The 87,535-nt window shown below is 56.5% G+C and carries 85 protein-coding genes, 1 pseudogene and 1 other annotated feature; of the genes and pseudogenes, 31 read left to right on the plus strand and 55 right to left on the minus strand.

Features of this window, described 5'->3' with window-relative positions; genetic code table 11:
* Positions 1 to 146: carbohydrate porin (locus AS136_RS27970; protein WP_004197261.1), on the plus strand; the 146-nt coding region annotated here is incomplete at its 5' end.
* A 164-nt stretch (positions 147 to 310) separates the two neighbouring features.
* Here the strand turns inward: AS136_RS27970 and nepI are convergent.
* Complete coding sequence (nepI, locus tag AS136_RS23370; protein WP_023323408.1) at positions 311 to 1,504, minus strand: purine ribonucleoside efflux pump NepI; 1,194 nt, start codon at positions 1,502 to 1,504, stop codon at positions 311 to 313.
* A 211-nt stretch (positions 1,505 to 1,715) separates the two neighbouring features.
* Between nepI and AS136_RS23375 the strand changes: the two genes are divergently transcribed.
* Positions 1,716 to 2,075 carry a type II toxin-antitoxin system RelE/ParE family toxin gene (locus AS136_RS23375; RefSeq protein ID WP_023323409.1) on the plus strand — a complete coding sequence of 120 codons (360 nt, stop codon included), beginning with the start codon at positions 1,716 to 1,718 and terminating at the stop codon, positions 2,073 to 2,075.
* Complete coding sequence (locus AS136_RS23380) at positions 2,059 to 2,382, plus strand: helix-turn-helix domain-containing protein (protein ID WP_004173862.1); 324 nt, start codon at positions 2,059 to 2,061, stop codon at positions 2,380 to 2,382. Before AS136_RS23375 ends, AS136_RS23380 begins: the two co-directional genes overlap by 17 nt.
* A 90-nt stretch (positions 2,383 to 2,472) precedes the next feature.
* Here AS136_RS23380 and AS136_RS23385 read toward each other — a convergent pair whose 3' ends face one another.
* From AS136_RS23385 to ivbL, 8 genes are all read right to left on the minus strand, one after another.
* Positions 2,473 to 2,925 (minus strand): DUF1198 domain-containing protein, encoded by a 453-nt coding sequence (locus tag AS136_RS23385; RefSeq protein WP_023323410.1) that lies wholly within the window; start codon positions 2,923 to 2,925, stop codon positions 2,473 to 2,475.
* Positions 2,926 to 3,061: 136 nt separating this feature from the next.
* Positions 3,062 to 4,453, minus strand: a complete 1,392-nt coding sequence (gene uhpT / locus AS136_RS23390; protein ID WP_004202242.1) for a hexose-6-phosphate:phosphate antiporter — start codon at positions 4,451 to 4,453, stop codon at positions 3,062 to 3,064.
* Positions 4,454 to 4,598: 145 nt separating this feature from the next.
* On the minus strand, positions 4,599 to 5,927 hold the full coding sequence (uhpC, locus tag AS136_RS23395) for an MFS transporter (RefSeq protein ID WP_012967017.1): 1,329 nt from the start codon (positions 5,925 to 5,927) through the stop codon (positions 4,599 to 4,601).
* 11 nt (positions 5,928 to 5,938) lie between these two features.
* Entirely contained in the window at positions 5,939 to 7,420 is a 1,482-nt protein-coding gene (gene uhpB / locus AS136_RS23400; RefSeq protein WP_162823418.1) for a signal transduction histidine-protein kinase/phosphatase UhpB, read from the minus strand.
* Between the two features lie 17 nt (positions 7,421 to 7,437).
* Positions 7,438 to 8,031, minus strand: coding sequence for a transcriptional regulator UhpA (gene uhpA / locus AS136_RS23405; protein WP_002923282.1), 594 nt, complete (start codon positions 8,029 to 8,031; stop codon positions 7,438 to 7,440).
* A gap of 152 nt (positions 8,032 to 8,183) precedes the next feature.
* Positions 8,184 to 8,471, minus strand: coding sequence for an acetolactate synthase small subunit (ilvN, locus tag AS136_RS23410; protein WP_002923283.1), 288 nt, complete (start codon positions 8,469 to 8,471; stop codon positions 8,184 to 8,186).
* Between the two features lie 3 nt (positions 8,472 to 8,474).
* A complete protein-coding gene (gene ilvB / locus AS136_RS23415) occupies positions 8,475 to 10,163 on the minus strand; it encodes an acetolactate synthase large subunit (protein ID WP_023323411.1) in 1,689 nt (562 codons plus the stop codon).
* Positions 10,164 to 10,267: 104 nt separating this feature from the next.
* Complete coding sequence (gene ivbL / locus AS136_RS27465; RefSeq protein ID WP_002923286.1) at positions 10,268 to 10,363, minus strand: ilvB operon leader peptide IvbL; 96 nt, start codon at positions 10,361 to 10,363, stop codon at positions 10,268 to 10,270.
* A gap of 12 nt (positions 10,364 to 10,375) precedes the next feature.
* Between ivbL and AS136_RS28880 the strand changes: the two genes are divergently transcribed.
* The 5 genes from AS136_RS28880 to emrD all read left to right on the plus strand — a co-directional run bounded on the left by AS136_RS28880 (position 10,376) and on the right by emrD (position 13,916).
* Positions 10,376 to 10,543 (plus strand): hypothetical protein, encoded by a 168-nt coding sequence (locus AS136_RS28880; protein ID WP_162550490.1) that lies wholly within the window; start codon positions 10,376 to 10,378, stop codon positions 10,541 to 10,543.
* Between the two features lie 453 nt (positions 10,544 to 10,996).
* Positions 10,997 to 11,116 (plus strand): type I toxin-antitoxin system toxin TisB, encoded by a 120-nt coding sequence (gene tisB / locus AS136_RS23420; protein ID WP_004145059.1) that lies wholly within the window; start codon positions 10,997 to 10,999, stop codon positions 11,114 to 11,116.
* A 90-nt stretch (positions 11,117 to 11,206) separates the two neighbouring features.
* Entirely contained in the window at positions 11,207 to 11,653 is a 447-nt protein-coding gene (locus AS136_RS23425; RefSeq protein WP_012540266.1) for a GNAT family N-acetyltransferase, read from the plus strand.
* A gap of 69 nt (positions 11,654 to 11,722) precedes the next feature.
* Entirely contained in the window at positions 11,723 to 12,556 is an 834-nt protein-coding gene (locus tag AS136_RS23430) for a DMT family transporter (protein ID WP_008806761.1), read from the plus strand.
* Positions 12,557 to 12,731: 175 nt separating this feature from the next.
* Positions 12,732 to 13,916, plus strand: a complete 1,185-nt coding sequence (gene emrD / locus AS136_RS23435) for a multidrug efflux MFS transporter EmrD (protein ID WP_012540264.1) — start codon at positions 12,732 to 12,734, stop codon at positions 13,914 to 13,916.
* Positions 13,917 to 14,035: 119 nt separating this feature from the next.
* Here emrD and dsdC read toward each other — a convergent pair whose 3' ends face one another.
* Positions 14,036 to 14,959, minus strand: a complete 924-nt coding sequence (gene dsdC, locus AS136_RS23440) for a DNA-binding transcriptional regulator DsdC (protein WP_023323412.1) — start codon at positions 14,957 to 14,959, stop codon at positions 14,036 to 14,038.
* Positions 14,959 to 15,091 (minus strand): annotated as a pseudogene (locus AS136_RS28885) (hypothetical protein). Before AS136_RS28885 ends, dsdC begins: the two are co-directional and overlap by 1 nt.
* A gap of 91 nt (positions 15,092 to 15,182) precedes the next feature.
* On the opposite strand from AS136_RS28885, the gene dsdX reads away from it, so the two are divergent.
* Together dsdX and dsdA are read left to right on the plus strand one after the other, a co-directional pair.
* A complete protein-coding gene (dsdX, locus tag AS136_RS23445) occupies positions 15,183 to 16,520 on the plus strand; it encodes a D-serine transporter DsdX (RefSeq protein WP_022064564.1) in 1,338 nt (445 codons plus the stop codon).
* A gap of 16 nt (positions 16,521 to 16,536) precedes the next feature.
* Positions 16,537 to 17,865: a D-serine ammonia-lyase gene (gene dsdA / locus AS136_RS23450; RefSeq protein ID WP_012967013.1), complete on the plus strand. Its 1,329-nt coding sequence runs from the start codon at positions 16,537 to 16,539 to the stop codon at positions 17,863 to 17,865.
* 3 nt (positions 17,866 to 17,868) lie between these two features.
* Here dsdA and AS136_RS23455 read toward each other — a convergent pair whose 3' ends face one another.
* The 5 genes from AS136_RS23455 to AS136_RS23475 form a co-directional block, all read right to left on the minus strand.
* Positions 17,869 to 18,291 carry a radical SAM protein gene (locus AS136_RS23455; RefSeq protein ID WP_029602573.1) on the minus strand — a complete coding sequence of 141 codons (423 nt, stop codon included), beginning with the start codon at positions 18,289 to 18,291 and terminating at the stop codon, positions 17,869 to 17,871.
* A 74-nt stretch (positions 18,292 to 18,365) separates the two neighbouring features.
* Entirely contained in the window at positions 18,366 to 18,728 is a 363-nt protein-coding gene (locus AS136_RS23460; protein ID WP_012967012.1) for a DUF202 domain-containing protein, read from the minus strand.
* The gene (locus AS136_RS23465) at positions 18,718 to 19,065 is read right to left on the minus strand and encodes a YidH family protein (RefSeq protein WP_002923305.1); all 348 of its coding nucleotides are present in this window, start codon (positions 19,063 to 19,065) and stop codon (positions 18,718 to 18,720) included. The genes AS136_RS23460 and AS136_RS23465 overlap by 11 nt, the downstream gene beginning before the upstream one ends.
* A 100-nt stretch (positions 19,066 to 19,165) precedes the next feature.
* Entirely contained in the window at positions 19,166 to 20,488 is a 1,323-nt protein-coding gene (locus AS136_RS23470) for a 6-phospho-alpha-glucosidase (protein WP_008806754.1), read from the minus strand.
* The gene (locus AS136_RS23475; protein WP_008806753.1) at positions 20,485 to 22,107 is read right to left on the minus strand and encodes an alpha-glucoside-specific PTS transporter subunit IIBC; all 1,623 of its coding nucleotides are present in this window, start codon (positions 22,105 to 22,107) and stop codon (positions 20,485 to 20,487) included. Before AS136_RS23475 ends, AS136_RS23470 begins: the two co-directional genes overlap by 4 nt.
* 298 nt (positions 22,108 to 22,405) lie before the next feature.
* Between AS136_RS23475 and AS136_RS23480 the strand changes: the two genes are divergently transcribed.
* On the plus strand, positions 22,406 to 23,152 hold the full coding sequence (locus tag AS136_RS23480; protein WP_008806752.1) for a GntR family transcriptional regulator: 747 nt from the start codon (positions 22,406 to 22,408) through the stop codon (positions 23,150 to 23,152).
* Here AS136_RS23480 and AS136_RS23485 read toward each other — a convergent pair.
* The 3 genes from AS136_RS23485 to ibpA form a co-directional block, all read right to left on the minus strand.
* Positions 23,120 to 24,781, minus strand: a complete 1,662-nt coding sequence (locus AS136_RS23485) for a putative transporter (RefSeq protein WP_012540259.1) — start codon at positions 24,779 to 24,781, stop codon at positions 23,120 to 23,122. The two genes, AS136_RS23480 and AS136_RS23485, sit on opposite strands and share 33 nt — an antisense overlap.
* Before the next feature lie 145 nt (positions 24,782 to 24,926).
* Entirely contained in the window at positions 24,927 to 25,355 is a 429-nt protein-coding gene (gene ibpB, locus AS136_RS23490) for a small heat shock chaperone IbpB (RefSeq protein ID WP_008806750.1), read from the minus strand.
* Positions 25,356 to 25,471: 116 nt separating this feature from the next.
* Complete coding sequence (ibpA, locus tag AS136_RS23495) at positions 25,472 to 25,885, minus strand: small heat shock chaperone IbpA (RefSeq protein WP_004151523.1); 414 nt, start codon at positions 25,883 to 25,885, stop codon at positions 25,472 to 25,474.
* Positions 25,879 to 25,954: a sequence feature (ROSE (Repression Of Heat Shock gene Expression) occurs in the 5'-region of heat shock genes and acts as an RNA thermometer to modulate expression.), on the minus strand. It overlaps the preceding gene by 7 nt.
* Positions 25,955 to 26,199: 245 nt before the next feature.
* Between ibpA and AS136_RS23500 the strand changes: the two genes are divergently transcribed.
* Positions 26,200 to 26,532, plus strand: a complete 333-nt coding sequence (locus AS136_RS23500) for a YceK/YidQ family lipoprotein (protein ID WP_004151524.1) — start codon at positions 26,200 to 26,202, stop codon at positions 26,530 to 26,532.
* 1 nt (position 26,533) lies between these two features.
* Here AS136_RS23500 and AS136_RS23505 read toward each other — a convergent pair whose 3' ends face one another.
* The 8 genes from AS136_RS23505 to dnaA form a co-directional block, all read right to left on the minus strand.
* Positions 26,534 to 27,760, minus strand: a complete 1,227-nt coding sequence (locus AS136_RS23505; RefSeq protein ID WP_032739014.1) for a DUF3748 domain-containing protein — start codon at positions 27,758 to 27,760, stop codon at positions 26,534 to 26,536.
* Positions 27,761 to 27,837: 77 nt separating this feature from the next.
* A complete protein-coding gene (locus tag AS136_RS23510; protein WP_063267047.1) occupies positions 27,838 to 28,971 on the minus strand; it encodes a BamA/TamA family outer membrane protein in 1,134 nt (377 codons plus the stop codon).
* On the minus strand, positions 28,968 to 30,050 hold the full coding sequence (locus tag AS136_RS23515) for a hypothetical protein (protein WP_074158376.1): 1,083 nt from the start codon (positions 30,048 to 30,050) through the stop codon (positions 28,968 to 28,970). The genes AS136_RS23510 and AS136_RS23515 overlap by 4 nt, the downstream gene beginning before the upstream one ends.
* A gap of 149 nt (positions 30,051 to 30,199) precedes the next feature.
* On the minus strand, positions 30,200 to 31,012 hold the full coding sequence (yidA, locus tag AS136_RS23520; protein ID WP_008806746.1) for a sugar-phosphatase: 813 nt from the start codon (positions 31,010 to 31,012) through the stop codon (positions 30,200 to 30,202).
* A 200-nt stretch (positions 31,013 to 31,212) separates the two neighbouring features.
* Positions 31,213 to 33,627 (minus strand): DNA topoisomerase (ATP-hydrolyzing) subunit B, encoded by a 2,415-nt coding sequence (gyrB, locus tag AS136_RS23525; RefSeq protein ID WP_012540255.1) that lies wholly within the window; start codon positions 33,625 to 33,627, stop codon positions 31,213 to 31,215.
* Between the two features lie 28 nt (positions 33,628 to 33,655).
* Positions 33,656 to 34,729 carry a DNA replication/repair protein RecF gene (gene recF / locus AS136_RS23530; protein ID WP_008806744.1) on the minus strand — a complete coding sequence of 358 codons (1,074 nt, stop codon included), beginning with the start codon at positions 34,727 to 34,729 and terminating at the stop codon, positions 33,656 to 33,658.
* Between the two features lie 146 nt (positions 34,730 to 34,875).
* The gene (gene dnaN, locus AS136_RS23535; protein WP_023323417.1) at positions 34,876 to 35,976 is read right to left on the minus strand and encodes a DNA polymerase III subunit beta; all 1,101 of its coding nucleotides are present in this window, start codon (positions 35,974 to 35,976) and stop codon (positions 34,876 to 34,878) included.
* A gap of 4 nt (positions 35,977 to 35,980) precedes the next feature.
* Positions 35,981 to 37,384, minus strand: coding sequence for a chromosomal replication initiator protein DnaA (gene dnaA / locus AS136_RS23540; RefSeq protein ID WP_012540254.1), 1,404 nt, complete (start codon positions 37,382 to 37,384; stop codon positions 35,981 to 35,983).
* A 621-nt stretch (positions 37,385 to 38,005) separates the two neighbouring features.
* Between dnaA and rpmH the strand changes: the two genes are divergently transcribed.
* From rpmH to AS136_RS23580, 10 genes are all read left to right on the plus strand, one after another.
* Positions 38,006 to 38,146 carry a 50S ribosomal protein L34 gene (gene rpmH, locus AS136_RS27470; protein ID WP_000831330.1) on the plus strand — a complete coding sequence of 47 codons (141 nt, stop codon included), beginning with the start codon at positions 38,006 to 38,008 and terminating at the stop codon, positions 38,144 to 38,146.
* Positions 38,147 to 38,161: 15 nt separating this feature from the next.
* A complete protein-coding gene (gene rnpA, locus AS136_RS27475; protein ID WP_004151535.1) occupies positions 38,162 to 38,521 on the plus strand; it encodes a ribonuclease P protein component in 360 nt (119 codons plus the stop codon).
* Positions 38,485 to 38,742, plus strand: coding sequence for a membrane protein insertion efficiency factor YidD (gene yidD, locus AS136_RS27480; RefSeq protein ID WP_004151536.1), 258 nt, complete (start codon positions 38,485 to 38,487; stop codon positions 38,740 to 38,742). The genes rnpA and yidD overlap by 37 nt, the downstream gene beginning before the upstream one ends.
* Positions 38,743 to 38,744: 2 nt before the next feature.
* The gene (yidC, locus tag AS136_RS23550) at positions 38,745 to 40,391 is read left to right on the plus strand and encodes a membrane protein insertase YidC (RefSeq protein ID WP_008806741.1); all 1,647 of its coding nucleotides are present in this window, start codon (positions 38,745 to 38,747) and stop codon (positions 40,389 to 40,391) included.
* 122 nt (positions 40,392 to 40,513) lie between these two features.
* Positions 40,514 to 41,878, plus strand: coding sequence for a tRNA uridine-5-carboxymethylaminomethyl(34) synthesis GTPase MnmE (mnmE, locus tag AS136_RS23555; RefSeq protein ID WP_008806740.1), 1,365 nt, complete (start codon positions 40,514 to 40,516; stop codon positions 41,876 to 41,878).
* A 119-nt stretch (positions 41,879 to 41,997) separates the two neighbouring features.
* On the plus strand, positions 41,998 to 42,417 hold the full coding sequence (locus AS136_RS23560) for a GNAT family N-acetyltransferase (RefSeq protein ID WP_012969248.1): 420 nt from the start codon (positions 41,998 to 42,000) through the stop codon (positions 42,415 to 42,417).
* A gap of 99 nt (positions 42,418 to 42,516) precedes the next feature.
* On the plus strand, positions 42,517 to 43,695 hold the full coding sequence (locus tag AS136_RS23565; RefSeq protein WP_012543311.1) for an MFS transporter: 1,179 nt from the start codon (positions 42,517 to 42,519) through the stop codon (positions 43,693 to 43,695).
* Positions 43,670 to 44,629: an HTH-type transcriptional regulator YidZ gene (yidZ, locus tag AS136_RS23570; protein WP_004151541.1), complete on the plus strand. Its 960-nt coding sequence runs from the start codon at positions 43,670 to 43,672 to the stop codon at positions 44,627 to 44,629. Before AS136_RS23565 ends, yidZ begins: the two co-directional genes overlap by 26 nt.
* Before the next feature lie 309 nt (positions 44,630 to 44,938).
* On the plus strand, positions 44,939 to 45,508 hold the full coding sequence (locus AS136_RS28345; RefSeq protein WP_162493349.1) for a 4'-phosphopantetheinyl transferase family protein: 570 nt from the start codon (positions 44,939 to 44,941) through the stop codon (positions 45,506 to 45,508).
* A gap of 36 nt (positions 45,509 to 45,544) precedes the next feature.
* Positions 45,545 to 46,111 carry an NADPH-dependent FMN reductase gene (locus AS136_RS23580; RefSeq protein WP_008806736.1) on the plus strand — a complete coding sequence of 189 codons (567 nt, stop codon included), beginning with the start codon at positions 45,545 to 45,547 and terminating at the stop codon, positions 46,109 to 46,111.
* A gap of 45 nt (positions 46,112 to 46,156) precedes the next feature.
* Here AS136_RS23580 and AS136_RS23585 read toward each other — a convergent pair whose 3' ends face one another.
* A complete protein-coding gene (locus AS136_RS23585) occupies positions 46,157 to 47,494 on the minus strand; it encodes an NCS2 family permease (RefSeq protein ID WP_008806735.1) in 1,338 nt (445 codons plus the stop codon).
* A gap of 170 nt (positions 47,495 to 47,664) precedes the next feature.
* On the opposite strand from AS136_RS23585, the gene yieH reads away from it, so the two are divergent.
* A complete protein-coding gene (yieH, locus tag AS136_RS23590; RefSeq protein WP_008806734.1) occupies positions 47,665 to 48,330 on the plus strand; it encodes a 6-phosphogluconate phosphatase in 666 nt (221 codons plus the stop codon).
* A gap of 79 nt (positions 48,331 to 48,409) precedes the next feature.
* Here the strand turns inward: yieH and AS136_RS23595 are convergent, their stop codons facing one another.
* The 23 genes from AS136_RS23595 to asnC form a co-directional block, all read right to left on the minus strand.
* Positions 48,410 to 49,129 (minus strand): glucosamine-6-phosphate deaminase, encoded by a 720-nt coding sequence (locus tag AS136_RS23595; RefSeq protein ID WP_063267048.1) that lies wholly within the window; start codon positions 49,127 to 49,129, stop codon positions 48,410 to 48,412.
* Positions 49,130 to 49,179: 50 nt separating this feature from the next.
* Positions 49,180 to 50,346: an alpha/beta hydrolase-fold protein gene (locus AS136_RS23600; protein WP_012969244.1), complete on the minus strand. Its 1,167-nt coding sequence runs from the start codon at positions 50,344 to 50,346 to the stop codon at positions 49,180 to 49,182.
* A 38-nt stretch (positions 50,347 to 50,384) separates the two neighbouring features.
* Positions 50,385 to 52,019: a carbohydrate porin gene (locus AS136_RS23605; protein WP_008806731.1), complete on the minus strand. Its 1,635-nt coding sequence runs from the start codon at positions 52,017 to 52,019 to the stop codon at positions 50,385 to 50,387.
* A gap of 482 nt (positions 52,020 to 52,501) precedes the next feature.
* Positions 52,502 to 53,227 (minus strand): phosphate signaling complex protein PhoU, encoded by a 726-nt coding sequence (gene phoU / locus AS136_RS23610; RefSeq protein ID WP_004145007.1) that lies wholly within the window; start codon positions 53,225 to 53,227, stop codon positions 52,502 to 52,504.
* A gap of 50 nt (positions 53,228 to 53,277) precedes the next feature.
* Complete coding sequence (gene pstB / locus AS136_RS23615; RefSeq protein ID WP_004145006.1) at positions 53,278 to 54,051, minus strand: phosphate ABC transporter ATP-binding protein PstB; 774 nt, start codon at positions 54,049 to 54,051, stop codon at positions 53,278 to 53,280.
* Positions 54,052 to 54,098: 47 nt separating this feature from the next.
* Complete coding sequence (pstA, locus tag AS136_RS23620) at positions 54,099 to 54,989, minus strand: phosphate ABC transporter permease PstA (protein WP_008806730.1); 891 nt, start codon at positions 54,987 to 54,989, stop codon at positions 54,099 to 54,101.
* Entirely contained in the window at positions 54,989 to 55,948 is a 960-nt protein-coding gene (gene pstC / locus AS136_RS23625; protein WP_004145004.1) for a phosphate ABC transporter permease PstC, read from the minus strand. Before pstC ends, pstA begins: the two co-directional genes overlap by 1 nt.
* 128 nt (positions 55,949 to 56,076) lie before the next feature.
* On the minus strand, positions 56,077 to 57,117 hold the full coding sequence (gene pstS, locus AS136_RS23630) for a phosphate ABC transporter substrate-binding protein PstS (RefSeq protein ID WP_012543307.1): 1,041 nt from the start codon (positions 57,115 to 57,117) through the stop codon (positions 56,077 to 56,079).
* A gap of 337 nt (positions 57,118 to 57,454) precedes the next feature.
* The gene (glmS, locus tag AS136_RS23635; protein WP_008806727.1) at positions 57,455 to 59,284 is read right to left on the minus strand and encodes a glutamine--fructose-6-phosphate transaminase (isomerizing); all 1,830 of its coding nucleotides are present in this window, start codon (positions 59,282 to 59,284) and stop codon (positions 57,455 to 57,457) included.
* A 183-nt stretch (positions 59,285 to 59,467) separates the two neighbouring features.
* On the minus strand, positions 59,468 to 60,838 hold the full coding sequence (glmU, locus tag AS136_RS23640; RefSeq protein WP_016162025.1) for a bifunctional UDP-N-acetylglucosamine diphosphorylase/glucosamine-1-phosphate N-acetyltransferase GlmU: 1,371 nt from the start codon (positions 60,836 to 60,838) through the stop codon (positions 59,468 to 59,470).
* Between the two features lie 693 nt (positions 60,839 to 61,531).
* The gene (locus AS136_RS23645; RefSeq protein ID WP_008806724.1) at positions 61,532 to 61,951 is read right to left on the minus strand and encodes a F0F1 ATP synthase subunit epsilon; all 420 of its coding nucleotides are present in this window, start codon (positions 61,949 to 61,951) and stop codon (positions 61,532 to 61,534) included.
* A 20-nt stretch (positions 61,952 to 61,971) separates the two neighbouring features.
* Positions 61,972 to 63,354, minus strand: coding sequence for a F0F1 ATP synthase subunit beta (gene atpD / locus AS136_RS23650; protein ID WP_008806723.1), 1,383 nt, complete (start codon positions 63,352 to 63,354; stop codon positions 61,972 to 61,974).
* A gap of 26 nt (positions 63,355 to 63,380) precedes the next feature.
* Positions 63,381 to 64,244 carry a F0F1 ATP synthase subunit gamma gene (gene atpG, locus AS136_RS23655; RefSeq protein ID WP_008806722.1) on the minus strand — a complete coding sequence of 288 codons (864 nt, stop codon included), beginning with the start codon at positions 64,242 to 64,244 and terminating at the stop codon, positions 63,381 to 63,383.
* A gap of 50 nt (positions 64,245 to 64,294) precedes the next feature.
* Positions 64,295 to 65,836 (minus strand): F0F1 ATP synthase subunit alpha, encoded by a 1,542-nt coding sequence (atpA, locus tag AS136_RS23660; protein ID WP_012543303.1) that lies wholly within the window; start codon positions 65,834 to 65,836, stop codon positions 64,295 to 64,297.
* Between the two features lie 12 nt (positions 65,837 to 65,848).
* Positions 65,849 to 66,382 carry a F0F1 ATP synthase subunit delta gene (gene atpH, locus AS136_RS23665; RefSeq protein WP_004202307.1) on the minus strand — a complete coding sequence of 178 codons (534 nt, stop codon included), beginning with the start codon at positions 66,380 to 66,382 and terminating at the stop codon, positions 65,849 to 65,851.
* 14 nt (positions 66,383 to 66,396) lie between these two features.
* The gene (gene atpF, locus AS136_RS23670) at positions 66,397 to 66,867 is read right to left on the minus strand and encodes a F0F1 ATP synthase subunit B (protein ID WP_004107293.1); all 471 of its coding nucleotides are present in this window, start codon (positions 66,865 to 66,867) and stop codon (positions 66,397 to 66,399) included.
* A 50-nt stretch (positions 66,868 to 66,917) separates the two neighbouring features.
* Complete coding sequence (atpE, locus tag AS136_RS23675; RefSeq protein WP_000429386.1) at positions 66,918 to 67,157, minus strand: F0F1 ATP synthase subunit C; 240 nt, start codon at positions 67,155 to 67,157, stop codon at positions 66,918 to 66,920.
* Between the two features lie 48 nt (positions 67,158 to 67,205).
* On the minus strand, positions 67,206 to 68,021 hold the full coding sequence (atpB, locus tag AS136_RS23680) for a F0F1 ATP synthase subunit A (protein WP_016162026.1): 816 nt from the start codon (positions 68,019 to 68,021) through the stop codon (positions 67,206 to 67,208).
* 7 nt (positions 68,022 to 68,028) lie between these two features.
* The gene (gene atpI, locus AS136_RS23685; protein ID WP_008806719.1) at positions 68,029 to 68,409 is read right to left on the minus strand and encodes a F0F1 ATP synthase subunit I; all 381 of its coding nucleotides are present in this window, start codon (positions 68,407 to 68,409) and stop codon (positions 68,029 to 68,031) included.
* 616 nt (positions 68,410 to 69,025) lie between these two features.
* A complete protein-coding gene (rsmG, locus tag AS136_RS23690; protein WP_008806718.1) occupies positions 69,026 to 69,649 on the minus strand; it encodes a 16S rRNA (guanine(527)-N(7))-methyltransferase RsmG in 624 nt (207 codons plus the stop codon).
* A gap of 116 nt (positions 69,650 to 69,765) precedes the next feature.
* Positions 69,766 to 71,655, minus strand: a complete 1,890-nt coding sequence (gene mnmG / locus AS136_RS23695) for a tRNA uridine-5-carboxymethylaminomethyl(34) synthesis enzyme MnmG (RefSeq protein WP_012543302.1) — start codon at positions 71,653 to 71,655, stop codon at positions 69,766 to 69,768.
* A gap of 381 nt (positions 71,656 to 72,036) precedes the next feature.
* Positions 72,037 to 72,477, minus strand: a complete 441-nt coding sequence (gene mioC / locus AS136_RS23700; RefSeq protein ID WP_008806716.1) for an FMN-binding protein MioC — start codon at positions 72,475 to 72,477, stop codon at positions 72,037 to 72,039.
* A 98-nt stretch (positions 72,478 to 72,575) separates the two neighbouring features.
* Positions 72,576 to 73,034, minus strand: coding sequence for a transcriptional regulator AsnC (asnC, locus tag AS136_RS23705; RefSeq protein WP_002882510.1), 459 nt, complete (start codon positions 73,032 to 73,034; stop codon positions 72,576 to 72,578).
* Positions 73,035 to 73,185: 151 nt separating this feature from the next.
* Here asnC and asnA point away from each other — a divergent pair, with 151 nt between their 5' ends.
* Positions 73,186 to 74,178, plus strand: coding sequence for an aspartate--ammonia ligase (asnA, locus tag AS136_RS23710; protein WP_008806715.1), 993 nt, complete (start codon positions 73,186 to 73,188; stop codon positions 74,176 to 74,178).
* A gap of 4 nt (positions 74,179 to 74,182) precedes the next feature.
* On the opposite strand, the gene viaA is transcribed toward asnA, so the two are convergent.
* Positions 74,183 to 75,631, minus strand: a complete 1,449-nt coding sequence (viaA, locus tag AS136_RS23715) for an ATPase RavA stimulator ViaA (RefSeq protein ID WP_008806714.1) — start codon at positions 75,629 to 75,631, stop codon at positions 74,183 to 74,185.
* The gene (gene ravA, locus AS136_RS23720; RefSeq protein WP_008806713.1) at positions 75,628 to 77,127 is read right to left on the minus strand and encodes an ATPase RavA; all 1,500 of its coding nucleotides are present in this window, start codon (positions 77,125 to 77,127) and stop codon (positions 75,628 to 75,630) included. The genes viaA and ravA overlap by 4 nt, the downstream gene beginning before the upstream one ends.
* A 217-nt stretch (positions 77,128 to 77,344) precedes the next feature.
* Here ravA and kup point away from each other — a divergent pair, with 217 nt between their 5' ends.
* The 7 genes from kup to rbsR all read left to right on the plus strand — a co-directional run bounded on the left by kup (position 77,345) and on the right by rbsR (position 85,251).
* Entirely contained in the window at positions 77,345 to 79,213 is a 1,869-nt protein-coding gene (kup, locus tag AS136_RS23725; RefSeq protein WP_008806712.1) for a low affinity potassium transporter Kup, read from the plus strand.
* A 184-nt stretch (positions 79,214 to 79,397) separates the two neighbouring features.
* On the plus strand, positions 79,398 to 79,817 hold the full coding sequence (gene rbsD, locus AS136_RS23730; RefSeq protein WP_002882527.1) for a D-ribose pyranase: 420 nt from the start codon (positions 79,398 to 79,400) through the stop codon (positions 79,815 to 79,817).
* Positions 79,818 to 79,827: 10 nt separating this feature from the next.
* Positions 79,828 to 81,333: a ribose ABC transporter ATP-binding protein RbsA gene (gene rbsA, locus AS136_RS23735; RefSeq protein WP_022064880.1), complete on the plus strand. Its 1,506-nt coding sequence runs from the start codon at positions 79,828 to 79,830 to the stop codon at positions 81,331 to 81,333.
* 5 nt (positions 81,334 to 81,338) lie between these two features.
* Complete coding sequence (gene rbsC / locus AS136_RS23740) at positions 81,339 to 82,304, plus strand: ribose ABC transporter permease (RefSeq protein ID WP_008806709.1); 966 nt, start codon at positions 81,339 to 81,341, stop codon at positions 82,302 to 82,304.
* Between the two features lie 27 nt (positions 82,305 to 82,331).
* Positions 82,332 to 83,222 carry a ribose ABC transporter substrate-binding protein RbsB gene (gene rbsB, locus AS136_RS23745; protein WP_012969238.1) on the plus strand — a complete coding sequence of 297 codons (891 nt, stop codon included), beginning with the start codon at positions 82,332 to 82,334 and terminating at the stop codon, positions 83,220 to 83,222.
* A 100-nt stretch (positions 83,223 to 83,322) separates the two neighbouring features.
* Entirely contained in the window at positions 83,323 to 84,255 is a 933-nt protein-coding gene (rbsK, locus tag AS136_RS23750; RefSeq protein ID WP_008806707.1) for a ribokinase, read from the plus strand.
* A gap of 3 nt (positions 84,256 to 84,258) precedes the next feature.
* Positions 84,259 to 85,251 (plus strand): ribose operon transcriptional repressor RbsR, encoded by a 993-nt coding sequence (gene rbsR, locus AS136_RS23755; protein WP_012543295.1) that lies wholly within the window; start codon positions 84,259 to 84,261, stop codon positions 85,249 to 85,251.
* Here rbsR and mdtD read toward each other — a convergent pair.
* Together mdtD and AS136_RS23765 are read right to left on the minus strand one after the other, a co-directional pair.
* A complete protein-coding gene (gene mdtD, locus AS136_RS23760) occupies positions 85,248 to 86,645 on the minus strand; it encodes a multidrug transporter subunit MdtD (protein ID WP_023298394.1) in 1,398 nt (465 codons plus the stop codon). The genes rbsR and mdtD overlap by 4 nt on opposite strands.
* Before the next feature lie 12 nt (positions 86,646 to 86,657).
* Positions 86,658 to 87,359 (minus strand): FadR/GntR family transcriptional regulator, encoded by a 702-nt coding sequence (locus AS136_RS23765; protein ID WP_008806704.1) that lies wholly within the window; start codon positions 87,357 to 87,359, stop codon positions 86,658 to 86,660.
* Between the last annotated feature and the right edge of the window lie 176 nt (positions 87,360 to 87,535).

Consider the following 87,535-nt stretch of genomic DNA (forward strand, 5'->3'; position numbering starts at 1 on the left):
GCATGGGGCCGGAGTTCCGTCCGATGCTGCGCTTCTATGTGACCGGCGGTCAGGTGGACAACGAGCATACCGCGAAGGTTAACGGCACCCAGGACCAGCAGCTGGATTCACTGAACGTCGGTGGAATGTTTGAGGCGTGGTTCTGATGCGATAGCGTTGTCGAAGGCGCGTTCCCGGCTGGCGCTACGCTTAGCCGGGCTACGACTGAGGAGGCCTGCGGGATACCACCCGTAGGCCCGGCAAGCGCAGCGCCGCCGGGCGGTCAGGCGCCGTACCCGCGGTAGTGCCGGCTGGCAAAAGGCGAGCGGCCTTAAGCGGGTGGATTCACCTTCACTTTGGTCGCCACCAGCAACCCGGTAAACAGCATTAATATTCCTGACAACACCAGCGGCGACAGCAGCCCTAAGTGGTCGAGCGCAATACCGCCGACCGCGGCGCCGCAGGTGTTGGCCAGCTGGATCACCGCCACCTGAATCGACCCGGCTTTTTCCGCCTGATCGGAGAGCGAACGGGTGATCCACGTTGACCACCCAACCGGGATCAGCGCAAACGCGAAGCCCCAGATAATCGCCACCGTCGAGGCGACGATTTTGCTTTCTCCCCACAGCACCAGCGCCACCGCGCAGGCGGTCAGTACCAGTGGCGCGATCGCCAGCGCCGCTTTTACCGAACGCTTGAGAAGCACCGAGGAGAGCGAGGTGCCGATAAAGCTGGCGATACCAAAGCTCAGCAGCACCAGCGTCAGGCCGTCGACATCAAACCCGGCGAGGGTCATGTACACCGGACGTATATAGGTAAAGAAGGCGAACTGCCCGGCAAAGGCCATGAAAATGGCGCACATCCCGGCCATCACCCCCGGACGCTTCAACAGACCAAACATATTTTGCTGCTGAGAAGCCGATTCACCGGGCAGCGACGGCAGCGCTTTCAGCACCCAGAGCGTACACAGCACGCCCATCACCGCCGCGCCGTTAAAGACGTTGCGCCAGCCGATAAGCCCGCCAAGGAAACTGCCCAATGGGGCGGCGATCACCAGCGCGATTGATACCGCGCCGAAGATAATCGATAGCGCTTTCGGCACCACGCGCATCGGCACCAGCCGCATGGTCAGCGAGGCCGACATCGCCCAGAAACCGCCGAGCGCCAGGCCCAGACAGGCTCGTCCCAGCAGCAGCAGGGTGAAGCTATCGGCAAACGATACCAGCAGGCAGGAAAGGGTCAGCAGCAGCGAAAACAGGATCACCACGTAGCGGCGATCGGTTTTGCCAATGATGGAGGTGATAAACAGGCTGGAGAACATCGCTACGAATGCCGTCGTCGTCACCGACTGCCCGGCCATCCCTTCGGAGATGCCTAAATCCAGCGCCATCGGCGTCAGCAGACTGACCGGTAGAAATTCGACGGTAATCAGGCAGGCAACGCAGAAAGCAACCGCGAAAACCGCCGACCAGTTTGGTCGCACCAGCTCGCGTGCATGGGGTTTGGCTTCATTTGAATGACTCATGAGTGACCTGCGAAGAAAGTGGCTGAAAGCCGCGCAGTGTAACATTTTGTTTGTGACGAATTTAACGTTTTCGCAACTCTTCTCGCTTTTCATAAGAGGATGCGTAGCTGTTCGCATGTTTAAAAAAACGATGCTTGCTATCGCTTTTACAAATCTCAGGAGAATTTAATATAGCACCATGTGCTATACTTTTAACGACAGGATGTCAGCAATGCGTATCTTTAAAACCAAATGGTTTGCCAGAGAGGCTAGCTCTCATGGCATTTCCGACGACGAGCTCTATCAGGCAATTCAATCTGTGCTTCAGGGCAAGGTGGTTGATTTAGGAGGAGGGGTTTATAAAAAGCGACTCAACAAGAATCGCGATCGCGCAATCATCCTTACCAAAAGCGCAGGGCATTGGTTTTATGTCTTTCTGTACGCCAAACAGGATATGGCCAATATCAGCCATCGCGAATTAATGGGGTTTCGTGAGCTTGCAAAACACTATGCCAATCTCTCTGAAGAGAAAACGACGGCCTTAGTTAAAAGTAAAGAATTGGTGGAGATTTGCGATGACAGCAAAAAATAAATACAAAAGCCCGGCTTTCGAAGCGATCCATAGCGCTGCGTCGGGGCTATTCAGCGTTGGCGCAATCCCACAGGAAACAATGCGCCATTTTGATGAATCATGTCTCGGTAGCGTAGCCGCACTTCAACCCATTGAAATTAAAGCGCTACGTGAACAACTCAATGTTAGCCAACCCGTGTTCGCTCGTTATCTGAATACCAGTGTGTCTACCGTGCAAAAATGGGAGACTGGCGCTAAACGACCGAGCGGAATGTCATTAAAATTGCTTAGCGTCGTACAAAAACACGGCCTGAAAATCCTACTGTAGTTATTCTGCCGGATGGCGCTTACGCTTATCCGGCCTACAAGGAACGTAAGGGAGATATGGTTTTGAACCACAGGCCGGATAACAATGAGATCAGTGCAGCCAGTGCACGCCGTCTTCCGGGAGAAACAGATCGTTATAGCGCTGCTGTAGGTTATGCAAATCGCTTGCATCCGGATCCAGCTCGCGCAGAAACCCTTGCGCAAGACGAATTTGCGCGTCGGTAATCGGCGCCGCTAATCGCGCTTTTTGCATCAGGCGATACCAGTAATGCAGGTTTTTTTCGCTGGCATCGACAATCGCGACCTGCCAGATGAGCAGCACCTGCGCGGCGTTCTGCAGATGCGCTTCATTCGGCCGCTCCAGGTAGCGCAAAAACTCATTACCGGCGGTTTTTCCCAGCTGATCGATCATTGATTCCAGCGGAACAGGCGTAATGCCCAGGCGTTCGCTCAGGCGGCGGATCGCGCGGCGTGAATCAGAGGTAAGCACCCGAAATCCCACAACAAATACCACTACCAGGGTGGCCAGTCCTATCCAGATCATGCATCCTCTCATCCAATCGCGGCCTGACTATCATAATGGGAATTTGCCTGCTGTCGACTGTCGGACCTGGCATATTACGCAAGAAATAAAAAAGCCCGGCGCACTGGCCGGGCAAGGTTACCAAATACCTGGTGAATCAGGCAGTCTGCAAAATACGGTTCTTTTTCTCGCGGCGAATTTTACGCTCTTCAAAGATAGCCACGATGGCCATCAGGCAGATACAGCCGATGGCGGCGGCGTCCAGCGCCGCAAAGGTGCCGGCCCAGCCGGTCAGGCCGAAGACCGGCGTGCCGTCGGCGATCATCCCAAGACCCAGCTTGGCGAAGCTATCGCCGATCAGATAGGCGAAAGTGCCCTTGATTCCATCGGCGGCGCCGATCGCTTTTTTCGGCACAAAGCCGACAGCGGCGACGCCGATCAGCAGCTGCGGACCAAACACCAGGAAGCCCAGCGCAAACAACGAGGCCAGATAGACGTACTGGTTGCTGGCGTGTTGGTAAACCCCGAGGGTGGCGATAATCAGCGCCAGCGCGATGCAAGCCACCAGCGCGCGGCGGCCGTTGGCCAGATCCGACAACCAGCCCCACAGCAGCGTGCCGACCAGCGCGCCGACCTCAAACAGGGTAAAGCCCTGAATCGCCACCTCTTTAGACAGCTTCAGCTCCTGGAAGGCGTACACGGTGGACCACTGATCGATACCGATACGCACCACGTAGAGGAAGATGTTGGAGAAGCACAGCAGCCAGATCACTTTGTTTTTCAGCACGTACTCAACAAAGATCTGCCACTTGGTCATCGCATTTTCTTCGGTCTCTTTGTCCTCTTCGCTGATCGCTTCGCCAAACAGCTCTTCCGCCGTGCCGAGGCCATAGGATTCCGGCGAGTCGCTACCGTAGCGCAGGCCAATAAAGCCGACGATCAGCGCAATAATCGACGGGAAGATAAACATGCCGATCACATGGCCGTCGAACAGATAGTTGGCGCCAAACAACGCCACGCCCGCCGCGCCCGCGCCGCCGAGGTTGTGGGAGATATTCCAGAAGCCGAGGAAGGTGCCGCGTTTGCGTCTGGGCGTCCACTTGGTGATGGTGGAATAGCTGCACGAGCCGCCGGTGCTCTGGAAGAAGCCGCTCAGCGCATAGAAGGCGATCATCAGGAACAGGCTGGTTGAACCCGCCCCCATGCTGGCGCTAAAGCCCAGCATACAGATGGCGGAGAGGATCAGCATAAACGGCAGGAACTGCTTGGTATTTTTACCGTCGGCATAATAAGAGACCAGCGTCTTGCCCACGCCGTAGGTGATGGAAAAGCCCAGGCCAATCATCCCCAGCTGCGTCATGCTCAACCCATAGGTGGAGATCATGTCGTTCTGCGCGATGTTAAAGTTCTTGCGGATCAGGTACATGGTCAGGTAGCCGATGAAGACCACCAGATAGGACTGCATGAAAGGTTTGAACCACATTTTGCGCCGCACATCGAGCGGCAGATCCAGGGTCGGCTTGCGCACCTGATTCAGAAAGGCCAGCATGGGTATCTCCTGAGCTGATTTTTTATGCCTGCGTCATAACCAGGCATTGTAAGAACCCGCGCGCCGTCTGGCCTGAGACGACGTCCAGGTGAAACCAAGAAAATTTCTTAGTTTTGCCCCGTTCGCGGCCAAAGGGTGAACTACATCACGCTTCGCTGGCGGTACGCGGCGCCTGCGCGTTTAAAAACGGCAGCAGCAGCAGCGCGGAAATGCCGGCGGCAATCGCAATCACCACGAAGAATCCGGTCCAGTGCCAGATATCCATCACCTGCGCCAGCGGCCAGCCGGAAAGCGAGGCGCCAAGATAAGCGAACAGGCCGACAAACCCGGTTGCCGCCCCGGCGGCTTCTTTATGCGAACATTCCGCCGCCGCCATGCCGATCAGCATCTGCGGGCCGAAGACGAAGAACCCGGTGGTGAAGAAGCAGGCCGCCTGCATCACATAGCTGGCGAACGGCATCAGCCACAGGCCGCCAACCGACAGCAAAATTCCGGCGGCGAAGATCAGGTTCATTGGCCCACGGTTGCCGTTAAACAGCTTATCCGAGCCCCAGCCCGCCACCAGCGCGCCGATAAAACCGCCCAGCTCAAACATGGTCACCGCCGAGTTAGCGGTCACCAGATCGACGCCGAGCGTCTCCGACATATACAGATTACCCCAGTCGTTAATCGCCGCCCGCACCACGTACACCAGCACATAGCACAGCGACAGCAGCCAGATATAGGGATTGGCCAGCACGTAGCGGGTCAGGATCGCTTTGCGCGTCAGCCCGGCACCTTCCTGCTGCTGGGCGATTTCCAGCGCATCGTGACGCCAGTCGCCCACGGCGGGTAACCCCACCGCCTGCGGGCGATCGCGCAGCCGCCAGCACAGATACAGTCCGGCGAGGATCGCCAGACAGCCGGCAATCGTCATCCCCGCACGCCAGCCGTAATGCAGCGCCGCCGCCCCCACCACCATCGGGATCAGCGCGCCGCCGACGTTATGCGCGGTATTCCATAGCGCCCACCAGCCGCCGCGTTCGGTCCGCGAATACCAGGCCGTCAGCAGCCGGGCGCAGACCGGCGAGCCCCAGCCCTGGAAGAAGGCATTCAGCGCCCACAGCAGCGCGAAAGCCCACAGCGAGGTGGAAAAACCGAACAGAATATTCACCACCCCGGTAGCGATAAGCCCCAGCCCCATAAAATAGCGGGCGTCGGAGCGGTCGCTGACGATACCGGAGAAAAATTTCGACAGCCCGTAAGTGATGTAAAACAGCGTGGCCAGCAGGCCGATATCGCTGCGGGTCAGGACGTTGCTGGCGAGAATTTCAGGCACCGCGGCATTAAAGCTTTTGCGGGTGAAATAAAACAGCGCGTAGCCAAGCCAGATAGTGAGCAGAATATGTCGACGCCAGTAACGATAACGCTCGTCCAGCTCGCGTTTATCGCTAACTGGCGCGGCGTCCGGCGGCGCTTTTAAAAAGGCAAACATCGGCGCTCCTCTCAGGCGTAACGCAGCGGTAGATTGACGCACACGCGGGTACCGTGTGTGCAGGAGATAGTTAACGTACCGCCCAGCGCGGTCACACGTTCGCGCATGCCGGTCAGGCCGAACCCCTGCAGATTCGACCCCGGCGGCAGGCCGCAACCGTCATCTTCCAGCACCAGCATTAGTCGCTCATCCTGCTGCCAGCCCTGCAGGGTAACAGCGCTGGCGCTGGCGTGCTTGACGATATTATTCAGCCCCTCCTGGCAAACGCGAAACAGCGTCACACGCTGGTTCTCGCTCAGTCCCGCCTCGTTAATCCGCCAGTCGAGATGGCTGACAATGCCGCGGTCCTCCAGCTCCATCTCGCGCATCAACGAACGTACCGCCTGTTCAAGCGGCAGATCGTCAAGCTGGCGCGGACGCAGACGACCAAGCAGGCGGCGCACCGAGTCGTACACCCCCAGCGACAGCTGTTCTATCAGCTGGCCGCTCTGCCGTACGCTGGCGTTGTTTGGCGCCAGACGCTGCACGATCCCCGCCTGGGTGCGAATTGCCGTGATCGTCTGGCCGATATCATCATGGAGCTCGCGCGCCACGTCACGCCGCACGCTCTCTTCCGTTTCCAGCAGACGTTCCGCCAGCCGCCGATTTCGCGCCAGCTCGTTCTGTAGCGACAGGTTAAGCTCGCGCAATCGCTGGATCCCCGCGCCCAGCAGCAGCCCGGTGAGGCTCTGCGCCAGCAGCGAAAGCAATAGATCGACCGGGTGATCGTGCCAGGTCTGGCTGGCAATCAGCGCAATCGCGTTCATCAGGGTGGCGATCAGCGCCCCCTGCCAGCCGTAGTGCCAGGCGAGAGCGATAATCGGCAGCGCGAGGCAAAACGGGGTAAAGCGGGAGAGCTCGGCGGGCAGCCCAAGCTGCAGCCACAGGCTAATGGTGAATAACAGCAGGTACCAGATCAGATGCCGGCCGCGCCAGTTAATCGGCTGCGAGACCAGCGCGGGCCCCAGTGGCCGCCAGACGGTACTGGTAAGATAGTGCCAGATAACCAGGCAGGTCGGCGCCAGCGTCAGGCCGCCGGTTAGCGTTAACAGCAGGGCGGTCAATCCTTCGCTCCCTTGCGCCAGCCACGACAGCGATTGCAGCAGCGAGGCGGCGATCAGCGCCCCGCCCTGGCGCAGCAGCGTCAGCCAGTCGCGCTGATGGCGATAGCGAGAGATCAACGCCACCGGCAGCAGGGTCAGCAGACTTCCGGTCATCAAAATTATCGGGTGCGCCAGCGCCACTTCCTGCGCCAGCCAGAAGATAAGCAGCCACTCGGCTCCCAGCAGCACCGGCCAGTAGCCACGCGGGCATTGCAGCATCAGCCCTAAACGCAGGCCAAAGGGAAACAGCAGCACCGCTAAATCCGCACGCTCCACCAGATGCAGACTGATGCTCCACAGGCAGAACCAGGCTGCGGAGAAGATAAAGGCGCAGCCGATCACCGACAGCAATCGTGAGACGACAGCCTTCATTGCCAGCTATCGAACATGCGGCGCGCCAGCTCAACGTCGTTGCTGACGCCCAGTTTTTCCAGCAGGTTGGCGCGGTGAACGTGAACGGTTTTCGGCGACAGGCCGAGCTCGGCGGCAATCTCTTTCACCGCCATGCCCTGCGCTAGCTTTTCCGCCACCTGGCGTTCGCGTTTGGTGAGCGGATCCTGGCGCCCGGCGGCCAGCTTCATGGCGATATCCGGCGTGAGATAGCAACCACCCGCCGCCACCGTGCGGACCGCGGCAATCAGTTCATCCGGGCTGCAGCGTTTCGACAGGAAGCCGCGCGCGCCGGCGTTCAGCGCCTGCTCGATCAGCGCCGGGCTGTCGTGTACCGACAGCATGATGGTCGCCATCCCCTTCGGCAGCTGGCTGAGCAGCTCCAGCCCGGAAATATCTGGCATGGAGATATCGCAGATACAGACCTGTACGCCGCGCCCCGGTAGCCCTGTCAGCGCCTCGCGGCCGCTACCAAATTCAGCGACAACCTGAAAATCAGCTTCCAGCCCCAGTAGCTGAGCAAAACCGGAGCGGACAATCAAATGATCGTCAATAAGGGCGATGGTAGTCATGGTGTTTCCTGGTGCCTGAAAGCGCCGGATGGCGGCGTAAACGCCTTATCCGGCCTACGGATCCACTCCCTGTAGGCCGGATAAGCGCAGCGCCATCCGGCAAAGGCGCTTACCTTAACCATAAGCACCTTACCGTTCAAGCCTTGCGCGATTTACTCGAAGAACACCGCAATTTTGTTAAACATGGTGGGATCGGACTGGTTACGCGCCACTTTGGTGACATCTTCCAGCTTTTCAATCTGGCTAATCATCTGCCCCAATCGCTGGTCATCATTTACCAGCAGCCAGATGCGGCTGTGTTCGCTGCCCTGAATTGGCAGACAGAGAATGCCTTCGACGTTAAACGCCCGACGGGCAAATAGCCCGCAAACGTGGGTCATGACGCCGGGATGGTTACGGACGGTGAGTTCCAGAATGACGTTATCACATTGTTTTTGCATGGCTTATTCCCCCACCATTTCAGTATTGGCCGCACCCGGCGGTACCATCGGATACACTTTCTGCTGCGCGTCGATACGCACGTGGATCAACGCCGGCCCCGGACGGTCGATAATCGCCTGCAGCGCCGCCTGCGGATCGGCTTCGTTATTTAAATCACAGGTTTGCAGGCCAAAACCGGCGGCAATCTGCATAAAGTTAATCATCCCCGGATAGGTGGCGGCGAACACGCCCTGCTGATAGAACAGGCTCTGCTGCTGGTGCACCAGCCCCAGCGCTTCGTTGTTCAGCAGGATAATTTTGACATCCAGCTGATTTTCGGCGGCGGTGGCCATCTCCTGAATATTCATCATCAGGCTGCCGTCGCCGGAGAAGCAGATAACCTTGCGCTGCGGATTCGCCAGCGCCGCGCCGATGGCCGCCGGCAGGCCGAAGCCCATGGTGCCGAGGCCGCCGGAAGTCAGCCACTGGCGCGGACGGTTGAGCGGGTAGGCCTGCGCTGTCCACATCTGATGCTGACCCACATCGGTGGTGATGATCGCCTCATCGTCAACGCAGGCGGCCACGGCGTTAATCAGGCCGTAATGGGAGAGCGGGTCGCTTTCCTGCGGGATGGCGCAGGGGAATTCACGCTGCAAATCGGCCACCAGCTGGCGCCACTCGTCGCGCGGCTGCGCCTCAATCTGCGGGGTGAGCTGGGCTAAGACTTCCGCCACATCGCCCTGAATCGCGACGTGCGGTTGCTTGATTTTACCCAGCTCAGAGCGGTCGATATCGACGTGGATAATCTTCGCGTTCGGGCAGAACTGCTCGGTCTTGCCAATCGCCCGGTCATCAAAACGCGCGCCTAAAACAATCAGTAAATCCGCTTCCTGCAGAATAAAGTTGGTGCTGCGCGCGCCGTGCATGCCCAGCATCCCCAGCGACAACGGATGCGCCTTCGGCAGCATCCCCAGCGCCATCAAGGTCATGGTGGTCGGCAGGTTGGCTTTTTCCGCCAGCTGACGAATCGGCTGCGGCGCGTTAATCACCCCGCCGCCCAGATACAGTACCGGACGCTTCGCCGCGTTGATCATCGCCGCCGCCTCACGCACACTTTCAGGGGCGAATGCCGGTGCCGGGGCGCGCTCGCCCGGTTCTGGCAAGGTCTCCAGTTCAATAGTGGCCGCCTGTACGTCCTTAGGAATGTCTATCCACACCGGCCCGGGACGCCCGGACTGGGCAATACGGAAGGCGTCGCTGATCACCTGCGGCAGCTCGGCGATGTCGCGCACCAGGTAGTTATGCTTGGTGATGGGGATAGAGATGCCGTAGGTGTCCACTTCCTGGAAAGCGTCGGTGCCGATCATGGAGGCCGGCACCTGGCCGGTGATGCACACCAGCGGAATTGAATCGAGGCGGGCATCGGCGATGGCGGTAATCAGGTTGGTGGCGCCAGGGCCGCTACAGGCCATACAGACTGCGGGTTTACCTTCGGTTCGCGCCATCCCCTGAGCGATAAACCCCGCGCCCTGCTCGTGGCGCGCCAGGATGTGGCGGATCTGCGTGCTTTGGCTTAAGGCATCGTAGATAGGCAGGATAGAACCGCCCGGGATGCCGCTGACCATAGTGATGCCCTGGCGTTCCAGTAAATGAACAACCAGCTGCGCGCCGGTAAAGCGCATTGTGTTTGATGTGGTGCCCGAACTTGCCATGCTCCAGTCCTTTTATTCTGGGCCGACTTTACCGGGGGGCTCGCCAACAAAAAACCCCGCTCGGTTTGCGCCGGCGGGGTTTGGAATTCGTGTTGTTCCGGACCCTACGGCGCGTTGCCGACGACGACCACCACAGACACGACGACCACCGCGGCTGGCGCGGTTTTTAGTAGGGTCGAAGCGATCAGGGTTGCGTTCATTAGGGACCTGTTGTGTCGAAAAATAAGCTGAATTTATACAAACACAGGTTTTGCGATTTCACAATGGATTTATTTTCATCCACGATAATTTGCGTGAAAGATCACAATTCGGCGCAAAAGGGCAGAAAACAAAAAACCCCGCCGGAGCGAGGTTTTTATCAGCATGGTTACAGGTGGTAGCCGCAAGCACACTGTATTACGTCAACGCCAAAAGTATACGCGATCGCTGCAGTTCGCGCAATTTAAGGTCGGTTTTTCTCTGTCATAGAGTATGGATGAGAGGGGCGTATTTGTCCAAAAAAATACTGTTCATCCATACAGTATTTATCTATACTGGGTGTGTTCACTTTGTGCCATTCGGGGGCCGCAAGTTTGACCGGCGCAACGAAGTCCTGGCTGAAACGGGTGGTGCCGTCAGTGCCTTAACCCCGAGAGAGCACACTGTGTTACGTCAACAACGTGCAGTCACTGGCCCGCGCGGCAACGCGTGGCTCAGCGCTGCGCACCCCTGTCGTTGCAGGCGGCGGGCCGGGAAGCCGTTCATGGAAAGGATGAACTATCGGCCAGGGCAGACGCCGCCGGCGACAGGCAGGGATAAGCTGGCAACGGGCAGCGGAAAGGTACGTCAGCTTATTGTGCTCCTTAACCACAGGAGACGCGCGTATGGGCGGAATGGATATTATTATTTTAATCCTGAAACTCATGGTTGCTGTGTTGCAACTACTTGATGCAGTCCTGAAACAGTTCCGCTGATTCAGGTTCAAGTCGCACCTGAGGGGGGCGGGAAACCGCCCCCCTGCAGGCGCCCGCCGGGCGTCCCGGGATGACTTGATGGAGGAAACTATGCCACCCCTGTTAATTGCCGCCACAACGCCGGACGATCCGGGGTTCGTTGCGCTGCGCACTGAAAGCCTTGAACAGCATTTCAACATGCTGCGCCGCCTGGCGGAAAACTGGCAGAGCGGCAAAAACCGCTTTAACGCGCCGGGCGAAACGCTGCTGGGCGCCTTCGTCAACCACCAGCTGGTAGGGGTATGCGGCATCAATAGCGATCCCTTCAGTCCGCAGCCGCGGGTTGGGCGCATTCGCCATCTCTACATTAGCGAACGTTACCGTCGCCGGGGCATCGGCCAGCAGCTGCTGGTCTCGGTCATTACCCACTCCAGCGCCTGGTTCGATTTTCTTAACACCCATGCCCCGGCGCAGGCCTGGCCCTTTTATGAAAGGCTTGGTTTTCGCCCGGTGTACGATGAACCGCGGGTGACACATCGCCTGTTTTGTTCGCTTTAACCCCCCCGCTGGCAGGCAGCGCGCGCGCGTGTTACATTCCTGTGACCTTCACTGTTGAACCTGTCTGCGATGACCCTCACCGTATTCTGCATTTTGCTGTTCGCCGCCCTGCTGCACGCCAGCTGGAACGCTATCGTCAAAGCCAGCGGCGATAAAATGTACGCGGCGATCGGCGTCAGCGGTTCGGCCGCGCTGATCGCCCTGGTGATGCTGCCCTTTGCCCCGCAGCCCGCGCTTGCCAGCGCCCCCTATCTGCTGGCGTCGTGCGCATTACAGGTGGTGTATACGGTGCTGGTGGCGAAGACCTATCAGGTGTCGGATATGAGCCAGACCTATCCGCTGATGCGCGGCACCGCGCCGCTGCTGGTCGCGGCTATCAGCGTGATATTTCTCGGCGATCGCTTATCGCCGCTGGCCTGGCTGGGCATCGGCGTTATCTGCCTGGCGATTCTGGCGATGGCCTTTCACGGCCGCGTCAGCTCCCGCAAAGGCATCGTGCTGGCGCTCATCAACGCCTGCTTTATCGCGGGATATACACTGGTGGACGGCACCGGCGTCCGGCTGGCGGGCTCGGCGCTAGGCTACACCCTGTGGACCTTTTTTATGAACGGTTTCTGCCTGCTGTGCTGGGCCATGGTGGCGCGACGGCGAGAGGCCAGTCGTTATTTACGTCAGCACTGGAAAAAGGGCATCCTCGGCGGTGTCGGCACCATGGGCTCCTACGGCCTGGCGCTATGGGCGATGACCCAGGCCCCGCTGGCGGTGGTCGCCGCGCTACGTGAAACCTCCATTCTGTTCGGCGCGCTGATCGCCTTTATCGTTCTGAAAGAACAACTGATGCCGCTGCGCATCGTGGCCGCCTGCGGGATTGCCGCCGGGGCGATCCTCCTGCGCCTGGCGTAGCCTGAAATGGCAACATTAGTTGCCGTTCCTGTTTACATAATCTGCCTGGAATTCCCTCAACAATCGGCGCTTTGCAGTTGTCCTGTCATTTTAATATGGTAGATTCCTCCATCGTTTACGGGATGTGCCAGTCACATATTCTTTATTTCTCTTTACTCGCAAAGTATTCATCGACATGAAACGGCATAAGAACTTCAATTTGTTGTTGATGCTGGTACTGCTGGTGGCCGTCGGCCAGATGGCGCAGACCATTTATATTCCGGCTATTGCCGACATGGCGGTCGCGCTGAACGTCCGCGAAGGGGCGGTACAAAGCGTGATGGCGGCCTATCTGCTGACCTACGGTATTTCACAGCTGTTCTACGGCCCGCTCTCCGACCGCGTGGGCCGCCGTCCGGTGATCCTCGTCGGGATGTCGATTTTTATGCTGGCGACGCTGGTAGCTATTACCACCCATAGCCTGCCGGTGCTGATCGCCGCCAGCGCCATGCAAGGGATGGGTACGGGGGTCGGCGGCGTGATGGCGCGCACCCTGCCCCGCGACCTGTACGAAGGCGCGCAGCTGCGTCATGCCAATAGCCTGTTAAATATGGGTATTCTGGTCAGCCCGCTGATTGCGCCGCTGCTCGGCGGCATCCTCGACACCCTGTGGAGCTGGCGCGCCTGCTACGCCTTCTTGCTGGTGCTGTGCGCGGGCGTGACCTTCAGCATGGCGAAGTGGATGCCGGAAACGCGCCCGGAAGGGGCGCCACGCACCAAACTCCTGACCAGCTACAAAACGCTGTTCGGTACCGGGGCGTTTAACTGCTATCTGCTGATGCTGATCGGCGGCCTGGCCGGGATTGCGGTGTTCGAAGCCTGTTCCGGGGTGCTGATGGGCGCGGTGCTCGGCCTGAGCAGCATGGCGGTGAGTATTCTGTTTATTCTGCCGATCCCGGCGGCGTTCTTCGGCGCGTGGTTTGCCGGCCGGCCGAACAAGCGTTTCCCGACGCTGATGTGGCAGTCGGTGATCTGCTGCCTGCTGGCAGGTTTGATGATGTGGATCCCTGGACTGCTGGGCATCATGACCGTCTGGACCCTGCTGGTGCCGGCGGCGCTGTTCTTCTTCGGCGCCGGGATGTTATTCCCGCTGGCCACCAGCGGCGCGATGGAGCCGTTCCCGTTTCTCGCCGGTACCGCCGGGGCCCTGGTGGGCGGCTTGCAGAATATCGGCTCCGGCGTGCTGGCCTGGCTGTCGGCGATGATGCCGCAAACCGGTCAGGGCAGCCTCGGCCTGCTGATGATGCTGATGGGCCTGTTGATTCTGCTGTGCTGGCTGCCGCTGGCCTCGCGCTTCACCCACCATCAGCAGCCGGTATAAGCGCGGCGGTCGTTCCCCGGATGGCGGCTGACGCCTTATCCGGGCTACCGGACTGTAGGCCCGCGCAAGCGCAGCGCCGCCGGGCGATTATCAGGCACCGAGCCGTTGCTCACCTCTTTTCAGGTCAGGCTATGCAGCCACTCGATAAAGGCGTCGATTTTCGGCCACTGACGGCCCGGCAGGGTCGTCACGTAATAATGCTGATGGCATTTCAGCGTCATGTCGCCAAAAGGCGCAATCAGCTCGCCGCTCTCCAGCCGCTTCTGCACCAGCCGTTTACGCCCCATCGCTACCCCCACATGATTCATCGCCGCAATCACCGCTAAATCAGAACGATCGAAGCCAATGCCCGACGATTGCGGCAATTCAATTCCAAATTGCTGTGCCCAACTGAACCATTCATCGGTGCCGGAATCATTGCTCCATGCCTGGCGATCGTGAAGCAGCGTACAGTGGCGCAGATTGGCAGGATTTGACGTTAACTGCAGCTGGCGGGCGTAATTCGGCGTACATACCGGCACGATCGCCTCATCCATCAGAAAATGATGGCTCAGCTGCGACGACGGCGCATCATCAAAATAGATTGCCAGATCGATACCCGCCCGCTGCAGGTTGACGTTATCGTTGCCGGTCAGCACAGTCAGCGAGATGGCCGGGTAGCGGTGAGTGAAATCCCCCAGCGCCGGCACCAGCCAGCATTGGGCTATCGACGGGCGCGAATAGACCGTCAGGCTGCCAGAGAGCTCCTGGTTTTTGATGTCCAGAATCTCCTGATTGAGGCCATCCAGCGACGACTTCAGCGCCCAGTAAACGCGCTTCCCTTCTCGCGTCAGCTCCACTTTGCGGTGCGAGCGGACAAAGAGCTGGATCCCCAGCTCCTCTTCCAGCTGATTAATCCGGTGACTGACGGCGCTTGGGGTGAGCGCAAGCTCGTCTGCGGCCAGGGCGAACGACTCGTGCCGCGCCGCCACCTCAAACGTCGACAACCTGGAGAGTTGCCAGCCGTTGAGCAACCGGGTACCTAAGGTTTTGAGTAAATCCATTATGCGCTCCTGGCAAAAAAGGGATCTGGATGATAAAAAAATAACGCCAAAACTTCCGCTCAAGGATGAATTAATTTGACCCATAGCATATTCATAGGTCGCTTTTAGAGCTAAATCACCTTTTTGATTCAATTTGGCTCACCTGAAAGGCCATTTATATCGTTTGTCAGCCCATGCCGAGTTTCTGTTCAATAACCACACGTTACTTACGGCGAGGTGGGGTATGGAATCGCAAATCTGGGTTGTGAGCACGCTGCTGATTAGCATCGTGTTAATCGTCTTAACGATCGTCAAACTGAAGTTTCATCCGTTTCTGGCGCTGCTGCTGGCGAGCTTTTTCGTCGGGGCGATGATGGGGATGGGCCCGCTGGAGATGGTCAACGCCATTGAGAGCGGCATCGGCGGCACGCTGGGCTTCCTGGCGGCGGTGATCGGTCTCGGTACCATCCTCGGCAAGATGATGGAAGTCTCCGGCGCGGCGGAGCGCATCGGCCTGACGCTGCAGCGCTGCCGCTGGCTGTCGGCGGACGTGATTATGGTGCTGGTCGGCCTGATCTGCGGTATTACCCTGTTTGTCGAAGTCGGCGTGGTGCTGCTGATCCCGCTGGCGTTCTCCATCGCTAAAAAAACCAATACCTCGCTGCTGAAGCTGGCTATTCCGCTGTGTACGGCCCTGATGGCGGTGCATTGCGTGGTGCCGCCGCATCCGGCTGCGCTGTTCGTGGCGAATAAACTGGGCGCCGATATCGGGACGGTTATCGTCTATGGCCTGCTGGTCGGTCTGATCGCCTCGCTGGTCGGCGGCCCGCTGTTCCTCAGGCTGCTCGGCAACCGCCTGCCGTTTAAACCTGTGCCAGCCGAGTTTTCCAACCTCGACGTACGCGAAGAATCGACGCTGCCCTCGCTCGGCGCTACGCTATTTACCGTGTTGTTACCGATTGGGCTGATGCTGGTGAAAACCGTCGCTGAACTGAATATGGCGCAAGGCGGCACGCTGTATACAGTGCTGGAATTTATCGGCAACCCCATCACCGCGATGTTTATTGCCGTCTTTGTCGCTTATTACATTCTCGGTATTCGTCGGCAGATGGGGATGGGCGTCCTGCTGACTCATACTGAAAACGGCTTTGGGTCGATCGCCAACATTCTGCTGATTATCGGCGCCGGCGGCGCGTTCAACGCGATTTTGAAATCCAGCGGCCTGGCCGATAGCCTGGCGGTGATCCTCTCGAATCTGCATATGCATCCGATTTTGCTGGCCTGGCTGGTGGCGCTTATCCTGCACGCCGCCGTCGGCTCCGCTACCGTGGCGATGATGGGCGCTACCGCCATCGTTGCGCCGATGCTGCCGCTTTATCCTGGCGTAAGCCCGGAGATCATCGCCATTGCCATCGGTTCCGGCGCCATTGGCTGCACGATCGTCACCGATTCCCTGTTCTGGCTGGTAAAACAGTACTGCGGCGCCAGCCTCAGCGAAACGTTCAAGTACTACACGACAGCGACATTTATCGCTTCTTTACTTGCACTCGCCGCCACCTTCCTGCTTTCTTTCATCATCTAAGCGAACGAGACGTAATATGAAACACGCTGACCTGACCACCTTAACCGCAACCTTCCCGCTTGTGCAGGATCTGATCGCCCTGAAAGAAACCACCTGGTTTAACCCGGCCACCACCACCCTGGCGCAAGGGTTACCTTACGTCGGTCTGACCGCCGACGATGTGCAAGACGCCCATGCCCGCCTTCAGCGCTTCGCGCCCTATCTGGCGGAAGCTTTCCCGGAAACGGCCGCCAGCGGCGGGATTATCGAATCGGAAGTGGTTGCCATTCCGGCAATGAAACGCAGCCTTGAGCAAAAGTTCGGCCAGCCGATTAGCGGCGATCTGCTGCTGAAAAAAGACAGCCACCTGCCGATTTCGGGTTCCATTAAGGCGCGTGGCGGGATTTATGAAGTGCTGACCCATGCGGAAAAGCTGGCGCTGGAGGCCGGACTGCTCACCACCGCAGATGATTATCGCAAATTGCTGACACCGGAATTTAAACAGTTCTTCAGCCAGTACAGCATCGCTGTCGGCTCCACCGGCAACCTCGGGATGTCGATCGGCATCATGAGCGCGCGCATCGGCTTTAAGGTTACGGTACATATGTCGGCGGATGCCCGGGCGTGGAAAAAAGCCAAACTGCGCAGCCACGGCGTGACGGTCATTGAGTACGAAGAGGACTACGGCGTCGCCGTCGAACAGGGGCGCAAGGCAGCGGAATCCGACCCGAACTGCTTTTTCATTGATGATGAAAACTCGCGCACGCTGTTCCTCGGCTATGCCGTAGCCGGCGAGCGCCTGAAGGCGCAGTTTGCCAAAGCAGGGCGCGTGGTCGATGCCGATCACCCGCTGTTCGTCTACCTGCCGTGCGGCGTTGGCGGCGGCCCCGGCGGCGTGGCATTCGGCCTGAAGCTGGCCTTCGGCGACCACGTTCACTGCCTGTTCGCCGAACCGACCCACTCGCCCTGCATGCTGCTCGGCGTCTATACCGGGCTCCACGACCAGATAGCGGTGCAGGATTTAGGCATTGATAACCTGACCGCCGCCGACGGTCTGGCGGTCGGCCGGGCGTCCGGGTTCGTTGGCCGGGCAATGGAGCGCCTGCTCGACGGGTTCTATACCCTTGATGATCAGACGATGTACGACATGCTGGGCTGGCTGGCGACAGCGGAAAACATTCGCCTTGAACCGTCCGCGCTGGCCGGAATGGCCGGGCCGCAGCGGGTCTGCGCCAGCCAGGCGTACCATCAGCTACAAGGTCTGAGTGAGCAACAGCTGCAGCAGGCCACCCACCTGGTGTGGGCCACCGGCGGCGGCATGGTGCCGGAAGAGGAGATGGCGCAGTATCTTGCGAAGGGGCGCTAATCTTCAGCGCAGCAGCGGCATCAGCGCCTCTGGCGGCCGCTGCTGTCGGCGCAGGTCCCGCATCACTCGCATATAGGGCCCGCTAAGATCGTAGAACTGCCGGTAACCCGCGCACAGCGGGTCTTCCTGTTCGCCGCAGCGGCACAGGCGCAGCCACGGGCAGCCGTAGCAGGTGCTGTTGGCCGCTGGCGCGCCTGGCTGGGTCAGCGTCTCGCCGCACCAGGCGCTCAGCGTCTCACTAAACAGCAAAATATTGATGCGCCCAATATCTTCCCGCACCCAGCGGTGAAAGACAGTGCAGAGAAACTCCCCCCAGAGCGCGGCGTCGCCGGCCGCCAGCTGCGGAATAAAATGGATAGCGGTGAGCCCCTGTTGACGCAGTTGTGCATAGAACGCCTGCGGCTGATGGCAATGATGCGCCTCCACCACGACAGCCTGAAAGGGTGTGTCATGTTGCTGGCCGGGGGCATGAGTGAGAGGCAAATTCGCCGGACATCCTGTCATGACATATCCCTAATGAATAAAACGATCGGTTGAAGGTGAGTAACAGCAAACAGGAATGCCAGAGAAAGTACTGCGAGTGCGATCAAAAATTTGTCACGAACCGCCCGCGGCTGAAAAAAATCGCTGTCATCGACGTCCATCAGATGACGACGGCGGGTATAGCCCCAGAGGATCACCGCCACTATCGCCAACACGCCGATCGACAGCCAGAACGGCAGGCCGGCGCGGTGCCAGCTGTGTTTAATCGCCAGCGCCATCAGCGCGCCATAGCCCAACAGAGTGCGAAACCAGGCCAGCGAGGTGCGCTCTGGCTGTAGTCCCGGATCGCCTTCCCGCCGCGCCCGGCGTTTATCCGCCATACACCACCAGCAGCATCACCGCGGCCACCACCGCCAACAGCAGGATGCTAATCACCAGCAGCGTGCGGGTATAGGGAAGGTCCTGTTTCAGACGCATCGCTTTCTCGTTATTCAGCCAGCGCAGATAGCCATAGATGGCCATGCCGCCGGCAAAGAGACACAGCAGCAGGGCAAGAATTTCACGGATCAGCGGCGTGGCAAAGTCCGGCGCTAACTGGTCAAGGCCGACGCCGGCGGCGAGAAAACCGAGCGCCGTGCGGATCCACGCCAGAAAGGTGCGTTCGTTAGCCAGCGAAAAGCGGTAATCCGGCGCTTCGCCGAGGCGGGAGATTTTCATTACAGTTCCTTGTTCATCGCGCTGCAGGCTTCAGCATAGCGTAAATCAGGAACCGGGGAGAAGAACCGGCGCCCCGCGGGCGCCGGTCAAACAGCGGGGATTAATGCAGCTCAGGCCAGTAATCTTTGTTGGCTGCAATCAGGTCGTCGAGGATCGCTTTCGCCACCGAGGCGCTCGGTACGGTTTTCGACAGGGTAATCGCCTGCCACAGCTTGTGGTAAGAGCGCTGTTCCCAGGCATCGACCACCAGTTTTTCCACTGCTACCTGCTGGCTCATCATCCCTTTCTGGAAGTGCGGGATGTCGCCAACCGTCAGCGGTTCCGGTCCGTTGTGACCCACCAGACAAGGGATCTCCACCATCGCGTCAGCGTCAAAGTTATGGATCGCGCCGTTGTTTGGCACAATCAGCAGCATCCTTTCCTGCGTGTTAAAGGCGATGGCCGTCGCCAGATCGACGATATACGACGCATGCTCGTCAATCTCCAGATCGCCAGCGGTGGATTTCCCGGCGGCAATAATCGCCCGGCAGGCGCTGAAGACGTTCTTCTCCCGATGATCCATTACCTCATTGGCGCGGGTACGCTCAGGGTTGGAGTGAGCCACCACGTAGTCCGGGAACAGATAATATTTCAGGTAGGTGTTCGGCATGGTCTGCGGATCCAGCGCCTGCACGTCTTTCGCTTTAGCAAAGGTATCGTTCCAGCTGGCCTCGGTGTGCGGATCGTTAGAGGGTGGCACATAGCCATATTTCGCCACATATTCACGCAGTTTCGGCATCAAATCGTTGCCGTCGAGGTCCTCAATCGATGTCCACCAGCCGAAGTGATTGAGGCCGTAGTAGCGCACGCGCATCTGTTTGCGATCTTTGAGGCCGACAATCTGTGCCATCCGCCCTTCAATGCCGATCGGCATATCGCAGATATTGAGGATTTTGGCGTTCGGCCGCAGACGTCGGGTGGCTTCCGCCACAATCGCCGCCGGGTTGGAGTAGTTAAGCATCCAGGCGTTCGGCGAATATTTTTCCATATAATCCACCAGCTCCAGCACGCCGCCGATAGAGCGCATACCGTAGGCGATCCCCCCCGGACCGCAGGTCTCCTGGCCCAGCACGCCGTGGCGCAGCGGGATTTTCTCATCCTGTTCACGCATCGGATATTTACCGACGCGGATATGCGCCATGACGAAATCAACATCGGTAAACGCCGCCTGCGGATCGGTGGTATAGCTGAACTCAATCTCCGGCGCCTGCTCTTTGAGGATCACTTTGCACGCCTCGGCGATGGTCTCCTGACGCGCGCCGTCGTTGTCGTAAAATTTCAGCGACCGCAGCGGAAAACGATCCTGGTTTGCCAGCAGCATCAGAACAATGCCCGGGGTGAAGGTGCTGCCGCCGCCTGCGATAACAACTGAGAATTTTTTCATGATACTGCCTCCGTCATGGTGGTATGTTCGGTCGAAAGAGAATCTTTCATCAGGTTTTCCAGCTGGTCGCGCACCTGGGGAACGTGCAGGCCGACGATGACCTGAATCCCGTTGCCGCGGCGTACTACCCCGTGGGCGCCCAGCGCTTTAAAGACGTCGTCACTTTGCGTTTTCGCCATATCGACCAGCGCGATGCGCAGTCGGGTGGCGCAGTTGTTGATGCTTTCAATGTTGTCGGCGCCGCCGAGGGCCTGCAGGAAGCCAGCGGCCTGACCCAGCCGGGTCTCTGGCGCGGCGGCGGCCGTGGTTTTACCTCGTGCCGCCTGGTAATCGGCCTTGCTGTAGAGCTTGATTTCGCTCTCTTCCCGGCCAGGCGTCTTCAGGTTCAGACGCAGGATCAGGGTGCGGAAGACCACGAAGTAGAGGGCGGTGAAACAGAGGCCGATGCCTATCTGAATGAACATCATCGAGGCGTGGTGATGGAACATCGGGATCCAGTTTTGCGGCAAGAATTGATCGAGCAGGCCGCCGCCGAAATTGCCCACCACGCCGCAGATGTACATCACCGTCGCCATGGTCGCCGCCAGCACCGCGTGAACGGCGAACAGCAGCGGCGAGATGAACAGGAAGGTGAACTCCAGCGGTTCGGTGATCCCAACCAGCATCGCGGTCAGGGTGGCAGGGATCAGCAGGCCGGCGACCTTGACGCGGTTTTCCGGCGCGGCAGTGAAGTAGAGCGCCAGCGCAATCCCCACCGAACCAAACACTTTCGAGTTACCGTGCAGAGCAAAGCCGCCCTCCGGGAACAACGTCTTCAGCGGTTCCGTACTCTGACTGAACGCCTGCAGATGCTCCGCCCAGTAGACCTGCAGACCGCCCTCCACCACCGCCGGGCCAAAGATGAACGGGCCATAGACGAAGTGGTGCAGACCGGTGGGGATCAGAATGCGCTCAAGGAAGATGTAGACCCACACCCCAAGCGCCCCGGCTGAGCGCAGGAAGGCCTGCAGCGATTCAATGCCCAGCTGAACCTTTGGCCAGCCGAGCAGGGTCAACCAGGCGCAGGGGATCATCGCGAGGAAGGCGACAATGACCACAAACGATGATCCCTGAAAGATGCCGAGGAACACCGGCAGGGGTTTATCGAAATAGCGATTGTGCAGGGCCGTCACCAGACCGGAGATGACGATGGCGCCGATAATGCTGGTGTCGAGGGTTTTGATCCCGGCAATCATCGTCAGGCCGCTGCCTGCCGTGGGTTCAACGGAAAAGTCGACGCCGAAGAAGTGGCCCCAGGTCATCCCCATGGCGTTAATAAAGTAGTTCCAGGTGAGAAAACTCACCAGCACCGCCAGACAGGCCCGGCCCTGGGCCTGTTTCGCCAGGCCGATCGGCAGACCGACGGCGAAAATCAGCGGCATATTACGAAAGACGGTCCAGCCGCCCTCTTCAATGATGTGAACGATCTGGGCAAACAGGCTGTCGGGTGCGGTCAGCGCTTCGCCGACGAACATCGGGTTGCGCAGCATGATGGCGATACCGACCACGATCCCGGCAAAAGGAAACAACAAAACCGGAGTAAACATGGCGCCGCCAAAGCGTTGTATTTGACTGAGCATTTGAAAATCCTCATGTAACAACTCGTAGGGTGAGTGGCCTTCTTTTTCTTGATTACCGGCCTGACTCGAGAATAGAAATTTGCCCGTCCGACAACATGTCGCGCCGTTGCGATTCGTGATCCCATTCATGGTTTTAATTTGGCCAAAGTTGTCTACTTCAATAACCAAAGTTAGACATCGATAAGTCAAACAGTGGAATTAACGAAATGAATGAGTATTAATTACTTGTAATAAATCTATTTTTTTAACGAAAAGAGAAGACAGCGACATTCCACTTTCCTGCACAAGAGGACTACTGGTGATATACAAATCCATTGCTGACCGCCTGCGGCTGCGGCTGAATTCCGCCGACTTCGCCATCGGTAGCCCGCTACCGGGAGAGAAAAAACTGGCCGAGGAGTTCGGGGTGGCGCGCATGACTATCCGCAAAGCCATCGACCTGCTGGTGGACTGGGGATTGGTTGTGCGTCGCCACGGCTCGGGGACGTTCGTGGCGCGTAAGGACGTCCATCATGAAACCAGCAATCTCACTGGCCTGGCGGAAGTGCTGCGCAAGCAGGGTAAAGAGGTGGTGAGTCAGGTGCTGGCCTTCGAGGTGATGCCTGCTCCGCCGGCCATCGCCAGCCTGCTGCGGATTAAAATTGATGAACGGATCTACTTCTCACGGCGGGTGCGCTACGTCGATGGCAAGCCGCTGATGCTGGAGGATAGCTATATGCCAGTGAAGCTGTTCCGCAACCTGTCGCTGAGCCATCTGGAGGGTTCGAAATTTGATTATATTGAGAAGGAGTGCGGGATCATCATCAGCGGGAATTATGAAACGCTGACGCCAGTGCTGGCGGACAAGCAGCTGGCGCGCTCAATGAATGTCCCTGAGCAGACGCCGCTGCTGCGTATTACCTCCCTTTCCTACAGCGACAGCGGCGAGTTTCTTAACTATTCCGTCATGTTCCGCAACGCCAGCGAGTATCAGGTGGATTACCACCTGCGCCGCGTCCAGGCGCAAAGCCCGCTAGCTCAGCCCCCAGAACAGCACGGCGAGTAGCTGCGGGGTGATAATCCGCAGGAACATCACCAGCGGATAGACGGTGGCGTAAGAGAGCGCCGCCGCGCCGCTGGTGGCGTGCAGATTGTTGGCGAAGGCCAGCGCCGGTGGGTCAGTCATGGAGCCGGCCAGCATGCCGCACAGCGTCAGATAGTTCATTTTCGCCAGCATGCGCGCGAGAATGCCTACCGTTAGCAGCGGAATGGCGGTGATGAAAATGCCGTAGGCGATCCAGCTCAGGCCCTCGCCCTGGGTCAGAGTGGCGACAAAGTCGCCCCCCGATTTTAGCCCGACCACCGCCAGAAACAGCACGATCCCCAGCTCGCGCAGCGCCAGGTTGGCGCTCGGCGGCATAAACCAGTACAGCTTGCCGATGCTGCCGATACGCCCGAGGATCAGCGCCATAATCAGCGGCCCACCGGCCAGCCCCAGCTTCAGTGCGGCAGGAAAGCCGGGAATAAACAACGGGATAGACCCCAGCAGTACCCCGAGTCCGATGCCGATAAACACCGGCAGCATCTGGACCTGCTGCAGCTTCTGCTGAGCGTTACCCAGTTCGGCGGCCACGGCGTCAATCGCCTCCTGACGACCGACCAGGTTGAGGATGTCACCAAACTGCAGGCTGGCGCTGCTGCTGGCCACCAGCTCGACGCCAGCGCGATTCAGCCGGGAGATCACCACGTCATAGCGCTGTTTGACGTGCAGATCGCGTATTTTCTTCCCCAGCACTTTTTCGTTAGTGACCACCACCCGCTCGACTTTCAGATCGGTGCCGCGCGTCGACAGCGAGGTGGCCACCTCCTGGCCAATCACCAGCTGCGCATTGTGCAGATCCTCCGGTCGCCCCACCAGGTGCAACAGGTCGCCCGCCTGAATAAGGGTGCCCGGAGCAGGTACCATCAACAGCTCACCGCGCTTCAGCCGCGAACAGACGATGTTGTCGCTATTGAGCATCGGCACATCCTGAATCGCCATCTGGTTGAGGTTGGGGTTCTCCACCCGCACGTTAATGGTGTGCAAATGAGCGTGGCCGTTGCCGCTGCTCTCCTCAAACCGCTGGGCCTCTTTCTCCACATTGATGCGGAAGAACAGGCGCACCAGCCACATGGTCAGCAGAATGCCGCAGATGCCGAACGGATACGCCATCGCGTAACTCATCCCCATCTGATCGACCACCTCGAACGGTACGCCGAGATCGCGGAGAATTTGCTGCCCGGCCCCCAGCGCTGGCGTGTTGGTCACCGCACCGGAGAAGATACCGAGCACCACCGGGAGAGGAATATCGAACAGTTTATGCAGCACCGCGGTCACCAGGCCGCCGAGGATAACAATAAGGATAGCGAACAGATTGAGCCGCAGGCCTGAGACCCGCAGCGAGGCGAAAAAGCCCGGCCCCACCTGAATACCGATGGTGTAGACGAACAGGATCAAGCCGAATTCCTGAATAAAATGCAGCATCGGGCTGCTGAGGGCGACACCCGCCTGATCGACAAAGTGGCCGACAATAATCCCGCCAAACAGGACACCGCCAATGCCAAAGCCGACGCCGCGGATTTTGACATTGCCGATCCACAACCCCACTACCGCCACCAGCGCCAGCACGCTGACCGTCAATGCTATCTCACTCATGGTATCGTCCCTGTGAATAACACCATTAACTACAGGGATTATGACCGCTGCCAGACGGGTTGTATGCCGCCTGGCGCACAATACCAGCAAACAGACCGGCACAAAAAAGCCCCGAAAAACGGGGCCTTATCAGTAGGTTACTTTATTAGCTATTTAGCGCCGGTCGTTCGCTGATGGCGATACGCTGCGGGGCAATCTGCTCAGGCTCATTGCGGGTCAGATCGATATGCAGCAGGCCATTGGTGAAGGTCGCGCCAGAGACCTCCATGTTGTCGGCGAGGGTGAAGCTCAGGCTGAAGGCCTGGCTCACCAGCCCCTGGTGCAGCCATGTGGTCTCTTTTTCCGGCTGCTGCGGCGTGCCTTTCACCACCAGACGGGTGCCTTCCAGTTGAATATCCAAATCTTCCTGACGGAAACCGGCCAGCGCAAGGGTAATGCGATAGTGGTTATCGTCGCTTTTTTCGATGTTATAGGGCGGGAAGCTCTGGCTTTCACCGGCGGTTTGCAGGGCGTTGGCCAGTTTGTCAAAACCGATCCATTGACGCAGCAGGGGGGATAAATCGTAGTTACGCATAGTGTTTTCTCCTTCTAAGAAGCGAGTGAATACCTGCGAATTCTGTAAATTCGCATCTGCTCCCTGACGGCGAGCAGGTTGTGACATCAGGCCGCCACGCGGCCTGAAACGGACAATTAGTTGATTTCGATGCGGCGCGGCTTGTTCGCTTCCGGGATCACGCGTTCCAGATCGATATACAGCAGGCCGTTCACCAGGTTGGCGCCGCGGACGTGAATATTTTCCGCCAGCTGGAATTTGCGCTCGAAGTTACGCTCGGCGATCCCCTGATACAGGTAGGTCCGCTCTTTCTGCTCGGCGGCGTGGGCGCCTTTGACGATCAGCAGATTGTCCTGGGCCGTGATCTCCAGCTCGCTTTCAGCAAAGCCAGCCACCGCGATAGCGATGCGATAGTGGTTTTCGTCTACCAGCTCGACGTTATACGGAGGATAGCCGCCGTTGCTCTGGCTTTGATTGTTTTCCAGCAGGTTGAACAGGCGGTCGAAACCAATGGCTGAACGATATAGCGGGGAGAGATCGAAGTTACGCATAGTAAATAGCTCCTGAAAATCAGCGAGAATCAAATGACCTTCCATCGTGGACAGGCCGCGGTAATCCGGAATACCCCTCAGGCGTATTCTCAGTGGGTTACACCTATAAAATGGGTTTCTCCCCGTGCTTTTCAAGGGATTGAGGGCGAATTTTTTTGCAGTTTGCCGATGATTGCTTAGACTGGGGGGAGGAGCACAAAAAGCAAAGTGCGATGCCCGCCACAGTGCGGCGCAATAACGCTATGCATTCACGGGTTGGCCCGATATAACCGCTGAAAGGTTATCTCAACGCCCGAAACGACGATGGAAGAACAATGAAAAGCAGACGACTGTTAAAGCTGGTCCTGTTCAGCGGGATAATAAGCCTGAGCGGTTGCTCCAGCGTAATGTCACATACCGGTGGCAAAGAGGGAACCTATCCGGGCACGCGATCCAGTGCGCAAACGCTGGGAGACAGCGATACCAACTGGGGTGTGAAATCACTGGTGGCGCTGGACATGCCGTTCACCGCCGTCATGGATACCCTGCTGCTGCCGTGGGATATGTTCCGCACCGACAGCTCAATCAAATCACGGGTCGAAAAAAGCGAGAAGGCCACGCTGGCGACCAACTCGGTGATACCGCCAGCGCCGATGCCTGCCCAGTAAGTTATCGTCCGGTCTGTGTGACCCACAGCTGGCGATAACCGTCCACCTCCTCCATCCAGGCAATCTGTTTACCGTCTGGCGAAAAGACGATCGCATCAGCCGAGGGCGCATGCACATGCACCTTGGTTAAAAAGGTGATATCGCCTGTGCTGGCATGGCAGCAGGCAATCCGATCCTCCAGCACAAAGCCCAGCCACTCTCCTGATGGATGCCAGTTAAACGCCGACTGGATACCCGACGCATGATACGTCAACTGACGCGGCTCGCCCCCCTGCGGTGAAATAAGCCACAGCTGCACCACGCCGGCGTCATCGCGCATCAGAAAGGCTATCGCCGTCGCCTGGGGATTGGCGCGCACCCAGTGGCGCGGGACGTTCACCAGTCCCGGGTAGCGGCGATGGTGGGTGAAGGTCAAACGACGCTGACTGACGCCCGCCGGCGGCGCCGGCATTGTGGTTGCGGTACCGGCCAGCGGCGCCCCGCCAGGCTGCTTCCAGCCGGCTTCATCCTGCGGCAGATCGACAATAAACAGCTCAGGCACTTTATCGCCATTTTCCGCCAGGGTATCGCCAATAAACGCCAGCGCATGGTTCCCGACCCAGCCCTCTTCATAGGCGCGATTAATCTCATCGCTGCCCGGCACGGGAGTCGGTGTCGTGCGGCTTACCAGCACGCACCAGTGGCTGCCGCTATATTCGCGCGGATGCTTTCCCTGCGGCGTCACCGGCCCATATGGCGCCGCCACGCCGACGTTGCGCAAGTCCAGCGCCGGGTCACGCTCGTGCAGTACGTGGTCGTTATAGGTAAAGCTGACGAACTGACCGTTGGGGCTATAGACATGGACGTGGCTGCCGCCGCGCAGCGCGCCGGGCGTGTAAGGGGCGGTAATGTCCATGGCGTCCAGATTCTCGACGGCCCCCTGAAAGGCCACCACCCCGCGGCGATGATGAAAATCATACTGCCACTGCGCATCCGGCTGCTCGGGGCCATGAATAAACACATAGCGCTCCTGGGTTGGATGCACGGTCACCACGCCAACGCGCGCGCCTTGCGTGGCATGATAGACGGTCTCCACAGTACCGCTGTTTACGTTCACTCGCTCAATGGTTTCGCCGGTGAACGACGCGCCGGACGGGCGGACGTCGAACACCAGCCACTGGCTGTCGGGGGTCCAGGTGCGGGTGTTAGTGAGCTGGTGGTTGCGAGGGGCAAAGGTAACTTGTTTCATGGCGTGCTGACCGGGCCGATATAAGAGTGGCGTTAGCATACCGCAATCCGCGCGGGGTTGAATGCCCGACAATGTGCTTAAAACGCTTCTCCAACCTGGAAATAGAACCCGCTGCTGCCTTTGCCGATGCCGTAATCAAGACGGATATTGACCCGCGGCTTGAACTCGAAACGATAGCCAACGCCGCCGGTAGGCAGCCAGCGGCCATTGTTCAGCGATGACAGCGACGGCCCCATGGTTCCCGCCCCGACCCAGGCCACAATCCCGTGCCGCCAGGTGAGCTGCCGACGGTATTCCAGTTGGCTGCTAACGACGTTTTTATCCCGGTAGCGCCCCTGATAGTAGCCGCGCATCCGCTCATCGCTGCCCAGCAGAGGCATCATGCTCCACGGTACATCCCCTTGGGTGAAGGCGCCATCGGCCTCCCAGGCGAGCACGCTTTTCTCGCTCAGGGCATGATAATGGCTATAGTGCAGCTGAAATTCATCAAAACGGGTATCGCTGCCTAACCCGGGGGCGTAATGGGTGTAGCGGAAGTTGGCATACTGGCCCCGGCGCGGGTTGGGGACAAAGTCGCGATCGTCCCAGTTGATATCGATGCTGGCGCCAGAGCTGAATACCGACGGTCCCTGTGGGGTACTTTCTATTTTCGGTAAATCGTCGTGGTCCATCTCATCGGTATTCTGCGCCGCCAGCGACCACCCCGCGCCCAGATAAACATTGTCGATCAGTTGCCGGTAGATTGTCGGGCGCAAGGTCAGCACCTGGGCGGTATATTTTTCCTTCTCGTTGTCTTTATCTCCGGCGTGAAAACCCTGCCCCCAGTAGTAAGTCGGGGTATTGGCCATCGACCCTTCAACAAATACGCGCCACAGATCGTTGTCGAAAAAGGCGTAGTTTTTCACGCTGAGGCCAAACGCGCCGGTGGAGCTGGCGTAGCCGCTGAGCGTCAGGGTGGAATTCTGGCTGGTGGTATCCTGCGGATCGGGGCGATACATGCCGACGACCGCGGTGCCGATGCCCAGCCCCAGCTCCGGCGTATAGAACGGACCGGGCATCACGCCCCAGTCGATGCCTTTGCTGGCGTCGAACTTATCGCTGGCGCCGAGATGCTGCAGCCAGCCGTCGATTTTCTCGCGGCTGAGCGTCTCGGCCTGGCTGCCTGTCGGGTAGGCCATCAGCAGCAGAAAAAGGATAAACAGTCGGCTCAAAAGCGATACTCACCGGCGATAAAAAAACTGTTACGTTCGGCAAAGCCAAACTCGGTAGTAATATTGAAATGCTGCGTCAGCTCGTACTGCGCGCCCACCAGTACGTTCCACGGCGACTGCAAATGCTGTTTCACATCGAAGCGACCGTTATTGTCCTGATTGGCCAGATTGACCATATTTTGCAGCATCGGCGACGGCATTGAGAGATCGTTGAGACTGCCCTTAAACTCCTGCTGTACGTCCTGATACATGCTGCCGACCCACAGGTTCAGCTTTCCGGCGGGGAGATGCAGCGTATCGACCGATGGCGTATTGAAACGATAGCCTACGCGTGGCGAAAAGGTAAACGCGTCGATACTGCCGTCGAGGATATCAAAGCGCGTTTGCGTGTAGTTGGCGTCCAGCACGGTAAACCAGTTGCCGACGCCGCCCACCAGGGTGGTGCCCATCCCGTAGGTGGTGCCTTTAAAATCGAGACGAAAGTCGAGATCCTGCATCCCCGGCAGGGGCACTACTTTACCGTTTGGCCCCTTCAGACCAACGGCAATCTGCGAAATCGAATGCCCTTCGGTGTGTCCGACGAGGCCATAAACGTTCATAAATGGCAGCAGCCAGGCATCCAGCTTAAGCGTCTCGGTTTTGCTGCTTTCCCGCGTATTACCGACGCCAATCTGGAAGGCGTTATCCAGCGAGACCGGCCCATTAGCGAAAATGTTATTCACGGCGTGTTTGCAGACAGGATCCTTACCGCAATCGATGTTACGGCCATCCAGCGACAGCCCGGTGAAGTTAATGCTGTCGACATTAATATTCTGCCGCATATCCATATAGTTCATGCTGACGCCGAACGGCAGCGGCAGGACGTAGCCGCGTTTTCTGGCCTCATCGCCTAAAAAAGGCAATATCGCGGTTGGTTCCGCTACTGCGGTCTCAGTTTTTACCGGCGCAGGCAGATCCGCCGGTTCTGCGCCGTGATAGGCGTATACCGGCTCAAGCGGCGCCGTTGATTCCGCGGCCACGCAAATCTGTACAGAGGCGAATGGCAGCGCAACCAACATCAAACGGTGGTATATATTCATGAAAATTATGATGTTAGTGAAGCATGGCGAAAAAGAGGGCGGGTAGCTTATAGAATCCCCTGTACGGAATAAGGGATTTAAATGCGGATTAACATCTGTTCATGAAAAAAGAGAAGATCGGCCCGGACAACGCCGGGCCTGAAGAACGCTTACGCTAAAACGTATTTTTCAATGGCGAAGGCGACGCCATCTTCGAGGTTAGATTTGGTGATGAAGTTCGCCGCTTCTTTGACCGCGGGAATGGCGTTATCCATCGCCACGCCGACGCCGGCAAACTCAATCATCGCGATATCATTTTCCTGATCGCCAATCGCCATAATCTCTTCCGGTTTGATACCCAGCGCATCGGCCAGGGACTTCACGCCAGTGCCTTTATTGACGCGTTTATCCAGAATTTCGAGGAAGTACGGCGCACTTTTCAGCACGGTGTACTTCTCTTTCACTTCCGCCGGGATACGGGCGATGGCCTTATCCAGGATCGCCGGCTCATCGATCATCATCACCTTCAGCAGCTGGATCTCAGGGTCCATTTTTTCCGCTTCACAGAACACCAGCGGGATGGTCGCCACGTAGGATTCGTGGACGGTGTAGTAGCTGATATCGCGGTTCGCGGTGTAGAGCGTGTTGCGATCGAGCGCGTGGAAGTGAGAGCCAACCTCGCGGGAGAGCTGCTCGAGGAAACGATAGTCGTCATAACTTAGCGCGGTTTGCGCAACGGTACTGCCGTCACCGGCCTTCTGCACCAGCGCGCCATTGTAGGTAATGCAGTAATCACCCGGCTGCTCCATATGCAGCTCTTTCAGATAGCTGTGGACGCCAGCGTAAGGGCGACCGGTGGTCAGCACCACGTTGACACCCCGCTCGCGCGCCGCGGCAATGGCGGCTTTCACCGCAGGAGAGATGGTGTGGTCCGGCAGCAGCAGCGTGCCGTCCATATCGATTGCAATCAGTTTAATAGCCATAGGATCCCCGGGTAAGATGAGTCTTCCCTCATGCTAACGCGATTCCGCTCAAAAAACAGTAAAAGTGTCGGGCAGAAAGGGGGATGGAAGCGGGAGCGAAGAATCCCCTTTTAGCAGCAAAAAAAAGCCCGGTCACGCGATGCGACCGGGCTTATACATCCTGTTGCCCCGGTAAAACGCGTTACCGGGAAATACGCGACTTAAATATCGATATTCGCCGCTTTCAGGGCGTTCTCTTCGATAAAGGCGCGACGCGGCTCAACGGCATCGCCCATCAGGGTGGTGAACAGCTGGTCGGCAGCGATCGCATCCTTAACGGTTACGCGTAGCATGCGGCGGCTGTCCGGATCCATGGTGGTTTCCCACAGCTGATCCGGGTTCATCTCGCCCAGACCTTTATAGCGCTGGATGGAGAGACCGCGACGGGACTCCTTCACCAGCCAGTCGAGAGCCTGCTCGAAGCTGGCTACCGGCTGACGGCGTTCGCCGCGCTCGATGTAGGCATCTTCTTCCATCAGGCCGCGCAGTTTCTCGCCCAGGGTGCAGATACGGCGATATTCCGGCCCCATGATGAACTCGTTATCCAGCGGATAGTCGGTATCCACCCCGTGGGTACGGACGCGGATAATCGGCTCAAACTGCTGCAATTCACTGTTCTCACGGACATCAAATTTCCACTGGCTGCCGTGCTGCTCTTTCTCATTCAGCTCGGAAACCAGGGTGTTCACCCAGCGGGTTACCTTCTGCTCGTCAGCCAGATCGGCCTCGGTCAGGGTCGGCTGATAGATAAGCTCTTTCAGCATCGCTTTCGGGAAGCGGCGCTCCATGCGGCCAATCATTTTCTGGGTGGCGTTGAACTCGGCAACCAGTTTTTCCAGCGGTTCGCCCGCCAGCGCCGGCGCATTGGCGTTGGTGTGCAGGGTCGCACCGTCAAGAGCGATAGCGATCTGATACTGATCCATCGCTTCGTCGTCTTTAATGTACTGTTCCTGCTTGCCTTTCTTCACTTTGTACAGCGGCGGCTGGGCAATGTAGACATGGCCGCGTTCGACGATTTCCGGCATCTGACGGTAGAAGAAGGTCAACAGCAGGGTACGAATGTGCGAGCCGTCGACGTCCGCATCGGTCATGATGATGATGCTGTGATAGCGCAGTTTATCCGGGTTGTACTCATCGCGGCCGATGCCGCAGCCAAGGGCGGTGATCAGCGTCGCCACTTCCTGGGAAGAGAGCATTTTATCGAAGCGGGCTTTCTCAACGTTGAGGATTTTACCCTTCAGCGGCAGGATCGCCTGGTTCTTACGGTTACGACCCTGTTTAGCAGAGCCGCCCGCGGAGTCCCCTTCCACGAGGTACAGTTCAGACAGCGCCGGGTCGCGTTCCTGGCAATCCGCCAGTTTGCCCGGCAGGCCTGCCAGATCCAGCGCGCCTTTACGGCGGGTCATTTCACGGGCGCGACGTGCGGCCTCACGGGCGCGCGCGGCGTCAATAATTTTGCCGACCACGATTTTGGCATCGGATGGGTTTTCCAGCAGGTATTCGCTCAGCAGTTCGTTCATCTGCTGTTCTACCGCCGACTTCACCTCAGAGGAGACCAGCTTGTCTTTGGTCTGTGAGGAGAATTTCGGATCCGGCACTTTCACCGATACCACGGCGATCAGACCTTCACGCGCGTCGTCGCCGGTGGCGCTGACTTTCGCTTTTTTGCTGTAGCCTTCTTTATCCATGTAGGCGTTGAGGGTACGGGTCATCGCCGCGCGGAAGCCCGCCAGGTGAGTACCGCCGTCACGCTGCGGAATGTTGTTGGTAAAGCAGTAGATGTTTTCCTGGAAACCGTCGTTCCACTGCAGCGCCACTTCCACGCCGATACCGTCTTTTTCGGTGGAGAAATAGAAGATATTCGGATGGATCGGCGTTTTGTTCTTGTTGAGATACTCAACGAACGCCTTGATGCCGCCTTCGTAGTGGAAATGATCTTCTTTGCCGTCGCGCTTATCGCGCAGGCGGATAGAGACCCCTGAGTTCAGGAACGACAGCTCGCGCAGACGTTTCGCCAGGATGTCATATTCGAATTCAGTAACGTTGGTGAAGGTTTCATGGCTCGGCCAGAAACGCACCATGGTGCCGGTTTTATCGGTCTCGCCGGTCACCGCCAGCGGCGCCTGCGGTACACCGTGCACATAAATCTGTTTGTGGACTTTGTTATCGCGCTGGATAACCAGCTCCAGCTTCTGCGACAGGGCATTAACCACCGAGACGCCTACGCCGTGCAGACCGCCGGACACTTTATAGGAGTTATCATCAAATTTACCGCCGGCGTGCAGGACGGTCATGATAACTTCCGCTGCGGAGACGCCCTCTTCCGGGTGAATGCCGGTTGGGATGCCGCGACCGTCATCCTGTACGGAGACGGAGTTATCGCTGTGGATAGTGACAACGATATCTTTGCAGTAACCCGCGAGCGCTTCGTCGATAGCGTTATCCACAACCTCGAATACCATGTGGTGCAGACCGGTGCCGTCATCCGTGTCGCCGATATACATACCCGGGCGCTTACGCACCGCATCCAGCCCTTTCAGGACTTTGATACTGGAGGAGTCATAAGAATTCGACATCAACGTTTCTCGCTCATTTAATCTTGGGTTAATCCGTTATTTTACCTTTTTCCACGCGGAACATCTTCGAATTTTTGTCCGACATGTCCATAACGTGTTCAGCGCTGATCGCGCTGACGAAAACCTGCGACTGCGTCGCTTTCAGGCGGCTGGATAACAGACCGCGGCGGGCATCATCAAGTTCCGAGGCAAAATCATCTATCAGGTACAGGCAGCGCCGCCCGCTGACGCGGGTGAGGAACTCACCTTGCGCCAGACGCAGGGCGCACATCAGCAGTTTAAGCTGCCCGCGCGACAAGGTATCTTCCACCGGCGCCCCGTCGGCGCGAATACGGAAATCCGCTTTATGCGGGCCGTGGGCGGTGTAGGTTAACATTCTGTCGCGCTCGAAATTCCGCTCCAGCACCTCCGCGTAGTCGGTCTCTTTTTCCCAACCGCGCTGGAAAGAGAAGGTGAGCGTGAATTCCGGTAAAAATTGCTGACAAGTATCCGCCATGTCTTCGACGATAGCGGCGCTGTATTCGGCACGCCAGCGGCTGATTTGTTCCGCCAGCGGAATGAGTTCCAGATCCCACGGTCGCAGCTGAGCATAGCGGCTGACCTGACGCAGCGCGGCGTTGCGCTGCTTGACCAGGCGCTTCAGGTTGCTCCAGGCGGTGAAGAATCCGGCTTCGTTATGAAAACATCCCCAATCGAGGAATGCTCTTCTGTATTTGGGGCCGCCGTTGAGTAAAGTAAACCCCTCCGGCGTAATCAGCTGCATCGGCATCAGGTGCGCCAGCTCCGCCACTTTGTGGCCGTCGGTGCCGTCGATGCGCACCTTGCTGTCACCCTGTTTGTCTTTGGTCAGGCCGATGGCGGTTTCCCGCTCTTCGCCCTGCAGGCGGCCGTGCAGGACAAAAGCCTCCTGCTCGTGGCGGATCACCCGGCCAATTTGCAAACTACGAAACGCCCGGCCATGACCGAGCGTATAGATAGCTTCCAGCACGCTGGTTTTGCCGCTACCGTTCGCGCCAACCAGGAAGTTAAAGCCGGGAGATAAAGCGAGATCCGCGCTTTCAATATTGCGGAAGTCTTTGATGAGCAAGCGCGTCAGTGACATATCAGCGTTCTTTGGGCCAGGGCGTTATCGGCGCAGCCAGTTTCAACGCGGACTGCGCGCAGACCCTGGAGCGTACACAAAGTACGTGACAGGGGCGAGCACAGCCCAGGTTGAAAATGGCAAGTAAGATAGCCCGATATTTTCCACTACAATCTCATAGGCATGACGACATAGGCTGCGGATTGCGAAGCCGCATCCTCAATCTGCACGCTCGACACCGAATCCGTCAGCAGAATGCGCACATTCTCGCATTTCAGCGCATTGAGCACATCCAGCACGTAGCTAACGTTGAAGCCAATCTCCATCTCCGTTCCGGCGTAGGTCACGTCAAGGATCTCTTCCGCCTCTTCCTGCTCCGGGTTGTTAGCGGTGATTTTCAGCTGATTTTCGCTGACGTACAGCCGCACGCCGCGGAATTTCTCGTTCGAGAGGATTGCCGCGCGGGCGAAGGCCTGCTTGAGAATGTCACAGCCAGCATCGAGATGTTTATCCGGATTTTTCGGCAATACGCGGCGATAATCCGGGAAACGGCCATCAACCAGCTTCGACGTAAAGATAAAATCGCCCACATGAGCGCGGATATTGTTGCTGCCAATCTGCACGCGCAGCGGGGTATCGCCGCCGTCGAGCATCCGCATCAACTCAATCACCCCTTTACGCGGCACGATCACCGAATGGTTCGGCAGCGACGCTTCCAGCGGCATCGAACAGACCGCCAGGCGGTGACCATCGGTGGCCACCGTGCGCAGTTCGCTGCCTTCGGTTTCAAACAGCATGCCGTTTAAGTAGTAACGAACATCCTGGTGCGCCATCGAGAACTGAGTGGCTTCGATCAGACGCTTCATGGTCGCCTGCGGCAGGGTAAATTCCACTTCGCTCTGCCAGTCATCCAGATTCGGGAAATCGGCAGCAGGCAGCGTCGACAGCGAGAAGCGGCTGCGGCCGGAACGCACCAGCATCCGATCGCCTTCCAGCTGAACCGCGATCTCCGCGCCTTCCGGCAGGCCGCGGCAGATATCAAAGAATTTACGCGCCGGAACGGTCGTTGCGCCCGCTTCGTGCGACTGAACCAGCGCCACGCGCGCCACCATCTCCATTTCAAGATCGGTACCGGTCAGCGACAGTGCGCCGTCCGCGACCTGAAGCAGCAGGTTACCGAGAATGGGCAGCGTCGGGCGACCACCTAACGGACCGCTCACCTGTTGCAGCGGTTTTAATAAATGTTCACGTTCTACGGTAAATTTCATAGCGTCACGAGGATAATGTTCTGATTAAATTGGAAAAATCTTCTTTAATGTCGTGGCTTTCTTCACGCAACTGCTCAATCTTACGGCAGGCGTGCAGCACGGTGGTATGGTCGCGGCCGCCAAACGCATCGCCGATTTCCGGCAGGCTGTGGTTGGTCAGCTCTTTGGCCAGCGCCATCGCCATCTGGCGAGGACGCGCCACCGAACGGGAGCGGCGCTTGGACAGCAGATCCGCTACCTTAATCTTGTAGTACTCCGCCACCGTCTTTTGAATATTGTCGATGGTGACCAGTTTTTCCTGCAGCGCCAACAGATCGCGCAGCGCTTCGCGCACGAAATCGATGGTGATCGCCCGGCCGGTGAAGTTGGCGTTGGCGATAACGCGGTTCAGCGCCCCCTCCAGCTCACGCACGTTTGAGCGCAGTCGCTTGGCAATGAAGAACGCCACTTCGCCCGGCAGGCGAATGTCGTTTTCATCGGCTTTTTTCATCAGGATCGCGACGCGGGTTTCCAGCTCCGGCGGCTCGATCGCCACCGTCAGACCCCAGCCGAAGCGGGATTTCAGACGATCTTCTACGCCGTTGATCTCTTTTGGATAACGATCCGACGTCAGGATGATCTGCTGATTACCTTCCAGCAGGGCATTGAAGGTGTGGAAAAACTCTTCCTGGGATCGCTCTTTATTAGCAAAGAACTGAATGTCATCGATCAGCAGGGCGTCAACGGATCGGTAGTAGCGTTTAAACTCTTCGATGGCGTTGTTTTGCAGCGCTTTGACCATGTCCTGGACGAAACGCTCGGAGTGCATATAGACCACTTTGGCGTTCGGCTTACGCGCCACAATGCCGTTACCCACCGCGTGCAACAGGTGGGTTTTCCCCAGACCGGTGCCGCCATAAAGGAACAGCGGGTTGTAGGCCCCGCCCGGGTTATCCGCCACCTGACGCGCCGCCGCGCGGGCCAGCTGGTTAGATTTACCTTCGACGAAGTTATCAAACGTGTGTTTCACGTTAACGTTAGAGCGGTAGGTCGGCTCCGCTGGCGCCGGGACATTATCCCAGCCTGGGCGCACGATCGTCGGCGCCACACGCGCGGTCTGCACCTGCGCCGCCGGAATGGCCGCCGCAGCCGGGCTTACCGCTCCTTTCTGCAGCGAGCTGGCTGGCTTAGCACCCACCTCAAAACGCAGCTGCGGGGCATCAGCACCGCAAAAGTCATTGAGGAGTCCATTGATATTATTGAGGTATTTGTCCCTTACCCAGTCGAGCACAAAACGGTTTGGCGCATACAGTGCCAGCGTGTTATCGCTCAGTTCCGCCTGCAATGGGCGGATCCACATGCTGAATTCTGTGGCTGGTAACTCATCCTGCAATCGGGCAAGACACTGCTGCCAAAGCGAAAGTGACACGGCGGACTCCACTCGAACATAAAATCGATATCAAAGAAAAACAGAAACAATCATGATTGTTGGCACACGTCGACAAGACCCTGCATTAGCCGAAAAGCCCCTGCACAAAAGGGGTGACGTGCGAACCGCTATCTGCGGTTATTACCCGTTGCGGATCCGTGGATCGCGATCGGGACCGGGGATCATAGCCTAAACTGAGAAAGAGATCTTGTGTTTCTCAACAGATTCTTCCCGATTTATCCACAGGAAGGATCGAAACCGGGTAAGTGTAATCGATCCTGGGGAGAGTGAAGCACGATTTCCGCCGCATATTGGAAAAATTAATGAGCTATGCTGGTTTTGGGCGGAAACGATCTAACAAAGATCCTTCAGGATCCTTGCGCTTTACTGGCCAGGCCGTATAATCCCCCACCCGGCGCGTAATGCCCGTTTTCGTCACGCGTCTCAGCTTATTTTTTGTGCGACGAGGTGCGAGAAATAAGGAAAGAGAATTGACTCCGGAGTGTACAATTATTACAATCCGGCCTCTTTAATCACCCACGCTGAGGCGTAAGTCGTTCGAAGTTCGTTCGGGTCTACGCAAAAGTCAGTGAATTTATTCAAGTTTAGGTAGAAATCGCCATGAAACGCACTTTTCAACCGTCTGTACTGAAGCGCAACCGTTCTCACGGCTTCCGTGCTCGTATGGCTACTAAAAATGGTCGTCAGGTTCTGGCACGTCGTCGTGCTAAAGGCCGCGCTCGTCTGACCGTTTCCAAGTAATAAAGCTAACCCTGCGTGGTTAAGCTCGCATTTCCCAGGGAGTTACGCTTGTTAACTCCCAGTCATTTCACTTTCGTCTTCCAGCAGCCACAACGGGCTGGCACGCCGCAAATCACCATCCTCGGCCGCCTGAATTCGCTGGGGCATCCCCGCATCGGTCTCACCGTCGCCAAGAAAAACGTGAAACGCGCACATGAACGCAATCGGATTAAACGTCTGACGCGTGAAAGTTTTCGTTTGCGTCAACATGAACTCCCGCCAATGGATTTCGTGGTGGTGGCGAAAAGAGGGGTTGCCGACCTCGATAACCGTGCTCTCTCGGAAGCGTTGGAAAAATTATGGCGCCGCCATTGTCGCCTGGCTCGCGGGTCCTGATCGGCCTGATTAGAGTTTATCAGCGCCTGATTAGTCCGCTACTCGGGCCGCATTGTCGTTTCACCCCAACCTGTTCTCAATACGGAATTGAGGCCTTACGCAGGTTTGGTGTGATAAAAGGCAGTTGGTTGACAATGAAACGCGTATTAAAATGCCACCCTTTACACCCTGGTGGTGACGATCCCGTCCCGCCTGGACCATTTGATACCAGAGAACACTAACGATGGATTCGCAACGCAATCTTCTTATCATCGCTTTGTTGTTCGTGTCTTTCATGATCTGGCAAGCCTGGGAGCAGGACAAAAATCCGCAGCCCCAGCAGCAGACCACGCAGACTACGACCACAGCAGCGGGTAGCGCCGCCGACCAGGGCGTACCGGCCAGTGGCCAGGGGAAACTGATTACGGTTAAAACCGACGTGCTTGAACTGACTATCAACACCAACGGTGGCGATATTGAGCAGGCGCTGCTTCTGGCGTATCCAAAAACGCTGAAGTCGACCGAACCGTTCCAGTTACTGGAAACCACGCCGCAGTTTGTCTACCAGGCGCAGAGCGGCTTAACCGGCCGTGACGGTCCGGATAACCCGGCGAATGGCCCGCGTCCGCTGTACAGCGTCGATAAAGAGGCGTTTGTGCTGGCAGATGGCCAGGATGAAATCGTCATTCCGCTGACCTACACCGACAAAGCCGGCAACGTCTTCACCAAAACCTTCACCCTGAAACGTGGCGGCTATGCGGTGAACGTGGGTTATAGCGTGCAGAACGCCAGCGAGAAGCCTCTGGAAGTCTCGACCTTCGGTCAGTTGAAGCAGACCGCGGCGCTGCCGACCAGTCGCGATACGCAGACCGGCGGCCTGTCCACGATGCATACTTTCCGTGGCGCAGCGTTCTCGACTTCAGATACGAAATACGAAAAATATAAATTCGATACCATTCTGGACAACGAAAACCTGAACGTCAGCACCAAGAACGGTTGGGTTGCCATGCTGCAGCAGTACTTCACCACCGCGTGGGTGCCGCAGAATAATGGAACGAATAACTTCTACACCGCTAACCTCGGCAACGGCATTGTGGCTATTGGCTACAAATCGCAGCCGGTACTGGTGCAGCCAGGTCAAACCGACAAACTGCAGAGCGTGCTGTGGGTCGGCCCGGCTATTCAGGACAAAATGGCTGCCGTTGCGCCGCACCTGGATCTGACCGTCGACTACGGCTGGCTGTGGTTCATCTCCCAACCGCTGTTTAAGCTGCTGAAATTCATCCACAGCTTCCTCGGCAACTGGGGCTTCTCGATCATCGTTATCACCTTTATCGTTCGTGGCATCATGTACCCGCTGACCAAAGCGCAGTACACCTCCATGGCGAAGATGCGTATGCTGCAGCCGAAGATTCAGGCCATGCGTGAGCGTCTGGGCGACGATAAACAACGTCAAAGCCAGGAAATGATGGCGCTGTATAAAGCGGAAAAAGTGAACCCACTGGGTGGCTGCTTCCCGCTGATTATTCAGATGCCGATCTTCCTTGCGCTGTACTACATGCTGAGCGCCTCGGTTGAACTGCGTCATGCGCCGTTTATCCTGTGGATCCACGACCTGTCTGCACAAGACCCATACTACATCCTGCCGATCATCATGGGCGCGACCATGTTCTTCATCCAGAAGATGTCGCCAACCACCGTGACCGACCCGATGCAGCAGAAGATCATGACCTTTATGCCGGTCATCTTCACGGTGTTCTTCCTGTGGTTCCCGTCTGGCCTGGTGGTGTACTACATCGTCAGCAACCTGGTCACCATTATTCAGCAGCAGCTGATTTACCGTGGTCTGGAGAAACGTGGCCTGCATAGCCGCGAGAAGAAGAAATCCTGATACTCTTCATTCTTCAAGCCAACGCATCTGCGACTTGGATAATTTAGAGTAGTTACGGTAACGTTAATGCCAGAGAAGGCGGTCAATGGACCGCCTTTTTTACATCTACATAGAGAGTCACCATGAGCCATAACGACACTATCGTCGCCCAGGCAACCCCTCCGGGACGCGGTGGGGTGGGCATCCTGCGTATCTCCGGCCTTAAGGCGCGCGATGTCGCGCAGGCGGTACTCGGCAAGCTGCCGAAGCCGCGCTATGCCGACTACCTGCCGTTCAACGACGTTGACGGTACGCCGCTGGATCAGGGAATTGCGCTGTGGTTCCCCGGGCCGAACTCCTTTACCGGGGAGGATGTGCTTGAGCTGCAGGGCCACGGCGGCCCGGTCATTCTCGATCTGCTGCTCAAACGTATTCTGACGTTGCCCGGCGTACGCATCGCCAGGCCGGGCGAGTTTTCCGAGCGCGCGTTCCTCAACGACAAGCTCGACCTGGCGCAGGCAGAAGCCATCGCCGACCTCATCGACGCCAGTTCAGAACAGGCGGCGCGCTCGGCGCTGAATTCGCTGCAGGGGGCGTTCTCCGCGCGGGTGAATCATCTTGTGGAAGCGCTCACTCACCTGCGCATCTATGTGGAAGCGGCTATTGACTTCCCGGATGAAGAAATCGATTTCCTCTCAGACGGCAAAATTGAAGCCCAGCTGAACGGCGTGATGGCCGACCTCGACGCCGTCCGCGCGGAAGCTCGCCAGGGCAGTCTGCTGCGCGAAGGGATGAAAGTGGTGATCGCCGGGCGACCAAATGCCGGTAAATCGAGCCTGCTCAACGCCCTGGCGGGCCGCGAAGCGGCGATCGTCACCGACATTGCGGGCACCACCCGCGACGTGCTGCGCGAGCATATCCATATCGACGGCATGCCGCTGCATATCATCGATACCGCGGGCCTGCGCGACGCCAGTGACGAAGTGGAGCGTATCGGCATCGAGCGCGCCTGGCAGGAGATTGAGCAGGCGGATCGGGTGCTGTTTATGGTCGACGGCACCACCACCAGCGCCGTTGATCCGGCGGAGATCTGGCCAGACTTTATCGAGCGCCTGCCCGCTAAACTGCCGATTACCGTGGTGCGTAATAAAGCCGACGTCACTGGCGAAGCGCTGGGTCTCAGCGAAGTCAATGGCCACTCACTGATCCGCCTGTCGGCGCGAACCGGCGAAGGCGTGGAGGTGCTGCGGAACCACCTTAAGCAGAGCATGGGCTTCGATACCAGCATGGAAGGCGGCTTCCTCGCCCGCCGCCGTCACCTGCAGGCGCTGGAAGAGGCGGCGAACCATCTGCAGCAGGGCAAAGCCCAGCTGCTGGGCGCCTGGGCCGGGGAGCTACTGGCGGAAGAGCTGCGCCTCGCGCAGCAGGCGCTGAGCGAGATCACCGGGGAGTTCACCTCCGACGACCTGCTGGGCCGCATCTTCTCCAGCTTCTGTATCGGCAAATAACGTTTAGTCCGTAAACGTTCACTCACCCGCATTAACGCCGCGTTAATGCGGGTTTTTTCTTGCCCTTTGCGGCGCAACGTTCTCTACTTTTATCTCCCCTTTTACCACGAGACTAAAGCATGACCGTTGAATATACCGTGATCGAGAAGGTGCCCTCCGCCGAAGCGTTTTGCCACCTGCGGGTGGCGGCAGGCATGTCGCCGCGCCCCCTGGAAGGCGCCAGAGCCGGGCTGCCGCATAGCTGTTACGGCGTACATATCCTCTGGCAGGAGACGCCGATCGCGATGGGACGTATCGTCGGCGACGGCGCGATTAATTTCGATATTGTCGACGTCGCCGTCGATCCGGCTCATCAGGGAAAAGGCCTAGGCCGGCTGGTGATGGAGAAGCTGATCGCCTGGCTGGACGCTAACGCCTTTGACGGGGCCTACGTTACGCTGGTGGCGGATGTGCCGGAGCTGTATGCGAAGTTCGGCTTTGAAAGCGTTCGGCCGGAAAGCGAAGGGATGGCCCGCGTCTGGCGAACCCGGAGTCGTTAACTCGCGTTTCCTGCCAGGAAAAGAGTGTTGTCCAAATGGCAACTCGTCTTGTGGCGCGTTCCTCACTATGCTGAACGCCATTCACATCGCGAGGATCCCATGACACGCTTTCTTCTCTGCAGTTTCGCCCTGGTTCTGCTCTATCCCTCCGGCATCGATATGTATCTGGTCGGCCTGCCGCGTATTGCTCAGGACCTGGGGGCCAGCGAGGCACAATTACATATCGCCTTTTCAGTCTATCTGGCCGGTATGGCCTCCGCGATGCTGTTTGCTGGTCGCATCGCCGACCGGTCAGGACGTAAGCCTGTCGCCATTGTGGGCGCGGTGATCTTTGTTGTCGCCTCCCTGCTCTGCGCCCAGGCGCACGCCAGCAGCCACTTCCTCGTCGGACGCTTTATCCAGGGGATCGGCGCCGGCAGCTGCTACGTGGTGGCTTTCGCTATCCTGCGCGATACGCTGGACGATCGCCGCCGCGCCAAGGTGCTGTCGTTGCTCAACGGCATTACCTGCATTATCCCCGTCCTGGCGCCGGTGCTTGGCCACCTGATTATGCTGAAATATCCGTGGCAGAGCCTGTTCTACACCATGACCGGCATGGGCGTCATGGTCGGTTTGCTGTCGGTCTTTATCCTGCGCGAGACGCGCCCGACGGCACACCCGCAGACTGCGACACCGCAGCATGGCGGCAGTGAGTCGCTGCTGAACCGCTTTTTTCTCAGCCGCATTCTCATTACCACCCTCAGCGTGACGGCGATCCTGACCTACGTGAACGTCTCTCCGGTTCTGATGATGGAAGAGATGGGGTTCGACCGGGGAACTTACTCAATGGCGATGGCCCTGATGGCGATGATCAGCATGGCGGTCTCCTTCTCGACGCCGTTCGCCCTGTCGCTGTTTACCCCCCGCACCTTAATGCTGACCTCGCAGGTACTGTTCCTGGCGGCAGGCCTGGCACTGAGCCTCGCCACCCGCCAGACCCTCACCCTGATCGGGTTGGGCATGATTTGCGCCGGCTTCTCCGTCGGATTCGGCGTCGCAATGAGCCAGGCGCTGGGGCCGTTCACGCTGCGCGCGGGCGTCGCCAGTTCGGTCCTCGGCATCGCGCAGGTGTGCGGTTCATCGCTGTGGATTTGGCTCGCCGCCATCATCGGACTCAGCGCAATGAATATGCTGATCGGGATACTCATTGCCTGTAGCATAGTGAGCCTTGTTTTGTTACTGGTCGTCACCCCGCCGCGGGTTGCGCAATACGATGAAGAAGCCGCTGTCGAGTCTTGATCTTAATTTACTCCTCTGCCTGCAGCTCCTGACCCAGGAGCTCAGCGTTACCCGTACGGCGAAGCGGATGAACGTTTCGCCGTCAGCGGTGAGCAAGTCGCTGGCCAAACTGCGCGCCTGGTTTGACGACCCGCTGTTTGTGAAAACCCCGCTGGGTCTGGCGCCTACGCCGCTGGTCAGCAGCATGGAGCAGGATCTGGCGGACTGGATGCAGATGGGCAACCAGATCCTCGATAAACCACACCACACCATGCCCAGCGGCCTCAAATTCGAGCTGGCGGCGGAAACGCCGCTGCTGATGATCCTGTTTAATACCCTCTCCCAGCGCATCTATCAGCGCTATCCGCAGGCATTGATTCGTTTGCGCAACTGGGACTACGACTCGCTGGACGCCATCATTCGCGGCGAGGTGGATATCGGCTTCTGCGGGCGTGAAAGCCATCCACAGTCGCGGGAGCTGCTGAGCCTGCTGCCGTGGTATATCGATTTTGAGGTACTGTTCACCGACCTGCCGCAGGTCTGGCTGCGCGCCGATCATCCAGCGCTCAGGGAAGAGTGGGATCTGGCGGCATTCTTACGCTATCCGCATATCACTATCTGCTGGGAACAACGCGATACCTGGGCGCTGGACGATGTGCTGCAGGAGCTGGGGTATAAGCGTAACGTGGCGCTGACCGTGCCAGGGTTTGAACAATCGCTTTTTATGGCCGCTCAACCGCAACACACCATGCTGGCTACCGCGCCGCGCTACTGCCAGCACTATAATCAGCAGCACCAGCTGCCGCTAGTCTCCCGGCCGCTACCGCTGGAGGCGCAGCATCTGGAAAAGCTGCGCGTTCCCTTCACCCTGCTATGGCATAAGCGCAACAGCTACAACCCGAAGCTCGTCTGGCTTAGAGATACGCTGAAAGCACTCTATTCCGGTACGCTGTAAGCCTTGTTTCGTGTCTATCGCCCCTTATTTGCGCAAGAATTTGTAAAATTCAAACAAATTCCCTTTTCAAGGGGGGATTTCGGCATTAAAACCTGTTAATACCAGGCGATAATAGCGCCCGCAATTTTATCCAGACCATTACTCACGGAGCGACGTATGGCAACGCATTTTGCAAGAGGGATACTTAGTACCGGGGAGCCGCTATCGACACGTTTGTCAGCGGCCTGTCATCAATCCGCACGCCTACTCCCTGAATACCGTCAGGCTCGCTTTCGCGCTTCGCGTTCGCTACTCGCCGAACTGCTGTTTATGCTTTACGGTATCAGCGAGCTGCCTGAAATTATCAATGAAGCCAATGGCCGACCGGTTTTTAGCGATCGTCATCTTCCTCGCTTCTCTATCTCTTATACTGGCAATATTGTTGGCGTCGCGCTGACCACCGAGGGGGATTGTGGCCTCGACATGGAACTGCAGCGCACGGTGCGTGGTCACGACGCCGACCGGCACAATTTCAGTAACAATGAAAATCTGTGGATTAACATTCAGCATGACCCGGATGAAGCGCGTAGCCAGCTGGTGGCCCTGCGGCGAAGCGTGTTGAAACTGACCGGCGAAGCATCAACGCAGCTGCTGCCGGGTTCTGGCCGCCTGCGCACCGCCGGTAGCCAGCCGATCGAAGCCGTCTGTGATGCCGAATCGCTGCTGGTGTGGTCGATTGCCGCCAGCCCAAATATCGGCTCGCTGAAGGTCTGGGAATATGATGCTAAGGGGGGCGAATGGCGCAGCCTGCCGGATGCTCAGCAGCGCGCACGCGAACCGTCGGCCCGTCTGATGCGTTTTACCAGCTTACCGATGGAAAAAACCTTATCCCTCAATTGACCGGTTTTGCCGGCATCATGATACAAAGGAGCAATCATGTCAGATACCTTAAAAGTGGTTACGTTACTCGGCAGCCTGCGCAAAGGGTCGTTTAATGGAATGGTCGCGCGCACCCTGCCCGGCATCGCGCCAGCGGGCATGGATATCTCCGCGCTGCCGTCGATCGGTGATATCCCGCTGTACGATGCTGATATGCAGGAGGAAGAGGGGTTCCCACAGCGCGTGCAGGATATTGCGCAACAGATCCGCGAAGCGGATGGCGTGGTGATCGTCACTCCCGAGTATAACTATTCCGTGCCTGGCGGCCTGAAAAACGCCATCGACTGGCTGTCACGCCTGCCCGAGCAGCCGCTGTCCGGCAAACCGGTACTGATTCAGACCAGCTCAATGGGCGCCATCGGCGGTGCGCGCTGCCAGTATCATTTGCGCCAGATTCTGGTCTTCCTTGATGCGATGGTAATGAATAAACCGGAATTTATGGGCGGCGTCATCCAGAACAAAGTGGATCCGCAGTCGGGTGAAGTAGTCGATCAGAGCACCCTCGACCATCTGCGTGGCCAGCTGACCGCCTTTGGCGACTATATTCGGCGGGTTAAAGCATAAAAAAAGCCCGGCAGCGATGCCGGGCTTTTTCATCATGCGTGCGGATTAATGTGCATCGATAAAGACAATTTTCAGCACGAACAGCAGCGAGACGATAATCACGCACGGGCTGAGCTCGCGCAGACGGCCGGTACCGATCTTCATCACGCAGTAAGAGATAAAGCCTAAGGCGATACCTTCGGTGATTGAGAAGCTAAACGGCATCATCACCGCGGTGATAAACGCCGGTACCGCTTCCGTCAGGTCATCCCACTTCACGCGCGCCAGGCTTGAGGTCATCAGTACGCCAACGTAAATCAGCGCGCCGGCGGCGGCATAGGCCGGAACCATCCCTGCCAACGGTGACAGGAAGATAACCAGCAGGAACAGGATCCCAACGACAACGGCGGTCAGGCCGGTGCGTCCGCCCACGGAAACGCCGGAGGAGGATTCGATATAGGCGGTCACCGAAGAGGTACCAATAAAGGAACCGGCAACGGACGAGACGCTGTCGACAAACAGCGCTTGCTTCATGCGCGGGAATTTACCCTGTGCATCAGCCAGACCCGCTTTATCGGTGACGCCAATCAGCGTCCCGGAGGAGTCAAACAGGTTGACCAGCATAAACGAGAAGATCACGCCGGCCAGGCCCAGGTTCAGGGAGCCAGCCAGATCGACATGACCAATCACCGACGTCACGCTCGGCGGCGCGGAGACGATGCCGGTGTAGTGCACATCGCCCAGCATCCAGCCCAGTAGGGTGGTGACCACAATAGACACCAGGACCGCGGCATGAATGTTACGTGATGCCAGAATCGCGATGATAAAGAAGCCCAGTATGCCCAGCAGCACACTGTGGGAGGTCAGATGACCAATGCTGACCAGCGTTTCCGGATTAGCGACGATAACCCCGGCATTTTTCAGACCCATCATGCCGATAAACAGGCCGATACCGCTGGTGATACCGACGCGCAGGCTCACCGGAATATTGGCGATCATCCAGTAGCGTACACGGAAAATCGTCAGCAGCAGCAGGCCGACGGCGCCCCAGAAAATCGCGCCCATGCCTACCTGCCACGGCAGGCCCATCGCCTGCACCACCACAAAGGCGAAGAAGGCGTTCAGACCCATCGCCGGCGCAAGAGCCACCGGCAGGTTCGCGAACAGGCCCATCAGGATACTGCCGAACGCAGCAATCAGACAGGTAGTCACAAACACGGCGCTGGTATCCATGCCCGCTACGCCAAGAATTTGTGGGTTAACAAAAACGATATACACCATCGTCAGGAACGTGGTGAAACCGGCGATCGCTTCCGTACGCACTGTGGTGCCGTGCTCGCGCAGCTTAAATACGCGCTCCAGCAGACCCTGGCCAGAAGACTGGCTGGTTTGTTGTTGACTCATTATCGGTTTCCGAACGTAAAGGAGGGAAAATTCGAGGCTATCCTATACCAAAACAGGGCACCCGGCGCAGTTGTATGGTAATTTTTTTCATTTATTTTGCTTATACGGCAACGATTGCGTCGCGGCATTGGGCATGACGAAAACGTTAAACTTGTTAATACGGAAAGACTATGACTCAACCAGAAGCAGTATTTTTTGACTGTGACGGCACACTGGTCGACAGTGAGGTGATTTGCTCCCGCGCCTACGTTCACATGTTCCAGGAATTCGGCATTACGCTGGACCTTGCCGAGATTTTTAAGCGCTTCAAAGGGGTGAAGCTGTACGAAATTATCGACACCATCAACGCTGAGCATGGCGTTAACCTGCAAAAAGCGACGCTGGAGCCAATTTACCGTGCGGAGGTCGCTCGCCTGTTTGATAGCGAACTGGAGGTGATTGCCGGAGCCCAGGCGCTGCTGGATGCGGTAAGCGTCCCGATGTGCGTGGTTTCCAATGGCCCGGTCAGTAAAATGCAGCACTCTCTTGGCCGCACCGGCCTGCTGCACCATTTCGCTGACCGCTTGTACAGCGGCTATGATATTCAGCGCTGGAAGCCTGACCCGGCGCTGATGTTTCATGCGGCAGAGGCCATGCAGGTAAAAGCCGAAAACTGTATCCTGGTGGATGACTCCAGCGCCGGTGCTCAGTCGGGGATTGCCGCCGGCATGGAGGTGTTTTATTTCTGCGCCGATCCGCATAACCAGCCGATCGATCATCCCAAAGTGACGACCTTTACCGATCTGGCAGAGCTGCCGGCATTGTGGCAAGCGCGCGGCTGGGATATCACGCGTTAAGGGCCTGGTGAGCGGCACGTTGGCATCGATGTAGCCCCGCTAAGCGTCTGTGCAAGCGGGGAATAGAATCAGCGACTGGTTATGGCTGCAATTCAGTGACTGCCGCTTTATCGGCAATAATCACCAGTGAAGGGTGTAATTTGAGCACCGACGCCGGCACCTGCTCGCTGACCGGGCCTTCAACCACCTGCTTAAGGGCTTGCGCCTTCGCCGCGCCGCTCACGATCAACAGCAGATTTTTTGCCGCCATCACGCTTCTCGGCCCCATGGTGACATAGCTATCGGGCACGACGGAAAAATCCCCGCCCATCTCGCCGTTAGCGACAATACCAATCATTTCCCCATGAATCGGCACTTCGACCTTCTGATCATGAAAGCGGGTGGTATTCGGCAGGTTGCCGCAAAAATGGCCGTCAGCCCCCAGCCCCAGCACCATCAGATCAAGGCCGCCAGCCTCTTCCAGCTGGCGATCGTGCTGAGCGGCGTTGTCCAGCGTCAGCTTGTGAATGTTCTCTTCTTTGATCTGCGCCGGGGTAAAAAACAGCTGGCGCAGATTAGATATCGTGACGCCTTCTCGCGACTGGCCGCGAAAGGGGATCTCATCGAAGTTGTAATAGTGCACCCGATCATAGAATGCTTTGCCTTTCACGGCGGCGGTTAGATGCTCATACATCCGCTTTGGCGTACTGCCGGCCGTCACGGCGAGATTCACCCGCCGCGGTGCCGTGATATAGCCCAGAACATGATGGCTGGCGACCAGGCTCATCTCTTCATAATCTTCGGTCACAATCATTTTCATCTTGTCGTCCTTCACAAGCACAAAACGGGGGCTGAAGGCCCCCCTAACGGTTATTTAAACAGTTTCTGCACAAACTCGGCGTAGGCCGGGCGCCAGACGTCCATTTCATGGTTCAGGCCAGGATACGAGTGATAGTCGAAGTTGATCTTCTGTTTTTCCAGCTCGCGTTTCAGACCCGCGATATCGTTGCCGGTGACGGAATCTTTTTCCCCGACGACCACGGTAAAGTTGCGCAGCTGCTTATTGATCGCGTCAGGCTGCTTCAGCTGCGCTTCCACGCCGGCATTCGGCACTGTCGTGGTCGTGACGCCGCTAAAGGTGGCGAGCCAGCCAAAGCTATCCAGATGGTTCATTCCGGAAACCAGCGCCTGATAACCGCCCTGTGACAGGCCAGCCAGCGCCCGGCCGTCGGCATCTTTACGCACGTTAAACCGGGTATCGATCAGCGGAATGATATCCTGCATCAACTCGTTATCCGCCGCCTGCGCATTGAGCGGATAGAAGTTTTTGCGCCGCTCCTGCGGCGGAAAGTTTTCCGCTATCGCTTCCGGGGTATCGGTTTCGGTATCCGGGACCACCACCAGCATCGGCTTGATTTTGCCCTCCGCCAGCAGGTTATCCATGATCTGCGGGATACGCCCCTGATCGATGGCCGACAGACCGCTGTCGCCAAAGCCATGATAGAAATAGAGCACCGGCAGCGGATCGCCGGTTCCGCTATAGCCCGGCGGCGTCCAGACATAGAGACGACGTTCGGCGTTCAGTGCCTTCGAGTGATAGGTGAGGGTGCGCAGATCGCCATGCGCGACCGCCCGATCGTCGAGAATACTACCAGGTACCAGAATCAAACTGGTATTCACCTGGCGCTGCGGCTTCTGATAGCGGCTGCCGGTATCCACCGAGCGGAAGCCATCCACATCGAAATAGTATTCATAGAGATTGGGTTTCATCGGCTCACTTTTCCATGTCCACACCCCCTGAGCCTCTTTGGTCATGTCGTGTGAGACAAAGGAGTCCGGCGTGGCGCCGGTCACTACCGACACCCGCCGGGCATCAGGAGCAAACAGGCGATAAGTGATACTCTTATCCGCGTTAACCTGGGTAATAAAGTGGCTCACCGGCAGGGTGGGATCCGGCATCGCGGGTAATGGCGCCGCCTGGAGGGTAAATGCCGCGCCCGCCAGCGCCAGTGCGAAATACATTGCATGTCGTTTCATCGTTAGTCCTCTTCCGTTGTGTCCGTTCTGTTATCGTCTTACCACCAGATTTCCGCCTGCGCCCCCACGGCAAACTGATCGTTTTTACCGTCTTCAAAAATGCTGGTGGTATTATTCGCTGCCTTATCCAGGTCGATATCCTTCGCTTTAATATAGGTGGCATAGAAGCGAATTTCCGGGCGCGAGGTCAGCATACTGGTATTGACTTTGAAGGTATGGAACAGCGTGGTCTTGTAGCCGGACTCGTTATATTTCTTGCCGGTAACATCTTTGTTTTGCTGTTTGAAGTATCCCAGCTCAACGCCGGTCTGGTTATATTTATCCCAGATATAAGCCGGTCGCAGGACCGTGCGAATGGATTCAAAATCGGAGTGGGCCCCGGTTTCGTAGCTATAGACATCGTTACCAAAGGAGTAGACGATGGCATTCGCCATAATAACGTCATCGCGTAAATAGGTTTCCCCCTGCGAGGTTAAGCGCACGGCGGTGCCATTGGTATGATCGCCATAATAGCGGCCGTTAAAGGTGGTATAGGGGCTGGATCCGGCATAGCGCGAGAAGCTGCTGGCAATAGAATTATTCGCCAGTAAGAAAGAGAATTCATTAAAGCCGCCGTTTGCCCATTTCTGTGTTAACGAAGTGCCTGCCATCCAGGTATCTTTCCACGGATAATAACCTTCATTGCCCTCTTTATATTTCTCTGAGGAACTTTGATTCGCGGCGACATAGCGTCCGCTGACCATCAGGCTGGCTTTATCCCACAGCGGAATCTCTTTGTAGCGAACGTCCAGAGTATTGGTGTTAATTTGCTGCTTATTGCTCAAAGAACGATCGTAATCATCGACATCTTCGCGGACCAATGCGATATCGAATTTCCCGGCGCCCACCTGCCAGTTTTCCAGCCCCACGCCGGCCGCCGCATCGGTTCTCTGCGTTTTCCAGTCCAGCATCTGGATTTCGATTTTTGGCGCCCCGTGTTTGCCGACCCAGAAATCGGCTTCCGGGGCAAACGGCAGGAACCCTTTGGTGTTAACGTACATATCCGAGAACTGGATGTAGTTTTCGCCGCCGGCATTGTCACCAAACCAGCCTGAGGAGTACTGCTGGCCGACGTTCCCGTCGAGCATCACGATGGCATCAACGCGTTTATCACCTTCCTGAAACACCCGCTGCTTCAGCTGCAGATCGAACCAGCCGGAATATTCATTGCCCAGGCGGCCAAGCGAACCGATCGCCCACGATTTTGGCGAGCCGTGCGAGGCGGTGCCCCAGCCGGAACGGAAGTAGCCGTTATAGCTGAAGCCAATTTCATCTTTCACGAACGTGCTAAAATCTTTCAGCGTCATCGCGCTGTAGGCTGGCGCGCCATCCGTGGCAGGTTGTTGATTTTTAACCAGCACCGCATCCGGTTTAACCGCCGTTTTCGGACCGGCGGCCGCCACCCCTGTCTTACGCTTCTGACCTTCCGCAGGAGGAGACCATGAGGCCCAAATCTGGTCTCTTTTTCTCTCCTGGTCCTGATATTTTTTGAGCTCTTTTTGCGTGTCTTTGAGCGCTTTCTCCAGCAGCTCAAGTCGTTGCTCCACCGTCAACGGGCTTGCTATCAGAGTGGTGGAATAACAAAGAGGCGCCAGCAAGACTATCGCCGAAGCGATCCTGTTTTTTCTCATCATAATATTCCTTTATATAAGCATTGGCGTAAATAAAACACGACAGCAACAACCATCCCGCGCAGGTTCTAATAGCCCTATCCATACCGTTTGAGGTCGCGGCGGCTGTTATTTTTGCAGTTAGACAAAAGCAAAAAAAAACCTGAAGAAGACCATCTGCCTTAACAGATAATCCTCTTCAGGTTTTGCCCGCACATCGCGGTAGCAACCCTCATTCAGCCATTATTGGCCCGCATAAAACAAAAAAACCTGATACCGCCGCCGTAGGGGCAATATCAGGTTTTGCCTGCTGTCGCAGTCACAATCCGTTTAAACCACCCTGAGCGTTTAAGCTCAGGAGTGGGCGTTGATTGTTACGCGATAAAATGAATAACTCAAACGGGCAGATTGTTAATTGTGACGATAATCTCAGCAATCTCGCTGCCACGAGATAAATCATATCTAATTCTGATAAAGCCATTTACCAGAATTAGACAGAATGATTATTACTCTTTCGGATCTTTGCCGGCGAGCAGTTTATCCAGCTCATCGCCGCCAACGTGACGGAAATCCTGACCTTTGACGAAGTAGAAAATATATTCGCAGATATTCTGGCAGCGGTCGCCAATACGCTCGATGGAGCGCGCGCAGAACAGCGCGGTCAGGACGCTGGGGATAGTGCGCGAGTCTTCCATCATGTAGGTCATCAGCTGGCGTACGATGCCTTCATACTCCTGGTCGACTTTTTTATCTTCGCGATAGATACGTACCGCTTCGTCGAGATCCATACGCGCAAACGCATCCAGTACGTCATGCAGCATCTGCACCGTGTGACGGCCCAGCGATTCGAGGCTCACCAGCAGCGGCTGGTGCTGCTGGGAAAACTTCTCCAGCGCGGTGCGGCAGATTTTATCCGCCACGTCGCCGATGCGTTCCAGCTCAGCGATAGTCTTGATGATCGCCATCACCAGGCGCAGGTCGCTGGCGGTCGGCTGGCGCTTGGCGATGATGCGCACGCAGGCCTCGTCGATCGCCACTTCCATCATGTTGACCTGCTTGTCGCCGTCGATGACGCGTTTCGCCAGATCGCTGTCCTGGTTATGCATGGCGGTGATCGCATCAGAAAGCTGTTGCTCCACCAGCCCACCCATGGTCATCACCTGGGTGCGGATATACTCCAGTTCAGCGTTGAACTGGCCGGAAATATGTTTGTTAAGATTTAGGTTGTCCATGGTGTCTCCTGATTGCCCAACTGGTGAGAGCCTGAAAGCACAAGGGCAAATCAACCGTAGCGGCCAGTAATATAATCTTCAGTTTGTTTCTTTGCGGGCTTGGTGAACAGGTCGTCCGTGTTGCTGAACTCAATCAGCTCGCCAAGATACATAAATGCCGTATGGTCGGAGCAACGCGCAGCCTGCTGCATGTTGTGAGTCACGATAACGACGGTGTAGTCCTGTTTCAGCTCGGTGATCAGCTCTTCGATACGCCCGGTGGAGATCGGGTCCAGCGCGGAGCACGGCTCATCAAGCAGCAGCACTTCCGGGCGGATCGCGATACCGCGCGCGATGCACAGACGCTGCTGCTGACCCCCGGAGAGAGAATACCCGCTCTGGTGCAGTTTATCTTTGGTTTCGTTCCATAATGCGGCTTTGGTCAGCGCCCACTGCACGCGCTCGTCCATATCGGCACGGGACAGCTTTTCAAACAGGCGCACGCCGAAGGCGATATTGTCATAAATGGACATCGGGAACGGCGTTGGTTTCTGGAACACCATGCCAACCTTAGCGCGCAGCAGGGCGATATCCTGGGTGTTGGTCAGAATGTTGTCGCCATCCAGCAGGATCTCGCCTTCCGCGCGCTGCTCCGGATACAGTTCGAACATTTTGTTGAACGTGCGCAGCAGGGTGGATTTACCACAGCCTGACGGACCGATAAACGCCGTCACCTGGTTTTTGGTGATATCCAGGTTGATGTTCTTCAGGGCATGGAATTTGCCGTAGTAGAAGTTCAGGTTACGAACTGAAATCTTACCCGGAGCTGTATTCACCATACTCATCTCTATCTCTTCCTCATTCAGCGCAGCATTCGCTGCGCCGCAAAAAATTAACCGTGTTTCTTCTTGGCGAAGATAACGCGCGCCAGGATGTTCAGCAGCAAGACGCACAGGGTGATAATCAATACCCCGGCCCATGCCAGTTGCTGCCACTCCGCAAACGGACTCATGGCAAATTTGAAAATGGTCACCGGCAGGTTAGCAATCGGCTGCATCATGTCGGTGCTCCAGAACTGGTTGGACAGCGCAGTGAACAGCAGCGGCGCCGTTTCCCCGGCGATACGGGCGATAGCCAGCAGGATCCCGGTCATAATCCCTGAGACGGACGCTTTCAGGGTGATCGCCGAGATCATCTTCCACTTCGGCGTCCCCAGCGCATAGGCCGCTTCACGCAGGCTATCCGGCACCAGCTTCAGCATGTTTTCGGTGGTACGAATAACGATAGGCACCTGCAGCAGCGCCAGCGCGATAACGCCCGCCCAGCCCGAGAAGTGCTGCATCTGCGCCACCACGATGGTGTAGACAAACAGGCCGACCACGATAGACGGCGCGGAAAGCAGAATATCGTTGATAAAACGGATGATTTCCGCCAGCACCGATTTGCGGCCATACTCCGCCAGATAAATTCCGGCAAGGATACCCAGCGGCGTACCAAAGACGGTTGCCCACAGGATCAGCAGGCCGCTGCCGGCGAGGGCGTTAGCCAGGCCACCGCCCGCCGTATTCGGCGGCGGCGTCATTTCGGTGAAGAGCGCCAGACTCATGCCATCGAAACCGCGGGTTATCGTCGCCATCAGGATCCAGATAAGCCAGAACAAACCAAACGCCATGGTCGCCATCGACAGCGCCAGAGCGATACGGTTCTTCATACGACGTTTGGCCTGCATCTTGCGACGGGACTCCGCCAGCTCGGTAGAGGTTTGCAATTCAATGGTCGCCATTAGCGTGCCCCCTCATTCTTCGCGAGGCGCATAATCATGAACTTAGACGCGGCCAGAACGATAAAGGTGATAACGAACAGGATCAGGCCCAGCTCCATCAGCGCCGCCACGTGCAGGCCGGTTTCCGCTTCGGCGAACTCATTAGCCAGCGCGGAGGTAATACTATTCCCTGGCATATACAACGAGATGCTGTCGAGCTGGTAGGTGTTGCCGATAATAAAAGTTACCGCCATGGTTTCACCCAGCGCGCGGCCCAGACCGAGCATCACCCCGCCGATCACCCCATTCTTGGTGAACGGTAAGACAATGCGCCAGATCACCTCCCAGGTGGTGCAGCCGATGCCATAGGCCGACTCTTTCATCATCACCGGCGTCTGTTCGAAAACATCACGCATGACCGCGGCGATATAAGGGATGATCATGATGGCCAGAATGACGCCAGCGGCGAGAATACCGATACCAAACGCCGGGCCGGCAAACAGCGCGCCGACGAACGGGATGGTCGACAGGACGTTACCGACCGGCTCCTGGAAGTAAGTCGCAAACAGCGGGGCGAAAATAAACAGGCCCCACATGCCGTACACGATACTCGGGATTGCCGCCAGCAGCTCAATCGCAATGCCCAGCGGACGCTTGAGCCAGGCGGGGGACAGTTCGGTCAGAAACAGCGCGATGCCAAAGCTCACTGGGACGGCGATCAGCAGCGCGATAAAGGAGGTCACCAGGGTTCCGTAAATCGGTACCAGCGCGCCGAAGATTTCGTTGGGCGCATCCCACTCTTTGGTCCACAAAAAAGCAAAGCCAAACTTTTGAATGCTCGGCCAGGAAGAGATGATCAGGGAAACGATGATGCCGCCCAGCATCAATAGCACAATCAGCGCAGCCAGTTTTACCAGCGCACTGAAAATCATGTCACCCTTTTTCCCCGGAGGGGTAAATGCAGGCTTGGTTGCAGCCATAGATTACTCTTTACGTATTAAAACTTGTTCGAATAAATGCCCGGTGGCGTTCGCTCCCGGGCCTACAGTCTGAACCGTAGGGCGGGCAGCGCCTGAACGCCCCCGCCATCTTCGTCAAAAATCTACTGTTAGTACAGCGCTTTACCGCTGCTGTCTTTGACGTTGGTTTTCCATGCCGCGCGAACCTGCTCTACCACGCTTTCCGGCAGCGTCGCGTAATCCAGCGCATTCGCTTCTTTCCCGCCGTTTTTATACGCCCAGTCGAAGAACTTCAGCACTTCAGCGGTCTGTTCCGGCTTGTTGGTCGCCTTATGCACCAGGATGAAGGTGGTTGAGGTGATCGGCCATGCATTTTCGCCTTTCTGGTTGGTCAGGTCCTGAGCGAAAGACTTGCTCCAGTCAACGCCTTTTGCGGCGTTAGCGAAGTTGTCTTCAGTCGGGCTAACCGGCTTGCCGTCGGCAGAGACCAGCTTGGTATACGCGAGGTTGTTTTGCTTGGCGTAAGCGTATTCAACGTAACCAATCGAGCCCGGCAGACGCTGAACAAAGGCGGCGATACCGTCGTTGCCTTTACCGCCCAGGCCGGTTGGCCAGTTAACGGTAGAGCCGGCGCCGATTTTCGATTTCCACTCTTCATTCACTTTGGACAGGTAGCTGGTGAAGACGAAGGAGGTACCGGAACCATCGGCGCGGCGGACCACGGCGATGTTCTGCGACGGCAGCTTCAGGCCCGGGTTGAGTTTAGCGATCGCTGCGTCATCCCATTTTTTAATTTTACCCAGGTAGATATCACCGAGGGTTTTGCCATCCAGCACCAGTTCGCCGGATTTCACGCCAGGCAGGTTAACCGCCAGTACCACGCCGCCAATCACGGTCGGGAACTGGAACAGACCTTCCTGGGTCAGTTTGTCATCAGCCAGCGGAGCATCAGAAGCACCGAAATCAACGGTGTTGGCAATAATCTGCTTAACGCCACCAGAGGAACCAATACCCTGGTAGTTCACTTTATTGCCGGTTTCTTTCTGATAGGTGTCAGCCCATTTGGCATACACCGGCGCAGGGAAAGTTGCGCCTGCGCCAGTCAGGCTTGCTGCTGCGAAGGCAGAGAAAGCGCTCATCGATAAGGTCGCGGCGACAACTGTTGCGACGGTGGTACGCATAACGTTCATAATGTCTCCTGCTGGGATTCGTAAATCATTGTTTCGAGGCTATGGTGAGCAAAATAGGTCAAAGAGGTGACAGTAAAATGTACGAATTATGACAGTTTTATGACAGGCAGAAAGAAGGGATTTTACAGCAAATAATAAATATATAACTCAGATAGTTATCTGTAATCATGACCGTGCAATGACAGAATAATTTTCTTTTTATGACAGCGAAATCGGACCGCAAAACGTTCGTTTGTCACCTACCGCCAGCCAAAATATTTCGCGCAAGTTCGGTAATAAACAGCAGGTGAAAATAAAAAGGGCCGCCGCCGGCAGCCCTTTGCAAGTAATGATGGTTTTACTCAACCGTTACCGATTTCGCCAGGTTACGCGGCTGGTCAACGTCAGTGCCTTTGATCAGCGCGACGTGATAAGCCAACAGCTGCAGCGGTACCGTATAGAAGATAGGGGCGATCGTCTCTTCGACATGCGGCATCTCGATGATGTGCATGTTGTCGCTACCGTTGAAGCCGGCTTCACCGTCGGCGAAGACATACAGCTCACCGCCGCGGGCACGAACCTCTTCGATGTTGGATTTCAGTTTTTCCAGCAGCTCGTTGTTCGGCGCCACCACAATCACCGGCATTTCCGCATCAATCAGCGCCAGCGGGCCGTGCTTAAGCTCGCCCGCCGCATAGGCTTCCGCGTGAATGTAGGAGATCTCTTTCAGCTTCAGCGCCCCTTCCATGGCGATCGGGTACTGATCGCCGCGGCCAAGGAACAGCGCATGGTGCTTATCAGAGAAACGCTCCGCCAGCTGCTCAATACGCTTGTCCTGGGAGAGCATCTGCTCGATACGGTTCGGCAGGGCCTGAAGGCCGTGCACGATATCATGCTCGATAGACGCATCCTGACCTTTCAGTCGCGCCAGCTTCGCCACCAGCATCAACAGCACGGTTAGCTGAGTGGTAAAGGCTTTGGTCGAGGCCACGCCGATTTCCGTTCCGGCTTTGGTCATCAGCGCCAGATCGGACTCACGCACCAGTGACGAGCCCGGTACGTTGCAGATAGCCAGCGAGCCGAGATAGCCCAGCTCTTTCGACAGACGCAGCGCCGCCAGGGTATCGGCGGTTTCACCCGACTGAGAGAGGGTGATCATCAGGCTATTGCGACGCACCGCGGACTTGCGATAGCGGAATTCCGAGGCGATTTCTACATCGCACGGGACACCAGCTAATGCTTCGAACCAGTAACGGGAGACCATCCCGGAGTTATAGGAAGTCCCGCAGGCAACAATCTGAATATGTTCAACCTGAGCCAGCATTTCATTGGCGTTCGGCCCCAGCTCGCTGAGATCCACTTCGCCATGGCTGATGCGCCCGGTCAGGGTGTTCTTAATCGCGTTCGGCTGCTCGAAAATCTCTTTCTGCATATAGTGGCGGTAAATACCTTTATCGCCAGCGTCATACTGCAGATTGGATTCGATCTCCTGGCGTTTCACTTCCGCGCCAGATTTATCGAAAATCACCACCGAGCGGCGAGTGACTTCGGCAATATCGCCCTCTTCGAGGAAGATAAAGCGGCGGGTCACTGGCAGCAATGCCAGCTGGTCGGAAGCGATAAAGTTTTCGCCCATTCCCAGGCCAATCACCAGTGGGCTACCGGAGCGGGCCGCCAGCAGGGTTCCCGGGTCACGGGTATCCATGATCACCGTACCGTAGGCGCCGCGCAGCTGCGGAATAGCGCGCAGCACGGCTTCACGCAAGGTACCACCTTGTTCCAGCTCCCAGTGCACCAGATGGGCGATAACTTCGGTATCGGTCTCGGTGACGAAGACATAACCACGAGACTGCAGCAGGGCACGCAGCGGCTCATGGTTCTCAATGATCCCGTTATGGACCACCACAATGTGTTCAGAAACATGCGGATGCGCATTGCTCTCGGACGGTTCGCCGTGCGTCGCCCAGCGAGTATGGGCGATCCCGGTACCACCATGTAACGGCTGCTCTTCTACCGCCTGAGCCAGCATCTGAACTTTACCCAGGCGACGCACGCGGGTCATATGACCTTCGCTGTCGACCACCGCCAGACCGGCAGAGTCATACCCACGGTATTCCAGACGACGTAAACCTTCGAGAAGGATTTCAGCAATATCACGCTGCGCGACTGCGCCAACAATTCCACACATAGTTAAATTTCCTGATAATGGCGATATGCCATGCGTTGTCGCTGACCTGTATTTGCCCGTTTTCCGGGCGCCCCGAGCCTTGTAGAGAGTGGGGTTATTGTTATGGTACTGCCTGCGGACGGGGGTCTATATTGACCCTCTCATCCTGGTTCGCCGGGCATATTTCCCCGGCGACAATCCAAATTATTTCTTCTTCACCGGACGCTGCCAGCCCTGTTTGTGGACCTGCGGTACGCGGCTCAACACCAGTTCGTTATCGGCGATATTGCGCGTGACGGTGGTCCCGGCGGCGATAGTGACGCCGTTGCCTACCGTGACGGGCGCCACCAGCTGGGTATCCGAGCCGACAAAGACATCATCGCCAATAATCGTTTTATGCTTGTTCGCACCATCGTAGTTGCAGGTGATGGTGCCCGCGCCGATATTGACGTTATCACCGATCTCCGCATCGCCCAGATAGGTCAGATGACCCGCCTTGGAGCCTTTCCCGAGACGCGCTTTTTTCATTTCCACGAAGTTGCCAACGTGGGCGCCTTCCAGCAGTTCGGCGCCTGGACGCAGACGGGCAAATGGGCCGATGGTGCAGGCAGCCTGCAGCTGGGCATCTTCCACCACGCTATAGGGGCTAATTTCGCAGTCATCGCCGATGGTGCTGTTTTTGATCACGCAGCCGGCGCCGATTTTCACACGATCGCCCAGCACCACATTGCCTTCCAGAATAACGTTAGTATCGATCTCCACATCGCGCCCGTGCTGCAGCGTACCGCGCAGATCGAAACGCGCCGGATCGCGCAGCATCACGCCCGCCAGCAGTAATTTTTCTGCCTGCTCAGCCTGGTAGACGCGCTCCAGGCGCGCAAGCTGCAGGCGATTGTTGACGCCTTCGACTTCGCTCAGGCGCTGCGGATGCACCGCGACGATCTCGCGCCCTTCCTGATACGCCATGGCGATGATATCGGTGATGTAGTATTCGCCCTGAGCGTTGTTATTGGTGAGCTTCGCCAGCCAGCGCTTGAGGTCTGCTCCGCCGGCGATCAGGATCCCGGTGTTGATTTCCTGGATCTGGCGCTGGGCCTCGCTGGCATCTTTGTGCTCAACGATGCCCGTCACCTGGTCATTTTCACGGGTAATGCGGCCGTAGCCCGTTGGGTCATCCAGCTTCACCGTCAGCAGACCAATGCCACCCAGTGGTTTCGCGGCGCGCAGGCGCTGTAGCGTCTCAACCGAGATCAGCGGCACGTCGCCATAGAGCATCAGAATGTCTTCATCATCATTGAAGAAGGGTGCCGCCTGCTGCATAGCGTGTCCGGTTCCGAGCTGCTCAGCCTGCAGCACCCAGTTCAGGTTGTCTTCATGGAGGGTCTGACGCAGCAGATCGCCACCGTGACCGTACACCAGATGCACCGCACATGCGCCTAAATCGTTAGCGGCATCAATGACATGCTGCACCATTGGCTTCCCGGCCAGGGTATGCAGCACCTTAGGAAGATCGGAATACATGCGGGTCCCTTTGCCTGCGGCAAGGATAACCACGCTCATCGCACTATTTGACATACTCATCCTGACGGTAGTTAGAACGGAAAGTAAAAGCCTTTCACGTTGAAATTTCTACATATTTTTCATCATAAAACGAGACGTGGAGAAAACGCCCAAGCCCGCGGTTATACACCATTTTATGACGCTATTTTTAACCACTGCAAATCAGTTTAACGCTGAAAAAGGGGGGTGGGGAGGGTAATCATTGACTATCTCACTGCTTTTGCTGTTTTTTCGCCACCTGAATAAAGCGGCAGAGCGCGGCCCTATTGGCGGAGATTAACAGGAGATGAGCCGACTGAGTGTAAATCAGCCGCAGGCAGGGGAGAGCTGAAGTGATTGGTGGCATCAATAAAATACAAAAGGCCACCGTCAGGTGACCTTCATTTACCGGTTGCACATCGCCAGTGTTGTCGTTTTGATGGGCGATACGTCGTGCAAGCCGGGGAATAGCGCGTGGCTTAGAAGCTCAGTACGCTGAATTTGGCGATGATTTTATGGAACAGTTTCATGATGATTTCCTGACGCAGGTGCAGTTTGATAACGCTCTTTATGTGACATACATCACAAAAATAGAGTCTACGCCTCATCATTTAACTAATCAATAACAATTAAGGGTGGATCCTGTTTTCACTTTATCCGCTCGCCAACCGCTGGCCATAAAAAAAGCCAGCCTGGAAACCAGACTGGCTTTTTACGTTCAAGCCGGTGTTACATCGCTTTTTTGGTCAACTCGATAACGCGCAGTTTAGCGATCGCTTTGGCCAGTTCCGCAGACGCCTGAGCGTAATCCACATCGCCATGGGAGCTCTTAATGTGCTCTTCGGCTTTGCGTTTCGCTTCCAGCGCTCGCGCTTCGTCGAGGTCCTGACCGCGAATTGCGGTATCCGCCAGAACGGTCACGCTGCCAGGCTGCACTTCAAGAATGCCGCCAGACAGATAGATAAACTCTTCATGACCGTGCTGTTTAACGATGCGAATCATACCAGGCTTAATGGCGGTGAGCAGCGGCGCGTGTCCCGGGTAAATACCCAGTTCACCTTCGCTACCCGTTACCTGGATTTTTTCGACCAGACCAGAGAACATTTGTAACTCTGCGCTGACGACGTCCAGGTGGTAAGTCATTGCCATATCACCCTCCGATTAAGGCGTTAAAGTTTTTTGGCTTTTTCCACGGCTTCGTCGATGGAACCGACCATGTAGAACGCCTGCTCTGGCAGGTGATCGTATTCGCCTTCCATGATGCCTTTAAAGCCACGGATAGTGTCTTTCAGCGCCACGTATTTGCCCGGAGAACCGGTAAAGACTTCTGCTACGAAGAACGGCTGGGACAGGAAGCGCTGGATCTTACGTGCGCGAGCTACCACCAGTTTGTCTTCTTCAGACAGTTCGTCCATACCGAGGATGGCGATGATATCTTTCAGTTCCTGATAACGCTGCAGGATGGACTGAACGCCACGCGCGGTGTCGTAGTGTTCCTGACCAACAACCAGCGGATCCAGCTGACGGCTGGTGGAGTCCAGCGGGTCAACGGCCGGGTAAATACCCAGGGAAGCGATCTGACGGCTCAGTACTACGGTTGCATCTAAGTGAGCAAAGGTAGTGGCTGGGGATGGGTCAGTTAAGTCATCCGCCGGTACGTATACCGCCTGTACGGAGGTGATAGAACCGGTTTTGGTGGAGGTGATACGTTCCTGCAGAACGCCCATCTCTTCCGCCAGAGTCGGCTGATAACCTACCGCTGAAGGCATACGACCCAGCAGTGCGGATACTTCAGTACCGGCCAGGGTGTAACGATAGATGTTATCGACGAACAGCAGAACGTCACGACCTTCGTCACGGAATTTCTCAGCCATGGTCAGGCCGGTCAGCGCAACGCGCAGACGGTTTCCCGGCGGCTCGTTCATCTGGCCGTACACCAGGGATACTTTATCGATAACGTTGGAGTCGGTCATTTCGTGGTAGAAGTCGTTACCCTCACGAGTACGCTCACCGACGCCCGCAAACACAGAGTAACCGGAGTGCTCGATCGCGATGTTACGGATCAGCTCCATCATGTTTACGGTTTTACCTACACCCGCACCACCGAACAGACCAACTTTACCGCCCTTCGCGAACGGACACATCAGGTCGATAACTTTGATACCGGTTTCCAGCAGTTCCTGAGAGCTGGACAGCTCTTCATAGGAAGGTGCTGCGCGGTGGATAGCCCAACGCTCTTCTTCACCGATGTCGCCTTTCATGTCGACCGGCTGACCCAGTACGTTCATGATACGACCCAGTGTTGCTTTACCTACCGGGACTTCGATTGGGTGCTCGAGGTCTTTTACTTCCAGACCGCGGCGAAGACCATCGGAAGACCCCATGGCGATGGTACGAACGATACCGCCGCCGAGCTGCTGCTGAACTTCCAGCACCAGAACTTCTTTACCATTCTGCACCTCAAGAGCTTCGTACACGCGCGGTACGGCATCCTGAGGGAATTCGACGTCAACTACGGCGCCGATTACCTGGACAATTTTTCCAGTAGCCATCTTGAATCCTCTACGAATTAACCTGGTTATACCGCGGATGCACCACCGACGATCTCGGTGAGTTCCTGAGTAATGCTGGCCTGTCGAGCTTTGTTGTATACCAACTGCAGCTCTTTAATCAGGCTGCCGCCATTGTCGGTCGCGGCTTTCATCGCCACCATACGTGCGGCCTGCTCGCTGGCCAGGTTTTCTACCACGCCCTGATAGACCTGAGATTCGACATAACGACGCAGGAGGGTATCCAGCAGCGCTTTCGGATCGGGTTCGTACAGGTAATCCCAGGATTTACGTTTCAGATCAGCGTCTTCTGATGCCGGTAACGGCAGCAGCTGAGTGATCGTCGGAACCTGAGACATGGTGTTAATAAATTTGTTGCTGACAACGTACAGCTTGTCCAGACGGCCTTCATCATAGGCCTGCAACATCACTTTTACCGGGCCGATCAGTTCGGACAGGGAGGGGTTATCCCCCATACCGGTCACCTGTGCAACCACGTTACCGCCAACGGCGTTAAAGAAAGAGACGCCCTTAGAGCCGATCATTGCGAGGTCGCACTGAACGCCTTTATCGGACCATGCTTTCATTTCCGCCAGCAGTTTCTTGAACAGGTTAATGTTCAAGCCGCCGCACAGACCACGGTCGGTCGACACCACCAGGTAGCCCACGCGCTTAACGTCGCGTTCTTCCAGGTAAGGGTGCTTATATTCCAGATTACCGTTCGCAAGGTGACCAATCACTTTGCGCATAGTATCTGCGTAAGGACGGCTGGCCGCCATACGCTCCTGCGATTTACGCATCTTGGAAGCGGCGACCATCTCCATCGCTTTAGTGATCTTTTGCGTGTTCTGGACGCTTGCGATCTTACTACGTATCTCTTTTGCGCCGGCCATGAGCTTCTCCTCAATGCCTTGCGGCCTGTCCTAAGACAGACCGCCAGACGTTACCAGGACTGGGTTGCTTTGAAGGAATCGAGGATGCCTTTCAGCTTGCCTTCGATTTCGTCGTTATAGCCACCGGACTGGTTAATCTCTTGCATCAGCGGAGCGTGATCACGGTCGACGTAAGCCAGCAGAGCGGCTTCGAAGCTACCGATTTTCGCCAGTTCTACATCAGCCAGGTAACCACGTTCTGCTGCGAACAGAACCAGAGACTGCTGCGCGACGGACATCGGCGCATACTGTTTCTGTTTCAGCAGCTCGGTCACTTTCTGACCGTGGTCCAGCTGTTTGCGGGTTGCATCGTCAAGGTCGGATGCAAACTGGGAGAACGCTGCCAGTTCACGATACTGCGCCAGTGCGGTACGGATACCACCGGACAGTTTCTTCATGATCTTGGTCTGCGCTGCACCACCAACACGGGATACGGAGATACCCGGGTTAACCGCAGGACGAATACCGGCGTTGAACAGGTTGGTTTCCAGGAAGATCTGACCATCGGTAATGGAGATTACGTTGGTCGGAACGAATGCGGAAACGTCACCCGCCTGCGTTTCGATAATCGGCAGTGCGGTCAGAGAACCGGTTTTCCCTTTCACTTCACCTTTGGTGAAAGCTTCAACGTATTCGGCGTTAACACGCGCAGCACGCTCCAGCAGACGAGAGTGGAGGTAGAATACGTCGCCCGGGAAGGCTTCACGTCCTGGCGGACGACGGAGCAGCAGGGAGATCTGACGATAAGCAACAGCCTGTTTAGACAGGTCATCGTAAATGATCAGCGCATCTTCACCGCGGTCGCGGAAGTATTCGCCCATTGCGCAACCGGCGTATGGCGCCAGGTATTGCAGTGCAGCAGATTCGGATGCAGTCGCTACCACCACAATGGTGTTAGCCAGCGCGCCGTGCTCTTCCAGTTTACGCACCACGTTAGAGATGGTGGACGCTTTCTGGCCGATAGCAACATAGACGCACTTGATACCGGAATCACGCTGGTTGATGATGGCATCGATAGCCAGCGCAGTTTTACCGGTCTGACGGTCGCCGATGATCAGTTCACGCTGACCACGACCGATTGGGATCATGGCGTCAACGGATTTATAACCGGTCTGTACCGGCTGATCGACGGACTGACGTTCGATGACGCCCGGTGCGATCGCTTCTACGGCGGAGAAACCGTCGTTTTCCAGCGGACCTTTACCATCAATTGGCGCGCCCAGGGTGTTAACCACACGGCCCAGCAGGCCACGGCCAACCGGAACTTCCAGGATACGGCCAGTACATTTAACCTTCATGCCTTCGGCGAGGTCAGCATACGGACCCATCACCACGGCACCAACGGAGTCACGCTCCAGGTTCAATGCGATAGCGTAACGGTTACCCGGCAGGGAGATCATCTCACCCTGCATACATTCGGCAAGGCCGTGGATGCGGATAACACCGTCACTTACAGAAACAATAGTACCTTCGTTATGAGCTTCGCTCACAACATTGAACTGAGCAATGCGCTGCTTGATCAGTTCGCTGATTTCGGTGGAATTCAGTTGCATGCTCCAGTCCCCTTAAGACTGCAAGACGTCTGCAAGGCGATCAAGACGGCCGCGTACGCTGCCATCAATGACCATATCACCCGCACGGATGATAATACCTGCCATAACAGACTTATCGATTTTGCAATTCAGCTTAACTTTGCGTGACAGACGTTTTTCCATCGCGCTGACGATCCTGGCAAGCTGTTCATCACTCAGTTGGTTGGCAGATATTACTTCTACCTCTGCGATGGCCTCACTGGCCGCGCGCAGGTGAATGAATTGCTCAAGAACGTCCGGGAGCACCTTCAGACGATTGTTTTCCGCCATCACCTTAATCAGGTTCTGGCCGTTTTCGTCGAGTTGCTCGCCGCAGATAGCGATAAACGCTTCTGAGAGCGTTTCCGGCGCCAAAGCACCGGAGAGAAGCTCTGCCATTTGGTCGTTTTTGGTCACTTCGGCGGCAAACGCCAGCATATCCTGCCAGCGTTCAACACTGTTGTGTTCGACGGCAAAGTCAAAAGCTGCTTTGGCGTAGGGGCGAGCTACCGTTACAAATTCAGACATCAGCCCCTCCCTCCTTACAGTTCAGCGACAAGTTTATCCACGATGTCGCTGTTAGCAGCTTCATCCACGGAACGTTCGATGATCTTCTCGGCGCCAGCAACAGCCAGGATAGCGACCTGCTTACGCAGCTCCTCACGTGCACGTTTACGCTCAGCATCAATTTCAGCCTGCGCTTGTGCAACGATTTTGGTGCGTTCCTGTTCTGCTTCAGCTTTAGCTTCGTCCAGAATCTGAGAGCGACGCTTGTTCGCCTGCTCAATGATTACCTGGGCTTCCGCTTTCGCTTTTTTCAGCTGGTCGGTCGCGTTGGCCTGTGCAAGGTCCAAATCTTTCTTAGCGCGTTCTGCAGAAGCTAAACCGTCAGAAATCTCTTTCTGGCGTTTTTCGATGGCAGCCATTAAAGGCGGCCATACGTACTTCATGCAGAACCATACGAAGATAACAAACGCGATGGCCTGGCCGAGGATTGTTGCGTTCATGTTCACAGCACAATACCTCTTTAATTAACTCTGTGGCTTAGGTTTCTAACAACTTACTACGCGACGGCGAACATCACGTACAGACCCAGACCTACAGCGATCATCGGGATAGCATCCACCAGACCCATAACGATAAAGAACTGAGTACGCAGCAGAGGAATCAGATCCGGTTGACGCGCTGCGCCTTCCAGGAATTTACCTCCGAGGATGCCGATACCGATCGCAGCACCGATTGCCGCCAGACCCATCATCACAGCGGCAGCCATGTACAGCAGATCCATATTCAGGTTTTCCATGACAGTCTCCAGTTTGTTTCAGTTAAAACGTAGTAGTGTTGGTAAAAATCAATGCTCTTCGGACGCCATCGACAGATAGACAATCGTCAGAACCATGAAGATGAAGGCTTGCAGCGTAATAATCAGGATGTGGAAAATGGCCCAAGGCACATTCAGGATCCACTGTGACCACCACGGCAACAGACCAGCAATCAGAATGAAAATCAGCTCACCGGCATACATGTTGCCGAACAGTCGCAGACCAAGAGAAACCGGTTTGGACAGCAGGCTTACCCCTTCAAGGATTAAGTTGACAGGAATGAACGCCCAGTGATTGAACGGCTGCATGGTCAGTTCTTTAACGAACCCACCTACGCCTTTCATTTTGATGCTGTAGAAAATGATCAGGATGAACACGCCAAGCGCCATCGACAGGGTGATGTTCACGTCGGCAGACGGAACCACGCGCAGTGCAGGCAGGCCGAGTATGTGCTCACCGATCCAAGGTAAGAAATCGATAGGCAAGAGGTCCATCAGGTTCATCAGGAAGACCCAGACGAACACGGTCAGCGCCAGCGGCGCGATAACCTTGCTCTTGCCATGGTACATGTCTTTGACGCTGCCATGGACGAAGCCGATGATCATTTCGATGAAGGTTTGGAATTTCCCTGGTACGCCGCTGGTCGCTTTCTTAGCAACGCTACGGAACATGGCAAGGAACAGCAGACCGAGAACCACCGAGAAAAACATGGAGTCAATGTTGAGCGTCCAGAAGGTGGCTGTGTGGTTGTGCGGATCCACCAGCGAGAATGTACGTAGGTCCAGCTGAAGGTTGTTCAGATGGTGTCCTATGTAATCCTGCGGCGTCATATTTTCTGAAGCCATGATGCCTTTACCCTTTGTTGTTAATTACAGCTGGCGCCAGAACTTGTACCACCAGCACCAAAACCCACGTCACGATCAGCGGCATAAATACCACTTTTAAAACAGCCAGCGCCATCGCCAGAAGGGCGAAGGTCAGCAACACCTTGAAGGCTTCACCGAAGGCGAAGGTCCAGGCCACACGGCCTTTTGCTGGTGTATGCGCCTGATGACGCCAGGCAAAAATCATAAACATCAGGTTCGGCAAAACCACCGCCAAACCGCCGCATACAGCGGAAATGCCCCAGAAGGGGTCTTTGAGGCTGAACAGCAGTCCACTTGCTATTACTGCCAGTAACTGAATAAACAGAAGCTTGCGAGCAACGTTTCGACTCAAGAGCGACACTGACATCACGTTTTTACTCCTGCTCCCTTTGAGGTATGTCGCGTGTCGTATAAAACGTCCTTTAAGACGAAGAGTCAAGCATCAAAAAGCGGACAAATTATACGGTGACGCCCCGTGATTTCAAACAATAAGTAGCAAAATAGTGAATAAATGTTTAATTATTTTCCAACGGACAACTTTCCGTGCATTTCAGCGTTCTGTGAGCAGTCATACAAAACTGCAAATAACGTGGAAACACGGCAATTAAAGCGTGCATTAGATCACATAATAAACATTTCAAGCGCCCTTTAATGAATCAAGGACATAAAACACTATTTTTCATGCTTTTGATATTCAAGATAAAAAGTGAGGACATTATCTAAAACAACCTCACATACAATAAAAACCTTTTATTGACATTTATAATAAAAATTTAACATCACTATGCTGTTTATCTGTGTCGATTTTTAGCACACTGATATTTTCAAAGTTGACTATTTTGTCAGTGAATCACTTATGCTAAGTTAACTGCAGGAAAAGCCATAGTAAAAACATGGTTAAATGCAGTCCGATAATATCGCGGAGTGACCTTTATTTTTGTAACATCCGCGGGCGACATTTTTTCCACATTTTTTGATAAAAATTAACGCGATTTTGGTTGAATCACCACCAGGTGTCGCTCCCCTTCCAGCTGAGGAACATGCAGCTCAATCACCTCGGCAATACCATACCCTTCCGGCAGGTTTTCCATTTCGTCTTTTTGCGCTAACCCTTTGAGTGCATAGAAGTGACCGTTCGCTGCCGGCAGATGATGGCACCAGCTCACCATATCATTGAGCGATGCGAAGGCGCGGCTTATCACACCGTCAAACGGCGGTTCGGCCGGGAAGGCTTCCACGCGGCTCTGCACCGGGGTGACATTATCCAGCTTCAGCTCATGCTGCACCTGACGCAGGAAGCGCACGCGCTTGCCGAGACTGTCGAGCAGGGTGAAATGCGACTCCGGACGCACGATGGCCAGTGGAATGCCAGGGAGCCCCGGTCCGGTCCCGACATCGATAAAGCGCGAGCCCTGCAGATAAGGCGCCACGATGATGCTGTCGAGGATATGACGCACCAGCATCTCATTCGGATCGCGAACGGAGGTCAGGTTATAGGCTTTGTTCCACTTATCGAGCAGCCCGACGTAGGCCACCAGCTGGTTTTTCTGGTGATCGGTGAGCGAAATACCCGCTTCATCCAGCAGACGAGAAAGTTTGTTGAGCACAGTCTGTACCTTCAAAAAATAATGAGCCCGGAGGCGCTAACGCTTACCGGGCTATGAATGATAAAGGCGAACGCTGATTATGCAACAGTGAAATCAGCGCAGGCAGGCGGCCGCAATCAGGCGCTGCGGCGCAGCATCCCCTGCTTTTTCAGCCAAACCAACAAAATAGAGATCGCCGCCGGCGTGATCCCGGAAATACGTGATGCCTGCCCTATCGACGACGGCTTATGGTCGTTCAGTTTGGCGATCACTTCGTTAGACAACCCGGTGACCTGGCGGTAATCGAGCGTCGCCGGCAGCACGGTATTCTCATTGCGCTGCTGTTTCTCAATCTCATCCTGCTGGCGAGCGATGTAGCCTTCATACTTCACCTGGATCTCTACCTGCTCGGCCGCTTGTTGATCTTCCAGTCCCGGTGCGAACGGCGACAGCTGAATCAGTTGCTCGTAGGTCATTTCCGGACGACGCAGTAGATCTTCACCACTCGCTTCACGCGACAGCGGCGCCGTCAGGTGAGCATTCACTTCGGCGGCGCTCTCTGCCTGCGGGTTCACCCAGGTCGATTTCAGACGCTGACGTTCACGTTCAATGCTTTCCAGCTTTTCGTTGTACCGCGCCCAGCGTTCATCGTCCACCAGACCCAGCTCACGCCCCTGTTCGGTCAGGCGCAGGTCGGCGTTATCTTCGCGCAGCATCAGACGATATTCGGCACGGGAGGTAAACATGCGGTACGGTTCTTTGGTACCCAGAGTGCACAGGTCATCCACCAGCACGCCGAGGTAAGCCTGATCGCGACGCGGCGCCCAGCCCTCTTTTTCCGCAGAGAAGCGGGCAGCGTTAAGTCCAGCCAGCAGACCCTGAGCAGCGGCTTCTTCATAACCGGTGGTACCGTTGATCTGGCCGGCGAAGAACAGACCCTGAATAAATTTGCTCTCGAGCGTTGGCTTCAGATCGCGTGGGTCGAAGAAATCGTACTCAATGGCGTAGCCGGGACGGACGATCCGCGCGTTCTCCATCCCCTGCATTGAGCGGACGATTTGCATTTGCACATCAAACGGCAGGCTGGTGGAGATACCGTTGGGATAAATTTCGTTTGAGGTCAGGCCTTCCGGTTCAAGGAAAATCTGATGTTGGTTGCGATCGGCAAAGCGCATGACTTTGTCTTCGATCGACGGACAATAGCGTGGCCCGATCCCTTCGATCACCCCAGCGTACATTGGGCTGCGATCGAGGTTATTACGGATCACGTCATGGGTTTTCTCGTTGGTGTGGGTGATATAGCACGGCACCTGGCGCGGATGCTGATCCGCGGATCCCATGAACGAGAAGACCGGCATTGGGTTATCGCCGTGCTGTTGCGCCAGCACGCTGAAATCGATGGTGCGGGCGTCAATACGCGGTGGGGTTCCGGTTTTCAGGCGGCTTACGCGCAGCGGCAGCTCACGCAGACGACGAGACAGTGGAATTGACGGCGGATCGCCGGCACGCCCGCCGCTGTAGTTATCCAGACCAATATGGATTTTGCCATCGAGGAAGGTTCCGACGGTCAGCACCACCGCTTTGGCACGGAATTTGAGGCCCATCTGAGTGACGGCGCCCACGACGCGATCGTTTTCCACAATCAGATCTTCCACTGCCTGCTGGAAGATCATCAGGTTCGGCTGGTTCTCCAGCGCGGTGCGTACCGCCTGACGATACAGCACGCGGTCTGCCTGGGCGCGAGTGGCACGTACCGCGGGCCCTTTGCTGGCGTTTAGTATCCTAAACTGAATACCCGCCTGATCGATCGCGGTTGCCATCAATCCGCCGAGTGCGTCCACTTCTTTTACCAGGTGTCCTTTCCCAATGCCGCCAATCGCCGGGTTGCAGCTCATCTGCCCCAGCGTGTCGATATTGTGTGTCAAAAGCAGGGTTTGTTGGCCCATTCGCGCTGCGGCCATCGCGGCCTCAGTGCCTGCATGACCCCCGCCAATGATAATGACGTCAAAAGGATCCTGATAAAACATGGTGATCTGCCTCGCATAACGCGGTTTGAAAATGGATTGAAGCCCGGGCCGTGGATTCTACTCGGCTTTGGTCTTTTGAGAAAGACTCCGGGATCCTGAGTATTAAAAAGAAGATCTTTATATAGAGATCTGTTCTATTGTGATCTCTTATTAGGATCGACTCTCTTTGTGGATAAGTCGGATCCACGATGTAAGATCAAAAGCTTAAGAAGGATCACTATCTGTGAATGATCGGTGATCCTGGTCCGTATAAGCTGGGATCAAAATGAAGGGTTATACACAGCACAAAAACCATACGACGGTTATTCTTTGGATAACTACCGGTTGATCCAAGCTTTTAAGCATGGTTATCCACAGAAGATCCGACGATCTTTACAATTCTCAGAGCAAATTTTTCCAGGATCCCAGCCAGATTTCCGCTGGATCCTCCGGAATTTCATGTTCCAGCACGTTAATTTTCAGCGTTTCGCCGATCTGTTTTGCGCCGCTGGCCTTCAATGCTGCTTCTAATTTATCGATCGCCCCGCAGAAGGTGTCGTATTCGCGGCTGCCGATCCCGATGGCGCCAAAGCGCACGGCGGAAAGATCGGCCTTCTGCTCCAGCAATGCGTCATAGAAGGGAACCAGGTTGTCGGGAATGTCGCCGGCGCCATGCGTTGAAGAGATAACTAACCAGATCCCTTCCGCCTGCAGATCGTCAACCAGCGGACCGTGCTGGATTTCAGTGCTGTAGCCGGCTTCTTCCAGCTTTTCCGCCAGATGCTCTGCTACATATTCCGCACTGCCCAGGGTGCTGCCGCTGATAAGTGTAATGTCTGCCATGATCGCCGATCGCCCGCTCAACTGTTCAGAGTGGCGTATTGTACGCTGTGAGCGAGCTGGGATCTACCTGTGGAAAAATGTGGGATTAAAAAAAGCGATCAGGGCTTGATGGTACGCATGATCGGGTTCTGCAGCACGATCAGCGTCTCGGTGGACTGAATTTCATCGATTGTTTGGATCTTGTTGATAAGTACCTGCTGCAGGGCATCGATGGATTTACACATCACCTTAATAAAGATGCTGTAGTGGCCGGTGGTGTAATAAGCCTCGGTGACCTCCTCCAGGCTTTCCAGGCGAGCAAGGGCGGAAGGGTAGTCCTTGGCGCTCTTGAGAATAATGCCGATAAAGCAGCCGACATCATAGCCCAGCTGCTTGGGGCTGACGTCAATGCGCGCGCCGGTAATGATACCCGCCTGTTTCATCTTTTCGACGCGCACATGAATGGTGCCCGGGCTGACGCTGAACTGTTTAGCCAGTTCGGCATAGGCGGTACGGGCGTTGGCCATCAGCGCATCGAGAATGCCGCGGTCCAGATTGTCGATCTGATAATTTTCCATATCTTTTTCTTATGAAGTTTGAGGGTTCTTGCTATTTTAGCGCCATATTTTGATGAATTAAAAGTCGATGCGGCTTTTTATTGATTGATTATTGTATTGCGGCCCTGTTTTGTTGCTTAATCAATGGCAACAGGACGCAGGAGTTATAAAAATGAAAACCGCATATATCGCAAAACAACGCCAGATCAGTTTCGTTAAATCCCACTTTTCCCGTCAGCTGGAAGAGAAGCTTGGCCTGATTGAAGTCCAGGCGCCAATCTTAAGCCGCGTGGGCGATGGGACGCAGGATAACTTGTCCGGCTGCGAGAAAGCGGTTCAGGTAAAAGTGAAAACACTGCCCGACGCCCAGTTCGAAGTGGTTCATTCGCTGGCGAAGTGGAAGCGTCAAACCCTGGGACAACACGACTTCAGCGCGGGCGAAGGGCTGTACACGCACATGAAGGCCCTTCGCCCCGATGAAGACCGTCTGACGCCTATCCATTCCGTTTATGTTGACCAGTGGGACTGGGAGCGCGTGATGGGCGATGAAGAGCGTCACGTCGGCACTCTGAAGGCAACCGTCGAGGCGATCTACGCCGGGATCAAAGCTACCGAGCTGGCGGTCAGCCAGGAATTTGGCCTGAAGCCTTTTCTGCCGGAACAGATCCATTTTGTTCACAGCCAGGAGCTGCTGAGCCGCTATCCCGATCTCGATGCCAAAGGCCGTGAGCGAGCCATTGCCAAAGAGTTGGGGGCCGTCTTCTTAATTGGTATCGGCGGCAAACTGTCTGACGGTAAGCGCCACGACGTGCGTGCGCCGGATTATGATGACTGGAGCACAGAGATTTCTGAAGGCTTTGCCGGTCTGAACGGCGATATCCTGGTGTGGAACCCGGTGCTGGAAGATGCTTTCGAGATCTCCTCAATGGGGATCCGCGTTGACGCCGAAGCGCTGAAGCGCCAGCTGGCCGTGACTGGCGATGAAGATCGCCTACAGCTTGAATGGCACCAGGCGCTGCTGCGCGGCGAGATGCCGCAGACTATCGGCGGCGGCATTGGCCAGTCTCGTCTGACGATGCTGCTGCTGCAGCTTGACCATATCGGCCAGGTGCAGTGCGGCGTATGGCCGGCGCAGGTTCGCGAAAGCGTTTCCGCGCTGCTGTAATGAATTAGCGCCGCCAGCGTCGCAGCAGGCGGCTACGCAGCCCGGTATCAAAGCGCCAGATATGATCGAAGATGCGCATGATGCCGGGTTTGCCGTGTACCGACATCGCCACCGCGTGAAAACGGTGCTGGTGCTTACGCTGTAACTCCCCCACCTGAGCAATCACCTCATCCGGCAACCGCTGGGCGATAAAGTCAGAGATCACGACGGCATCCGCATCCACCCACTGCGGGTTTTGCAGACGTTCAATGATGGCGCGAAAACAGCTGGCCAGATCGGTACCGCCGCGAAAGCGCTGGCTTAAAAAGCGGATCGCCTGCTCCAGCCCGCGCTCGCTGGTCAGTTCGTAATGCACCACTTCGCTGGAGAACAGCATAATAAAGCAGCGACGGTTATCAGCCAGCGCGACGCGCATGAGGGCCAGACAAAAGGCCTTAGCGCACTGCTCGTTAAAACCGCCCATCGACCCTGACGTATCGACGCAGACAATGAACGGCCCGCGCGGTTGCTCATCAAAATCTTGCCGCGTTACCGGGCGTTCGGTGATTTTCTCACGCCAGGCGTCGCCATGCAGCCGGTAGGTGAGCAGCTGCTTCTCCACCAGCTTGCGATAAAATTCAAACTCCAGCTCCGTGATGCCGAGCGTCGCCAGCTCCGGCGGCAGCAGCCGCAGAATGTCGTCACTCTGCTGGAGGCCGTCGACTTGCTCCGGTACTGTCGCCGGCTCGCGCACCAGGCTGCGAAAGGTTTCCATCGGGGCGTCTTTCTTCGGCACGGATTTCGCTTCCCGTGAACGTCCAAGCTGTTCCGCCAGCTGCAGCAGTTCCGGCTGCTGGTTGAGAAAATCGCCATAGCGCACGATCAGCTGATAGTCGCCGCGTTTGAGTTCGCCAGCGCTCATATCCCACAGACGCCCGGCGGCAGTGTCATTTTCCGCCAGTACCGGATCGAGCTGACCGCTGAGCGTCATTCGTTCCTGGACCTCACTGAGTAACTGATCGCGTTCTTCATCCAGCAACTGCTGGTTAAGGCTGGTGGCTTGCACCACCAGGCTCAGGCGCCAGCGCTGTAAAAACAGCGTATGCAACGCCGGGGTAAAGGTGGCATTGTCATCCACCAGCTTCTGCGCCTGAGCGGCAAAAGGAGACTGTAGCTGGTGCAGTTTGCCGAGGATCTGCGGGAGCTGGACGATAAACTGCGAGGTAGAGAGTAGCTGAGCCTGCTGATAGGTTTGCACTTCGGCGTCCAGATCCGGCGGGACGTTAACTTCTTTCAAACGGGCGCGAACGGCTTCACGCCAGCGTGGAATATCCGCCGCGATGATGTTTTTCAGGCGGGGGAATTTCTCAAAGAACACCGCCAGCTGAGGAGAGGCCAGCAGCGCCAGCAGCATCTCCTCGATCATTCCCTCTTCGCTGACTGCCAGCATGACATTCAGCATATCGAGCGTCATGGCTGCTTCGCCTGTTTAATCTGCACGCCGACGTCCTGCAGGCTGGCTTCGATTCTTCCCAGCCACTCGACCGGGATAAACAGACACTTTTGCTGCTCGCTGAAGCGGTTGTGTTGCTGGTGCCACTCATCATCGAGCGCCTCCAGCTGTTGGCGAATTTCTGCCGGCATGTTCTCCTGCGATGCGCTACCGGGCAGCGCGAGGCGTGAGCCCTGTAGGCTGACGTCGCGGACGACCAGGTGCTGGCTGGTGTCGACATCCATATTGAGCAGTTGGGCAAAGCCGATCCCGTTGAGCTTACCGCGGATCTCACCGCCCTTTTCCAGCCAGTTGGCTAACGCCTCGCGTTCAAAAGTAATGTGGATCACTTCCATATCGTGAAGTTTGAGCGGCTGCTGCAGCAGCAGCGTCAGGGTGGTCCCCTGGATCTCCGCCGGCAATTCATAATGCGGTTTGCGGCTAAACATCCCGCCAAGGCGGGTGACCTTCAACGCCGTTTTGTCGCTTTGCTGCTGTTGGATCTGAATGCGTCTCTGGACAATGGCCCCCAGCCGCGTCAGCATCGCCTGCTGTTGCCAGGCGTGACAGGTCATGAGCGTTTCCAGCTGCTGCGACATCAGGTTCATGCTCTCGACGTTGTGCCACAGACAATCTTTCAGCAGGATCAGATCTATCGGCGCGATGCTGTCGCGCCCGCTGAAGAAGGCGCTGGCCTGCAGCAGGCGAATGGCCTTTTTCCAACGGCGATCCGAGACGTACGGCGCATTTGGCAGGGCATCCAGCTGCTGGCGGAGCTGGAATATCAGCTCAAACACCGCGTCTGGCAGTTTGATATTGCCGATCTGCTGCTGCCATTGGGTAAACTCCTCGTCGCTAACCTGCAGCGCGCTGGGCACTGGATTGATGTTTTCATCCTGCTGGCTGACCAGCATTGAACGGAAATTACCTTTATCCTGCACTTTATCAAGCCACAGACGGATCAGCATTCGGTCATACAGCGCTTCCAGACTGCTGTCGGCTTCGGGGAGTTCGTTCGACGCGGCCACCAGCAGGCGCATCGGGATTTTCTCTTCGTGCGCGCCATTGCGGAAGTGACGTTCGTTAATCGCCGTCAGCAGGGTGTTGAGGATCGCCGGACCCGCTTTCCATATTTCATCGAGAAAGACGATTTCGGCTTCCGGCAGGTAGCCGGCGGTTAAACGTTCGTAACGGCCTTCATCCTTCAGTGCCTGAATGGACAGTGGCCCAAAAACTTCTTCCGGGGTGGAGAAGCGGGTCATCAGGTATTCAAAAGCGCGCGCCTGCTGGAAGGCGAATTTGAGGCGGCGGGCAATCAGGCTTTTGGCGATCCCCGGTGGGCCGAGCAAAAAAACGCTCTCGCCGCTGAGCGCCGCCAGCAGGCAGAGGCGTATCGCGTGGCTGCGTTCAAAGAGTCCTTTTTCGAGTGCCGCGCTGAGCCGGGAAATTCTTTCAGCCAGTAAATGTGTTTGAGCCATAATTGAGTTGCGTGCTTTGTCATGTATCGTTATTGGGTCGAGTATAGATGTTAGAGCAGGGGCGGTAATAGCCTGAAGAATCGATTTATTTTTTTTGAGCCAGGTTAATATGGTGTCTGTTAGGGGTACGATTTCGCAAATAATCGTGCATACTGTGCGCTTTTTGTGGGCCAAGGGACTAGGCACACATTTGTTTTATAAACGAAAAGACTAGTCTATGAGCACTGATAATAAACAATCGTTGCCGGCATTAACGTTGGCGGCCATCGGCGTGGTGTACGGCGATATCGGTACCAGTCCACTGTATACCTTGCGCGAATGCCTGTCAGGTCAGTTTGGCTTTGGCGTTGAACGCGACGCCGTGTTTGGCTTTTTGTCGCTGATTTTCTGGCTGTTGATCTTTACCGTATCGATTAAATACATCACGTTCGTGATGCGGGCGGATAACGCCGGGGAAGGCGGGATCTTAACGCTGATGTCGCTGGCCGGACGTAATACCTCGGCCCGAATGACCTCCGTACTGGTGATCCTCGGCCTTATCGGCGGTAGCTTCTTCTATGGCGAAGTGGTGATTACGCCGGCGATTTCCGTTATGTCGGCGATAGAGGGGTTAGAAATTATCGCCCCGCAGCTTGATACCTGGATTGTCCCTATCTCCATTATCGTGCTGACCCTGTTGTTTGTGATCCAGAAGCACGGGACCGGCATGGTCGGTAAGCTGTTTGCGCCGATTATGCTGATCTGGTTCCTGTTGCTGGCGGTGCTCGGCGCGCGAAGCATTTACGCTAACCCGGAAGTTCTTCAGGCGCTAAACCCCTACTGGGCGGTGCATTTCTTCCTGCAGTACAAAACGGTTTCCTTTATTGCGCTCGGCGCGGTGGTGCTGTCGATTACCGGGGTGGAAGCGCTGTACGCCGATATGGGTCACTTCGGCAAACTGCCGATCCGCGTGGCCTGGTTCTCCGTCGTGCTGCCCTCGCTGGTGCTGAACTATTTTGGCCAGGGCGCGCTACTGCTGAAGCACCCGGAAGCGATTAAAAACCCGTTCTTCCTGCTGGCGCCGGAGTGGGCGCTGATCCCGATGCTGATTATCGCCACGCTGGCGACGGTTATCGCCTCGCAGGCAGTGATCTCCGGGGTCTTCTCCCTGACCCGTCAGGCAGTGCGTCTGGGCTATCTGTCGCCGATGCGCATTATCCACACCTCGGAAATGGAGTCCGGACAGATTTACATCCCGTTCATTAACTGGCTGCTGTACGTTTCTGTGGTCATCGTCATTGTCAGCTTCGAGCACTCTTCTAATCTGGCGGCGGCGTACGGTATCGCGGTCACGGGTACCATGGTGCTGACCTCCATTCTGTCGGCAACGGTGGCGCGCAAAAACTGGCACTGGAATAAGCTGTTTGTCGGCCTGATGCTGGTGGCCTTCCTGTGTATCGATATTCCGCTGTTTTCGGCGAACCTCGATAAGATTGTCTCCGGCGGTTGGCTGCCGTTGTCCCTGGGGCTGGTGATGTTCACGGTGATGACCACCTGGAAGAGCGAACGTTTCCGCCTGCTGCGCCGAATGCACGAGCATGGCAATTCGCTGGAAGCGATGATCTCTTCGCTGGAGAAGTCACCGCCGGTGCGTGTGCCGGGTACCGCGGTGTATATGTCCCGCGCCCTGAACGTGATCCCGTTTGCCCTGCTGCATAACCTGAAGCACAACAAGGTGCTGCATGAGCGAGTAATCCTTCTGACTCTGCGCACCGAAGACGCGCCTTACGTGCATAACGTTCGCCGGGTGCAGATTGAGCAGCTGTCGCCGTCGTTCTGGCGGGTGGTGGCCAGCTACGGTTGGCGGGAAACGCCGAACGTTGAAGAGGTGTTCCATCGCTGTGGCCTGGAAGGACTCAGTTGCCGAATGATGGAGACCTCGTTCTTCATGTCGCATGAGTCGCTGATTATCGGCAAACGACCGTGGTATCTGCGCCTGCGCGGCAAGCTTTATCTGCTGCTGCAGCGTAACGCCCTGCGGGCGCCGGATCAGTTTGAAATCCCGCCAAACCGGGTTATCGAGCTCGGTACCCAGGTCGAAATCTGATGTCAAAAAAGCCCTTCCATTGCGAAGGGCTTTTTGTTTCTCACTCCGGCTGTCATCTCCTGTCGCTGTCTTGCGAAACGTTTCGATGGCGATCACATTTCTCTCTTCTGGTGATGGTTTTCTGCTCACACATTGATAATAATTATTTTAGCGAAACGTTTCGCTAGTGGAGCAAAAGAGAAAAATGAAAAAAGGCACCGTACTTAACGCTGATATTTCCGCGGTCATTTCCCGCCTGGGCCACACCGATACGCTGGTGGTCTGCGATGCCGGATTACCGGTTCCCCGCAGCAGCACGCGCATTGATATGGCGCTGACTCAGGGCGTACCTTCCTTTATGCAGGTGCTGGAAGTGGTGACGACGGAAATGCAGGTTGAAGCGGCTGTTATCGCGGAAGAGATTAAAACCCATAATCCGCAGCTCCACGCGACGTTGCTCACTCACCTCGAGCAGCTGCAGCAGCACCAGGGAAATACCATTGAAATTCGTTACACCAGCCATGAGCAGTTCAAAAAACAAACCGCAGACAGTCAGGCGGTAATTCGCAGCGGGGAGTGTTCCCCGTTTGCGAATATCATTCTCTGTGCCGGCGTCACGTTCTGAGGTCGCCGCCATGGAAGCCTTATTGCAACTAAAAGGGATCGATAAAGCGTTCCCTGGCGTCAAGGCGCTCTCCGGCGCGGCGCTGAATGTCTATGCCGGTCGGGTGATGGCGCTGGTAGGGGAAAATGGCGCCGGCAAGTCCACCATGATGAAGGTGCTGACCGGGATCTACACCCGTGATGCCGGCTCTTTGCTGTGGTTAGGCAAAGAGACGACCTTTAACGGCCCCAAATCCTCCCAGGAAGCCGGGATCGGTATCATCCACCAGGAACTGAACCTGATCCCGCAATTGACGATTGCCGAGAACATCTTCCTTGGTCGCGAATTTGTTAACCGTTTTGGCAAAATCGACTGGAAGCAGATGTATACCGAAGCCGACAAGCTGCTGGCAAAGCTGAATCTCCGCTTTAACAGCCAGAAGCTGGTGGGCGATCTGTCGATTGGCGATCAGCAAATGGTGGAGATCGCCAAAGTGCTGAGCTTCGAATCGAAAGTCATCATTATGGATGAACCGACCGATGCGCTGACCGATACCGAAACCGAATCGCTGTTCCGCGTCATCCGCGAACTGAAGTCGCAGGGGCGCGGCATCGTCTATATCTCCCACCGTATGAAAGAGATCTTCGAGATTTGCGACGACGTGACCGTCTTTCGTGACGGGCAGTTTATCGCCGAGCGCGAAGTGGCTTCGCTGGATGAGGACCGACTGATCGAGATGATGGTCGGCCGTAAGCTGGAAGATCAATATCCACATCTCGATAAGGCGCCGGGCGCGGTGCGCCTGAAGGTCGATAATCTCTGCGGCCCGGGCGTGGAAAACGTGACCTTTACCTTGCGCCAGGGGGAAATCCTGGGTGTCGCCGGGCTGATGGGCGCCGGACGGACCGAACTGATGAAAGTGCTGTACGGCGCGCTGCCGCGCAGCAGCGGCTCCGTGACGCTGGATGGCCATGAAGTGGTGACCCGCTCGCCGCAGGACGGTCTGGCGAACGGCATTGTCTATATCTCCGAAGATCGTAAGCGCGATGGCCTGGTTCTCGGGATGTCGGTAAAAGAAAATATGTCCCTGACGGCGCTACGCTACTTCAGCCGGGCGGGCGGCAGCCTTAAGCATAAAGATGAACAGCAGGCGGTCAGTGATTTCATTCGGCTGTTTAACGTCAAAACGCCGTCCATGGAGCAGGCAATCGGCCTGCTTTCCGGCGGCAACCAGCAAAAGGTCGCCATTGCCCGCGGGCTGATGACCCGGCCAAAGGTGCTGATCCTTGATGAACCGACCCGCGGCGTCGACGTCGGGGCGAAGAAAGAGATCTACCAGCTCATCAATCAGTTCAAAGCCGATGGCCTGAGCATCATTCTGGTCTCCTCTGAGATGCCGGAGGTGTTGGGCATGAGCGATCGCATCATTGTGATGCATGAAGGGCATCTCGGCGGTGAATTCACACGCGAGCAGGCCACCCAGGAAGTATTGATGGCTGCCGCTGTGGGCAAGCTTAACCGTGTGAATCAGGAGTAAGAAAGATGACAACCCAGGCTGTTACTGGTCGCCGTTATTTCACGAAAGCGTGGCTGATGGAGCAAAAATCGCTGATTGCCCTGCTGGTGCTGATCGCGGTGGTATCGACCATGAGCCCCAACTTTTTTACCGTCAATAACCTGTTCAATATCCTGCAACAGACCTCCGTTAACGCCATCATGGCGGTAGGGATGACGCTGGTTATACTGACCTCGGGGATCGACCTGTCCGTCGGCTCCCTGTTGGCGCTCACCGGTGCGGTGGCGGCGTCGATTGTCGGCATTGAGGTTAATGCGCTGGTGGCGGTCGCTGCTGCCCTCGCATTGGGTGCCGCGATCGGCGCAGTCACCGGGGTGATTGTGGCGAAAGGCCGCGTGCAGGCCTTCATCGCTACCCTGGTGATGATGCTGCTGCTGCGCGGCGTGACCATGGTGTACACCAACGGCAGTCCGATCAACACCGGCTTTAGCGATAACGCCGATCTGTTTGGCTGGTTTGGCATCGGGCGTCCGCTGGGGATCCCGACGCCGGTATGGATCATGGCGATTGTCTTCCTGGCGGCCTGGTACATGCTGCACCATACTCGCCTGGGCCGTTATATTTACGCGCTGGGCGGTAATGAAGCGGCGACGCGTCTGTCCGGGATTAGCGTCAATAAAGTCAAAATTATCGTCTACGCCTTGTGCGGGATGCTGGCGTCGCTGGCCGGGATCATCGAAGTGGCGCGTCTCTCCTCCGCGCAGCCGACGGCGGGGACGGGCTATGAGCTGGACGCTATTGCGGCGGTGGTGCTCGGTGGCACCAGCCTCGCGGGCGGCAAAGGACGCATTGTCGGCACGCTGATTGGCGCGCTGATCCTTGGCTTCCTGAATAATGGTCTTAATCTTTTAGGCGTTTCTTCCTATTACCAGATGATCGTTAAAGCGGTGGTGATTTTGCTGGCGGTACTGGTAGATAACAAAAAGCAGTAACTGAGAACTCTACAGGACATCTTAACTATGAATATGAAAAAACTGGCGACCCTGGTCTCTGCTGTTGCGCTAAGTGCGACCGTCAGCGCGAACGCGATGGCCAAAGACACCATCGCTCTGGTTATCTCTACCCTGAATAACCCGTTCTTCGTGTCGCTGAAAGACGGCGCGCAAAAAGAAGCTGACAAGCTGGGCTACAACCTGGTGGTGCTGGACTCCCAGAACAACCCGGCGAAAGAGCTGGCGAACGTCCAGGATTTGACGGTGCGCGGCGCCAAGCTGCTGCTGATCAACCCCACCGACTCTGATGCCGTCGGCAACGCCGTGAAGATGGCAAACCAGGCGAAAATCCCGGTCATCACCCTTGACCGTCAGGCCACAAAAGGCGATGTCGTGAGCCATATTGCGTCTGACAACGTGCAGGGCGGAAAAATGGCTGGCGATTACATCGCGAAAAAAGTGGGTGAAAGTGCGAAAGTCATTGAGCTGCAGGGCATTGCCGGGACTTCTGCGGCGCGCGAGCGCGGCGAAGGCTTTAAACAGGCCGTGGCGGCGCACAAGTTTAACGTCCTGGCCAGCCAACCAGCCGATTTCGACCGTACCAAAGGGCTGAACGTGATGCAGAACCTGTTGACCGCGCATCCTGACGTGCAGGCGGTATTCGCGCAAAATGATGAAATGGCGCTGGGCGCCCTGCGCGCGCTGCAGACCGCAGGCAAGTCCGATGTGATGGTGGTTGGATTTGACGGCACTCCGGATGGCGAAAAAGCAGTAAACAGTGGCAAACTGGCGGCGACCGTCGCACAGTTGCCGGAGCAGATCGGCGCGAAAGGCGTTGAGACGGCTGATAAGGTACTGAAGGGCGAAAAAGTGGAAGCTAACTACCCGGTTGAGCTGAAGCTGGTCGTTAAGCAGTAAAATGCGATTCGGACTGGCAACGGTCCGAGGGACAATATAAAAAAAGAAAAGCAGGGCATGCGCCACCGGATCCCGGTGGCGCGCTTTCCCGGGAACAGAAATGATGAAAACTGCAGGCAAACTTGTCGTCCTTGGCAGTATCAATGCCGATCACATTCTTAACCTTGACGCTTTCCCGACGCCGGGTGAAACCGTCACCGGCAACCATTATCAGGTGGCTTTCGGTGGTAAAGGGGCCAACCAGGCGGTCGCCGCCGGGCGCAGCGGAGCGGATATCGCGTTTATCGCCTGCACCGGCGATGACGACATCGGTGAACGCATCCGCCGCCAGCTGGCGAGCGATAAAATCGACGTGGCGCCTGTGCGCGCAGTCGCCGGGGAAGCGACCGGCGTGGCGTTAATCTTCGTTAACGCCGAAGGTGAGAATGTCATCGGTATTCATGCCGGCGCCAATGCGGCGCTTTCCGTCTCCCAGGTTGAGGCGGAAAAGGAACGTATCGCTAGCGCACAGGCGCTGTTAATGCAGCTGGAGTCGCCGCTGGAGAGCGTGTTGGCGGCGGCGAAAATCGCCCATCGCCATCAGACCACCGTGGTGCTTAATCCCGCGCCAGCGCGTGAACTGTCCGATGAACTGCTGGCGCTGGTGGATATCATTACCCCCAACGAAACCGAAGCGGAAAAGCTGACCGGTATTCGCGTTGAGAGCGACGAGGATGCGGCAAAAGCCGCCGACGTGCTGCATGCCAAAGGCATTGGTACGGTGATGATCACCCTCGGCAGCCGCGGCGTCTGGCTCAGTGCCGAAGGCGAAAGTCGTCGGATCCCGGGCTTTCGTGTGCAGGCCATTGATACTATCGCTGCCGGTGATACCTTTAACGGCGCGCTGGTGACCGCGTTGCTGGAAGGGACTTCCCTGCCAGAAGCGATCCGCTTTGCGCATGCCGCGGCGGCGATCGCCGTGACCCGCAAAGGCGCGCAGCCATCCGTGCCGTGGCGCACAGAGATTGATGAATTTTTAGCGCAACAGGGGTAATGCTTGGCTACGATGAAAGATGTGGCCCGCGTCGCGGGCGTTTCCACATCGACGGTGTCACACGTCATCAATAAGGACCGCTTTGTCAGTGAGGCGATTACCGCCAAAGTAGACGCTGCGATCAAAAGCCTCAACTACGCCCCCTCTGCGCTGGCGCGTAGCCTTAAGCTTAATCAAACCCGTACCATCGGCATGCTCATCACTGCCAGTACCAATCCGTTTTATTCGGAGCTGGTGCGGGGCGTAGAGCGCAGCTGTTTTGAGCGGGGTTATAGCCTCGTACTCTGTAATACGGAAGGTGATGAGCAGCGAATGAATCGTAATCTGGAGACGCTAATGCAAAAACGCGTCGATGGACTACTGCTGCTGTGCACGGAGACCCATCAGCCCTCTCCGGAAATTATGCAGCGCTATCCGTCGGTACCGACGGTCATGATGGACTGGGCTCCCTTTGATGGCGATAGCGATCTGATTCAGGATAACTCGCTACTTGGCGGCGATATGGCGACCCAGTATCTGATTGACCAGGGGCATTCGCGCATTGCCTGTATTGCCGGCCCGCTGGATAAAACCCCGGCTCGTCTGCGCCTTGAAGGTTACCATGCTGCGATGGCGCGCTGCGGCCTGCCGGTTGCCGACGGATACGTGGTGACCAGTGATTTTGAGTTTGGCGGCGGGTTTAGCGCGATGCAGCAGCTGCTGGCTTTGCCGCAGCGGCCGCAGGCGGTATTTGTCGGCAACGATGCCATGGCGGTTGGCGCTTATCAGGCGTTGTACCAGGCCGGTTTGCACATTCCGCAGGACATGGCGCTGGTGGGCTACGATGATATTGAGCTGGCACGCTATATGACACCGCCGTTGACCACCATTCACCAGCCAAAAGATGAGCTGGGAGAACTGGCCATCGATGTGCTGATCCATCGAATGGCCGATCCGCAGCAAAAACAGCAGCGCGTTCAGTTAACGCCGGAGCTGGTGGTTCGTGGCTCCGCTTAGCGTTTGTGCCGCTCGCTAATCAGATTACGGCCATCTTTCGCTCTTAACAGCATAAACATCAGCGCCGACACGATGGTGATCACGCCCATGGTTATAAAGGTGTAGTGAAACTGCTGTACCGTGCTGGCATTGTCAAAACCTTCATAGAAGCGCAGCACCGCAGCGCTGATGGCCACCCCGAGACTGATTGAAAGCTGCTGGGTCACCGCCAGCAGGCTGTTACCGCTGCTGGCATTGTCATCCGTCAGATCGGCCAGCGTAATGGTATTCATCGAGGTGAACTGCGTGGACATCGCCATCCCCAGCACAAACAGTGGCAGAAGAAGCATCCACAGCGGCATCTCTGGCGACTGCAGCGAGAACTGGGCAATCATGAGGCCAATAAATACCGTGATCCCCACCAGGGTCTTACGATAGCCAAACCAGCGCAGCACCTGGGTAACGGTAGATTTCGCAATAATGGAGCCGATAGCGGTAGGGGCAATCATACAGCCGGCGATAATGGCCGGATAGCCGAAGCCAACCTGCAGCATCAGCGGCATCAGAAATGGCACACAGCCGGTACCCAAACGCGTGGCAAGGTTGCCAGCAATGCCGACTGAGAAAGTATGCGTCTTAAATAAAGAGAGCGAGATAAGCGGCGCCGGATGGCGGCGCGCGTGGCGAACATAGGCCACGAGCAGTAACAGACTGACGGCAATCACGGCCAGCGCCAGCCATGTCGCCACGATTTTTTCTCCAAACAGTTCAATACCGCTGGAAAACAGTACCAGGCTTAAGCCAAATAACAGAAAACCGGTTATATCGAAGCGCCTGCGCGGCGTCGTGAAATTTGGCATGAATTTGCGGGCATACAGAATGCCAATCACCCCGATGGGAATGTTTATCAGGAAAATCCAATGCCAGCTGGCCCAGGTGACAAACACCCCGCCGAGCACCGGGCCCAGTATCGGCCCCACCAGACCTGGCATGGTCACAAAGTTCAGCACCGGAAGCAGCTCGCTGCGGGGATAGGCGCGCAGCAGCGCCAGCCTCGCCACCGGCATCATCATCGCCCCGCCGATCCCCTGAATCACCCGAAAAATGACCAGCTCCATTAATGAGCTGGAGAGCGCGCAGGCGAGAGACCCCAAAGTGAACAAGCTAACAGCGATGATAAAGACCCGGCGCGTGCCGAAGCGATCGGCCAGCCAGCCGCTGACCGGGATCAGCATCGCTACCGTCAGCGTATAGCTGATAATGGCCGACTGCATCGCTAAGGGAGAACGATTAAGACTGTGGGCGATAGCCGGGAGGGCGGTGTTAAGAATGGTGGCATCCAGCGCCTGCATAAAGAAGGCCATCGCCGCGATCCACGGCAGGCCAGCCATACTGCGCCCTTTTTTTCCGCTCATGCCAATTCCTTGTTATTGATTTACGGGGTGAGGGGCGTTCAACAACGCCTGGCAGGCGAGCAAGGCACCTGGCGCATCACTGTTGAGAATGGCATCGACAATCGCCTGGTGGAGATCCAGCTTCACTACTTCATTTTGCGTAATCGACGTGAAGTAGGTGTGGTAGACGGAATGAAATAAAGAAGCGAATGAGCTGAGGAAAGGATTACCGCTCATTTCATAGATATGTTCATGCCAGGCCATATCGACCTCTATCCAGCGATCGCGCTGAAAATGACGTTTCAAGGCAATCATCTCTTCCATTAAAGTATTGAGCTGCGCTTTTTGTTCTGCGGTGCCGTTAGCGGCAGCGAGAAAACAGGCCTGGGGCTCCAGGCTGCTGCGCATGACGAGAAAGTGGCTCACCACTTCTTCGAAGTTATCTTCTGTTAGCCACCAGGACAGGAGTTCCTTATCCAGGAAGTTCCAGCTGCTGCGCGGCATCACCCGGGTGCCAATGCGAGGGCGAGGCAGCAACATGCCTTTTGCCGTTAGCGTCTTCACCGCTTCACGGACGGCGGTACGGCTCACACCGAACTGCTCCCCCAACTCCATCTCGCCGGGAAGAATGCTTTCCGGCTGATATTCGCCAGTCAGTATTTTTTGGGCGAGCTTCTCGGCCAGTACCCAGGAGATGTTCTTTTGTGCCGCCAGTTGCTGTGCGCTTAAAGACATAAATGCCGTTCCTTTCTTTTCTTTACTCTAACAGTATGCCACCAGGCGTCCCGTTTCGTCGGTTAAAACAGCAAAACGGCGGTTTTTTGCGACATTCCTCGCCGCATTGTTGAAAAAAGAGACGGTTGAAAAGTTTTTTTGAATTTCCCCTTGTCACCTCAGAATTACTCCCTATA

Source organism: Klebsiella sp. D5A (assembly GCF_001620885.1).
GTDB classification, from domain to species: Bacteria; Pseudomonadota; Gammaproteobacteria; order Enterobacterales; family Enterobacteriaceae; genus Klebsiella; species Klebsiella variicola.

Coding starts and splice junctions, on each gene's coding strand:
- rpmH (WP_000831330.1), top strand. CDS start 38,006: ATGAAACGCACTTTTCAACCGTCTGTACTGAAGCGCAACCGTTCTCAC.
- AS136_RS23605 (WP_008806731.1), bottom strand. CDS start 52,019: ATGATGAGAAAAAACAGGATCGCTTCGGCGATAGTCTTGCTGGCGCCT.
- AS136_RS23460 (WP_012967012.1), bottom strand. CDS start 18,728: ATGGCGGATAAACGCCGGGCGCGGCGGGAAGGCGATCCGGGACTACAG.
- glmS (WP_008806727.1), bottom strand. CDS start 59,284: ATGTGTGGAATTGTTGGCGCAGTCGCGCAGCGTGATATTGCTGAAATC.
- ilvB (WP_023323411.1), bottom strand. CDS start 10,163: ATGGCAAGTTCGGGCACCACATCAAACACAATGCGCTTTACCGGCGCG.
- pstB (WP_004145006.1), bottom strand. CDS start 54,051: ATGAGTATGGTGAATACAGCTCCGGGTAAGATTTCAGTTCGTAACCTG.
- rbsD (WP_002882527.1), top strand. CDS start 79,398: ATGAAAAAAGGCACCGTACTTAACGCTGATATTTCCGCGGTCATTTCC.
- ibpA (WP_004151523.1), bottom strand. CDS start 25,885: ATGCGTAACTTCGATCTCTCCCCGCTATATCGTTCAGCCATTGGTTTC.
- mdtD (WP_023298394.1), bottom strand. CDS start 86,645: ATGAGCGGAAAAAAAGGGCGCAGTATGGCTGGCCTGCCGTGGATCGCG.
- atpD (WP_008806723.1), bottom strand. CDS start 63,354: ATGGCTACTGGAAAAATTGTCCAGGTAATCGGCGCCGTAGTTGACGTC.
- emrD (WP_012540264.1), top strand. CDS start 12,732: ATGAAACGGCATAAGAACTTCAATTTGTTGTTGATGCTGGTACTGCTG.
- AS136_RS23465 (WP_002923305.1), bottom strand. CDS start 19,065: ATGAAAATCTCCCGCCTCGGCGAAGCGCCGGATTACCGCTTTTCGCTG.
- AS136_RS23425 (WP_012540266.1), top strand. CDS start 11,207: ATGCCACCCCTGTTAATTGCCGCCACAACGCCGGACGATCCGGGGTTC.
- asnA (WP_008806715.1), top strand. CDS start 73,186: ATGAAAACCGCATATATCGCAAAACAACGCCAGATCAGTTTCGTTAAA.
- atpH (WP_004202307.1), bottom strand. CDS start 66,382: ATGTCTGAATTTGTAACGGTAGCTCGCCCCTACGCCAAAGCAGCTTTT.
- rbsA (WP_022064880.1), top strand. CDS start 79,828: ATGGAAGCCTTATTGCAACTAAAAGGGATCGATAAAGCGTTCCCTGGC.
- AS136_RS23385 (WP_023323410.1), bottom strand. CDS start 2,925: ATGATCTGGATAGGACTGGCCACCCTGGTAGTGGTATTTGTTGTGGGA.
- AS136_RS23505 (WP_032739014.1), bottom strand. CDS start 27,760: ATGAAACAAGTTACCTTTGCCCCTCGCAACCACCAGCTCACTAACACC.
- yieH (WP_008806734.1), top strand. CDS start 47,665: ATGACTCAACCAGAAGCAGTATTTTTTGACTGTGACGGCACACTGGTC.
- viaA (WP_008806714.1), bottom strand. CDS start 75,631: ATGACGCTCGATATGCTGAATGTCATGCTGGCAGTCAGCGAAGAGGGA.
- mioC (WP_008806716.1), bottom strand. CDS start 72,477: ATGGCAGACATTACACTTATCAGCGGCAGCACCCTGGGCAGTGCGGAA.
- pstC (WP_004145004.1), bottom strand. CDS start 55,948: ATGGCTGCAACCAAGCCTGCATTTACCCCTCCGGGGAAAAAGGGTGAC.
- dsdC (WP_023323412.1), bottom strand. CDS start 14,959: ATGGATTTACTCAAAACCTTAGGTACCCGGTTGCTCAACGGCTGGCAA.
- glmU (WP_016162025.1), bottom strand. CDS start 60,838: ATGTCAAATAGTGCGATGAGCGTGGTTATCCTTGCCGCAGGCAAAGGG.
- rbsC (WP_008806709.1), top strand. CDS start 81,339: ATGACAACCCAGGCTGTTACTGGTCGCCGTTATTTCACGAAAGCGTGG.
- uhpA (WP_002923282.1), bottom strand. CDS start 8,031: ATGACTACCATCGCCCTTATTGACGATCATTTGATTGTCCGCTCCGGT.
- rbsK (WP_008806707.1), top strand. CDS start 83,323: ATGATGAAAACTGCAGGCAAACTTGTCGTCCTTGGCAGTATCAATGCC.
- mnmG (WP_012543302.1), bottom strand. CDS start 71,655: ATGTTTTATCAGGATCCTTTTGACGTCATTATCATTGGCGGGGGTCAT.
- AS136_RS28345 (WP_162493349.1), top strand. CDS start 44,939: ATGCTTTACGGTATCAGCGAGCTGCCTGAAATTATCAATGAAGCCAAT.
- yidA (WP_008806746.1), bottom strand. CDS start 31,012: ATGGCTATTAAACTGATTGCAATCGATATGGACGGCACGCTGCTGCTG.
- AS136_RS23485 (WP_012540259.1), bottom strand. CDS start 24,781: ATGAGTGAGATAGCATTGACGGTCAGCGTGCTGGCGCTGGTGGCGGTA.
- yidD (WP_004151536.1), top strand. CDS start 38,485: ATGGCGCCGCCATTGTCGCCTGGCTCGCGGGTCCTGATCGGCCTGATT.
- phoU (WP_004145007.1), bottom strand. CDS start 53,227: ATGGACAACCTAAATCTTAACAAACATATTTCCGGCCAGTTCAACGCT.
- AS136_RS23560 (WP_012969248.1), top strand. CDS start 41,998: ATGACCGTTGAATATACCGTGATCGAGAAGGTGCCCTCCGCCGAAGCG.
- atpG (WP_008806722.1), bottom strand. CDS start 64,244: ATGGCCGGCGCAAAAGAGATACGTAGTAAGATCGCAAGCGTCCAGAAC.
- AS136_RS23430 (WP_008806761.1), top strand. CDS start 11,723: ATGACCCTCACCGTATTCTGCATTTTGCTGTTCGCCGCCCTGCTGCAC.
- rbsB (WP_012969238.1), top strand. CDS start 82,332: ATGAATATGAAAAAACTGGCGACCCTGGTCTCTGCTGTTGCGCTAAGT.
- pstS (WP_012543307.1), bottom strand. CDS start 57,117: ATGAACGTTATGCGTACCACCGTCGCAACAGTTGTCGCCGCGACCTTA.
- AS136_RS23565 (WP_012543311.1), top strand. CDS start 42,517: ATGACACGCTTTCTTCTCTGCAGTTTCGCCCTGGTTCTGCTCTATCCC.
- atpA (WP_012543303.1), bottom strand. CDS start 65,836: ATGCAACTGAATTCCACCGAAATCAGCGAACTGATCAAGCAGCGCATT.
- atpE (WP_000429386.1), bottom strand. CDS start 67,157: ATGGAAAACCTGAATATGGATCTGCTGTACATGGCTGCCGCTGTGATG.
- AS136_RS23765 (WP_008806704.1), bottom strand. CDS start 87,359: ATGTCTTTAAGCGCACAGCAACTGGCGGCACAAAAGAACATCTCCTGG.
- nepI (WP_023323408.1), bottom strand. CDS start 1,504: ATGAGTCATTCAAATGAAGCCAAACCCCATGCACGCGAGCTGGTGCGA.
- AS136_RS23595 (WP_063267048.1), bottom strand. CDS start 49,129: ATGAAAATGATTGTGACCGAAGATTATGAAGAGATGAGCCTGGTCGCC.
- asnC (WP_002882510.1), bottom strand. CDS start 73,034: ATGGAAAATTATCAGATCGACAATCTGGACCGCGGCATTCTCGATGCG.
- uhpC (WP_012967017.1), bottom strand. CDS start 5,927: ATGTTTGCCTTTTTAAAAGCGCCGCCGGACGCCGCGCCAGTTAGCGAT.
- ilvN (WP_002923283.1), bottom strand. CDS start 8,471: ATGCAAAAACAATGTGATAACGTCATTCTGGAACTCACCGTCCGTAAC.
- yidZ (WP_004151541.1), top strand. CDS start 43,670: ATGAAGAAGCCGCTGTCGAGTCTTGATCTTAATTTACTCCTCTGCCTG.
- AS136_RS23470 (WP_008806754.1), bottom strand. CDS start 20,488: ATGAAAAAATTCTCAGTTGTTATCGCAGGCGGCGGCAGCACCTTCACC.
- uhpT (WP_004202242.1), bottom strand. CDS start 4,453: ATGCTGGCCTTTCTGAATCAGGTGCGCAAGCCGACCCTGGATCTGCCG.
- AS136_RS23580 (WP_008806736.1), top strand. CDS start 45,545: ATGTCAGATACCTTAAAAGTGGTTACGTTACTCGGCAGCCTGCGCAAA.
- AS136_RS23380 (WP_004173862.1), top strand. CDS start 2,059: ATGACAGCAAAAAATAAATACAAAAGCCCGGCTTTCGAAGCGATCCAT.
- AS136_RS23645 (WP_008806724.1), bottom strand. CDS start 61,951: ATGGCAATGACTTACCACCTGGACGTCGTCAGCGCAGAGTTACAAATG.
- dsdX (WP_022064564.1), top strand. CDS start 15,183: ATGGAATCGCAAATCTGGGTTGTGAGCACGCTGCTGATTAGCATCGTG.
- yidC (WP_008806741.1), top strand. CDS start 38,745: ATGGATTCGCAACGCAATCTTCTTATCATCGCTTTGTTGTTCGTGTCT.
- dnaN (WP_023323417.1), bottom strand. CDS start 35,976: ATGAAATTTACCGTAGAACGTGAACATTTATTAAAACCGCTGCAACAG.
- recF (WP_008806744.1), bottom strand. CDS start 34,729: ATGTCACTGACGCGCTTGCTCATCAAAGACTTCCGCAATATTGAAAGC.
- AS136_RS23585 (WP_008806735.1), bottom strand. CDS start 47,494: ATGAGTCAACAACAAACCAGCCAGTCTTCTGGCCAGGGTCTGCTGGAG.
- AS136_RS23515 (WP_074158376.1), bottom strand. CDS start 30,050: ATGAATATATACCACCGTTTGATGTTGGTTGCGCTGCCATTCGCCTCT.
- ivbL (WP_002923286.1), bottom strand. CDS start 10,363: ATGAACGCAACCCTGATCGCTTCGACCCTACTAAAAACCGCGCCAGCC.
- dsdA (WP_012967013.1), top strand. CDS start 16,537: ATGAAACACGCTGACCTGACCACCTTAACCGCAACCTTCCCGCTTGTG.
- pstA (WP_008806730.1), bottom strand. CDS start 54,989: ATGGCGACCATTGAATTGCAAACCTCTACCGAGCTGGCGGAGTCCCGT.
- ravA (WP_008806713.1), bottom strand. CDS start 77,127: ATGGCTCAAACACATTTACTGGCTGAAAGAATTTCCCGGCTCAGCGCG.
- AS136_RS23500 (WP_004151524.1), top strand. CDS start 26,200: ATGAAAAGCAGACGACTGTTAAAGCTGGTCCTGTTCAGCGGGATAATA.
- mnmE (WP_008806740.1), top strand. CDS start 40,514: ATGAGCCATAACGACACTATCGTCGCCCAGGCAACCCCTCCGGGACGC.
- AS136_RS23475 (WP_008806753.1), bottom strand. CDS start 22,107: ATGCTCAGTCAAATACAACGCTTTGGCGGCGCCATGTTTACTCCGGTT.
- atpB (WP_016162026.1), bottom strand. CDS start 68,021: ATGGCTTCAGAAAATATGACGCCGCAGGATTACATAGGACACCATCTG.
- gyrB (WP_012540255.1), bottom strand. CDS start 33,627: ATGTCGAATTCTTATGACTCCTCCAGTATCAAAGTCCTGAAAGGGCTG.
- AS136_RS23600 (WP_012969244.1), bottom strand. CDS start 50,346: ATGAAACGACATGCAATGTATTTCGCACTGGCGCTGGCGGGCGCGGCA.
- AS136_RS23375 (WP_023323409.1), top strand. CDS start 1,716: ATGCGTATCTTTAAAACCAAATGGTTTGCCAGAGAGGCTAGCTCTCAT.
- atpI (WP_008806719.1), bottom strand. CDS start 68,409: ATGTCAGTGTCGCTCTTGAGTCGAAACGTTGCTCGCAAGCTTCTGTTT.
- kup (WP_008806712.1), top strand. CDS start 77,345: ATGAGCACTGATAATAAACAATCGTTGCCGGCATTAACGTTGGCGGCC.
- ibpB (WP_008806750.1), bottom strand. CDS start 25,355: ATGCGTAACTACGATTTATCCCCCCTGCTGCGTCAATGGATCGGTTTT.